Source organism: Chelatococcus sp. KU-N122, assembly GCF_055391085.1.
The window spans coordinates 3646617-3758485 of the sequence record NZ_AP043981.1 but is presented as its reverse complement, the minus strand read 5'-3'; the positions used below and the strand labels follow the sequence as shown (position 1 = coordinate 3758485).

Sequence of the window (111869 nt, the reverse complement as noted above, 5' to 3'; positions counted from 1 at the left end):
CTCCTCGTCCGAGGCTTGGCCCTTGCCGGCGCCGCGCGCCTCGATGTCCTTGTCCTTGAGGGCCGCCTGGATGAGCCGCACGGTCGACAGGCGCCGTTTGTCGCCACTCCGCAAGGCGTCCTTCAGACTTTCGGAAAAGCGCTCGCGCAGCATGGCAATCTCCCTCGCCGGATCGTCGTCCAAGTCGTCGTCGTTGACGGTGGCTGGCACTGATCCTAAGTGTCCGGCGAAAGATGGGCGGCGCCGAAGCCGCGCGCCGCCGTAGCCCTCACAGCGCGATACGCCCATTTCGCCGACCGCCGGAAGGTGCCCGCGCGCCCGCACTTAGGACGACAGCGACCATGGTTCAAGTAAGCTCGACCGACGCCCAGGGCAGCGACGGCTGGACCGAGCCCGCACCGACGGCGCTGCTGGTGCTGGCCGACGGCACCGTGCTGGAGGGCGCCGGCATCGGCGCGACCGGGCAGAGCGCCGGCGAGGTCTGCTTCAACACCGCGATGACCGGCTACGAGGAGATCCTCACCGATCCCTCCTACGCCGGGCAGATCATCACCTTCACCTTCCCGCACATCGGCAACGTCGGCACCAACGAGGAAGACGTCGAGACCATCAACCTCGCCGCCAATTCGGGCGTGCGGGGCGTGGTGCTGCACGCCGACGTCACCGAACCGGCGAGCTGGCGCGCCACCCGCCATCTGAATGCATGGCTTGCGTCGCGCGGCATCGTCGGCATCACCGGCATCGATACCCGGGCGCTGACGGCCCTGATCCGCGACCGCGGCATGCCCAACGCCATCGTCGCGCATGCGCCCGACGGCCGCTTCGACATCGAGGCCCTGAAGCGGGCGGCAGCGGCGCTGCCGTCCATGGCGGGGCTCGACCTGGTGCCCGGCGTGACCAGCGCCCAGCGCTTCGACTGGGACGAGACGTCCTGGCAGCTCGGCCAAGGCTACGGCACGCGCAACGGGGCCAAATACCACATCGTCGCCGTCGACTACGGCGTGAAGCGCAATATCCTGCGGCTGTTCGCCGACCGGGGCTGCCGGGTGACCGTCGTGCCGGCGACGGCGACCGCAGCCGACATCATGGCGCTCGCGCCCGATGGCGTCTTTCTCTCCAACGGCCCCGGCGATCCGGCGGCGACGGGTGCCTATTCGGTGCCGGTGATCTCGGCGCTGCTGGACCGGAAGGTGCCGACCTTCGGCATCTGCCTCGGCCACCAGATGCTGTCACTCGCCGTCGGCGCCACGACCGTCAAGATGCGCCAGGGCCACCATGGGGCGAACCACCCGGTGCAGGACCTCACCACCGGCAAGGTCGAGGTGGTCTCCATGAACCACGGCTTCGCCGTCGATCGCGCCTCGTTGCCGGGCAACGCCAAGGAGACCCACGTCTCCCTGTTCGACGGCTCCAACTGCGGCATCGCGCTCACCGACAGGCCGGCCTTCTCGGTCCAGCACCATCCGGAAGCCTCGCCCGGGCCGCGCGACAGCCACTATCTGTTCGACCGCTTCCTCGCCATGATCGACGCCGAGAAGAGCAAGGCGGAAGCTTGAGCATCGGACCCAAAAGTGGATGCCGGTTTTGGGCAAATCCGATGCTAAAATGAAGTGCTTGAGCGGTGGACGGCTTCGATCCATCGGAGCGTCCGCCGCTCTAGCCCGCCTGACCAGCTAGCGGGGTCCGCATGCGCTGGATCGACTATTGGAACTCCGACAGCCCGATCTACGTCAGCGAGCGCCATAAGACGCTGCACTATCAGGGAATCGCGCGCGACACGGCCGCCCTGCTCGCCGAGCTCGGCGCGGGGCCCAAGGCGCGGGTGCTCGACTACGGCTGCGGCGAAGCGCTGTCGGCCGAACGCGTCGCCCGCGGCGTCGGCGAGCTCGTGCTCTGCGACGGGGCGCCCGCCGTCCGCGAACGGCTCGAAACCCGCTTCGGCAGCGTGGCCCGCATGGCCGTGCAGTCGCCGACGGAGGTGGCCGCCCGGCCGCCCGGCGGGTTCGACGTGATCCTGGTCAACTCGGTGATCCAGTATCTCAACCGGGACGAGCTCGACGGGCTGCTGGGGCAATGGCGCAGCGGGCTGGCGCCGGGAGGCACGCTGGTGGTGGCCGACGTCATCCCGCCGGACGTGTCCGCGGCGACGGACGCGCTGGCGCTGCTGCGCTTCGGCTGGCGGGGCGGCTTCCTCGGGGCCGCCCTGACCGGCTTGGCGCGCACGGCGCTCTCGGATTACCGCAAGCTGCGCGGCACCCTCGGCATCTCCCGCTACGGGGAGGCCGAGATGATCGCCCTGCTGGGCGCCGCCGGCTTCAGCGCCCGGCGGCGGCGACCGAACCTCGGGCATAACCAGGCGCGCATGACCTTCCTGGCGCGGCCGGCCGCCTAGAGCGCTGTGTGCCGCGAAGCTCTGCTCACACGGGTTGCGGCAGCTTCCGCGCCGCCAGCGCCAGCGCGATGAAGGCGATGCCTTCGGACAGCAGCTCGATGGCGACGAAGAGTCCGAGCACCCAGAAGCCGGACCACGGCCACTTGGCGAAGATCAGGATGCCGAGGAGCGCCGAGATGATGCCGCTGAGCAGCAGGACTCCCCAATTGGGCGCTGGCCGAAGCTGGAAGGCCATGATGATGCGGACGATGCCGACGGCCAGGAAGGCCGCGGCGATCAAGAGCGTGAGGCTGACGGACGCCAGGTCCGGATTGGCGATGACGAGCGCGCCCGTCACGATGTAGAGCACGGCGATCAGCAGGTGCAGCGCGAAGGCTCCCCAGCCCTTCTCGTGAAAGGCGTCGACCACCTGGGCACCGCCGCCGATGAGCATGAGCACGCCGATCCAGAGCGCGGTGAGCACGGTGAGCGCCGGCAGCATGCCGAGGCCGATGACGCCGAGGACGACCATGATGGCGCCGAGGCCGAGCAGCCAGCCCCAGTTGCGGTGCAACCGTCCAGCCAAGGCGTCGGTCGGCAGCGGTGTTGTCGGTAGCGTCATGGCGATCCTCCGATAGGCCGTGCATCGACGAGTGCGACAATGCGACGACATGAGCTTAATCCGCTCCGCGTTGCCTCGCATAGGGCATTCGCAAGCCGGCACCCACCTTGGCGGGTTGCTGGGGCCCACATGGCGTGGTGACGGCCCCGACAAAGGATGGTAGGCGGGCCCGATTGCATCTCTCACGAGTGTTGAGCAGGTCGAATCGTGGCCCTATCGAGCCCTACGACGCCTTTTGAGCGCCACATGCTCCCCGGTGAGCAGATCCTCTGGTCCGGCCAGCCCACCGGTGGACTGTTGCTGACGTCCCAGGATATCTTCCTTGTGCCGTTCAGCGTCGCCTGGTTTTCCATCGCGCTGACATCCACGAGCATCGCCAGTTCCGGCGTCCGGCCTTTTCCATTTGGCCTCTTCGGCCTGCTTTTCGTTACCGTCGGCTTGTACCTGGTGCTCGGCCGTTTCGCGCTGGACCTCTGGTGCCGCAAGCACACGTCCTATACCGTGACGAACCGGCGGGTTCTCATTGCGCGCTCCGGTTCGTTCGGAAGCTTCACGGCGCTCGACTTGCAACGTCTGCCCGAGATCGCCCTGCGCGAACGCAGCGATGGCCGCGGAACGATCGTGTTCGGCGCGCCGGCGGGTTTCGCCTCAGCCCGCGCCAATTGGACGTTCGGCGTTCCCTCGCTGGAGCCGACGCCCCAGTTCCTGGTCATTCCCGACGCAACCGCCGTCTTTCAACTGATTCAGCAGCAGTCACGCGCGGCCGCCTGATGCGCGGATGCCCTCACACGACCGGCGGTGCCGCGAAGGTCCAGAGCTTGTTGGCGAGGAAGCTCCAGGACAGCACCAGCCCCGTGGTCACCAGCTGAGCCGGCAGGTAGGGCAGGCCGAGCGGCCCGGTGAACAGGTACATGAACGCCCCGGTGAGCCCGAAGCCGACGGCCGCCACCAGGGCGAAGCGCCAGGTCGCCTCGGCGTGCGGACGGTCGCTTCGCCATGTCAGCCGGCGATTCAGGGCGTAGGAGATGACGCCGCCGACCAGATAGCCGGCCAGCGTCGCCGGCACCGGTCCCCAGCCGCCGCGCTCGACGAGGCCGATCAACGTGCCGTAGTGGCCGGCGGCCGCGATGAGGCCGACGCCGGCAAACAGCCACATCTCCCGCCCGATATCCGTTGGCTCGGTCATGGACGAGGGATCAAGCCGCTCGCCGCCCGGGCGTCAAGGCCGACGCCGCCTACTCCACACGGGCGATCGAGACGGTGATGGTCGCGTCGGCCACGCCGCTCAGCTGCAGGACCAGCGGCCCGGCCGCGGCTTCGAAGCGGACGCTCTTGCGCAGGCCCGGGCAATCGCGGACGCCCGAGTGGCCTTTCTCGGGCAGATATTGTCCGGCCTGCAGCAGGTCGATCCAGCCCTCGGCGGACAGCGTCACCTGATAGAGCCCGGCCGGGACCGGCCCGAACGCCAGGGCGCCGCCGAAGGAATCGGCGCTGCGCGGCGCCCGCTCCGGCGGCCGCTCGAATCGTGCCTGCGCCATCGGCGCCAGCTCGGCCACGAAGGCACCCGCCGGGAGCGCGCGGACCGTCCCGTCGGCGGAGAGGGTCGGCTGGTCCTTGGCGGCGAACCAGGCGCGCTCGCGCTCGAGCGGCCACGCGAAGCGCGCGCAAGGGCCCGTCGCCTCGGCGCGCGCAGCCCCGGCCGAAGTGCAGAGCGCCGCGAGCACGGCGGCGACGCCGAGGCCGCGGCGCCAGCTCCCCGCGGGACGCAGACTTGGAGGCGGAGGCGCGAAGAGGGTCGATGGCATCGTCAGGCTCCCGATGTATCCAGCTGGATATTACGATAGCCGCGACGACGCCAGCGATCCCGTCCACCTCAGTCGGTGGCAATGAGGACGTCGGACGACTTGATGATGACAGTGACGGCCGAGCCCTCCTTGAGGCCCAGCTCCTCCACCGCCTCGCCGGTGACAGACGACGTGATGGTCTGGCCGCCGATATCGATCTTGACGATGTCGGTCACGGCGCCCTTCTTGATCGACTGAACCTTGCCCTTGATCTGATTGCGTGCGCTGATCTTGCCCATCCATGATCTCCTGGGAGCGCGGCATGCGCTCGCACAGGCATAGCCGGTGGGCGGGACACGCTCCAACTCCTCGAATCACGGGCCACGCTTCCCTAGCCGGCGATAATCGTCTAAACGGGCTCACCCTGGGCCGGACCACGTCCTTTGAGCGTCGACCCTCAGGCCCTACGATCGCCCAGAAGGACGCGCTCCGGTTTGCATGAGGCCGACGGCGCGGCCTTTTTTTATGGCCGGCGCGCGCGCCGGAACAGCAGCAGACCGGACCGATGCCCAAACGCACCGACATCTCCACCATCCTGATCATCGGCGCGGGCCCGATCGTCATCGGTCAGGCATGCGAGTTCGACTATTCGGGCACCCAGGCCTGCAAGGCCCTGAAGGACGAGGGCTATCGGATCGTCCTGGTCAATTCCAATCCGGCGACGATCATGACCGACCCGGATCTGGCCCACGCCACCTACATCGAGCCGATCACGCCGGAGATCGTGGCGCGCATCATCGAGAAGGAGCGCTATGCCGCGCCGGGCGGCTTCGCCCTGCTGCCGACCATGGGCGGCCAGACCGCGCTCAACTGCGCGCTGTCGCTCAAGCGCATGGGCACGCTCGAGCGCTTCGACGTGCAGATGATCGGGGCCACCGCCGAGGCCATCGACAAGGCGGAAGACCGGGAGCTGTTCCGCGAGGCGATGATGCGGATCGGCCTGGAGACGCCACGCTCGCACCACGTGAAGACGCTGGCGTCCGCGCTCGAGGCGCTCGACGACATCGGCCTGCCGGCGATCATCCGGCCCTCGTTCACGCTCGGGGGCACCGGCGGCGGCATCGCCTACAACAAGGCCGAGTTCATCGACATCATCGAGCGCGGCTTCGACGCCTCGCCCACCAACGAGGTGCTGGTCGAGGAGAGCGTGCTCGGCTGGAAGGAGTACGAGATGGAGGTGGTCCGCGACAAGGCGGACAACTGCATCATCATCTGCTCCATCGAGAACATCGACCCGATGGGCGTGCACACCGGCGACTCGATCACCGTGGCGCCGGCGCTGACGCTGACCGACAAAGAATACCAGATCATGCGCGACGCCTCGATCGCGGTGCTGCGCGAGATCGGCGTGGAGACCGGCGGCTCCAACGTGCAGTTCGCCATCAACCCGGACGACGGCCGCATGGTCGTCATCGAGATGAACCCGCGCGTGTCTCGCTCGTCGGCGCTCGCCTCGAAGGCGACCGGGTTCCCGATCGCCAAGGTGGCGGCCAAGCTGGCGGTCGGCTACACCCTCGACGAGATCGACAACGACATCACCGGTGGCGCGACGCCCGCGGCCTTCGAGCCGACCATCGACTACGTCGTCACCAAGGTGCCGCGCTTCGCCTTCGAGAAGTTCCCCGGGGCCGATCCGATCCTGACCACCGCCATGAAGTCGGTTGGCGAGGCCATGGCGATCGGCCGCACCTTCCAGGAAAGCCTGCAAAAGGCCCTGCGCTCGCTGGAGACCGGGCTCACCGGGCTCGACGAGATCGACATTCCGGGCCTCGGCCTCGGCGACGACAAGAACGCCGTCCGCGCCGCGCTGGGCACGCCGACCCCGGACCGGCTGCTCAAGGTGGCGCAGGCGCTGCGGCTCGGCGTCGAGCCGGCCCTGATCCACGAATCCTGCAAGATCGACCCGTGGTTCATCGCCCAGCTCGAGGGCATCGTCGAGATGGAGGCCAAGGTGCGTCGGCTCGGCCTGCCGGCCACGGCGGGCGCCTTCCGCAAGCTCAAGGCCATGGGCTTCTCCGACGCCCGCCTCGGCGTCCTGGCCGGGCTCGGCGAAGCGGAGGTGACGGCGCGGCGGCGCGCGCTCGACGTGCGCCCGGTCTACAAGCGCATCGACACCTGCGCGGCGGAGTTCTCCTCGCCCACCGCCTACATGTACTCCACCTACGAGGCGCCGTTCGCGGGGCTGCCGGCCAGCGAGGCGCAGCCGAGCGAGGCCCGCAAGGTCGCCATCCTGGGCGGCGGTCCCAACCGCATCGGCCAGGGCATCGAGTTCGACTATTGCTGCTGCCACGCCGCCTTCGCGCTGGAGGAGGCCGGCTTCGAGACCATCATGGTCAACTGCAACCCGGAGACGGTGTCGACCGACTACGACACATCCGACCGGCTCTATTTCGAGCCGCTGACCGCCGAGGACGTCATCGAGATCCTCGACGTGGAGCGCAGCAAGGGCACGCTGGTCGGGGTCATCGTCCAGTTCGGCGGCCAGACGCCGCTCAAGCTCGCCCACGCCCTGGAAGAAGCCGGCATTCCGATCCTCGGCACCTCGCCCGACATGATCGACCTCGCCGAGGACCGGGACCGCTTCAAGCGGCTGCTCGACAAACTCGGGCTGAAGCAGCCCAACAACGGCATCGCCTATTCGGTGGAGCAGAGCCGCCTGGTCGCCGCCGATCTCGGCATGCCGCTGGTGGTGCGCCCCTCCTACGTGCTGGGCGGCCGCGCCATGGCCATCCTGCGCGACGAAGGGCAGCTCAACGACTACCTGTTCGACACCCTGCCGGCCCTGGTGTCGCCCGAGATCAAGGCCCGCTATCCCAACGACAAGACCGGCCAGATCAACACGCTGCTGGGCAAGAACGCGCTTTTGTTCGACCGCTACCTCTCCGACGCGGTCGAGGTGGACGTCGACGCGCTCGCCGACGGCACCGACGTCTTCATCTGCGGCATCATGGAGCACATCGAGGAGGCCGGCATCCACTCCGGCGACAGCGCCTGCTCGCTGCCGCCGCGCTCGCTCAGCCCCGAGACCATCGCCGAGCTCGAGCGGCAGACCGGGCTGCTGGCCAAGGCGCTGCAGGTCGGCGGCCTGATGAACGTCCAGTACGCCATCAAGGACGGCACCATCTACCTGCTGGAGGTCAACCCGCGCGCCTCGCGCACGGTGCCGTTCGTGGCCAAGGTCATCGGCGTTCCCATCGCCAAGGTCGCCGCCCGCGTGATGGCCGGCGAGAAGCTGGCGAGCTTCGGCCTCGAGCGCCGCCAGCTGAACCATATCGGCGTCAAGGAATCGGTGTTCCCCTTCGCCCGCTTCCCCGGGGTCGACATCGTGCTCGGCCCGGAAATGCGCTCCACCGGCGAGGTCATGGGGCTCGACGCCGGCTTCGGCGTCGCCTTCGCCAAGAGCCAGCTCGGCGGCGGCACCAAGGTGCCGGTCTCGGGCACCGTCTTCGTCTCGGTGCGGGACCAGGACAAGCCGCGCATCCTGCCCACGATCAAGCTGCTCGTGGAGCTCGGCTTCGACGTCACCGCCACCTCCGGCACCCAGCGCTTCCTGGAGAGCCACGGGGTGCCGTCCACGCGTATCAACAAGGTTCTGGAGGGGCGTCCGCACGTCGTCGACGCCATCAAGAACGGCCGTATCCAGCTGGTCTTCAACACGACCGAAGGAGCCCAGGCCCTGCACGACTCGCGGTCGCTGCGCCGGGCGGCCCTCTTGCATAAGGTACCCTATTACACCACTCTGGCAGGAGCGATGGCTTCGGCGGAGGGCATCAAGGCCTACCGCAGCGGCGAATTGGAGGTCTGCGCACTTCAGGAGTATTTCCTGGAGCAGGAGGCACCTCGGAACAACGCTGCGCTCGGGGGCGCTTGACCGCGTTGCGGAGCGTGGCCGGCTTCGTGCCACCCGCTCTGCGGTCCCCTGTCGACCGCCTATCGTAAGAACGGGCGATGCCGGTCGACCAAGCCACGCATCGACGTTCGATCCAGCAGGCAGCCGTTCTGGCTGGCCTGGGCTGCTGACGACCGGGGCAGGCAAAGGCCGCCGCGGCAATTTTCTGTTGCCCGGAGGCCGAAGCGGGCCGGGCATTGTGTCGAAGTGGGAACACGAATGGACAAGGTTCCGATCACGGCAGCGGGCGCAGCTGCGCTCAATGAAGAGCTGAAGCGCCGCCAGCAGGTGGAGCGCCCGCGCATCATCAATGCCATCGCCGAGGCACGGGCCCTGGGCGACCTTTCCGAGAACGCCGAGTACCATGCGGCTAAAGAGGCGCAGAGCCTCAACGAAGGCCGTGTGCTCGAGCTCGAAGGGCTCATCTCGCGCGCCGAGATCATCGACGTGTCCAAGCTGAACGGCAACAGCGTGATGTTCGGCGCCACCGTGACGCTCATCGACGAGGAGACCGAGGAGGAGAAGGTCTACCAGATCGTCGGCGAGCCCGAGGCCGACGTGCATTCCGGCCGCGTGTCGATCACCTCGCCGATCGCGCGGGCGCTGATCGGCAAGAAGGTAGGCGACAGCGTCGAGGTCATCGCACCGGGCGGCGGCAAGTCCTACGAGATCGTCAACGTCGCCTTCAAATAGCGTTGGCCATGGGCAGCTCGTCCATCGGGACCGGGACTTGCCCTCCATCCGATCTCCTCAAGAGCGACTCCAGGGGGAACCGACGATGAGCTTTGGCTGGCGGAGCCGGATCGCCACGTCCCTGCTGGCGGCCGTCGTGCTGTTTGCCCTGGGCCTGGCGCCGGCGCGGGCGCGGGCTGCCCCGCCGCCCGCCGGCGGCTACTCCCACGTGTCCATCGACGTCAGCGTGCTCGAGGCGCAGGGGCTCGGGCCCCTGGCGCGCTTCGTCGCGGCGAGCCTTTATGACCAGATGCGCCGGCAATTCGCGGGACGGCTGGGCGTCCGCGGCGCGCCTGCGATCGTGGTGCGGCTCACCGGCCTGTCGCTGCCGGCATACGTCGGCGGCGGCGGCCTGGGCGTCGGCGGCGGACGCTGGGGCGGCGGCGTCGGCAGTGACTTCCTGGAAGGCGATACCCTGGTCGTCGCCCGCAACGGTGCCGTCATCTACAGCCAGCACATCCTCACCAACCTGCCGTCGAGCTCCGGCGGCGCCTGGTACGACCCGAACATCGATGCGAAGCGCATTGTCGCCCTCTGCGGCGCCTATGCCGGCTGGAGCTACCGCTACGTCGTCGGCCGCTAGCCCGTCCACCGCCGGCGGTGGCCCGGCTGTCGGCAGCCTGTCGGCCTGGGTGCTGAGCGACGGCAAGGCCGGCGACGAGCTGCAATGCCTTGCCGTGGTGCGCGAGCTGGGCCTGGAGCCGGACGTCCGACGGGTGGCACCTCGCCCGCCCTGGGTCTGGGCCATGCCGCGCGGGCCGGTCGACCCGCGTGAGCGGCCATCGGCCGCCGGCAGCCCGATCGCGCCGCCCTTCCCCGATCTGCTGGTCGCGTCCGGGCGGCGAACGGTGCCCTACGTCCGCGCCGTGAAGCGGCTCTCGGGCGGACGCACGTTCACGGTCATCCTCAAGGACCCGCGCACAGGCGCCGGAAGCGCCGACCTGATCTGGGTGCCCGAGCACGACCGGCTGCGCGGCGCCAACGTCATCCGCACCCTGACCAGCCCGCACGGACTGAGCCTCGCCAGCCAGGCGGCGGCGCGCGAGGCCGCGCGCTCCGAGCTGCTCGGGCTGCCCGCCCCGCGTGCGGCCGTGCTGGTCGGCGGCGACAGCCGCCATCACCGCTTCACGGCGGCGGACATCGGCCGCTTCGTCGGCCAGCTCGACGGCCTGGCAGCCTCCGGCGTGGCGCTGATGGGCACGACGTCGCGGCGCACCCCGCCGCAGCTGCGCGAGCCACTTGCCGCGCTGTTCGAGCGCCGCGGCGGCTTCCTGTGGGACGGCCAAGGCCACAATCCCTACCCCGAGCTGATGGCGCTGGCGGACGCGGTCGTCGTCACCGCTGATTCGACCAACATGGTCGGCGAGGCCGCCGCGACCGGCCGGCCGGTGCTCGTATTCAGCCCGAGCGGCGGCCACCGGAAGATCGATGCGTTGCTGACAGGGCTCAGAACGCGAGGAATTGTGCAAGATTTTGCAGGAAGACTTGCAGGCAGTGCATACCCACCCCTAAATTCGACCCCTGTCATCGCCGCTGCGATCAGGCGCGCCCTCGCGGCCCACCGCCAAGCCGAAGCGACCTGACAGGCGGCGTGAGTTCGCCTGGGCTGGACGGCCTTGTTCCTGACCGGCCCGGCATCCTGCGACGCTTCCTTTCGGCGACCCCGGATCGGCATGGTGCAGAACCGGTTTGCCCGCTGCGCGGCGAGACAATGGCTCATACGCATACCAAGCTTCTCATCATCGGCTCCGGCCCGGCCGGCTACACCGCCGCCATCTATGCAGCCCGTGCGATGCTCGAACCGGTGCTGGTCTCCGGCTATCAAGCGGGCGGCCAGCTGATGATCACCACGGACGTGGAGAACTATCCGGGCTTCGCCGATCCGATCCAGGGCCCCTGGCTCATGGAACAGATGCGGGCCCAGGCCGAGCACGTCGGCGCTCGGCTGGTGTCCGACCACATCGTGCACGTCGACCTCGCCGTCTATCCGTTCCGGGCAACGGCCGACAGCGGCGACACGTTCAGCTGCGACGCCCTGGTGATCGCGACGGGCGCCCAGGCGCAATGGCTCGGGCTGCCCTCGGAAGAGGCGTTCCAGGGTTTTGGCGTGTCCGCCTGCGCGACCTGCGACGGCTTTTTCTTCCGGGGCAAGACCGTGGTGGTCGTCGGCGGCGGCAATACCGCGGTCGAGGAAGCGCTCTACCTGGCTAACCTTGCGGCCAAGGTCACGCTGGTTCACCGGCGCGGCACGCTGCGCGCCGAGCGCATCCTGCAGGAGCGGCTGTTCAAGCACCCGAAGATCGAGGTGCTGTGGGACCAGGCGGTCGACGAGATCTGCGGTGGACGCGAGCCCCCGTCGGTGACCCACGTGCGCCTGAAGAGCACGCGGACCGGCGCGATCACCGAGCTTGCGACCGACGGCGTGTTCATCGCCATCGGCCACAAGCCGGCGAGCGAGCTGTTCGCCGGCAAGCTCGACATGAAGCCGGCCGGCTATATCTGGACCGCGCCCGACTCCACGGCGACCAACATCCCCGGCGTCTTCGCCGCGGGCGATGTCACCGACGACGTCTTCCGGCAAGCGGTGACCGCCGCCGGCATGGGCTGCATGGCGGCCCTGGAGGCGGAGCGCTGGCTGGTGGCCCAGGAGCTCGACCGGGCTGCCGCGGAGTGATGCGCGCCGGCAGGCCATGCCCAGCCGACAGACGACAACGACGAGCCGGCCCTGAACGAAACGGGCCGCCGATTGAGGGGGGCTGACACGCCGTGGATTGGGACAAGATCAGGATCTTCTATACGGTCGCCGAGGCCGGAAGCTTCACCCGCGCCGGCGACGAGCTCGGCCTCAGCCAGTCGGCGGTGAGCCGCCAGGTGAGCGCGCTGGAGCGCGAGCTCAAGGCGCCCCTGTTCCACCGTCACGCCCGCGGCCTGATCCTGACCGAGCAGGGCGAGCTGCTGTTCCGCACCGCGCGCGAAATGACCATGCGGCTCGACGCGACGCGCGCGCGGCTGACCGATTCGCGCGAGCGGCCGTCCGGCGAGTTGAAGGTCACGACGACGCTGGGACTCGGCTCCAACTGGCTGACGCCGCGGCTCGGCGAGTTCCTCGACCTCTACCCCGACGTCCGCATCGAGCTCATTCTCACCGACGAGGAGCTCGACCTGTCCATGCGCCAGGCCGATATCGCGCTACGCCTGCGCCAACCGGTGCAGGCCGATCTCATCCAGCGCCGGCTGTTCACCGTGCACTTCCACATCTACGCCTCCCAAGACTACCTGAAGCGCCATGGCCAGCCGGAGACCATCGAGGATATCGACCGGCACCGGATCCTGTCGTACGGCGGCACGGTGCCGCCCTACCTGCTGACGGCGCACTGGCTGGCGACGGCGGGACGCGACCCCAAGGATCCGCGCACCTATCACATGGTGGTGAACAACATCTCCGCCCTGCGGCGCGCCGTCGACGCCGGCATCGGCATCGCCGTCCTGCCCGACTACCTCATCGAGCCGACCTCGGGCCTGGTGCAGATTCTGCCCGGCAGCGACATGCCCGCGCTCGACTCCTACCTGGTCTACCCGGAGGAGATGAAGTCGGTGGCCCGCGTGCAGGTGTTCCGGGACTTCCTGATCGGCAAGGCGCAACGCTGGGCCTACTGATCCCTCCGGTTGTTGTGCGGCACCGCAAAACATGCGGAGGCTGCATGGCTGGCATGCCCCCTGCTGCGTTGCGAAAGGCCCGGCGCAGAGCAAATATGATTGCGGTTGGATCAAGGCTCCGCACCGCCTCCCGGCGTTGAGCGTTGTTTCTGCCGTTCCCCTCTGGAAGTGTTCCGACCAGTGTCGGATCAACTATTCGGCCGGATTTCCGCAAGGAAATCCGGCCTTTTTGTTTCCAGGGCGAGTTCGAACGCGATCGAATTCTTTGCCGGTCAAGCTTTCGCGGGTCACCAGAGGCACCCTGCACACGGCCCACCGCGTGTCGCCGCCAGCGCCTTTCTGAAACTAAAATATTTGTTTATATCAATAATTTACGAGGCGATCTGAGGTCGGCCAGCGCGATCCTGCGTCGCGCCCGCAGCGCCGCTCGCCGAACGGCCAGCGGTGATGGCGGAGGTCAAAAGCGGCAAAACGGTGAGCGGCGAAACTCCGCCGCCTATGCAACCAGACAGGTTGTATCGCCGCGGCGAGCGACGGCTATGCACTGTGCGTAGGAGCCCTGCCGGGTCAGCCGCGTCGGGAGGCGCGGCCGACGGCACGTCCGCCGAGCGGCCGAGCCGGATCGTCGGCCGCCCGCCGGATCGCATCGAACGGCTGCTCACGCCTGCGGCGGCGACGCCTCCTCGCGCAGCGCGCGACGCAACACCTTGCCGACGTTCGTCTTGGGCAGGGCGTCGCGGAAGACGACGGTCTTCGGCACCTTGTAGGCGGCGAGCTGCTCGCGGGCGAAGGCCCTGAGCTCGTCCTCGGTCAGGCTCGGGTCGCGCTTGACGACGTAGGCGACGACACGCTCCCCGCTGCCCTCGTCCGGCATGCCGACCACGGCCGTCTCCAGCACCTTCGGGTGCAGTGCCAGCACGTCCTCGACCTCGTTGGGATAGACGTTGAAGCCGGAGACCAGAATCATGTCCTTGGCGCGGTCGACGATCTTGAACTGGCCATCCGGCAGCATGACCGCGATGTCGCCGGTGCGGAAGTAGCCGTCGTCGGTCATCACCTTGGCGGTCTCCTCCGGCCGGTTCCAATAGCCCGGCATGACCTGCGGCCCCTTCACGCAGAGCTCGCCCGGCGCGCCTGGCGGCAGGTCGTGCCCGTCGGCGTCGCGGATGCGCACGTCGGTCGACGGCATCGGGAAGCCAATGGTGCCGGAGAACTCGCCCAGGTTCGCCGGGTTGGCGGTGACCGTCGGCGACGTCTCCGACAGGCCATACCCCTCCAGGATCGGCTTGCCGGTGATCGTTTTCCATTTCTTGGCCACGGCCAGCTGGGTCGCCATGCCGCCGGAGACGGAGAAGGCCAGGTTCGAAAAGTCGACGCTGCCGATGTCGGGATGGTGGGCCAGCGCATTGTAGAGGGTGTTGACGCCCGAGAAGCGCGTGAAGCGGGCGCTCTTCAAGGTCTTGACGAAGCCGTCGATGTCGCGCGGGTTGGCAATGAGCAGGGCGCAGCCGCCGCTCTTCAGCGTGAACATGCAACAGGCCGTCAGGGCGAAGATGTGGTAGAGCGGCAGCGCCGTCACCATCACCGGCTGGTCCTCTGGCGGCTGGCCCGCGTTGAACCAGAGGTATGACTGCTCGACGTTGGCCGCGACGTTGCGGTGCGTCAGCATGGCTCCCTTGGAGACCCCGGTCGTGCCGCCGGTGTACTGCAAGAAGGCAAGATCGGTGGGCTCGACGGCTACCGCCCGAGGCGGCGTGCGCCGTCCCGCGGCCAGCACGGACGCGAAGCTCACGGCCTGGGGAATGCGGAACTTGGGCACCGCCTTCTTGACGTGGCGGGCCACCGCATTCACCACGAGCCCCTTCACGCCCATGAGGTCGCCGGGGGTCGCCAGGACCACGGCGTCGAGCTTGAGGCCGGGCAGCGCCTCTTCGACCGTGTGGGCGAAGTTCTCCAGCACGACGAGGACGCGGGCGCCGGAATCGTTGAGCTGGTGGGTAAGCTCGCGCGGCGTGTAGAGGGGGTTGACGTTCACGACCGTGTAGCCGCCGCACAGCGCCCCGAACATCGCTGTCGGAAACGCGAGCACATTGGGCATCATCAGGGCGATCCGATCGCCCTTGGCGAAGCCCCGCTGCTGCAGCCAGGAGGTGAAGGCGTCGGCGGCATCCGCCACCTGCCGGTAGGTGAGCTTGGCACCGAAGCTCTCGAACGCCGGCCGCTCGGCAAATGCCTTGACGCTGGTGCGGAACAGGTCAGCCAGCGTTCCGACCGTCTCGATGTCGATCTCGGCCGGAATGCCGGGCGGATAGTGCTCGAGCCAAGGCTTTGCGGCGCCGGCTTGCTGGGCGTCGGTCATCACGTTCATCGCGTCATCCTCCCGCCCGATGACGCACGCCCCTGCTTCGTGTCGCGGTCCTCAGGCTGACGATCAAGTTTACCGTTGGTTGAGCGGAACGTCGACCAGCCTTCAGAATAAGGCCATCGCGTCAGCGGCGCCGAAAGAAGGCCGGCTCGAGCGAGATGGCGCCGACACCGGCGGCGAGGCTGATGCCCTGCTGTCCCTGAATCGACAGGGGCTGCAGGCTGATGGTGCGGCTATTGCCGCCGACCAGGACGTTCGCACCGGCTCCGATGCCCGCGGTCGCCTCGGCCGAGGCGCCGCCGTAGCCGCCAGCGAGCGCGCCGGTCGGCAGCAGGCTGGTCGGCGCGAACACCGCCCAGACCAGCGTGCCGCCGGAGGTGACGCCGATGTCGAAGCCGAGCCGCGTGACCGTGCCCACGTAGAAGTCGCGCCGGCCCTGGCGCGAGCGGAACACACAGCTCAGCGACTTCTGCGAGCCGACGATCAGGCCGACGCCGGGCGCGACGCTGCAGGTCAGCGTTCCCACCTTGATGCCGCTTTGCGCCGCCGCCGGGCTGGCAGCGGCAGCGAGAGCGAGCGCCGCAGGCAGCCAGATGCTGCGGACGACGCGGCGGAACGGCAGAGACGAGATCATGACGACACCCCCGTGCTGCGCGGGGCGCCTGCCCCGCCTGCGAGCATGATCGCGACAAATGGATGTCGGTCTTTGGCGTAGATCATGCTCAAAGCACAACTTAGAGCGGGATGGTGGTTCTTCGAGTGATCACCGCGCGCAGATCCGCCGGGGCGCCTGCGGCTGGGCCCCGGCTTCGCGCATGTGGCGCTCGGCTGCGCTCACGCGATCGCCTCGACATGCTCAAACTGTCTGAAGCTCGAGCGCCTCGCCGGTCGGCCGCGTGGGCGCGACCGGGAAGCGTGGCGCCGCTCAACGACGATGCGGGGCCGGGGGCGGCGGCGTCATCGGCACGTTCGGTACCGGCACCAGGGTGATGCCGGCGACGCCCGCCGCGAGGCTGAGCCCCACCTGCCCCTGGACCGACAGCGGCTGAAGGTTGATCGTCTGATTGGAGCCGCCTATCAGCACGTTGGCGCCGAGCCCGGCGACAGCCGTCGCCTCGCCGCCCGCGCCGACATAGGTGCCGGCCAAGGCGTCGTCGGCGACGCGCGACGGCGCGAACACGGCCCACACCAGGCGCCCGGCGCCGGTGAAGCCGAGGTCGACGCCGACCCGCGTGATCGTGCCGTTGTAGAGGTCGAGCTCACCCCGCGTCGAGGTGAACAGGCAGTCGAGCGCCTTCTGGGAGCCGACGATGAGGCCGATGCCGGCGGCCACGTTGCAGGTCAGCGTGCCGACCTGTGCCGCCTGCTGGGCTTGTGCCGCACCGCCGGACAGGCCCGTGACAATGGCGGCGGCCGCGCCCGCGATGCAGGCGAAACGACGAAAACCCATGAGTGACCTCCCCTGCCCCCGAAACGCCGACGCGGCTGGCGGGAACGCCCGACGGTTGTAACCGAGGCCGCGGCGGCGTTCAACGCGATGGCCCGACGCCGCAGCCGCCCGATCCGGCCGTCAGGTCGGATCAGGGGCCGGCTTGACCGCGGAACGACGGCTCAGCGCAGCGATGCGCAGAAGCGCTGGATGCGCGTGCAGGCGTTCTCCAGCTGCTGCGTGGAGGTGGCGTAGGAGATACGGAAGTTGGGCCCGAGGCCGAAGGCCGAGCCGTGAACCACGGCAACCCCTTCGGCCTCCAGGAGCTCGGAGACGAATGTCTCATCCGAGCGGATCTCGATGCCACCCGGCGTCGTCTTGCCGATGGCCTCGGCGCAGGACGGGTAGACGTAGAACGCCCCTTCCGGCGTCGGGCAGCGCAGATACGACGCCTGGTTGAGCATGGACACCACGAGGTCGCGGCGCTCCTCGAAGGCTTTCTTGAACGTCACCAGATGATCCTGCGGCCCGTCCAGCGCCTCGACCGCCGCCCATTGCGCCATGGTCGCCGCCCCCGACGTCTGCTGGCCCTGGAGCGTATCCATGGCCTTGATCAGGTGCTCCGGACCCGCGGCATAGCCGATCCGCCAGCCGGTCATGGCGTACGCCTTGGAAACCCCGTTCATGGTGAGGGTGCGCTCGTACAGCGAAGGCTCGACCTCCGCCGGCGTAACGAAGGTGAAATCACCGTAGACCAGATGCTCGTACATGTCGTCGGTCAGCACCCAGACGTGCGGGTGGCGCACCAGCACGTCGGTCAATTGCTTCATTTCGTCGAAGGAATAGGCGGCACCGGACGGATTCGACGGCGAGTTCAGGATGATCCACTTGGTGCGAGGGGTGATGACCCGCTCCAGCTCCTCCGCCTGCAGCTTGAAATTGTGCTCGATGCGCGTCTCGGCGAACACGGCGGTGCCGCCGCAGAGCGCCACCATCTCGGGGTAGCTCACCCAATAGGGCGCCGGCACGACGACCTCGTCCCCGTGGTTCAGCGTGGCCATCAGGGCGTTGAACAGGATCTGCTTGCCGCCGGTGCCGACGATGGTCTGGCTCGGCTTGTAGTCCAGGTGGTTCTCGCGCTTGAACTTGCGCGCCACCGCCTCGCGCAGGGGCACGATGCCGGCAACGGGCGGATACTTGGTTTCACCCCGCTCGATGGCGGCGATGCCGGCCCGCTTGATGTTGTCGGGAGTGTCGAAATCCGGCTCGCCGACGGAGAGCGAGATGATGTCGCGACCTTTGGCTTTCAGGTCCCGCGCCTTTTGCGTCACCGCGATGGTCGCGGAGGGCTTCATGCGGCCGAGAGCATCCGAGAGAAAAGCCAACGTCGTTTCTCCTTGTCGAAGAGCCTGGGAGAGGCGCAACCGGCCCCGTGTAATTGCGGCAGCCTGGCCGAGCAAGCGAAACCGGCGCGCAGCACCGTTGCGCTCCCAGACTGCGACAAAGGTATGACGCAGCCGGGTTGCGTCATGAACGGGAGGATCGGCGGGCGCCGCGGTCCGAACCGCATCTATTCGTCGAGCCGTCCCGTATCAACAATCGACCCCCGACGCGCTCCGGAGGCGGCGGAACTTTACTTGAGCCAGGCGTGTTGTGGGATCCGACACGTTTTCCAACCGCCGCGGATGGCCGGGAAGACCGCCGCGCCGCGTGCGCAAACGCACTGCCGAGGGCCGCCTGTCGTCGCATGTTCGGTGCGTCGGCAACGGCCGGCGCCGGAAGGACTACGACGATGAATGCCAACGATCCCATTCGCATGAGCGATCTGCGCCGCACCCAGGCGGCCGCCACCACCGTGACCCGCTTCGAAGCCGAGCGGCAGTTCAAGTTGTCGTTCGCTCTGGTGGTGGTGCTGACCATGGCGACGCTGACGGCGATGGCGACCGTTCCGATGAGCGGTTGGGGCCACGGCAACGGTGTCGGCGCCCAGGTTGCCTCGACCAGCACGATCGTGCGCTGATCGACGGACAGCGCGAGCCGCACGCGATCGCATGCTCCTGCACCTTCCGCTGAAGGCCCTGGCTGTCGTAGCTGCGCTTGGCGCAGCCGCGCAGGCGGCCCGTGCCGAGCCGGCGAAGAGCGAGCGCAGTGCCAAGGCGACGTTCGTGGTCGAGACGGTCGCCGGCGAGCTGGACACGCCGTGGGGGCTGGCATTCCTTCCGGACGGCCGCTTTCTGGTGACGGAGCGCGGTGGCCGGCTGCGGATCTTGGCAGTCGACGGCCGCCGGGTGTCGACGGTCGAGGGCGTGCCACAGGTCTTCGCGCGCGGCCAGGGTGGCCTGCTCGACGTCGTGCTCGACCCCCGGTTTGCCGACAACCGGCTGCTCTACCTCAGCTATGCGGAACCGCGGGACGGCCGCTCGGCGGCCACCAGCGTAGCGCGCGGACGCCTGAGCGACGACGGCACCCGGCTGGAGAGCGTGGAGGTCATCTTCCGCCAGCAGCCGGCCCACAGCGGCAGCAACCATTTCGGCTCGCGTCTCGTCTTCGGCCGCGACGGCACCTTGTTCGTCACCCTGGGCGAGCGCTTCGACCTGCGCGCCAAGGCGCAGGATCTGTCGACGACCTTGGGCAAGATCGTCCGCATCCGCACCGACGGCTCGACGCCACCGGACAACCCCTTCGTCGACACGCCGGGCGCCGACCCCAGGATCTGGTCCTACGGCCATCGCAATGTGCAGGGAGCCGCCCTCAACCCGGCGAGCGGCGAGCTCTGGACGGCCGAGCATGGCGCACGCGGCGGCGACGAGATCAACGTCCCGCGCAAGGGCCGCAATTACGGCTGGCCAGTCATCAGCTACGGCGTCAACTACGATGGGTCCAAGATCGGCGAAGGAACGGCCAAGGCCGGCATGGAGCAGCCGGTCTATTACTGGGACCCGTCGATCGCTCCCTCCGGCATGACCTTCTATACCGGCAACGCCTTTCCCGCCTGGCGCGGCAGCATTTTCGTCGGCGCGCTCGCCGGCCAGCTGGTGGCGCGGCTGGAAACCGACGGCGACAAGGTCACCCGCGAAGAGCGCCTGCTGACCAATCTGGACGAGCGCATCCGCGACGTCCGCCAAGGCCCGGACGGGCTGATCTATCTGCTCACGGACTCGCCCGAAGGACGGCTGCTGCGGCTGCGCCCCGCCGGCTGAGCTAGATCCGCACGTCGGCGCGCCGCACCACGAAGACGCTGGCGCCGGTGAACTTGCGCCAGTGGTGCGGGCGGATGTTGGCCCGGACGAGATCTTCCTCGGCAAACGCAGCCGGCAGATCGTAGCGGGACGGCATGTGGAAGAGCATGCCCAACGTCTCGCCGATATAGGCGCGTCCGAAGTTCCGGTAGTGGCGGAAGGCGCCGAAACGCTCGGCCTTCTCCGCCAGCGTGCCGGTGACGATGTGGTCCCAGAAGTCGTCACCGTCGATCGGCACGGAGAACAGCAACGCGCCGCCGTCGGTCAGTGCCCGGACGAGTCGCAGCAGCACGGCGGAATAGTTGCACTCGATATGCTCGAGCACGTGGTTCATGACGACGAGGTCGTAGGCGCGCTCCGGCAGCGAGAAGATATCACGGCACAGGTCGAACCGTTCGACGCCAAGGCCCGGATAGTTCTCCGGCGCGATGTCCACCGCCCGGTAGTTGGCGTCGCCGACCCGGCCGCGCAGCAAGGCCTGCAGACCGCGCTCAGGCGCGAAATGCAGGACCTTGCTGCCGGAACCGAGCGCGAGCGAATGGTCGATATGCAGGGCGCAGACGCGCGCCCGCTCCAGCGAGCCGCAGGAGGCGCAGCGCACCTTGGGTCGTCCGGGCATGTCGAGGAAGTCTTCACCGCCGCAGATGTTGCAGCGGGGCGTGATCGTCTGCGTCATTGCGCGTGAGGCCCGGGACGGAGCGAGAGGGAGACGAAAGGACCGGCGGCGCCTGTCTGGCGCGATCCCGCGTCCGGCGCAAGCGCGGCGTCGCCACGGCCGGCCTAGCGTCGACGACGTCTCCTCCGGCCGATGGAACTGTGGCAGAGCAACGTGCGTCTTAAAGCGGGATGATTTTTCTTCGAATCATCATCCCACCCTAAGTCTTTGTTTTGAGCATGATCTTGTCCAAAAGCCGGTGTCCACTTCGTGGGATCATGCTCTAGCTCAAGTCGATCCGGCATGGCCGGCGTGGTGCTCCGGGGGTATGAGGTTCCCATGCGTTTTTTCAAGAACGACGAGCGGCCGAGCCGCCCCGGTCCGCCGGCCTACTTCACCGGTGCGGTGATCCTGGACGAGATCATCTCGGCGCAGGCGCCGGCGCGCGCCAACCTGGCGCGCGTCACCTTCCCGCCCGGCGCACGGACGGCCTGGCACACCCACCCGTTCGGGCAGACTTTGCACGTGCTGGTCGGCGTTTGCCTGGTCCAGGAGGACGGCAAGACAGCCGAGCGCCTGCATCCGGGCGACACGGTCTGGATCCCGCCGGGTGTCAAGCACTGGCACGGGGCCACGGCCACCACGCTGATGACGCACCTCGCCCTCCAGGAGAGCGACGACACCGGCAAGGCCGCCGACTGGCTGGAGCAGGTCAGCGACGCCGACTATGCGGCGGCTCAATCGGCGTGAGCACCGTCGAGCTCCGCACCATGGACGTCGAGGCGGCAAGGCCGGTGCTCGTCGCCTTCGCGCTCGCGCCCGCCGGGCCGCCGGCCACGCGGCGGGAGGCGATCGCACGCGCGGCCACGGCCTGGCGAGCAGCGAACGCCGAGGCTGGAGCGGACGATGAGGACGGGCTCGCGCTGGTCTACGCCGGCCTGCACCTCAGGGCCTTCGCCGGGGCCGACGCTCCGCCGGCGCAACCGGCTTCGGCCGCCGCGATCACGCTCGGCCAGCGCCTACTCGCCTTGCACACCGGGGCGCCCCTCCCCTGGCCGCTGATGCGCATCGATACGCTCGACCCGGATTTCCCCGCCCGGAGGCCGAAGCTGCTGCTGCGCCCCCAGCCCGCCTGGGGCACGCTGCGGGTGGACGGCGAGACCCTGATCGCCGGCATTCCGCCCGCCGCCTGGCAACACGACGTCGGTGGCGAGCCGCTGCTTGCCTGGGCGATCGCGCGCGCGAAAGCCGATGTGGAGGCGTTCGACAAGGATGCCTTCATCGCCCGGCTCGCCGGGCTCTGCCGGGTGGCCGTCGACACGGTGGCCCTGGTGCGAGCGGCAAGTTAAGCCCCGCAGCCGCCCTCGAAGACGTGCCGCTCGAGGAAGCAGCTTACCTTCTTTCTATGTCGCGTTGCGCACCCGCGGGCTGATGGAGCGGCCGAGCCGCTCGATCTCGTCGACCGGGGCCCGCCCGACCACCAGGAAGGCGAAGCTCTTGGTCGACCAGTAAGCGATGTTCATGCCGAGCCGCTGCTCGGTCCGCATCGTCGCCGCGCCGTCCAGCGCGCGGGTGATGCAGAGCGCCAGCGGCCCATGGGTGGGGTCGAGGTAGGTGACCTGCACCAGCGGCCTGTCGTCATAGCTGAGCACCTGCGCGCGCTTCATGGGAATGCCCGGCAGCGCCACCATGGCGCGCTCGAGGTCCATGCCGATCTTGGCGCCGGCGCTGCCGAGCTCCCGGTTCTGCCCCGCGTCGTCCGGATCGAGATGGGCCAGCGTATCGGGGGTGTAGAGCCGCAGTTGCGCTGCCATCACCTGGCGCCACGCGGAGCCGTCGCCGGCCGCGCCCTGCCGCTCGGCGGAGCGCGGCACCAGCCGGCCGATCGCGCCGCCGGCGACCAACAGCGCCACGCCTGCGGCGACGGCGGCGCGCCGGTCCCAGACGGCCGCGAGCGCCGCCCGGACGGCGGGCGCCTGATCCGGCACGCCGGCCAGCATGGCCTGCAACCGCTCGTCCGGCGCCGCGGCCAACAGCGGCGCGTAGGCCTGCTCGAACGGCAGGCCGCCGCGAGACAGGAAGGCGAGGCGCGCCGCCGCGGCCGGCTCGGCGGCGACGAGCGCCTCGATACGGGCGCGCTGCTCGTCGTCCAGCTCGCCGTCGAGATAGGCGACGAAGCTCTCGTCTTCGCGGTGGTCGAGGCGCCCTGGCTCGCTCATCGGCCGGCCCTCGCGCGCGCATGCGGACCATCGGAGCCGACGTCGGCCGCAAGCTTGGCCCGCGCCGCCGCCAGCCGGCTCATGACCGTGCCGACCGGCACATCGAGCAGCCCGGCCACCTCCCGATAGGACAGCCCCTCCACATAGACCAGGAACACGGCCTCCCGCTGCACTTCCGGCAGCGCCTGCACCTGGCGCAGCACCTGGCCGGCAAGGACATGGCTCTCGGTCTGGCCTGCGCCGTCCACCACCAGCACCGCCTCGGCGTCGACGAAGCCTTGGCCTTGGCGGATGCGCCTCGCCCGCACGTCGTTGAGCCAGATCGAGTGCAGGATCGCAAACAGCCAGCGGTCGAGGCGCGTTCCCGGCGCGAACTGGGCCGCCCGTTCGAGCGCCCGCACGCATGTCGCCTGCACCAGGTCTTCGGCCACGTCGCGCCGGTGGCAGAGCACGAAGGCATACCGCCACAATCGCGACAGATGCGGGCTCAGCCCGGCGCGGACCTCTTCGCTGGACCCCATGGCCGTACTCCGACCGCCTGTCCCCAGCCCCCAAGAACGCCCAGCCGACGGATCCGTATCCCGGAAGCCATCGTGACGCGAGAGCAAAGGGGCGACGGCAGCGACGCGCACGCTATCTCCTCAGCCGGAAGGGCGAAACCATGGCCGATAGGGCAGAGCTCCCCTCATGCGGACATCCCATTCCCGTGAACACGCCAGCGGACGAAGGGCACCAGGGCCAGCGCCAGGAGCGTGAGCACGGCGGTCAGCGTCCAGGCCAGATTCGTCGTTTCCACGAAAGCCGCCTTCTCGATCAGCGGCCGCACCAGTGCGACGACGGCGGGATCGTTCAGTGCGCCGGGACCCGCCGCTGCCATCATCTCGGGCGAGATGCCGACGGCCGCCGCCGTGGCCGCATCGCCGGCGCGAAGCCGATCGAGGATGGCCGCGCCATGGGCCGCGGCGCGGCCATAGATGACCGTGTCGATGAGCGCCAGACCGATGGCGCCGCCGAGGTTGCGCATCAGGTTGAACAGGCCGCTCGCGTCGGGCACCCGCTCCGGCGGCAGATGGCCGAGCGCCAGCCGGGTCGGCGGCAGCAGGCAGAACATGATGGCGCTGCCGCGCAGGATCTGCGGCCACAGCATCGCGTCGAAGTCCGTCTCCACGGTCTGGCGGGCGCTGAGCGCCAGGCCCATCCCGAACAGCGCGAAGCCGAAACCGGTGAGCAGGCGCGGGTCCAGGCGCCGCTCCAGCGAGACGGCGATCGGCGCGGTGACGAGCTGCGCAGCGCCGGTGACCAGCATGATCCGGCCGATCTCGAGCGCGTCGTGGCCCCGGACGTAGGCGAGGAAGACCGGCATCAGGTAGACCGAGCCGAACAGTCCGATGCCGAGCACGAAGCTCAGCGCCGCACCGATGGCGAAGTTGCGGTCCCCCAGCAAGGTGACGTCCACCAGCGGCCGGCGGCTCGCCAGGACGCGCCGGGCGAAGAGCGATCCTGCCGCCAAGGTCCAGACCAGCAAGCCGACGACGAGCGGCGACAGCCAGCCCCGGTCCGGCGCCTGCTTGAGCGCGATCTCCAGCGCGGCCAGTGCCGTCGCCAGGAGCAGCAGCGCGACGACGTCGACGGACTCGCCGGCCTCGGCGGCGGGCTCGTCCCGCGGCAGGAACAGCCACGCACCGAGCGCGGCGGCAATGCCGGGCATCAGGTTGACGAGGAACAGCCAGTGCCATGAGTAGGTCTCGGTGATCCAGCCGCCGACGATGGGGCCGACCGTCGGCGCCAGCACCGCCAGCACGCCGGCGAACGTCGTCGCGATGCCTTGCAGGCGCACCGGAAACAGCAGGAAGACGGCGGTGAACACGGCGGGGATCAACGTGCCCCCGGAAAACCCTTGCAGCACCCGCGCAGCGATCAGCTGGGTGAAATCGGTGCTGAGGGCGCACAGGACCGATGCGGCGGTGAAGACCGACACGGCGCCGACGAACAGCCGCCGCATGCCCACGAGCCGGGTGAGCAGGCCGGTCAGCGGGATCGCCACCACCTCGGCGATGAGATAGGCGGTCTGCACCCAGCTCATCTGGTCCGGAGCGATGGCGAGCGCGCCCTGAATGGTAGGCAGGGACGTCGCGACGATCTGCACGTCGAGGATCGCCATGAACATGCCGAGGCACATCATGGCGAAGCCGACGAAGACGCGCGGGGCCGCGGCCGGCTCGGCCACCGTCGGACTGGTCGCCTCGCTCATACGTTCGCCCCACGACGGGACGGCCGGCGCGCTTCGGCGAGGCCGGGGCTCACGATCCATCCGCGGCGCCTTGCGCCAAGGCCGTACGTTCGGCCCGGATACGAACGCAGAGGACCGCCGCATTCAGCAGGCTGAAGACAGCGGCGAAGACCGGCAGGCCGAACGCCAGCGGCAGCACTGCGATCTCGCCGGCCACCACCGCATAGTTCGGATGCGAGAGGAAGCGGTACGGCCCCGCGCGCACCAGCGGCGCGCCCGGCAGGACGATGATGCGCGTCGTCCAGCGCTCCTTCAGCGTCGCCAACACCCAGACGCGCAGGGCCTGCAGCCCGATGAAGACGGCGAGCCAGCGCAGGTCGACGGGCTGCGACGGCGCCAGCAGCCAGAGGCCGGCCAGCCAGGCCGCATGGACGGCGACGATTGCCGGGTAGTGGCCCGGCGCCACCTCGACGGCATGCCGCGCCAGCAGCGCCCGGGTGTTGCGCCGCGCCAGCGCCAGCTCGCCGAGACGCTGCGCCGTGACCAGGGCGAGGACGATGACGGCGAGGCTCACGCGGTGCCTCGCAAGGTCAAGCAGCTCGCCGTGAAGCCCGGGCCCATGGCGAGCAGCGCGGCACGGCCGGCCAGCCCCCGGTCGAGGACGCGCTCCAGCACGAACAGCGCGGTCGGCGCCGACATGTTGCCGTAGTCGGCGAGAACCTCGCGCTCGTCGGCCAGCGCCCCCGGCGCCAGCCGCAGCGCGTGCTCCAGCGCGTCGACCACCTTCGTGCCGCCGGGGTGGCAGACGAAGCGGGCGACGTCGCTGCGCGCCAGCCCGGCGCGCCCCAGCATCGCCTCGACTGCCGCGCCGGCATGGGCTTCGGCGAAAGGCGGGATGGCGCGGTCGAAGACGACGCCGAGCCCCACCTCCTCGACCCGCCAGCCCATGATGTCGAGCGTATCCGGCCACAGGTGCTGGCCGCCCCATTCGATGTCGGCCCGGCCGCCATGCCCCGAGCGCAGGACGCAGGCCGCGGCGCCGTCGCCGAACAGGGCGGTGGCGACGATGCTGGCCTTCGACAGATCGTCCGGACGGTAGGCCAGCGAGCAGGTCTCGACGGCGACGAACAAGACGGTCGTGCCGGGCTGCGCCTCCGCCAGCCGCGCCGCCGTCGTCAGCCCGGACACCCCCCCGGCGCAGCCGAGGCCGAAGATCGGCACCCGCTCCACGTCGGCGCGGAACCCCATGCGGCCGGCGACCCGGGCTTCGAGGCTGGGCGCCGCGATCCCCGTCGACGACACCACGACGATGGCATCGACCTCGGCGGCCCGCACGCCGGCGGCGTCGAGGGCGCGGGACGCCGCGGCCACGAACAGGTCGCAGGCGCCCTCCAGATAGGCGGCGCTGCGCTCCTCCCAGCCGCGGGGGCCACGAACCACTCCAGTGGCCTGACGAAATGACGCTTGCGGATGCCGGTCGTCTCGAACACCCGCGCCATGCGCTGATAGCCGTCGAAGCGGTCCCCGAACACGGTGGCCGCGACCGCGGCGGCCTCGGTCTGGAGAACCGCGTGAGGGGGTACGGCGGTTGCCAGTGCCAATAATGCTGTCACCACTCGCTCGCACCATCCAGGGCTTTGCACGACGGACGGCCGTGACCCCGGAGTGAACACGCCAGCGGGCGAAAAATTCGAGCCGCGCGGCCCGGGCAGTCTCAGAACATCGGGTCGGGAATCCGGCTCTTCTTCTGCCGAGGGCGTTCCCAGACCACGCCGGGATACCCTTTCAAGGGCGCCAGAGGCCGGCCACCGTAGGCCCAGTCGACCGCCTCCTCGATGCCGAGATGGTAGCGCGGCTCGCGGCCGGTCCGGCTGGCGAAGAGGGCACGCGGAATGTCGACCATGTGCGGCGAGCGCACCCGTTCGTAGAACAATGGCGTGCCGCAGCGGGCGCAGAAGCTGCGGGCGGAGCCGGCCGCGGCGTCCTCGAAGCGGCTGATGCGCTCCGATCCGGCCAGGACGCGAAAGCGGCTACGCCAGCTGCCGACATAGGTGGCGTAGGCACAGCCCTGCGCTCGGCGGCTGGCCTCGGAATGGTCATGCCAAGCCCAGCGCGCCGGGACGTCGATCTCGAAACGGACCTCGCCGCAGACGCACTGGCCGGCCGCCTGGACCGCCGAGGCCTTGCCGGCTTTGCGGACGCCGTCAGCCCTACGCATGATGAACAGTCCTCCCGAGCGGCCCCTCCGACGGCCATGCTCCGCCGGAGCGGCCGGCGATTGGGCGAAATACGCAATCGCTGAGGAAGAGCTCCAGATTCAGCCCGTTGGAGCCCTTCTCCTGTCCGATCGGATGATCACATCTGATTCGAGAGGAGGGCTCTATGGCGAAGCGGACGGGCGCGCAACCGCCGGGACCCGAGCTCTTGCGCCGGACGCAAGGCGCGCGCCGCGATTTGCGTTCGACCGCCATGGGCGGCCCAGGCATGCTCCCGGCCGCCGTCCGTGCGAGGCCGGGCCACGGCGCGAGAGAGCAACACAAAGAAAGAGAGATTGGCATGGACGAGACCGCGCCGCCGCCGGGCTTTGCGCCGTTTTCCCGCATTGCGCCGGTGCTCGAGCCATGGATGCCGATCTATGCGCGCGAGGACGGCGATACGCTGCGCCTCGGCACCTTCATCCGCCGGCCACTCTGCAACAATCGCAACCTCGTCCACGGCGGCGTGGTCTCCACGCTGGCCGACATCGCCATGGGCATGAGCCTGGTGATGACGCGGCGGCGGCAGTTTCCCGACCAGGCCTCGCCACTGACGACGTCGCTCACCGTCGACTACATCGCCAGCGGCACGCTCGGCCAGTGGCTGGAGGTGGTGCCGCGGATCGTGCACGCCGGCCGGTCGAGCGGCGTCGTCGACGCCATCGTCAGCGCCGGCGGCGACGTCATCGCCCGCGCCGCGGCGACTTTTCGCCTACGCGCCTGACGGCGTTACAGCCTCAGGATGAGACCTTCGGCCGGCGGCAGGCGGCCCTCCACGGCGCTCAGCCAACGGCGTTGCACGGCTTCCGGACCGTCGGCCCGAACAATGGTGAGCCAGCGGCGGGCGTCCAGCTCGAAGGCGGCGAAGGCAGCACCGAGCCGGGCGGCGTAGCCGTCGTGGCCCCATTCGGCGGAGCGCCTTGCGATGTGCTTGGGCGCGAAGAAGTAGTGTGGCGCGGCCCCCGGCAGGTCGAGATCCCAGGGCCCGATCGCCGACCAGTCGGTCGCGCCCACGGCGCAGTCGTAGACCAGGCTCTGGCGAAATTGCCCGTGCACGGCACGTCGCAACGCCGCCGAGCCGGCGAAGTCGACGTAGACGGCCGGTGCATCGGCGGCGATGGCGCCGATCCGATCGTAGGTCGCGACGCGGTCGTAGCAGCCGAGCCCGCCGACGAAAGCGGCGTTGCCGGACGACGTCAGGCCGATGGTCTCCACCCCGCCACGCCGCTTCAGGCACCAGGCCAGCGCCATCGCCGTCTTGCTCGAGGCGCTCGACAGCGCGACCCGCCGCGCGCCGAAGATGTCGGCATCCGCCAGGAAGGCGTCGATGACCCAGGCCGTGGTGAACAGCAGCCGCACCAGCATGGTCATGGCCTCGGCGTCCGCGTCGCCCTGGGCCTGTTGGTAGGAATTATAGAAGGACGGCAGTGCCTGGCGATGCGCCGCGAGGTCGGCGAAGGCACCGGCCCTCGCCGCGCCGGGCGCCACGACCAGATGCGTACCGATCGGACAATAGCCGAAGACGCGCGTCCCCACGGCCACGCCGGGCGCCCGCGAGGCGACCACCTGGCCGTGCCCCCAGCACGGAACGCGGCCCCAGCCCGGCTCGGAGCAGGGAAAGAAATCCCAATAGCGCATCTCGTCGCCGACCGCGGCGTAGGTCGCCGTCAGCGCGAAGCTGTCGATGCGCAGCAGCGCCTCGCCGGCGGCAGGCTCCGGCAACGGCGTCGAAACGAAGCGGCAGGTCCGCAGGTCGTCGCGCCGCACCACGAGATCGGTCGCCACTTCTGCCATCGCACCCTCGCAAGCGCCACCGGACGGCAAGGTGCTAGCACGCCCGGCCACGGGCGCGCGGCGCAAAGACCGCGCGCCCCGTTGCAAGTCATGCAACGGCGGGCTGTGCGGCGGCGAAGACATCCGGTGTCGCGCGGGCGGCGTCGACGAGCCAATCGCGCACGCGCTTCACCTCGCGCCGTGGCCGGCCCCGCGCCGCCACCAGGCGATAGCCGCCGTCGATCGGTGCGGGTGCGGCCGGCAAGCCGAGGCCGACCAGGCGGCCGGCGTCCAGGTAGGGCCCGACGGACGGGCTGGCGGCGAGCGCCACGCCGAGGCCGCGGGCGGCCATCTCGTAGGCGGCGTGCTGGACATCGAAGGTCGCGGCGGCCGGCAGGTCCTGGGGCCAGCCGATGGCGGCCGCCCATTGGCCCCAGACATCGGGCGGCTGCGCCACCGCAAGCAGCCGCTGGCGCGTCAGGTCGCGGCCCTCGGCGGCGAAGGCGGCCGCGACCGGAGGTGCGGCGACCGGCGCGACGGTGACGTCGAGCAACGGCAGCGCGGCGAGGTCGGCGACGGCGATATCCGCATAGCAAATGGCGAGGTCCACCTCGCCGCGGCGTAGGGCGGCCGCGTCCCGGGCGGTGGTCAGAGCGAGGCGGATGTCCGGGTGCGCGGCACGCAAGGCGTCCAGCCGCGGAATGAGCCAGCCGACCGCGAGCGAGTGGGACAGCGACAGGCGCACCGTCCGGTCCGCGGCCGCCTCCCGCGCGACGGCGGCGGCCGCACGCCGCAGCTCCAGATAGGCGGGCTCCAGCTCACGCGCGCAACGGGCTCCCGCCTCGGTCAGGCGGACGCCGCCGCCGCTGCGCCGCTCGAACAGTGTCAGCCCCATATGGGCCGAGAACGCCTGGATGCGGCGCGAGAACGCAGCCGGGCTCAGCGCGCACCGCTCCGCCGCCTCGCGAAAGGTTGGCGCGCGGGTTGCTTCGATGAAGGCCTCGATCTGTTCGAGCGGAGGCAGGCGCTTGCGCATGAATCGAGTTTACCATGGGGCGCGCGGCCCCGACATCGGCGCCGCCGCGGCGGCTCACCCGCCGAGGCCATGCTCCGACCAACGGACGGCCGTGTCGGCCGGCGGGCCGCTGGAACGTCCTTGGGCTCGACATCACGATGGCCGTGCCGCTGGAGCGCTTTGCGATCGGGTGGCCTCACCCAATCGCGAGAAAGCGCTCCAGATTCAAAAGGCTATGAGCATTTCTCCGCCATTGGATGGAACCATCCAATGGCGAAATGCTCTAGGGAAATGGATTTGTTATGGTCGACTGCGCCCCGTCCGCCCTCGTTCCGCCTCCGAAGCGGGCCCATGCTCCGCCGGCGCCCGGCTCCGGCAGTGTTGCTATCCTGCCGCGCCGGCAAACGATCGCATCGATGCGTGGATCTTCACCCTGGCAGAGCCGGGGACTGGCACATAGATCGTGCGCGGGTCCCGCTCAGATGTGATCACCTGGGCGGGCAGGCGTGCTTCAAGTCCTTGAATTTTTCGAATCTGGGACGCCCCCGGCTTGGGCGCGCCCCGCCCGGACGTGCTCCGGGCACCGATCCAGCGGACGGTTTTGATGGTCAACTTCTTTATTCAACGTCCGATCTTTGCGTCCGCCGTCGCCATCATCATGGTGCTCGCCGGCGCCATCTCCTACTTCCTGCTGCCGGTGTCGCAGTTCCCCGACATCACGCCGCCGCAGGTGGTGGTGGCCGCGGCCTACCCGGGCGCCAGCGCCCAGGTCGTTGCCGATACGGTCACGACGCCGCTGGAGCAGCAGATCAACGGCGTCGAGGGCATGACCTACATGTCCTCGACCAGCTCCAACGACGGCTCGTCGACCATCACCATCACCTTCGACGTGGGCTATCCGCTGAATATCGCCGCCGTCGACGTGCAGAACCGCGTCTCCCAGGCCTCGTCGGTGCTGCCGCCGATCGTCAACCAGGCCGGCGTCATCATCAAGAAGCAGAACCCGAGCTTCGTGCTGATCGTCAACCTGACCTCGCCGGACGGATCGGTCGATCCGGTGGCGCTCAGTAACTACGCCTATTTGCAGGTCGCCGATCCGCTGAAGCGCGTGCCGGGCGTCGGCGATGTCCAGATCTTCGGTGAGCGCCGCTATTCCATGCGCGTCTGGCTCGATCCGGACAAGCTCGCCAACCTCGGCATCACCGCCGTCGACGTGCAGAACGCCGTGGCCGAGCAGAACGTGCAGGTGGCCGCCGGCAAGATCGGCCAGTCGCCGGCGCCGGCGGGCACGGCCTTCGAGATGCAGGTCAACGCCGTCGGCCGTCTGAGCGACCCCAAGGAGTTCGAGAACATCATCGTCCGTGCCGACCCGCAGGCCGGGTCGGTCGTGCGCCTGCGCGACGTGGCCCGGGTCGAGCTCGGCGCCCTGCAATATGCGTCCTCGGGGTTCTTCGGCGAGGACCCCAGCGTCGTGCTGGGCATCTTCCAGCTGCCGGGCTCCAACGCCCTCCAGCTGCAGGAGAACATCAAGAAGAAGATGGAAGAGCTGGCCAAGCGTTTCCCCAAGGGCATCGCCTACGCCATGCACTACGACACCACGCGCTTCGTCTCGGCGGCCATGGAAGACGTGGTGAAGACGCTGGTCGAGGCCCTGCTGCTGGTGGTCCTCGTCGTCTTCATCTTCCTGCAGAGCTGGCGCACGACGCTCATTCCGATCATCGCCATTCCGGTCTCGCTCATCGCCACCCTCGCCGTGATGCTGGCGCTCGGCTTCTCGCTCAACATGCTCAGCCTGCTCGGCATGGTGCTCGCCATCGGCCTCGTCGTCGACGACGCCATCGTCGTCGTCGAGAACGTGGAGCGCCAGCTGGAGGCGGGGCTGCCGCCGCTCGCCGCGGCCCGCAAGGCCATGTCCGAGGTGACCGGGCCCATCATCGCTACCACCGCGGTGCTGATGGCGGTGTTCATTCCGGTCGCCTTCATCCCGGGCGTCGCCGGCCGGCTCTACAACCAGTTCGCGCTGACGGTGGCCATCTCGGTCGGCATTTCCGCGTTCAACTCGCTGACCCTGAGCCCGGCCCTCAGCGCCGCGTTCCTACGCCATCGCGGTGAGGTCACCTTCCCGCCGTTCCGCTGGTTCAACGCCGGCTTCGAACGGCTGTCGCACGCCTACGCCCGCAGCATCCGCACGCTGATCCGGCTCCGCTGGCTGATGATCGCGCTGTTCGTCGCCGGCGGTGCCGGCACCTACTGGGTGTCGCAACGGATCCCGTCGACCTTCCTGCCGGTGGAGGACCAGGGCTACTTCTTCGTCGTCATCCAGCTGCCCGAAGGCGCCTCGCTGGAGCGCACGGATGCCGTCGCCAAGAAGGCGCGGGAGATCCTGCGCAACACACCGGGTGTCGAGATCGTCGGCTCGATCAGCGGCCTCAACTTCCTCACCAACGCCGCCCAGTCCAACTCGGCGGTCGAGTTCGCCATCCTGAAGCCATGGTCCGAGCGGCCGCCCGAGCTCAGCGCCTCCAACATCGTGGCGACGGTGCGGCCCAAGCTGCTGCAGATCCCCGAAGCGATCGCGCTCAGCTTCGACCCGCCGTCCATTCCCGGCCTCGGCGCCACCGGTGGCTTCGAGTTCCAGATCGAGGACCTCAACGGACGCGGCAGCACGGCGCTGAACGAGGCGGTGCAGGCAGTCATCGCCGAGGCGCGCAAGCAGCCGGAGATCGACGGCCACCAGTTGTTCAGCACCTTCAGCACGTCGACGCCGCAGTTCCAGTATGACCTCGACCGCAACAAGGCCAAGCTGCTCGGCCTCAGCCTGCCGGACGTGTTCAACACGCTGCAGATCTATCTCGGCTCGCTCTACGTGAACGACTTCAACCTGTTCGGGCGCAACTTCCGCGTCACCATCCAGGCCGACAAGGATGCACGCGCCAACCCCACCGACATCTCCCGGCTCTACGTGCGCAACTCCACCGGGGGCATGGTGCCACTGAGCACGCTGGGCACGCTGAAGCCGATCGTCGGCCCGGAGACGGTGCCGCACTACAACAACTACGCCTCCGCGCTCATCAACGGCGGCGCCGCGCCCGGCTTCAGCTCCGGCCAGGCGGTCGCGGCCATGGAGCGGGCCGCGGCGGCGGCGCTGCCGCGCGACTTCACTTATGAGTGGACCGGCATCACCTTCCAGGAATTGAAGGCCGGCTCGATCGCCGTCGTCATCTTCGCCCTCGCCATCGTCTTCGTCTTCCTCATCCTGGCGGCGCAGTACGAGAGCTGGTCGATGCCGTTCATGGTGCTGCTGGCGGTGCCGCTGGCGCTGTTCGGTGCGCTCGCCGGCCTGTGGATCAGAGGCCTGCAGATCGACGTCTACTCACAGATCGGCTTCGTCATGCTCATCGGCCTGGCGGCCAAGAACGCCATCCTGATCGTCGAGTTCGCCAAGCACCTGCGCGAAGGCGGCTTCGGCATCGTCGAGGCGGCCATGGAGGCGGGCCGGCTGCGCCTGCGCCCCATCCTGATGACGGCCTTCGCCTTCATCCTCGGCGTGGTGCCGCTGATGATCGCCACCGGCGCCGGCGCCGCGAGCCGGCAGTCGATCGGCACCACCGTGTTCTTCGGCATGCTCGCCGCCACCATTCTCACCCTGCTGTTCGTGCCCGTCTTCTACGCCATGATCGAAGAGTGGCGCGAACGTGGTTCAACCAAGGACGCCCACTCTACCGCCGAGCCGCCCGTGGCCCTCGGCGCCAAGGCGAGCGCGGCCGAATAGGACTGGAAGCCCCTTATGCGCATGTGGAAACTCAGTCTCGGTATCGTCGTGGTCGCTGTGGCCGCGGGAGGTGCCTACTTCGGTCTGAAGGACCGCCTGACGCCCGGCGGCAGCACGCCGGCAGCCGCCGCGGCGGCGCCGGGCGGCTTCGCCATGCCCGTCCCCGTCGCCGGCGTCGTCAAGCGGACCCTGCCGATCTACCTGGAGTACTCGGCGCGGACGGAATCGATCCGCAACATCACGCTGCAGGCACGCGTCTCCGGCTACGTGCAGGAGCAGCCGGCGCCGGACGGGGCCAACGTCAAGAAGGGCGATCTGCTCTACAAGATCGACCCGCGCGACTATCAGGCCGCCCTCGACCAGGCCAAGGCCCAGGTACAGCGCGACGAGGCGGCGCTCGACTACGCGCGCTCCAACCTCAGCCGCGGCACCGAGCTCGCCAAGAGCGGCTACCTCGCCCGGGATACCTTCGACCAGCGGACCAGCACCCAGCGCCAGGCCGAGGCGGCGCTCGCCATGGACCGCGCGGCGGTGCGCACGGCGGAGCTCAACCTGAGCTACACCGAGATCCGCGCCCCCTTCGCCGGGCGCATCGGCCGCAACCAGGCGCCGGTCGGGACCCTGATCAGCGTCGCCGGCGCCCCCCTGAACACGCTGGTGCAGCTCGACCCGATCTACGTCACCTTCAATCCGAGCGAGTCCGATCTGGCCGAGATCCAGAAGGCCAGGACCGCCGGCAAGGTGGAGGCCGATATCCTGCTGCCCGGCGAGACCCAGCCGCGCTACCAGGGCGAGCTGACCTTCATCGACAACGTCATCGACCGCGCCACCGGCACGCTGACGGCGCGGGCCACCATCGCCAACAATGACCTCTCCCTGCTGCCCGGCCAGTACGTGCGCGTGCGCCTGCTGATCAAGCAGCAGCCGAACGCCCTCATGGTGCCGCAGACGGCGCTGGGCTCGAGCCAGTTCGGCAAGTACGTCTATGTGGTAGGCCCCGACCACAAGGCGGAGCAGCGGATCGTGACGCTCGGCCCCGTCAGCGGCGAGCTCGTCGCCCTGCTCAAGGGCGTCTCCGAAAGCGATCAGATCATCACCGGCAACCTGCAGAAGATCGGCCCCGGCATGCCCGTGCAGCCGCTGCCGCCGCAGCCGGCATCGCAGCCGCCGGCGGCCAAGGGTTAGCTGGATCGCTCGGCGATCGGGCGGGCTCACCCCCATCGCCGAAGCAGCGTCGAGATCAGCATCGGCGCGCCGCCCGTGCGGGCGGCGGCGGCCTGCGCATGCAACTGGACCTGCGCGGCGGCCCCGACCGCCGGATTGACAGTTTCTATAGTGCACTCTAAATATGTTTCCATAGGGATACCGCACGCCAAGATGCGGTACTCGAGGAAACGTCTCATGAATCAAAAGAGGGATCAGGCGTCCCCGATCAATGCTGGGACTGTTCTGGCCAAGAGCATGAGGCCTCCGGGTCTCCGGGAGCTCTTTGCCTCCCATGGCGGATACCTGGATGCTTGTCCGCCGTCCTCCCCGGACGATGATGTCCGCCTGACCGATGCCCGGCACGCGACGACGGTCGGCCATGCGGCGGAGGCGTTGCCCGCGCCACGCGCGCGGCCGTGTGTTCGCGATCCCCTCCGGTCCAGGGTTCTCCAGCGGCTTGACCGCGAGGTCGCGCAGCGCACCCCGTCATCTCGATGATGTTCGGCCGCGTCTACGCGGAGGGCGAGATCGTCGTCCATCCCCGGTGCCGACGCGCGGCTGCAACGGGAAACAACAGGACGCCATCATGGAACCGACGGCTCAATTGCACCGCAACGGCGAGGGTCTGCAGGCCGCGACTGCACAGTTGCGCGAAGAGGGCTGGTGCGTGGTGCCCGACGTGCTGAGCCGGGAGGAGGCCGCCGGCGTGCTGGAACGCCTCTGGGCGGCCGCCGAGGCGTTTCGCCGGCGCGGGCGCGAGACGCACCTGGCGCAGCTGGATCCGAATCCCGCCAATGTGCGTGTGTTCGATCTGCTGGACCTCGACCCGGTGTTCCGAGACTTGATCCGCAAGCCGGTTGCGCTCGATCTGGTGCGTACGCTGCTGGGCCCGGAGTTCATCGTCTCGAACTTCACGGCCAACATCGCCCGGCCGGGCTCGGGCTCGATGAACCTGCACTCCGACCAGGCCCTGGTGGTGCCGGAGCCGTGGCTCGAGGCGTGGTCGATCAACGTGATCTGGTGCCTGACCGACGCCTATTTCGAGAACGGCGCCACGCTGTTCATTCCGGGCAGCCACAAGGTGAAGCGCCTCGCCGAGCTCGGCCCCGATGCGGCCGCCCGGCTGCGCCCGTTCGAGGCCAAGGCCGGCTCGATCGTCGCGATGGACGGACGCATCTGGCACACCTCGGGCGCCAACATCACCGCCGACCAGGATCGCGCGCTGATGTTCGGCTACTACACGCGCAGCTTCCTCCGCCAGCAGGTCAATTGGAACGTCGTGCTGTCGCCCGAGGTCCAGCAGGAGCTGGATCCGGAGCTCCGCGGCCTGTTGGGCCTGGAGGCCACGGCGAACACCGGCCTGGGGGCAAAGCTGCTGGCGGCAAACGTGGGACGTCGCACGGGGTAAGCAGACAAGACACAACAAAGATGGGGAGGCGAGAATGCACGAGGCCAAGCGCAAGCTGGTCGTCGCGGCCGCGCTAGCGTTCGGAGGGCTAGGGGCGAGCAGTGCCCAGGCACAGAAGGCCTACGACACCGGGGCCACGGACACCGAGATCAAGATCGGCAACATCGTGCCGTACTCCGGGCCGGTGTCGATGCTGGGCACATACGGCAGGGCGCTCGCGGCCTACTTCGACAAGATCAACGCCGAAGGCGGCATCAACGGCCGCAAGATCAAGTACATCTCGCTGGACGACGGCTACAACCCGGCGAAGACCGTCGAGGCCGCCCGCAGGCTGGTCGAGCAGGACGAGGTGCTCATGCTGGTGTCCCCGGTGGGCACGGCGCAGAACGCGGCCATCGGCGCGTACATGAACAGCCGAAAGGTCCCGCACCTCTTCGTCGGGACGGGGGCGCCGCGCTGGGGCGACTACAAGAAGACGCCCTGGAGCATGGGATGGAATCCGAGCCTGCTGGCCGAGGGGCGCATCTACGCCCAGCATGTCCAGCAGACCAGGCCGGCCGCGAAGGTCGCGATCCTCTTCCAGAACGACGACTACGGCCGGGACCTGCTGAAGGGGGTCATGGAGGCCTTCGGCGAGAAGGCCGGCGCCATGATCGTGGCCCAACAGGCCTACGAGGCCACCGATCCGACCGTCGACAGCCAGCTCGCCACGGCGAAATCCAGCGGCGCCGATGTCTTCATCGACCTTTCCACGCCGAAGTTCACCGCCATGGCGATCCGGCGCATCGCCGAGCTCGGCTGGAAGCCGGTGCACTACATCTCCTATTCATCGCACTCCGTCGCCTCCGTGCTCACACCGGCGGGGCTGGACAACGCGGTCGGCGTGATCTCGTCGACCTATCTGCGCGACCCGACCGATCCTCGGTGGAAAGACACGCCGGAGTTCGCCGGCTACGCGGCCTTCATGAAGACCTACTACCCGAGCGGCAACGTCGACGACTTCCTGAACGCCGGGGGCTACACCATCGGCCAGGCGGTCGAGCAGGTGCTGCGCCAGGCCGGCGACAACCTCACGCGCGCCAACATCATGAAGCAGGCGGCCAACTTGGACGTGACGCTGCCGATGCTCTACCCGGGCGTCCGGGTCAAAACGGCGCCGGACGACTACTATCCGATCAAGCAGATGCAGCCGATCCGCTTCAACGGGCGCACCTACGAGCCGATCGGCGGCCTGCTCAAGGGGCAGTAGCGCACCACGTCAGGACGTCGTCCGCCGGCCCAGAGGGCCGGCCGAGACCGGCCCCATTGCGATATTTCCATGACTGGCGCATCGCCGCGTGGCGCATGCTCTCGGGAACCCTGCGGAGGAGCGCAAGTTGCAAACGGCCCTGCCACCCATCACCGACGACCTCGGCCAGGCCGAGCGCGACCTTCAGGAGCATGGCATCTGCCTGGTGACCGGGGTGCTCACCCCCGAGCAACTGGCCGACGTGCGCCACGCATTGTACCGGGCGGCGAAGCTTGACGCTCAGCGCGACGTCACCCACAGCGGCTTCAAGCTCGACTACGGCGAAGGCAACCATCGGGTCTGGAATACGTTGAGCCTGGATCCCGTCTTCGCCGACCTCGTCGAGCATCCCGTGGCGCTGCGGCTCGTCCGGTCGGTCCTGGGATGGCCGGCGCTGCTGGGCAACCAGTCCGCGAACATCGCGCTGCCGGGCTGTGCGGGCGGCATGCTGCACGCCGATCAGATCTTCGTCCAGGAGCCGTGGCCGGCGTTGCCGCAGGGCTGCAACGTGGCCTGGTGCATCGACGAGTTCACCGAGGAGAACGGCGCCACACGCTTCGTTCCCGGCAGCCACCTCCATCACCGCCCGCCCGGCCCCGACGACAAGGACAGCTCGGTCGCGGCGACCGCGCCGGCCGGCACGGTCGTGGTGTTCGAAAGCCGACTCTGGCATCGCACCGGAGAAAACCGCACCACCGACCGGACCCGCGCCGGGCTGTTCGGGTGGTACACCCGGCCCATCTACCGGGCCCAGGAGAACTGGTTCCTGTCGCTCAATCCCAGGATCCTGGAGGGAGCCTCGGACGACCTGCTGGTCCTGCTCGGCTACAAGACCGAGGGTTTGGGGAAGATCAACGGCCGCTCGCCCAGGTAGCAAAGTACCTACCCGCATCCGGGCATGCGCGTCGGATCAAGCCGGGCCGCGACAGCGGTGGGTCGCCGCTCGGCGGTGGACGCAGGGCCGCACGGAGCCGATCACCCTTTCCGCCGCGGCGGTTCCGTCCCATATTGGGACGATGCCGAAAGCCCCCAAGATTCCCGCCTCGGGTTCGACGGAGACGCCCAAGCGGCCGCGCGCCGGCCGGGGCAAGGCCGGCAAGCCCGAGCTCAAGCCGCTCGACGAGCATCTGGCCGATCTGCTCAACCCGGGCATCAACCGCGGCCGCGCCGCGCCAGGCACGGCGGCGAGCGACCGCGCCGGCTTCAGCGAGCGGCCGCAGGCGGCCTACGGCGTCACCACCGGCGAGGCGCTGCCGCCGGATTCGGCCCTGGCCCCCAAGCGCGGCCGCAAGTGGGGTGCGGGCGACCAGAGCCTCAGCCGCGACGAGATCCTCAAGGCCGCCCCGCGGCGCGTGCGCGAGGGCAACGTCGCCGCCGACGGCGAGGACGACGGCGGCGCGCTGACGACGGGCGTCTCGGCGACCATGGACGCGCTGTCCAAGCTGCTCACGGAAGGCGACCCGTCCCACAAGGACAAGCTGTGGACGCCGCACCGGCCGCCGCGCCCGGAGAAGTCCGAGGGCGGCATCGGCTTCACCATCGTGTCCGACTTCGAGCCCGCCGGCGACCAGCCCCAGGCCATCGCCGAGCTGGTGGACGGCGTAAACCGCCTGGAGCGCGACCAGGTGCTGCTCGGCGTCACCGGCTCGGGCAAGACCTTCACCGCGGCGCAGATCATCCAGGCGACGCAGCGCCCGGCCCTGGTGCTGGCGCCGAACAAGACGCTGGCGGCGCAGCTCTACGGCGAGTTCAGGTCGTTCTTCCCGAACAACGCGGTCGAATACTTCGTCTCGTATTATGATTACTACCAGCCGGAGGCCTACGTTCCGCGCTCGGACACCTACATCGAGAAGGAAAGCTCGGTCAACGAGCAGATCGACCGCATGCGCCACTCGGCGACCCGTGCGCTGCTGGAGCGCGACGACGTCATCATCGTCGCCTCGGTCTCGTGCATCTACGGTATCGGCTCTGTCGAGACCTACACGGCCATGACCTTCTCCATCAAGGTGGGGGAGCGCATCGAGCAGCGCCAACTGCTGGCCGATCTGGTGGCGCTGCAATACAAGCGCATCCAGAGCGATTTCGCGCGTGGCACCTTCCGCGTGCGCGGCGACGTCATCGAGTTGTTCCCGGCCCACATGGAAGACCGGGCCTGGCGCATCGGCCTGTTCGGCGACGAGGTGGAGACCATCGTCGAGTTCGATCCGCTGACCGGGCACAAGACCGCCGACCTCTCCTTCGTCAAGGTCTACGCCAACTCCCACTACGTCACGCCCAAGCCGACGCTGGGCCAGGCCATCAAGTCGATCAAGGAGGAGCTCAAGTGGCGCCTCGACGACCTGAACCGGGCCGGCCGCTACCTGGAGGCGCAGCGGCTGGAGCAGCGCACCAGCTTCGACCTGGAGATGCTGGAGGCGACCGGCGTCTGCGCCGGCATCGAGAATTATTCCCGCTACCTCACCGGCCGCAGGCCTGGCGAGCCGCCACCGACTCTGTTCGAGTATCTGCCCGACAACGCCCTCGTCTTCGTCGACGAGAGCCACGTCACGGTGCCGCAGATCGGAGGCATGTACCGCGGCGACTTCCGCCGTAAGGCGACCCTGGCCGAGTATGGCTTCCGCCTGCCCTCGTGCATGGACAACCGGCCGCTGCGCTTCGAGGAATGGGAGGCGATGCGGCCGCAGACGGTGCATGTATCCGCCACCCCCGGCGACTGGGAGATGGAGCGCACCGGCGGCGTCTTCGTCGAGCAGGTGATCCGCCCCACGGGCCTGGTCGATCCGCCCGTCGAAATCCGTCCGGCCCGCAGCCAGGTCGACGACGTCCTGGGCGAGATCCGCGAAACCGCGGCGCTGGGCTACCGGTCGCTGGTCACGGTGCTGACCAAGCGCATGGCCGAGGACCTGACCGAGTACCTGCACGAGAACGGCGTGCGCGTGCGCTACATGCACTCCGACATCGACACCCTGGAGCGCATCGAGATCATCCGCGACTTGAGGCTCGGGGCCTTCGACGTGCTGGTCGGCATCAACCTGCTGCGCGAGGGCCTCGATATTCCCGAGTGCGCCCTGGTCGCCATCCTCGACGCGGACAAGGAGGGCTTCCTGCGCTCCGAGACCTCGCTGATCCAGACCATCGGCCGCGCCGCCCGCAACGTCGACGGCCGCGTGCTGCTCTACGCCGACCAGATCACCGGCTCGATCGAGCGGGCGCTGGCCGAGACCAACCGGCGTCGCGACAAGCAACTGGCCTGGAACGCGGCCAACGGCATCACGCCGCAAAGCGTCAAGAAGAACATCGCCGACATCCTCGACAGCGTCTACGAGCGCGACCACGTCATCGTCGACGCGGGCCTGGCCAAGGAGGCCGCGCCGATCGGCCACAATCTCAAGACCGTGCTGGCCGACCTGGAGAAGCGCATGCGGGCGGCGGCCGCCGACCTCGACTTCGAGACCGCGGCGCGGCTGCGCGACGAGATCAAGCGCCTGCAGGCGACCGAGCTCGCCATCGCCGACGATCCGCTCGCCCGCCAGTCCGAGGTGGAGGACAAGGCCGGCGGCTTCGCCGGCAAGCGCCGCTACGGCAACGCCGGCAACCTGCCGCCGCAGGAGGCCACGCGCGCCCGCAAGCCCACCCTCGACGAGATGGGGCCGCACAATCGCGAGCTGCCGCTGACCCCGGCGAACTTCGTCGCCCCGGCCCGCTCGACCGCCGGCTGGCCCGGCCAGAAGCCGAAATATCGGGGGCGGAAGGGGAAATAGGCTGCGCCAACGATCGGCCACCTTGTTTCTGCTTCAAAGCCTCCGGTCGGTTGCCCGTGGCTGCCCTACGGCGACAGGGGTGCGGCGTTGCTCGCCCGCTGCAGGAACGTGACGAAAGTGCGTGCGGCAGGGCTCATCTTCCGTTCCGCGGGAAAGATAACGGCAACATCCACGGTTGGAACAGAACCGTCGACGTCGCGCGTCTCGATACGCTGCCCGTCCAGTGACCAGGGCCGGTAGATCATATCCGAGAGGATCGAGACCCCCATCCCTGAAGCGACCATCGTGCGAATGGCCTCGACGGACGAGGTCTTGAATACGACCTTCGGCCGGTGCGGAAGCGTGTCCCAGTATCGCTGCGCATAGTCCCACGCACCGTCGATCGTGAGGGCGACATAAGGCTCGCTCGCAATCTCCCGAAATCCAACGGCTTCCAACGCAAGGAAGCGATGATTGGCGGACACCCAAAGCCGCCGCGCCGAGCGATGCAGCGTCTTGATGGTTAGGCGGTCCTCGTGCCCGATGTCGCGAGAGTCCTGGGTCATCGTCAGCGCCAGGTCGAACGGCCCGTTCGAGACCGCACGCTCCACGTTGCGGCGCGATCCTTCCTCGAGGACAACCGTGATGTCGGGGTAGACGCGCCGGAACCGGACGAGCAGAGGCAACAGGAAATAGCCGACGACCGTGTAGGTGACGCCGACACGCACCGTGCCCGTGACGTCGTGCTGGGAGCGGCGCTGCACGTGCAGCGCCTGATCGACCGTCGCCATGATATCCCGCGCGTGGCGCAGGAACTGCTCCCCGTCGGGCGTGAGCGTGACGCCCGTCGAGCGGCGGGTGAGGAGCGTGATGCCCACCACCTCTTCAAGCTGCCGTATCGCCGTCGTGACGGCCGACTGGGAGACGTTGAGCTCGACCGCCGCGCGGCTGAGCTGGCCGCTCTCCGCGGCCGCCACGAAGTAGCGGATCTGTCTGAAGGAGAAACTCAAACGGCGGGCCTCCTGCTCCGGGGGTGATCGAGCATTATAAAAAAAACAGAATACGCCCCATCAATATATAGAAATTCCACAATGCGTCGGATGCCGCTAGCGTGATCTTGCAAAGAGCAAAAAGCCCGGCAAGACCAAACAGGGGTGATCCGATGGCAAGCAGTCCCGTGCCTGACGGAGCGGAAGAACTCGACTACACGAAGCGCCCGGTTCCCAGCAATGGCCGGATGAAGGCGACCTCTCTCACCATGGCCTGGTGGAGTTGTTGCAGCGCGATGTTCTGGATCGTCGTTGCTGCGACGCTGGCTTCGGTCTACGGCACTCGCAATACTTTGATCGGCTTGATTCTTACGATCATTACGTATTCTGCGATCAACGCCGTCATCGCGCGGTATGCGATCCGGACGGGTCTCTCGGTCTCGCTGTTCTCCCGCCTCCTGTTCGGCACGACAGGATCGGCTCTGGCCACATTGATCTTCGCGGCGACCGCCATCTACTACGCGGTGTTCGAGGGCTCGGTCATCGCGCTCGCCGCCACGTTCCTTTATCCCAGCCTCGACTACAAGATTGCCGCACTGCTCGTTGTGCTCTACAGCGTGCCGCTGGTCTTCGGCAGCATTCAGAACTGGCTCGACAAGCTCAACGGCGTGCTGCTGCCGGTCTACCTCGTCGGGCTGGCCGCGGCCGTCGGCCTGGCGATCTACAACTACGGCTACAGCAACGCCTGGCTGTCCGTGGAAGGATCGGCGCCGTCGTCGACCGGCTGGTGGAATGTCTACGTCGCCTATATGGGCGTGTGGATCATGATGATGTTCACGTTCGACTACGCCCGTTTCGGACGCAGCGACGACGAGACTTATCATGCGCTGTTCAACTTCGGTGCGCCATTCTATACGATAGCGTTGCTGCTCAGCGGGCTCGCCGGAATATTCCTGGCCAATACGATCCCGCTCCAGGGCGCTCTGAGCGAGGTCTCGGCGGTGAAGGCCATCATCCTGATGATGGGATTTCTGGGCCTCGTCTTCGTGTGGGCAACGCAGACACGGATCAACACGGCAAACTACTACCTTGCCGCGGTCAACCTGGAATCGCTGGGGCGCCTCACCCTGAGGCTCAACTGGCCGAAATACATCTGGGCCATCGTCGTGGGTCTCATCGTCTACGCGCTGATGATGGCGGACGTGGTGCACTACATCCTGGCCGCCCTCGCCTACCAGGGCATCTTCGTCGTCGCCTGGGTCGGCGTGGCGCTCGCCTACATCCTCTGCAGGGCCCCCGGCGAGCCCGAGGACGCCGGCGCCCGGCCCGACGCGGCCTATCCGGCCTTCAACCCGACGGGTCTGGTGGCGTGGTTCGGCGCCGTCGCCCTGGGTGTCGTTCTAATGAACGTGCCGTGGACGGCCAGCTTCTCGGCACCGGCGACCGCCGTCAGCAGCTTCGTTCTCTATCTTTCGCTGGGCGCACGCACCAGGCTGGCGCGGGCGTGAACAGCGTGGCCGGGCCGCACTCGGCCCGCAACGGCGGCGCCGTCGGGCAGGACGTCGAGATCAAGGGAGCGGGCCCGATGGCGGTCGGAACATTCGATATCAACTGCGACATGGGCGAGGGGTTCGGAAACTGGCGGATGGGCGACGACGAGGCGATCATGCCGCTGATCAGCACGGCCAACGTCGCCTGCGGCTTTCATGCCGGCGATCCGCTCATCATGATGAACACGGTGGCCATGGCCAAGGCGGCGGGCACCGCCGTCGGCGCTCATCCGGGGCTGCCGGATCTGCTCGGCTTCGGCCGCCGCGTGATCAACGTCACGCCGAAGGACCTCCACGCCTACGTGGTCTATCAGGTCGGAGCCCTGTCCGGGTTCCTGCGGCGCGCAGGCGTGCAGCTCAACCACGTCAAGCCCCACGGCGCCCTGTTCCATGTCCTGCGTGAGCCCGACCTGGCCGACGCCGCCCTCGACGCGATCGAGGCCGTGGCGCCGGAGGCCGCGATCTATTGGGCAGGGCCCGCCGATCGTGAGCCCTTCGCCGCCCGCGCCGCCATGCGCGGCATCCCGGTGTGCACCGAGGCCTATCCCGACCTCGACTACGCGGACGACGGGTCCCTCATCGTCGAGCGTGAAAAGCGGCCGGTCGATGCGGACCTCGTCTATGCGCGGATGGTCGAGATCATTTCTCGGAAAACCTTGACCAACCGGACTGGCAAGGTCCTGCCGATGGACGTCGAAAGCGTCTGCGTTCACAGCGACGGACCGAATGCGCTGGCGGTGATCAGGGCCGCGCGCCGCGCGGTTGCCGATTGCGGCCTTGCCGTCGCATGCGCGACGGCACGGGCTTAGCGCCTTGATGGCGCGCGATCACCAACGGCAGGGGCGGCCTACTGATCCAGGTCGTTGACGCATGCCCATCCCTTCATACGCGCAAATCCGAAGAAGACATGCTCCAGGAGCCCCACGATGACACGCGCTGTTCCCGCCCCGATCCCCGGCACGTTCTACAGCAGGCCGGCGCCGGACAAGCCGGCCTTCAAGAGCGAAGGCGAGAGCCTCGCACAAGGCGAGACGGTCGGCCTGATCGAAGTCATGAAGACCTTCACCGAGGTTCAGGCCGAGGCGAGCGGGACGCTCGTGCGGTTTCTTGTCGACGACGAGGAGCCCGTCATGGCGGGCCAGGCGCTCTACGAGATCGCGGACTGACAGGCCTCTGCGCGTGTCCTAGCGATAGAGGGAGACGATGGACGCTAGATACACGTTCGGCGGCGACGAGCATCTGTTCGTCGAGATGAGCGAAAGCATGTCGCTGCAGGCCTTCTTCCGCGCGCTCGGCATCTGCAACGCGGTCCGCGACAGCCGGATCTCCGGCGTGACGGAGATCTGTCCCGCCAATGCCTCGTTGCTGATCCGCTTCAATCCCGACGTCATCGCACCCGGCGACCTCCTCAAGGAGGTCAAGTCGATCGAGGCGGCCGGCGCAGCCGCGAACAGGGTGCTGACGACGCGCATCCTGGAGCTGCCCGTCTACTACGACGATCCGTGGACGCGCGAGACCTTGATGCGCTTCCGCGACCGCCACCAGGACCCCAACGCGACCGACCTCGAGTACTCGGCACGGATCAACGGGTTCGACAGCATCGAGGATCTCATTTCCGCTCATTCCGGCTCGCCCTGGTTCGTCTCGATGGTGGGCTTCGTCGCCGGCTGCCCGTTCATGTTCCAGATGGTGGAGCAGGACAGGCAGATCCAGGTGCCGAAATACGTCCGGCCCCGCACCGACACGCCGAAGCTCTGCGTGTCGCATGGCGGCTGCTTCAGCTGCATCTACCCGGTGCGCGGGGCGGGCGGCTACCAGATGCTCGGCATCACCCCGATGCCGATCTACGACCCCGACCAGGTCACCAGCTACCTTCGCGACTTCATGATCCTGTTCCGCCCCGGCGACATCGTGAAATACCGCTCGATCGGGCGCGAGGAATACGACACCCTGGTCGGGGAACTGGAGACAGGACGCTTCGTCCTGAAGGAGAGCACGGTCTCGTTCTCGCTCGACGCCTTCGAACAGGCGCCGGCACCCTATGCCGGACGGATTCTGGAGGCGCTCAATGGCCATTAAGGTCGTCAAGCCCGGGCTCCAGACCACCGTCCAGGATCTCGGCCGTCCAGGCTATTACCATCTCGGCATCCCGATGTCGGGGGCGATGGACCGCTACGCGCTCACCGCCGCCAATCTCATCGTCGGCAACCACGAGGACGATGCCGGCCTGGAGATCGTCTTCGCCGGCCCACAGCTGCTGTTCGAGGAGCGCCGCACGGTCGCCGTCACCGGGGCGGACATGCCCGTGAAGGTCGATGGTGAGCCGCAGCCCGCCTGGACATCGATCGTGGTGGAAGCCGGCCAAACCCTCTCCTTCGACTTCCTCCGGGCGGGCGCCCGCGCCTATCTCGCGATCGCCGGCGGCATCGACGTGCCGATGGTCCTCGGCAGCCGCTCGACCTACCCGCTCGGCGGTCTCGGCGGTCATCTGGGCCGGGCCCTCATGGCCGGCGACGTGCTGAAGCTCGGGCCGGCAGCCGGGCCGGACTGCACGACGGGGCCTCTGCCGGCCGCGCTGCGCCGCGCGATGCCGGGCGCGGTGGAACTGCGCGTCCTGCCGGGCCTTTATTGGCACCGCCTGACACAGCAGGCCGGTACCGACTTCTTCGAGGACACGTGGAAGGTCGCGCCGGAGGCGGACCGGATCGGCTACCGCTTTCGTGGCGGACGCCCCCTGTCGCTGGTCGAGCGTGAGCCGCCGTTCGGCGCCGGCGCCGACGCCTCCAACGTGGTGGATTGCGGCTACCCCTATGGCTCGGTGCAGGTGCCGGCGGGGGCCGAGCCGATCGTGCTGCATCGCGACGCAGTCACCGGGGGCGGCTATTTCATGCTCGGCACCGTGATCGCGGCCGACATGGACCTGATCGGCCAGTTGCAGCCCCATCAGGCCGTCCGCTTCGTCAAGGTCGACATGGACCAGGCGTTGGCCGCCCGCGCGGTCGAGCTCGACCGGCTCGCGCGGCTCAGGACGGAGCTCGCGTGAGGCACCCTCGGCGCGACGCCTGATCTGCCGCACACCCCGCGCAGCAGCCGCCTCCCGGCATCGAAACCGGGAACGGCGCTTCTTTGCCGCCCCGCACGGGGCCTTGCTCGTCGTCAAGGAGAACGACAGTGAAATTCTCGGTGATATTCAGCCTCGTGGCGCCCCCCGGCAGCCCGACGACGCATCGCCAGACGTTCCATGAGTTCCGTCAACTCTGCCCGCTGATCGAGGATCTGGGCTACCACGGCATCCACGTCACGGAGCATCATTTCCAGGCCGACGGGTTCGTGCCCAGCCCGCTCATGCTGCTGGCGCAGGCGGCTGGTGTGACGCGGCGTGTCCGCCTCGTCACCAACATCCTGGTCAGCACGCTCTACGCGCCCGTGCAGCTGTTGGAAGACCTCGCCACGCTCGACAATCTCTGTGACGGCCGCCTGACCTTCGGCACCTCGCCGGGCTACGCGTCGGAGGAGTTCGCCGGCCGCGGCGTGCCCTATGCCGATCGCTTCAAGCTGCACGAGGAGCTGATCGATTTCATCGAGAAGGCCTGGTCGGATCCGGACGATATCGGCTTCGAAGGCAAGCTCTTCCAGGTTCCTCGCCTCAAGCTAAGCCCGCGCCCCGTCCAGACGAAGCTGCCGATCTGGTACGGTGTCTCCGGTCCCAGGCTGCTCGAACGGGCAGCGCGTCGCCGCGTGCCCCTCACCGCTTCACCGCGCCATACGACGGCGGAGCTGAAGGAGCACTTCGCGCGCTACACCGAGATCGCGGCCGGTATCGGCTACGCCCCGGAGGAGCGTCCGATCTTCCGCGAAGCGCTCGTGCTGGATACGATCGAGGAGGCCGAGCGCTACGGTGCGCCCGGCACCACCGGCTTGTTCGGCATCTACGGCCGCAAGTCGGCGGAGGGCGAGCGTGCGCTCCGCACCGATCACGGCACCCTGGTCACCGACACGGCCATGGTCGACTTCCGGACCATGTCATCGCGCTACATCGTCGGCGACCCGGCCCTCGCCAGGGAGCGCATCCGCGAGATCAAGCGGGAGCTCGAGCCGACCGAAATCGTCTTGCGCATGCAGATGCCAGGCCTTCCGACCGAGCTGCTCGAGCGTTCGCTCCGGCTGTTCGCCGAGCAGGTCATGCCGGCGTTCGCCTGAAGCGAGGCCGCGCGATGCGGCCCGGCTGGGGTTCGGCGCCGCGGCGCGGCTGCGCGACGAGATCGAGCGCCTACAGGCGACCGAGCTACGGTCCCCCGTAGCTGACCCCCATGCCGGCGCGCACATCCTGCTGAATGCCGTATTGTGGAAACGGATAGCGCAGGCCGTTCCTGGACAATGCCTCCATGCCGGCAATCGCCTGACCGAGCATGTCGGGCGGCAGCGCCATCAGCATCTCATCGTCCAGCACGCCGCCATAGCGGCGCTCGGCGAAGCATGGAATCGACAAGCTGGGCTGGCGTGTCTTCAAGGCACGGCCCCAGGAGTCGGCGCAGGCGGATTCGCCGACGACACTCCAGTCGAAGCGCTTGTAGCCGGCCCATTGCAGCCCGTTGATGAAATACATCATCGCTCCCGGCGTCGCATAGAACAGCGCGATATCGGGTGGGTCGAGCCGCCCCGATGAGAGCGGCGAGACGGCGATCGCCTGATAGCGGCCGTCCTCGACGCAGTTCATCGCCGCCTGGTGGGCGCCGGCATCCTCAGGTGTCGAATACCAGACGCCGACCATGCGCTGCCCGGATGTCCATTCGGCATCCTTGGCGTTGCCGAGGCCGATCACCGCTCGGCACTGCGCGCCCACCAAATCCTCGGCGGTGGCCCCTACGGTCCACCCCAGCCGAGCTGCCTGTGCCACGACCTGATCGAAGGCGTGAATGGCCTTCGGGCGACGGATGCGCGGAATGGCCGCCATGTCCTCGGCACGCTCGAACAGCTTCATGCCGAATGGTGCGTTGCGTAACTTCAGCAGACGTTCAAGCTCCGCAGCCTGGCCGATCAGATCGCTAGGCATCGTGGTCTCCTCCCAAGGGCTCGCGGCCGCTCGTTGATGACGGCCACAAGGGCCAGAGTAGAGACATCAAGGGGCTCTGTCCTCGCCGAGTTCGGCTGGCCGCCGACCGCGAGGCGGCGCCCTCGAACAGAACGTGGGTCATCGTGCAGTGGAGCACAGACCGGCGTCCTTCGATCACCGACGCTGACCCGTCGCGGCGAGAAGGCCGATCAGGCAATGCAGCGGTAGGAGGACGTTCAATGACGACGAGACGAGATTTGCTCCGCTTGACGGCGTCGCTCCTGATCGTCCCGTATGCGGGCTCGGCGTTCGCCGCCGACGACGACCCTGCCGCGGTCGTCAAGGCGCTCTATGCGACCTACGGCGTTGGCGACAATAGCAATTCGGGATTCAATGAGCGGCTTGCCGCGAAATTATTCGATCGAGACCTTCTGAAACTCTACAAGAGGGCGGTAGCCGGTGGGCTCGATTACGACTTCTTCGTTCAAGGCCAGGATTTCAGCTTAGCGCGACCGATTTCGATTGATCGCATCGAGATTCAGGGGCGCTCGGCCAAGGTGCGGGCAACGCTGGAACAGTCGTTTGGAGGCGATCAAAAGGTCAAGAGGGATTCATTCACATTCAGCCTGGTGAAAGAAGCAAGCGGCTGGCGGCTGCACGATGCATCCTGTGGTGGCCGATCCGTTTCATCCGAATGGAGGGCCACCACGCAGTAACCTGTGCGATGGCCCTCAAGCCGGGAGCCAGACCCGAGCGAAAACGAAGCCCAACGGAGCTGGGATCGCCGCGCGGACCAGCCCGTCGCCGATCACCATGTCGCCCTGCCCCGCCAGCACTTCGCAAGCGGAGGCTTCCAGGAGCGGCACCTGAATGGCCGCTTCCGCGGCCGGGCTGAGCTCGCGGAACAGCAGGAGGTAGCCCGACTGCCGGTCGGGGGCGATCGCCGCGAAACCCGTCCAGCTCACGCCGTCCGGCGCCGCGCCGATCGGCAGGATCGAGCCGGCGAAGATGGCGTCGCGGTGGGCCTTCCAAGTGGCGATCAGCGGAGCCGCCTCGGCGACGTAATCCTCCGGCAGGCCGGACACCTCGAGCCAGGCCAGGGGCGAGGCGAACATCACGGTGGCGAAGAGGCAGTCCGGGCGGTACGTGGCAGGCCCGAGCGGGTCGTCGGCGTATTTGTCCGTATTGCGGGCGTTGTTCAGCCATTCCATGCGCAGCCGCAGCGGATCCAGGTAGTGACTGAGCTGCCACAGGTTTCGCAGGGTCGTATGTGGCCAGTAGCGCCGGGAATCCGTATAGCGGTTCTCGATGAACAGCGGTCCGCTGTCCATGCGGCCGAAATAGCCGGGGCGGGTCTCCGCCGTCACGTCGCAGTCGAGCAGGATGCGGCCGTCGGACTGGCGCAGGACATGGTCGAAGAACGCGTGCAGATTGCGCTCGCCCCGCTTGCTGCGCAGCTTGATGCTGTCGACCTTGAAATGGTCGATGCCGTGGTCTGCATGCAGCTGCAGCAGGTGGTCGGCATCCTTGCGCCAGTGGGCGAAGTGGTCGGCCGAATCGGGCGCGAACCACAGGCCAAGGCGCACGCCCAGCGCTCTCGCCTGCCGCACCAGGGGCGCCAGACCCTGGGGGAAGCGCTCGGGGTGCACGGCCCAGAAATCCTGGTCGGCGTCGTGGAACCCTTCCCAGACGCCGCCCGAGGTCTCCGCATGGACCGAATTGCTGCTGGTGCCCTTCTGCCAGCCATCGTCGATCTGCACGACCTCGACGCCCAGCCGCTGGGCGGCAGCGATTTCCTCGCTCAGAAACGCTGCGTTGATGCGGCCGTCGCGGTTGCGGTCGCCCCATGTATTGGACAGCAGTAATCCGTCGCAGCCGGGGCGATAGCAATGTACTGCCCGTTGATAAGCCTGTAACGCCACGGTGCGCCCGGCCTTGCCGTCGGCGGAGAGGATCACCGTCCACCCATAGCCCGGCTGCTCATCGTCGACGGCGTTACCATGCCCGATGAGCGTCAGACGCCGTTCGTTCGCGCGGACGACGAGATCGGCAGGCGTCGCCACCGGACGGGCGTGGGGCAGTGGCGCGTGCTTGAGCAGGATCAGCCCGCATCCGGTCAGCACGTCCTCCACGGCGAAGAGGCAGCCTTCGAGGCGCAACGCCTGCTCCGAGGGGTGCAGCAGCCATTCGGCCTCCTGCACGAGCTCGTTGTGAAAATCCGTGCTGTCGCGGAGATTGACCTGGGTCAGGCTCAGATGGAGCGGCGTCAGGGCCAAGGATTCCAGCACGTCGGAGCCGTCGGACGGGTCGGATGCGCCCAGGCCGGTTGCAGCGAGACGCATGGTCACGGCCGCGACGCCGGGGGTGATCTCGACGAAATAGGTCAGGCTGGACCCGGCGCCGGCCGCGTTCAGCTGCGCCTTTAGCGAGCTGCCGCCGTCGTGGGTGGTCAGCGTCACCACCCGCTCCTCGGCGACAGGCAGCCCAACGGCGGTGGGTGCGGGCTTACGCCGGAGGCCTTGCAGCCATTCTTTGTGTGCGGGCTTGTGATACAGCGACACGGCGACGAGCTGGCCGGCCGCGTCGACGCGCCATCGCCGCTCGATCAGCTCGTTGCCGACCACCAGCTCCCGCCGCCGCTGATCGAGCCGGGCGTAGCACGGGCCTGCCGTTTCGTCATGCATCGCACACTCCTCGGTTACGCCTGCGATGCAGGTAGCTTGTCCATGGCAGTTGGCCTCATGATGCGCCGCTGGCAACGGCTGATACATGGCGCGGAAGGGTGGCGCCCTGACGACGCACCGACGCTCACTCCTTTGTGGCTCGCACATCGGACAGAGGTGCCGCGGCTCCACCCCATCTGCGCCACTGCTGCGATGCCTGCAATTTGGCGCCGCGCCCGGTGGTTGGACAGCCAAGCCCAGCCGCAACCTTTACCCTCGGACAGCGCGACGTCTTTGACCGCTTCATGTCCCGCACCGCAGGCGAGCCGCCGGGCGAAAACGACACGATTCCGGGCGACTACCGGCGTCCCCGCGCGAGGGGGCCGAAGCACAAGGGGCATCGCGGGACATCCGAGACGCCGTAGAACGTCCCATCGAAGCCCCGCCGAGGGGCCGACGCCACGGCCGTGCCTCGTCACGGCGGGGCCTGACCCGGCCGTGCATCGGCTCAGTTCATGACCTCGACCCGGCGGTCGCGCGCGGGCACGCCGGCGCGGCGGCGCTCGTCCTCGGTCTCCCGGCGCCAGCCGAGGCGCGTCAGATGCGCCAGCACGGCTTCGACGATCTCGGCGTGAGCTTCCGGCTGATGCTCCACGGCCGGCTGGGCGCCGCGGAGCTCGCGCCTGAGGAAATCGTGGTAGCTCTCGCCGAGGTCCCTGAGGTAAGCGACGAGCTTCGCGGCCTGCCGCTCGCCGCAGGGCCAGACCGCGGCGTCCGCCTCGCGAACGAACCGCCGGTCGCAGAGCACCGTATAGGCGGCGCGGGCGAAGTAGTCGTCTTGCAGTGCGCCGAGAAACGACAGATCGCGCGCGAGTACAGCCTCCAGATCGGGAGCATCCGTCAGCGGCGGCGGCGTATAGGCCGGCTGCCGGCCGTCGATGAACACGACGTCGTCGGGGCGGATATCGGCCTTGCCGTAGACCCACCGCTTCGGCCCGGTGGCGCGCCGCCGGAAGCCGCCGTCGAGGGTGTAGTGCGCCGCGCCGCGGCTGCCGTCGGGATAGCGGATGCCGAGCACCTGGTGCGGCAGGCCCAGGCTCCACAGGACCACGGCCTCGCCGTGCCGCGTGCGCCAGCCGGGATTGCCCTCCCAGCGGCGCTGCCCGGGCAGGACGATGCTGCCGACGCGCAGATCCTCAGCCCAAACACCCGGGAATGGCTCGCCTTCGCCGACCAGGGGATAATGCACCTCAAGGAATTCCGGAGTAAATCCCGTCCTCTCATTCGTCTGTTCGTTCACTCAATACTCCTAGCGAAACCCTGTTCCAGTCGATCCGTCCGCCGACCGAGGACAGCCCGGATATCAGCCTTCGACTTCTGTCCGTCGGTCGGCTGCGGCCTCCTCAAGAAGCCAATCCCGGAATGCCGTGACCTTGTTCCCCTCCATCGCCGGCGGATAGACGATGAAATGGGAATAGGCGGTGCGGTAGCTCTGCGGGAACAGGCGGACCAGCCGCCCGGCCGCGAGCTCGCTCGCGCAGATCGAGCTTCGTGCAAGCGCGATGCCATGCCCGGCAACGGCCGCGTCGAGTAGCAGATGGGCATCCGTGAACGAGGTGCCGCGCACCTCGGCGTCCGCAGCGAGGCCGACCGTGCGAAACCAGTAGGACCAGGGCAGATTGGCGTCGCGCAGCAACGGCATATGCAACAATTCGCTGGGGCTTGCGGGCAAGCGGCCGTCGTTGAAGGACGGACTGCAGACCGGGAAGAGCTCCTCGTCCATGAGCTTGATCGCCCGCAGGCCGGGCCAGTCGCCGCGCCCGAAGCGGATCGCCAGCTCGACGCCGTCGACGTCGAAGTTCGCCAGGTGCGAGCCGGTGCGGATATTGATCTCGATATCGGGATGGCGCTGGTGAAAGCGGGACAGCCGTGGAATGAGCCATCGTGCCGCCAGTACCGGCAACAGGCTGACCGTCAATTGCCGCGAGCTCTTCACGGCCCTGATCGCGTCCAGGGCGCGCGCGATCTCGCCGATGGCGAGGTCCACGCTCCTGCGCAACTGCTGCCCATCCGCGGTCAGGAGCATCTTGCCGCCGCGGCGTTCGAACAGGCTGAATCCCAGGTCCCCTTCGAGCTGCTTGATCCGTTGGCTCACCGCCCCATGCGTGACGTGGATCTCGTCGGCGGCGCGCGAGTAGCTTTCATGCCGGGCGGCGATCGCGAAGATGCGGAGGGCGTCCAGCGACGGCAGCGAGCGAGGCATGGCCTATAAAGTTAGAATTCCTAACAGGGACTGTCAAAAGGATTTGCTGGCTATCCACTGCCCTCGGCCATAAGCCTGATAGAGCGGCTATCACGCGGGAGGCGCTCGATGCGCACGGTCGGCAGCTACACCTATCCGCCCATGGATCGCGTCATCTACTCCGCCCATGGATCGCGTCATCTACGGCAAGCCGGCGGACCAGGCGGTGCGCGAAGAGGCCGAGCGCCTGGACGCCCACCGCGTCTTCCTGATCGTCAGCCGCACCCTGAACACGACGACGGACGAGATCGCCAAGGTCATCGCGGCCCTGGGTTCGCGCCATGCGGGCACTTACGACGGCGTGCCACAACATACGACGCGCCTCGCCGCGGTCGCGGCCGCGAAGCAGGCCTTCGACCTCGACGCCGATCTCATCGTCGCCATCGGCGGCGGCTCGGTGGTCGATGCGGCCAAGATCGTCCTGATGTGCATGGAGCACCAGATCTTCGAGGACAGCGGCCTCGACGGCTTCGAGGTGGAGTCGACGCCGCAGGGTCCACGGCCCAGCCCGTTCCGCGCGCCCAAGGCCCGCCTGATCGCCGTCCCCAGCACGCTCTCCGGCGGTGAGTTCAACTCTGGCAGCCTGGTGACGGATACACGGCGCAAGCTCAAGCAGATCTTCAATCACCCGCACATGATGCCGCGCTCGATCATTCTCGACGCCGCCATCACCCGGCACACTCCGCAGACCCTGTGGCTGGGCTCTGGCACGCGCGCCATGGACCACGGCATCGAGGCCATCTGCTCGCCCGCCGGCAATCCGCTGGTCGACAGCGCCTGCCTCAGCGGCCTGCGCCTGCTGCACGACGGCCTGCTCAGGACCAAGGAGGCGCCGGATGACATGGACGCCCGCCGGAGCTGCCAGTTCGGCTCATGGCTGTCGGCGTTCGGGTTGCAGTCGCGCGTGCCCATGGGCGCCAGCCACGCCATCGGCCACGTGCTCGGCGGCACGTGCGATGTGCCCCATTACCTCTGCACGGCCGTGATGATGCCGAGCGTGCTGCGCTACAACCGCCCGGCGACGCGGGAGGCGCAGGAGCACATTGCCGAGGCGCTGCGCGCGCCCGGACGGGATGCAGGCGAGGCCTTCGCCGGCTTCATCGCGGCACTCGGCCTGCCCCGGCGGCTGGCCGACGTCGGGGTCGAGGCCGACAAGTTCAACCGCATCGGCGAGATCGCCTCGGCGCACATTTTCGCCCGCTCCAACCCGCAGCCCATTCGCGGCGTCGACGACGTGGTGGCGATCCTGCGCCTGGCTGCGTGAGCGCGGGACTGGCGCCGGCGCCGGGGAGCCAAGGCGTCCGGCGATTGGCCGGAAATGCCCAATTTCAGAAAAAGATACATGAACTCAACAACTTGAGCATCGCCCCGCAATTGGATATGCTCACTCAATTGGCAAATGCCGCCGCGCCAGGCAGCGGCCGCACGTGACGGCTGTACCCTTTCCGGCTATCAACGGGCCGGGCGGGACATCACCATGGGCAAGCATACGGCAACAGGATGGTCGCGGCCCCTGCGGGTGCACCTGGCCGTCGTCATGGTCGGCCTGCTCGTCGGCGTGTCCGGATTGATCGCCGGCCTGCACTTCGTCGCGGGCCGCAAGGCGGCGATCGAGCTGGCCAGCCAGCAGATGCGCATCCTCTCGGAGCGCCTCGTCGAGAACTACCGTCTGCTGTCGGCGGAATCGGTGATGTTCGTCGAGGTCGCGGCCATTGCCGACGAGTTCCAGCTGCCGCCGCCAGACCGCCTGCGCTCCAAGATCGCCTACCTGCGCTTGGCGGTCGACCGCTCGGCGCAGGTCGACGGCGCCTACGTAGGCTATCCGAACGGCGAGTTCGTGCACGTGGTGCATCTCACCCGCTCGCCGGAATGGCGGGCGGCGCTCGGCTCTCCGGCCGGGGCGGCCTATGCGGTCCGCGTCATCACGTCCGCCGACGACGGCCGGCGACACTCGCAGTGGACCTTCTACGACGGCGCCATGGGCGAGCTCGGCGTGAGGCCCGAGACAGGCACCATCTACGATCCGCGCCTGCGGCCCTGGTACAGGCTGGCGGCGAACCAGCGGGACACGGTCTCCGTGCCGCCCTACACGTTCGCCACGACGCGCGAGCTGGGCATGACCGTGGCCAAGGCGCACGACGCCAACCGCACCATCGTCTTCGGCGTCGACGTCGTGCTGTCGACCCTGTCCAGGTTCCTGGACGCGAGCCAGGTGGCCAAGGGCGCGATGACGCTGGTGGTGGCGCCCGACGGCAACGTGCTGATCCGGTCGGGCGCCCAGGCGATCGACGCCGCCCCGCTGCGGGGGCTCGCGCGGGCCAACACGCCACCCGGCACGCCCCCGTCGCAGCTCACCCTCGACGGGCAAACCTACCTCGTGTCGTCGAGCGCCGTCGACTTCGAGAACCTGCTCAAGGGCTCGCGGATCCTGGTCGCCGCCCCCTTGGCGGCGCTGACCCGGAGCGCCGACCGGGCGCTGTGGCGTGACCTCGCCATCGCGGTCGCCATCCTGGCGCTCGGTGTGCTGGTGGCCCTCGTCCTGGCGCGCCGCATCGCCAAGGCATTGCGCAAGCTGACCAGAGAGGCGAACGGCCTGAAGGACCTGCTGCTCGTGCCGCCGGCGCGGGTCCGCACCCGCATCACCGAGATCGCCGCGCTCGGCCGCGCCATGACGGGCGCACGCAACGCCATCAACGGCTTCGGCCTCTACGTCCCGGTCGAGATCGTCCGGCGCATCCTGGACGACGGCCGCTACGCCAGCCGCTCGGCCTCCCGGCAGGAGGTGACGGCGCTGTTCACCGACATCGCCGACTTCACCACCATCAGCGAACGCATCGCGCCGGAGGAGGTGGTCGCCATGCTGTCCGCCTATTTCGATCGCATCCACCACGTAGTCCTGGCGAACAACGGCGTGCTGATCCAGTTCCTGGGCGATTCCGTCTTCGCCCTGTGGAACGCGCCGGTCGCCGACCCGCGCCACGCGGAGCGCGCCTGCCGCTGCGCCCTGGACCTGGTCGCCGAGATCGAGTCCTTCAACCGGGAACAGGAGCAGCAGGGCCTGCCGCCGTTCCGCACGCGCGTCGGCATCCACACGGGACCTGCGGTGGTGGGCAGCGTCGGCGCCGAGGCGCGGCTCCAGTACACGGCGATGGGCGACACCATCAATCTGGCCTCGCGACTGGAGGGGATCAACAAGACCTACGGCACGGCGATCCTGGTGTCGGAGACCACGGCGGCCCGCTGCGGCGACGCCTTCGTGTTCCGCAAGGTCGATACGGTGCAGGCCAAGGGACGGTCGAAAGCCGTCACCGTATACGAGCTCAAGGCGGCGCGTGCCAGGGTAGCGGCGCGGGAGACGGCCGAAACCGTCGCCTGAGCAGAGATTATGCCGAGTCTCCGAGCCCGCCCTTGGGCGGAGCCCGGACATCCTGCTCAGAGCACGCCCCCACGAGCGCGCACCGGCTTTGGGCAGGATTGCGCTCAAGACCAAGGCCTGGGGCGGGACGATGATCCGAGGAAAAATCATCCTGGCGTGAGCCGGCGCCGGCCGTAGGGCACGGGCCACCGGCGTCAATTCGCGCCCGGCCGCCGGCCGTGACCCGCCTGCCCTTTCCGTCTATCGAAGCGCCATGGGCGAGCACGCATCAACGAGGTGGTCACGGCCTCTTCGGGAGTACCTGGCCGTCGTCATGGTCGGCCTGCTGATCGGGGTCACCGGACTGATCGCGGGCCTGCATTTCAACGCGGGCCGCACGGCGGCGATCGCGCTGGCGAGCCAGCACATGCGCGTGCTGTCGGAGCGCCTGGTCGAGACCCATCGCCTGCTGTCGGCGGAATCGGTGATGTTCGTCGAGGTGGCGGCCATTGCCGACGAGTTCGAGCGGCCGCCCCCCGACCAGCTGGCGTCGAAGATCGCCTATCTCAAGCTCGCCGTCGACCGCTCGGCCCACGTGGACGGCGCCTATGTGGGCTACCCGAACGGCGACGCCGTCAATCTGGTGCACCTGGGGCGCTCGCCGCGCTGGCGGGCGGCGCTCGATGCTCCGGCCGCCGCCACCTATGCCGTACGCGTCGTCACCATCGGCCACGACAGCCGCCGGCATGCGCAATGGACGTTCTACGATGCCGGCATGGCAGTGCTCGGCACGCGGCCGGAAGCCGGCGGCCCGTACGACCCGCGCACGCGGCCGTGGTACCGCCTGGGGAGCGGGCGGCCCGATACCGCCTCGGTGCCGCCCTACGTGTTCGAGACCACCGGCGAGCTCGGCATGACCGTCGCCAAGGCGCACAGCAGCAACCCGGGCATCGTCTTCGGCGTCGACGTCGTGCTGTCGACGCTGTCGAGCTTCCTGGACGCCAGCCGCGTCACGCCCGGCGCGATCACGCTGGTCATCGGGCCGGACGGCGACGTCGTGATCCGCTCGGGCCCGACCCAGGTCGACGTCGCCCCCCTGCTGCGGCGGGCGGTGCCGGTGGATGCGATCTCGCAGCTCACGCTCGACGGCCAGCCGTATCTCGTGTCCGCGACCGGCGTCGACTTCGACAGCCTGCTCAAGGGCTCGCGCGTCGTCGTCGCCGCGCCGCTGGCGGAGCTGACGCGCACGGCGGACGCCGCGCTGATGCGCGACCTCGCCATCGCCGCGGCGATCCTGCTGGCCGGCGTGCTGCTGGCGCTCGTCCTCTCCCGCCAGATCTCCAAGACGTTGCGCCGACTGACCGGCGAGGCGGACAGCCTGAAGGACCTGCTGCTCGCGCCGCCGGTCGAGGTGCAATCCCGGATCTCCGAGATCTCGGCCCTCAGCCGGGCCATGGCGGCGGCGCGGACCGCCATCAACGGCTTCGGCCTCTACGTGCCGGTGGAGATCGTCAGGCGCATCCTCGACGACGGCCGCTTCACCAGCCGCTCGGCGGCCCGGCAGGAGGTGACGGCGCTGTTCACCGACATCGCCGACTTCACCACCATCAGCGAGCGCATCGCGCCGGAGGACGTCGTCGCCATGCTGTCCGCCTACTTCGACCGCATCCATCAGGTGGTGCTGGCCAACGACGGCGTGCTGATCCAGTTTCTCGGCGATTCCGTCTTCGCCCTGTGGAACGCGCCGAGCGCCGATCCGCACCACGCAGAGCACGCCTGCCGCTGTGCGCTGGAGATGAGCGCGGCGATCGACGCCTTCAACCGGGAGCAGGAGCAGCAGGGCCTGCCGCCATTCCGCACCCGCATCGGCATCCATACGGGACCGGCGGTGGTGGGCAGCGTCGGCGCCGAGACGCGCCTGCAGTACACGGCGATGGGCGACACCATCAATCTCGCCTCGCGGCTCGAAGGCATCAACAAGACCTACGGCACGTCGATCCTGGTGTCGGAGATCACGGCGGCCCGCTGCGGCGACGCCTTCGTGTTCCGCAAGGTCGATACGGTGCAGGCCAAGGGGCGCATGGAAGCCGTCACGGTGTATGAGCTGGTGTCGGCGCAGGCCGACGCGACGGAGCGAAAAGCGGCCGAACCCGTCGCCTGAGGCGGCCGTCGCGCCGAAGGCACGCGCCCCTCTCGCGCTTCCGCCTACCGGCGGGACGTGACGGCGAACTGCCCGACGAACCACTCGGTGTACCAGCGCAACACCCACGGAATGGGGATGATCAGCACGAAGCCGATGCCGGCCGCCAGCGTGCGCCACAGGATGGCGAGACCGGTTCCCGTAAACTGGAAGCCGAGCGAGCCGCGGATGCTGTCGGCGATCCATCGGAACCAGTATTTCACCGCCCAGGCCCAGCCGATGACTGTCACAAACGAGGCGATCAGCAGGATATTCCACCCGATGAAGCCGATGTACGAGCCTTCGCAGGTGAGCCGGGTCTGCTGGTCGTCAGTATAGAGACGGCCCACGAACCATTTGACCAGCCACGCGCCGAGCAACATTTCGATCAGAATCACCAGAAAGATGCCGCCATTGTCCTGAAATGCCGTGCCAAGCACTGCGGCGAGGCCGAGGCCGAGGAAGAGTGGCCAGCTGTCCGCAGCGCTGGCCGCAAGCCGCAACGGGCGGCCGTCGGGCAACGCGATCCGCTCGGCAAACCACCTGTAGAACCAAGGGCCGGCCCACGGGGCCGGGACGACGAGGCCGACGCCGATGGCCATGACGATACTGCGCCATGTCAGCCCCCACAGCGGAAACGACGGCATCAGCGATGGCGCGCCGCCTGCGGCGGTGGGCGTGGATGCGGGGAGGCCGATATCTGGAACGCTCATGCTACCTGCCCTGCTGTCCAGGCCCGGAGCCCGCATTGCGGGCCTCCCTGGCACTCGTGGCAATCGGACCGGGCAACCGGCCGCGGATGTCGTGCACCCTCACGCGGCGACGTTGGCGAGCGCGCGGGCGTGGCGGTTGTGCTCGGCCACCACCTGGCGCAGGTCGACCGTGGTGACGCGGCCCGCGTCCACGACGACCCGGCCGTCGATAACCGTGTAGTGGGCCTTCTGCGGCGCGCAGAACACGACGGCCGCCACCGGGTCGCTGAGCGCGCCGGCGAAGTCCACCGTGTTCAGGTCTATGCTGAAGAAGTCTGCGCACTTGCCCGGCTCGAGCGAGCCGATGTCGTCGCGGCCGAGCACACGGGCGCCGCCCAGGGTGGCCAGCTCCAGCGCCTCGCGCGCCGTCATCCATTCGGCCGCGCGCTTGGGGTGGGACTGCGACAGGTTCATATAGGTCTGAGGCCCCTCCGGCGGCAGCAGGCCCATCTTCAGCCGCGCCAGCAGGAAGGCCGTGCGCACCTCGAGCATCATGTTCGAGGCATCGTTGCTGGCCGAGCCGTCGACGCCGATGCCGACCTTCACGCCCGCTTCCATGTAGCGCTTGATCGGGGCGATGCCGGAGGCCAGCCGCATGTTGGACGAGGGACAATGCGAGGCGCCGCAGCCGCATTGGGCCATGTGGCGGATCTCGTCGTCGACGACGTGGATGGCGTGGGCGAACCACACGTCGTCGCCCAGCCAGTCGACTGTCTCCATCCATTCGACCGGGCGCATGGAGAAGGTGTTGAGGGTGTAGCGCTCCTCGTCGAGGGTCTCGCACAGGTGCGTGTGCAGGCCGACCTTGTACTGGCGGGCCATGGCCGCGGTATCCTTGAGCAGGCCGGGCGTCACGGAGAACGGCGAGCACGGCGCCAGCACGATGCGCAGCATCGAGCCGCGGCTGGCGTCGTGATAGGTCTCAATGGCGCGCTGGCAATCCTTCAGGATGAACGCTTCGTCCTCGACGCAGTCGTCCGGCGGCAGGCCGCCATTGGATTCGCCGCGGGACATGGAGCCCCGGCTGCAATGGAAGCGGGACCCGAACTCCTTGGCCGCGTCGATGACGCAGTCCACCGTGTTGCCGCTCTTGAACACGTAGGTGTGATCGAAGACCGTCGTGCAGCCGCTGAGCGCCAGCTCGGCGAGGCCCACGATGACGCTGGCGCGCGACGCCTCCGGCGTGGTGGCAGCCCAGACCCGGTACTGCGCCTTCAGCCAGGGGAACAGGTTGTTGTTCTGGCAAGCCGGCAGGTTGCGCGTCAGCGTCTGGTTGAGATGGTGGTGGCAGTTGACGAAGCCGGGCAGCAGAATCTGCCCGGTCATGTCGAGCACGGTGTCGGCCGTCTGTGGCAAGTCCGCCGCGGGTCCGACCTGCTTGATGACGCCATCCTCGGCATAGAGGCTGGCGCCGGTGAGCTCCCGCCGCTCCCCGTCCATGGTCACCAGCACGTCGGCGTTCTTGGCGAGCAGGCTTGTCGGCATATGCGTTCCCCCCAACGCAGAATTGCTGCGCGATGACCGTAGCCCGGCGCGAAGATGACGGATAGCGGCAAACGCCCGAGCTCCGGCTTGCTGAGCGCAGGCTCGCGTCGTGCTAGGTTGCCTGCAAAGGGACGGAATCGGATCGAAGGTTGGATACGCTGCAATGACGCCTACCGGAGAAGAGCCGGCACGCCGGCCGATCGCAAGCCGATCGTCGCCGTGGGCGATCGGCCTCAGCGCGCGCCTGGCGCGCTCAGGCGTCACGCCGAACAGCATTTCCCTGCTCTCGGTGGCGTTCGCCGCCGTCGGCGGCGCGCTTATCGCCTGGGTGGGCCATCCGCTCGCCTGGCTGCTGGCAGCCGCCTTCGTGCAGCTTCGCCTCGTCTGCAACCTGCTCGACGGCATGGTGGCGATCGAAGGCGGCCTGAAGACCGCGAGCGGCCCTCTCTACAACGAGTTCCCCGACCGCATCGCCGACACGCTCCTGCTGGTGCCGCTGGGATACGCGGCTGATGTCCCGTGGCTCGGCTGGGCCGGCGCGCTGCTGGCGGCCCTGACCGCTTATGTGCGCGTGTTCGGCGGCGCGCTCGGCCTGCCGCAGGACTTCAGCGGCGTCATGGCCAAGCAGCGCCGGATGGCGGCCCTGACCCTCGGCCTCGTGGCGCAGAGCGTGGAGAGCCTGCTGGCGACGACCCGCTGGTCGCTGCTGGCCGCAGCAATCGTCATCGCGGCCGGCAGCCTGGCCACCTGCATCTCGCGCAGCCTCAAGATCGCCCGCGCGCTGGAGACCGCATGACCGCCTTCGTCAGCGGCCTGCTCGTCTGGCTGGTGCGCATCCTGGTGGGGGCGCGGGCGGACTGGCGCGGGTGCGCGCCCAGCGGCCAGCGTCGCATCTATTTCGCCAATCACAGCAGCCACTTCGACACGCTCGCCGTGATGGCGGCACTGCCCGGGAGGGTCCGCCGGCTCACCCGCCCGGCGGCGGCGCAGGACTACTGGGGCGCGAGCCCGCTGCGCCGCTTCATCGCCGAGAGGTGCCTGCGCGCCGTGCTGATCGACCGGGCCCCGCCGCCGGGCAGCGATCCGCTGGCTCCGCTCCAGCGCGTCCTGGAGCAGGGCTGCTCGATCCTGATCTTCCCGGAGGGGACACGCGGCAGCGGTGAGGCCATCGCCTCCTTTCGCAGCGGCATCTTCCAGCTCTCGCAACGCTTCCCGGACGTGGATCTGGTGCCCGTCTACCTCGACAATTTGCAGCGCATCCTGCCCAAGGGCAGCTTCCTGATCGTGCCGATCACCTGCACCGCCCGCTTCGGCGCGCCGCTGCGGGCCGCGGCCGATGAAGGCCGGGCCGAATTCCTGGAGCGCGCTCGCGCTGCCGTGCTGCAGCTGGCCGAGCCGGGGCAGGCGTGATGACCGAGCAACTGAGCTACGTCCTCGCCGGCATCCTGTCCCTGCTGGTGCTCGCCTCCGTGGCCGGCTTCGTGTTGGAGCGCCGCGCCAGCGGGCCGCAAGCCCAGGACACGGTCCGCAACCTCAACGCCCGCATTCGCGCCTGGTGGGTGATGATCGTCGTGTTCGGCGGCGCCATCCTGCTGGGCGAGACCGCGACGGTCATCCTGTTCGCGCTGCTGTCCTTCCTGGCGCTGCGCGAGTTCTGGACGCTGACGCCGTCGCGACGCGGCGATCACGTGGCGCTGTTCCTGTCGTTCTTCGTCGTGCTGCCCCTGCACTACCTGCTCCTCGGCGTCGGCCGTTACGGCCTCTTCTCCATCTTCATCCCCGTCTATGCCTTCCTGATCCTGCCGGCGGTGACGACGCTCGCCGGAGATACCAGCGAATTCCTGGCGCGCAGCGCCAAGGTGCAATGGGGGTTGATGCTGACGGTCTACTCGGTCAGCCATGCGCCGGCGCTGCTGCTATTGGAGACCGGCGTGCCGGCGGCCCTGCTGCTGGTCTACCTCGTCGTGGTCGTCCAGCTCAGCGACGTGTTCCAGTACGTCTGGGGCAAGATGCTCGGCCGCCGGCTGCTGGCGCCGGGCATCAGCCCGTCCAAGACCGTCGAAGGCCTCGTCGGCGGAGCCGTGTCCGCCGTCGTCGTCGGCACCCTCCTGCACGGGCTGACGCCGTTCTCCCCGGTGCAGGCAGCCGCCATCAGCACGGTGATCGTCGCCGCCGGCTTTTTCGGCGGCTTCGTGCTGTCGGCCATCAAGCGCGATCTGAAGGCCAAGGACTGGGGCTACGTCATCGAAGGGCATGGCGGCGTCCTCGACCGCATCGACTCCCTCACCTTCGCCGCCCCGCTGTTCTTCCACATGACGCGCTACTGGTTCACCGCCTAGGCGGACTGATCGCGGAACGACATCGGCGGCCACGCAGGCGAAGGCCGCGTTCGGAGCGGACGATGCCGCGGCCGCTTCAACCCTCCATATCGACGCATCCCAGGCGGTTCGCGTCGGAGCGGCATTATCAAAACGCGCAAGATCGAATAAGATTTCCCCGGGCTCGCGACGGCCCGTCGTCGCCGTCGCGATTATTCCGATCATCGTCGGACGCTCCATTGTTCGAGGGGAGCTCAAATGAAAGGCGTTGCTCACCACAAGTTTCGCCTTGGCCAAACAGTCAAGTTTGCGCCCGTTGCGATCGCCGCCGCCGACGGCGACTACGAGGTCACCCGGCTTTTGCCGCCAACCGATGGGGAGTTTTCTTACCGGATCAAAAGCAAACGCGAGGCGCACGAGCGTGTGGCGCGAGAAGGCCAGCTGACCGCCAGCGGCCTTTGAGGCCCCGCACCGCGGGCCGGCCGAGCCTGCGGGCAGGCCGGCGGAAACGAGCCTGGATCCCCGCATACCTCGTTCGAGCGGGGTGGGCGAATACCGCTTGTGCCGCTATCGCCGAAGGAGCATATTGCGCCGCCGATAGACGGTCAGCTGAATCGATCTCCGCTCGAAGTTTTTGTGCTGTTTTTGTTCATGACCTGAAGTCAGTTTCGACGGCTCGCCTCTGGGCGAGTGATCTAGATCTACGTTTATGAAGGACTAAGGCATGGCAACGGGAACCGTTAAGTGGTTCAATTCTCAGAAGGGCTTCGGCTTCATCGCTCCAGATGACGGCGGCAGTGACGCGTTTGTCCACATCAGCGCTGTCGAGCGGGCCGGCCTCAGCGACCTGCGCGAAGGGCAGAAGGTCTCGTACGAGCTCGTCTCCGACCGCAGGAGCGGCAAGATGTCGGCGGACAATCTGAAGAGCCTCAGCTGACGGACGCCGCCATGGCGTACGTGCTCCCGTCCATCGTGAGCTAGCCTGGATAAAGCGCGCGGCCGTGCAACTGATATGCGCGGCTGCGTGTCGCGGTCGATGCCAAGCGCCGGCACGGCCCGCATCCAGCGTCTTGCACCAGCGACCCGCGCTGACGTCGTCCGAGACGGCTCGCCGGCCACGCGGCGGCCAAAATCCAAGCTCAGAGCATCGCGGTCGGGCGCTTGCCGCCGTCGAACTCATTGGTGCGCGGCGGCTACAGGAGGTTTCGATGGCCAAAGGTCAAAAGCGCAGCAACCGCGAAATCAAGAAGCCCAAGACGAAGAAGGAGGCTGTCGCCGCTCCGGCGACCATGAGCAAGGGCATTTCGCCGCTCGGCGGGACGGCCAAGAAATAGCCCTCGGTCAAGCCTCGGCAGCAGGGCGCTCGAGCGCTTCGCGATTGGGTGGACTCACCCAATCGCAGAAGAAGCGCCCCAGATTCAAAAGGTTATGAGCATTTCTCTGCCATTGGATGATCCCGTCCAATGCCGAAATGCTCTAGCCGGGAACACGCTGGTCTGAGCGCCGGCGTTTCGAGGTCGACAGGCCAAGACGGTGCCAGCACGGGCGCAGCGAATTCTTCGCCGGCGTCGCTTTGTACTTGTGAACGCAGCAAATGGCCTCATCCGGGCTTCGGCAGTCGCACCAGCGGCCGAGCCGTGGTATGCTTTGCCATGCGGTCTTCCACGCCCTACGACTTTACGGTTCAGATCGAACCGGCCGATATCGATTTCATGGGGCACGTGAACAACGCCAGCTACCTCAAGTGGGTGCAGGCGGCTGTTCTCAGCCATTGGCAGCGGCTGGCTCCGGCGGACGTCGTAGCCTCGCATTTGTGGGTGGCGCTGAAGCACGAGATCACCTACCGCAAGCCGGCGTTCCTCGATGACAAGGTGATCGCGACCGTCAGGCTGGGCAAGGTGCGCGGGGCCAGCGCCTTTTACGAGACCATCATCAAGCGCGGCGAGGACGTGCTCGCCGAGGTGAAGTCGCGCTGGTGCTGCCTCGACGCCGCGACCCGCCGGCCGGCACGGCTGGCCAACAGCCTGGTCGAGAGCTTCTTCCCCAAAGCCGCCCCCTGACGCAGCGGCACGACGGTGGAACGAGACGCCGCGCCTCCGACCACCCTTCACCACGAGCTGTCGGATGCCCCATCCGGGGCTCGCGGGCGCGCGCCGCCATCCGCAACCGACGAGTTGCCAATCCTGCTGCGGCATGTCAGATAAAGGCAACCGGGAGGTTGCCCATGTCCGATCGCATCGAGAAGACCATCGTGCTGACCGCCCCGATCGAGCGGGTCTGGCGGGCGCTGATCGACCACACCGAGTTCGGCGCGTGGTTCCGCGTCAAGCTGGATGGCCCCTTCGTACTCGGCGAGGTCAGCACCGGCCAGATGACCTACCCCGGCTACGAGCACGTGAGATGGCGGGCGACGGTCACGGACATGGACCCGCCGCGGCTGTTCGCCTTCACCTGGCCCCATCCGGCCGACCTCCACGCCGCGGACGACGCGCAGGAGCCGACGACGCGCGTCGAGTTCCGGCTCGAGCCGGCGGGCTTGGGCACACGCCTGACCATCGTCGAGTCAGGTTTCGCCGCCCTGCCGCCCGATCGTCGGGCAGACGCCATGCGCAGCAACGACAAGGGCTGGACGGAGCAGGTGGGCAACATCCAGGCTCACCTCCGGGGCTAGCCCGTTGACGGCTCAGCCCAACCCGGCGCCGGTGTTTGCCGCCCTCGGCGACCCGACGCGGCTGGCGCTGCTGCTGAAACTGAGCGACGGCCGCGCCCGGTCGATCGCCACGCTGTCGGCGGATACGCAGCTGACGCGGCAGGCCGTCACCAAGCACCTGCACGTGCTGGAGAACGTGGGTCTGGTCGCGAGCACGCGCGTTGGCCGCGAAAGCCAGTTCGCCTGCACGCCCGAACCGATCGGCGCAGCCCGCTCGTATCTCGACACCGTGTCGCGGCAATGGGACGACGCCCTCGCCCGCCTGCAGGCATTCGTCGAGCGCTGACGATGGTCACGTCTGGCCGGGACGGTCCGCGAAGCGCGCGCCAAGGCCGGGCTTGACCCGGCCATCCATCCACAGCAAGTGTCGCGGCAGGGCAAGCCCCTGCGCGGCATGATGTCCTGAAGCCGGCGGAGGGCGGGGGTGGCCGGGTCCAGCCCGGCCTTGCCGCGGCATGGTACGCGCCAGGGGCAGCAATCGGGTGAGATCGGCATGACACGGCGGGGGGCACGGGCGGCCGCGATCGCAATCCTGGCGCTGGCCATCCTCGGCTTCGGCGTGTGGGGGACGCTGGCGACCTGGTTCCGCACGCCGCTCGGGCCGGCGCTGCAGGCACCGGCCGCCGCGGCGTGGGGCCTGCTCAGCCTGGCCGCGCTGGCAATCCTGCTGCTCTCGCCTCGCCGCTGGGCCGCAACGGCGGTCTACGCGCTGGCGATCGCCGGGCTGCTCGCCTGGTGGAGCACCATCGTGCCGACCAACCACCGGGACTGGGCCATCGACGTGGCCCGCCCGGCCACCGGCGAGATCACCGGCAACCGGCTCGTCGTCCACAACGTGCGCAATTTCGACTGGCGCACCGAAACCGACATGACGCCGGTCTGGGAGGAGCGGACCTACGATCTCGACAAGCTGGTATCGGCCGACCTCTACGCCGACTACTGGGCCGGCGAGGCCATCGCCCACACCATCGTCAGCTTCGGCTTTGCCGATGGCACCTATCTGGCCTGGTCGATCGAGCTCAGGCGCAAGCACAAGCAGCCGTTCTCGGCGCTCGCCGGCTTCTTCAAGGAATCCGAGCTGATCTACATCGCCGCCGACGAGCGCGACGCCATCCGCCTGCGCACCAACATCCGGCACGAGGACTTGCGGCTTTACCGGCTCAAGGTGCCCGCCGCCATGGCCCGGGGCTTCCTGACAGCCTACGTGACCGAGGCCAACGAACTGGCGGCCTCGCCGGCGTGGTACAACACCCTCACCTCCAACTGCACGACCCTGGTGTTCCGCATGGCGAAGCTGGTCGAGCCGGGAATCCCGTTCGACTGGCGCGTGCTGGTATCCGGCTATTTCCCGGCCTACGCCTACGATCGCGGCGCGCTCGACACCTCGCTCCCGTTCGAGGAGCTGCGCCGCCGCGCCCGCATCTCGGAGCGGGCCATCGAAGCCGACGGGACGCCGCAGCCGCTTTTCTCCGAGCTGCTGCGCGTCGACATTCCCGGCATCGCGCCGTGCGAGCGCTGCGTCGCCGCCGCCCCAGGGACGAGCGCCGACTGATCGGCCCGTGGGTCAGGGCGCCATCAGCACCGGCGAGCCCACCTGCACCCGGTCATAGAGATCGACGATGTCGGCGTTGTACATGCGGACGCAGCCATAGGAGGCGAAGGTGCCGATCGAGCTCGGCCGATTGGTGCCGTGGATGGCATACTGGCCGCCGGCGAGCGTCATGGCACGCAAGCCCATCGGGTTGCGCGGCGAACCACCCTGGATGACGTCGGGCAGGCGGGGATTGTCGCGCCGCATCTCGTCGGGCGGCGACCAGGCTGGCTGGACGTACTTGCCGCTGATGCGCGTATAGCCCTGCCACTGCTTGCCCATCCTGCCGACGGCGACGGGATAGCGGATGGCGCTGCCCTGGCCGGTGACGAGATAGAGCTTCCGCTCCTTGGTCCTGACGACAATCGTGCCCGGCTCGGCCCGTTCGTCGTAGAACGGCACCGTCTCCCTGGCGACGACCGGCGCGGTCGCCAGCAGCGGACCGCCGATTGCCACCAGACTCACCAACATCTTCCGCACCATGTGCCCCCGCCTTTCGAGAATGACGACGCCAGCCCGATACCAGAGCGCCGTGACGTTTGGCCGAGTCTCCGCTCGGCGCACGGCACGGCCCACGGCGACGGTTGTGTTCACGCGATGACTCCCGCCGCGAATGGAACTATACGACTAGCCGGTTAACCCTCGCTTGTGCCGGCGCACGCGGCCGACGCGGGGGAGCTGGCTGAGGTTGAGGGCGCACGATGACGGCCGCGCGGAGGCAACGAGCGTGATTCCCACGATCGCCAAGCGCTTGGTGTTCCACATCGGCGGTTTCGATCCCTTCACGCCGCACGAGGGCGCGCGCCGGCGCTTCGTGCGCGAGCTCGGCCGTTTCGAGCGCACCTGGTCGACGTCGGCATCCGTCGGCGCGGTCAACGTCGACGCCGATCAGACCGCCTGGACGGTGGTCACCAACGGCCCCAACTGGCAGGTCGAGACCGACTACCGGCTCGTCCGCTGGGATGACGTCATCCAGCGCCTGAGCCACCAGCCGGTCTGGCGACGGGCCGTCCTCGGCATCGCCGCCTTCGGCGATTTCGTCGCCGGCGGGGCCTTGTGGCGGTACTTCCGCACGAGCTGGCAGTACGCCCTGTTCTTCCTCTACCCGTTCGTCGTCTCGGCCGCGCTGCTGGCGGTCGCCGGCCTGATCGGGGCCCTGGTCCGGTCCTTCAGCCACTCGCTATGGGCCGGGGTCGCCGCCGGGGTGGCGGTGGGCGTCGCCCTGCTGCTGGCCGCCGGCCGGTGGTTGAGCATCACGACCCTCTACGACGATTGGATCTTCTCGTTCTGCTACATCCACCGCGGCAACGCCGTCCTGGCCGAGCGGCTGGAGCGCATTGCACAGGAGATCGTGGCCGCCGCCCGGAACGCCGAGGCGGACGAGATCCTCGTGATCGGCCACAGCCTCGGCGCCGTGCTCGCGGTGGACCTGCTCGACCGGGCGCTGAAGATCGACCCTGGCCTGGGCACGACCGGCGCCCGTGTCACGTTTCTCTCGATCGGCTCGTCCATCCTCAAGATCGGCCTGCACCAGGGCGCGAAGCGCTTTCGCGCCGCCGTGGCGCGCGTCGCCGCGGCGCCCGGCGTGTTCTGGGGCGACTACCAGGCCCGTATCGACGTGATGAACTTCTGCATCGCCGACCCGGTGGGCGAAATGGGGCTGGCCAGGGCGGCCAACCCCGTCGTTCGGCTGGTCGAGATCCGCAGCATGCTCGAGCGTGTCGTCTATCGGCGCATCCGCACGCGGCTGTTCCGGGTGCACTGCCAGTTCATCAGCGGCAACGACCGCCGCGCCGCGTACGATTATTTCATGCTGATGTGCGGCCCCTGCTCGGCCGAGCGCCAGACCAAGGCCCCGGACGGAGCGTTGTCGATGATCGGCGAGAACGGCGGCTTGATCGAACCGCAACCCGACTCGGCGCCGGCCGAGCCGGTACCCGCGCCGGCGCGGGGGGCAGGCCGCGCATGACACCGGCGATCGCCAAGACGGTTTTCGTCCTGCTGGCCGTCGGCTGGTACGTCATCCGCTTCAGGCATGCGCGGCGCTCCCGCCGGACGCCTGTCCTGAGCAGCGCCCGCGGGGCGCGCGAGACCACGCTGCTGCTGATCTCGCTCACCGGGCTCGGCATCGTGCCGCTGCTCTACGTGGCGACCGGCGGCTTCCCCCGCTTTGCCCGCTACGCCTTCAACCCCGCCCAGGCGTGGCTCGGCGTCGTGGTCGCGGCCGCGGCGCTGGTGATGTTCCACCTGACGCACCGTGCCCTCGGACGCAACTGGTCCGTCAGCCTCGACGTTCGCGAAAGCCACAAGCTCGTCACCAACGGCATCTACCGCAACGTGCGCCATCCCATGTACACGGCGTTCTGGCTCTGGGCGGCGGCGCAGGCGCTGCTGCTGCCCAACTGGTTCGCCGGCCTCGCCGGGTTTGTCGGGTTCGGCATCCTGTTCTTTGGCCGCGTCGGCCGCGAGGAGCAGATGATGCTGTCAAGTTTTGGCGATGAATATCGCGAGTATATGTCGCGGAGCTATCGGCTCATCCCCGGGATTTATTGATTCGGCGCGACAATTGCGCCGTTGGCGGCCCGACACCGGCCTTGATTTCGCCACCAACCCTACAGCAGCCGCGGGGGCGATTAGCCTGCGAGTCGCCGCCCTCGCGCAGCCGCGACGTCCGGCGCGCGCTATTTTTGCCACATCCCTGGAAAACCCAATGGCCGCTCCGGCCAACGAACCGACTCTCAATTGCGCGTCGGAGGCCACCACGGTAATTCGTAAGGCGCTACACCCGCGTGTGGAGATTCCCGAGACTGTCGTCTCCAATCTAGAATTCGTAGGAGATCCGCTAATGCTCAAGACTCTGATTGTGACAGCCTCGTCGCTGGCCATGATGAGCGTCGCTGTCGCTGCCGACCTGCCGCAGCCCCAGCCGGTTCCGGTTGCTCCGGCTCCGGTCGGCAAGGCTCCGATTGGCAAGTCCCCCATCGGCAAGGCTCCGGTCATCGGCAAGGCCCCCTTCGGCAAGGCCCCGGCTCCGGCTCCGGCCCCGATCATCACCAAGGGCTGACACCGTCCCCCCGCGGGGACGCATGACCTGCTCCAGGTTCTCTGCGGGTAGCCGGTTGTTATCGGCTACCGAGCGGTGGCGTTCGAGCTGAATATAGCCACCGTTTGCCTTTTTTATCCCTGTGCGCAACGGATCCGATCCGCGCCTGTTCTCACGTCCGGTTCGATACCAAGCCATCGATTCCGCCTGTGTCCGGCACGATCCGTCCGCCGCTCGTAGTCGAGAATGGGGTGCTCAAAGTGCGGGCCTTGACGAGAATCGGACAATACGGCCGCTACGCCGCGGTACTGCTCACGGTGGCGGCGTTCTGTGGTTTGACCAGCGGGACGAGCAGCGCCCGCGAAAACGCGACGAGCGCAGACCAGCAAACCAACGACCAAACATCGACGCAGGGCCGGAGCGTGGTCGCCGCGGTCAGTCAAGGTGGTACGCGGTCGGACGCCAGGATCAGCCGCAGACGCGCCGCCGTGCCTGGTCCCTACTATGTCGATTTCCGCGCCCGCACAGCGGCATCGTACGGCCATGCCTTCGTCTGGTTCGGCAAATCGACCGACCGGGAGGTGGAGGTCGCGGGGCTGCACCCGGCCGGCGACGAGATCCCCTACATGCTCGGCCACCTGATGTGGGTGCCGTCCGAGACGGGCAAGAGCTATGGCGATCTCGACGAGGAGTACCTGACCGCCAGCTACCGCGTCTACATGAGCGAGGCTGATGCCAAGCGGGTGTTCGCCTTCATCAAGCAGATCCAGAGCAGCACGCCGCTGTGGAACGCTGGAACGACCAACTGCACGTGGTTCATCGGCCGGATCGCGACGTTCATGGGGCTGAAGACGCCCTCCCACCTGCTGCTCCCGGAAAACTACGTGAACGACTTGCGCTCGATGAACGGCGGAAAGCAGTTCATCCAGTTGTCCGCGGTGCAGGATTCGGCGGTCGGGCAGTAAGAGCCGGCCATTCGTCCGTCGCGGCGTCGTCGCTGGCGGACGGATTAGGTCGCGACGCGACCAACGAAGATCCCCTGGAGTTCCGGTTGATCAGGGGAACTCCACCTAGAGCGCTTTGCGATTGGGTGGAATCACCCAATCGCAAAAAAAGCGCTCCAGATTCAAAAGGTTCTGAGCATTTCCCTGCCATTGGATGGGTCCATCCAATGGCGAAATGCTCTAGCCCGCAAGGCCTTCCGCGCGCTCCGATCGTCTGGTCGGAGAGAAGCGCTTCAGCTCCTTGAATCTGAAACGTTATTCCGTGCACGCGGGGCCGCGCACAGCTCCATTAGGATGCCCGTCGTCGCGCGGCGCGCCCATGCCGTGCGACCCGGCATGAGCCCGGCGCGGCAGCAAATTATCATCCGTTGGCGAGAAAAAGCGCTCGCGGTCATGCCGCCCCCACGTTAGGGCAGGGTCCTGCCGACCGGCAGTCAACCCATGCCTGAGAGGGGTGCTGTGGCCGAACCGTCGAACTTCGAGCTCGTGCAGATCGTCGCAGTCCTTGGCGCGGGCGTCGTCGCAGCCCCCTTGTTCAAGCGCGCGGGGCTTGGCTCGGTGCTCGGCTATCTCGCCGCCGGGCTCGCCATCGGCCCGTTCGGCCTGGAAGTCATCGCGGCGCCGGAGGCGGTGCTGCACTTCGCCGAGCTCGGCGTCGTCATGTTCCTCTTCGTCATCGGGCTGGAGATGCGCCCGGCCAGGCTCTGGAGTCTGCGCAAGGACATATTCGGCCTCGGCGCGGCACAGGTCGCGGTGTGCGGCGCGCTCCTGACGGGCCTCGGCGTGCTCGCCGGGCTCGATCCGGCGACCGCCTTCATCGCGGCCATGGGCTTCGTGCTCTCCTCCACCGCGGCCATCATCCAGATTCTGGACGAGGCGGGCGAAACGGCGACACCCGCCGGCCAGCGGGCGGTCTCCATCCTCCTCTTGGAAGACCTCGCCATCGTGCCGCTGCTGGCTGCCGTGGCGGTGCTGGCACCGGCGACCGGGGAGAACCTGCGGGCCGACTGGACGAGCCTGGCGATGGCGGTCGGTGCGGTCGCGGTGGTGATCGCTGCCGGCCGCTGGCTGCTCAACCCTCTGTTCGCCGTGCTCTCCGCCGCCCGGGCGCGCGAGATCATGACGGCCGCGGCCCTCACCGTGGTGCTCGGCACCGCGCTCCTGATGCAGGTGTCCGGCCTCTCCATGGCCATGGGCGCGTTCCTCGCCGGCGTTCTGCTCTCCGGCTCCACCTTCCGCCACCAGCTTGAGGCCGACATCGAGCCGTTCCGCGGCCTGCTGCTGGGCCTCTTCTTCATGGCGGTCGGCATGTCGCTGAACCTGGAGGTGGTCGCCCAGCAATGGGCCGTGGTGGCGCTGGCCGTCGTCGGCTACATGGCGGTCAAGGCCCTCGGCATCCTCGCGGTCGCCCTGCTCTTCGGCGCCGACCGCCGCGAGGCCATCTATCGGGCGGCCTTGTTCGCACAAGGCGGCGAGTTCGCCTTCGTCCTCTATGCCGCGGCGGCAGCCGTCGGAATCTTCGATCCGCTCGTCAATGCGGTGATGTCGTCGACCGTCATTCTCTCCATGGTGCTGACGCCGCTCACCGTGATGGCGGCACGTCGCCTGCTGCCCCCGGAGAAGCCCGATCTCGACGGGCTGGAGCGGCCAGACGGGCTCAGCGGCTCGGTGCTTCTCGTGGGCTTCGGGCGCTTTGGGCAAGTGGTCAGCCAGGCCTTCCTCGCCCGCGGCCTCGATGTGACCATCATCGACAACGACCCCGACATGATCCGCAGCGCCGCCAAGTTCGGCTTCAAGATCTACTACGGCGACGGCACCAACCTCGACGTCCTGCACGCCTCGGGCGCAGCCCGCGCGCGGGTGCTCGCCATCTGCATCGACAATCGGGAGGCCGCCAACAAGATCGTCGCGCTGGCGAAGGAGGCGTTCCCCCATGCCGGCCTGCTGGTCCGCGCCTACGACCGGGGCCATGCGCTCGAATTGATGAACCAGAAGGTCGATTTCCAGATGCGCGAGACCCTGGAATCGGCCCTCGCCTTCGGCCGCGATGCGCTCGAGTTCCTGGGCCTCTCCCCCGCCGAAGCGGCGGAAACAATCACCGATATCCGCCGGCTGGACGCGGAACGCTTCTCACTGGACCAGACGAGCGGGCTCTATGCGGGCGCCGCCCTCCTCCACTCCAACGCGCCCAAGCCCGAGCCCTTCACGCGCCCCCGCCAGACGGCGCGGGCCCTGAACCCGGAGGCCGGCGCCCTCGCTCAGGAGGACGCCGCTCGTTAGAGCGCTTTGCGACCGGATGGAGCCATCCGATCGTGACATGCTCCCGTGTTGCGCCCGAATGGAAGGCGGCGCCCGGGGCGCAAGCAAGCCTCAGGCGATCGTCGCCGTCCTGTCAGGCGATCTTCGCCGTCTTGGCGGTGAAGGCGGCGATGCGCTCCTCCATGTCCGGCCCGCGGCCGCGGGTGCGCACGATCTCATGGTCGAGCCCGGCAGCCAGTGGCAGCCCATCCGTCGCCAGCAGCAGCGCCTTGTTGGCGCGATGGCTGAACCAGGAATTGGCCAGGATCGTCTTGGTGAGGGAGGCGAGCTCGGCCTCGAACTCCGCGTCCGGCACGCAGATATTGGCCAGCCCCATGGCTTCCGCCTGCCGGCCCGTGTAGGTGCGCGCCGTGAACATCATCTCGCGGGCCTTGGGCAGGCCGACCCGGCGCGGCAGGCGCTGGCTCATGCCCCATACCGGCGTCAGCGCCCAGCGGGCGTGGGTGTCGGCGAACTTGGCTCCTTCGGATGCAACGAGCAGATCGCCGGCCAGCGCCAGTTCCAGTGCCCCGGTGTAGCAGTGGCCGTGCACGGCCGAGATCACCGGCTGCGGCAGGTTGGCCAGCCGCTCGATGACGTCGGCCTGGAAGTTGGGCCGCGGCGGCTTCTCGCCGGCGGCGATATCGGTCAGGTCGTGACCGGCCGAAAAGCACTTGCCGGCGCCGCGCACGATGACCAGCCCGACGCGGTCGGTCTCGGCGGCGATCCGATCGACGTGGCCGCTCAGCTCCGCGAAGAGCTCGACATTGAGCGCATTCAGCTTGTCCGGACGGTTGAGCGTGAGCGTGGCACAGCCGTCCCTGTCGTCGCGCAGAACGAGCGATCCCATGGCGCTTCTCCCTCTCCTGTTTACAATTCCGTCATGGCTGGGCTCGCCCTTCACCTCTCCCCGCACGCGGGGAGAGGTCGGCTTGCGCGAAGCGAGGCGCTGCGCAAGCCGGGTGAGAGGGCGGTGCAGAAGAAGGTTCAAGGCCGGTCACGCCCGGCGAGGCCCCCTCACCCCGCCCTCTCCCCGCAAGCGGGGCGAGGGGGCGCAGCGGCTCTCTCTGCGCACGTGACTGCAACCAAACAGCGGCGTTTAGAGAGCCAATTTCTGCGCCGCGACTAGCTCCTATTCCGCCGCCTGCCGCAGCGGCGAGGTCATGCGCGCCAGACGCGCGTTGATGATCTCCTCGGCATCACGGACGATGCGGTGGATCAGCTCCTCGCAGCTCGGGATGTCGTGGATCAGCCCCTGGATCATGCCGGCCGACCAGATGCCGTGGTTCTGGTCCCCGCCCTCGTAGACGACGCGGCCGCGGACGCCGGCGACGAGGTGCTTGACGTCCTCGAACTTGGCACCGTCGCGCTCGAGCTTCACCACCTCCTGGCTGACGTCGTTGCGGGCGACGCGCGAGGTGTTGCGCATGGTGCGGAAGATCAGGTCGGTGGCACGCTCGTCGTTGGCCACCAGCTGCTCCTTGATCTTCTGATGGATCGGCGCCTCCTTGGTGGCCATGAAGCGCGTGCCCATGTTGATGCCTTCGGCGCCCAGCGCCAGGGCCGCTGCCAGGCCGCGGCCATCGCCGAAGCCGCCGGAGGCGATCATCGGGATGGTGATCTTGTCGGCGGCCGCCGGGATCAGGATCAGGCCCGGAATGTCGTCCTCACCGGGGTGGCCGGCGCACTCGAAGCCGTCGATGGAGATCGCGTCGGCGCCCATGCGCTGGGCCGACACCGCGTGGCGGACCGCCGTGCACTTGTGGATGACCTTGATGCCGTGCTGCTGGAGGTCGGCGATATGCTCCTCGGGCTTGTAACCGGCCGTCTCGACCGCCTTGACGCCCGACTCGATGATGGCGCGCCGATACTCCGCGTAGGGCGGCGGATTGATGGCCGGCAGGATCGTGAGGTTCACGCCGAACGGCTTGTCCGTCATCTCGCGCGTGCGCTTGACCTCGTTGAACAAGGCCTCCGGCGTCGGCTGGGTCAGCGCCGTGATGAAGCCCAGGGCGCCGGCGTTGGCCACCGCCGACACCAGCTCGGCCCGGCCGACCCATTGCATGCCGCCCTGGGCGATCGGGTGCTCGACGCCGAACAGCTCGGTGAAACGCGTCTTGATCATCTTGGTCGGTCCTCTCTCCTGGCTCGGTGCGACGTCTGCTGCGTGCTTGTGGGGATAGGCCGCAATCAGCGGCCGGCCGTCGGGATGGCGTTGAAGGCCACGTCCTTGTCCACGCGGATGTCGGGCGGCAGACCGAGCACGCGCTCGGCGATGATGTTGCGCAGGATCTCGTCCGAGCCGCCCTCGATGCGGGTGGCCGGCGAGCGCAGCAGCATGGTCTGGAACTTGGCCAGCGCCGGCGTCTCGGCGGGGTCGGTGATCAGACCGGCATAGCCCTCCAGGTCGAGGGCGAACTTGGCGATCTCCTGCATCATCGAGCCGGCGACGAGCTTGCCGATCGAGTTCTCCGGCCCCGGGGTCTCGCCCTTCGACAGCGCCGACAGCGCCCGGAACGCGGTGAAGCGCAGACCGGAGGCCTTGACCGCCCAATTGGCCAGCTTGGCGCGCACGGCGGGATTGTCCACCGCCGGCCCGTCCGGGGTCTCGAGCCCGCAGGCGAGCTCGAACAGGTCGGGGAAGCCGGTCGGCATGCCGGAGCCGATCGACAGGCGCTCGTTCATCAAGGTGGTGAGCGACACCTGCCAGCCCTGCCCGACGCCGCCGAGGCGCTGGGCATCGGGAATGCGCACGTTCTCGAAGAACACCTCGTTGAAGGTACGCTGGTCGTTCATCTGCCGGATCGGCCGCACCTCGACGCCGGGCGAGCGCATGTCCAGGAAGAACATGGTCAGGCCCTTGTGCTTGGCGACGGACGGATCCGTGCGGGTCAGCAGCAGGCCCCAATCGGAGTGCTGGGCGCCGCTGGTCCAGATCTTCTGGCCGTTGATCACCCAGTCGTCACCGTCGCGCTCGGCCCGCGTGCGCAGGCCGGCCAGGTCGGAGCCGGCGGCGGGCTCCGAGAACAGCTGGCACCAGATCTCCGCGCCGGAGGCCAGCGGCGGCAGCCGCTCGCGCTTCTGGTCCTCGCTGGCGAACGCCATCACGGTCGGGCCGCACATGCCGTGGCCGATGGTGAACGGCGCCGAGAGCTTGGCATAGAGCCCCTCCTCCTGGCCCCAGATCACCCGCTCGATCGGGCTGGCGCCGCGGCCGCCGTAGTCCTTGGGCCAATGCAGGCAGGCCCAGCCGGCTTCGGCCTTCTTCTTCTGCCACGCCTTGGCCGCCTGCATCGGATCGACGCTCTCCAGGTAGAGGCCGCCGAAGCCGGAGCTCTTGAGCTCGGGCTCCAGCTCCTTGGGCGCGTTGGCCGCGATCCAGGCCTTGGCCTCGGCGCGGAAGGCGGCCTCCTGCGGCGTGTCGTCGAAATTCATGGGGCGTGCTCCCGCATTCCAGAGGTCGGACGTCGGTCACGGCGTTTGGCGGCCATGGCGACGCTAGCTTGGGCCTTGATTGAACGGCCGCCCCTTGTCGAGGCGGATATCGCCGGGCAGGCCGAGCACCCGCTCGGCGATGATGTTGCGCAGGATCTCGTCGGTGCCGCCGGCGATGCGACGGCCCGGCGCACGCATGAGCATGCGCTGGAACAAGGCGTTGCCGCCCGCCTCGTCCGCCTCGTCGAGCGCGCCCGCCTCGCCTTCGAGATCGAGCGCGAACTTGGCGATGTCCTGCTTCATGTTGGCGGCGACGAGCTTGCAGATCGAATTCTCGGGGCCGGGCACTTCGCCCCGCGACAGGCTGGTCATGGCCCGCAGGACCGTGAAGCGCAGCCCGCTGGCCTTGACCGCCCAGCCGGCGAGGCGCGAGCGGACGGCCGGATCGTCCAACGCCGGCCCGTCTGCCGTGCTGAGCCCCGAGCATAGTGCCAGGACCTCGGGAAAGCCGGTCGCCAACCGGGCCCCGATGGCCAAGCGCTCGTTCATCAAGGCAGCCAGCGCTACCTGCCAGCCGTCGTTGACGGCGCCCAGGCGCTGATCGTCGGCGATGCGGACGTTGTCGAGGAACACCTCGTTGAACTCGTAGCCACCATTCATCTGATGGATCGGCCGCACGTCGATGCCGGGCGTCCGCATGCTCACGAAGAACATGGTGAGGCCCTTGTGCTTGGCGACGGTCGGGTCCGTGCGCGCCAGCAGCAGCCCCCAATCGGCGTGCTGGGCGCCGCTGGTCCAGATCTTCTGGCCGTTGATCACCCAGTCGCCACCGTCGCGCACGGCGCGGGTGCGCACGCCGGCGAGGTCGGAGCCCGCCGACGGCTCGGAGAACAGCTGGCACCAGATCTCTGTGCCCGCCGCCAGCGGCGGCAACAGGGCCCGCTTCCGCGCCTCGTCGGCGTAGGCCATGATCGTCGGCCCGCAGATCCCGTGACCGACCGAGAACAGCCCCGACAGCTTGCCGTAGGGCTCCTCTTCCTGCTGCCAGATCACGCGCTCGATCGGCGTGGCGCCGCGGCCGCCGTAGGCCTGGGGCCAATGCGGAACGGCCCACCCGCCGGCCGCCTTCCGGCTCTGCCAGTCCTTGGCCGCGCAGAAGGCGTCGGCGTCCGCCAGCCGAAGCGGGCCGGGCCCGGCCCGCTGCAGCTCGGCCTCCAGCGCCCGCGGGGCGTTGGCATCGATCCAGCGTCTCGCTTCGGCGCGGAACGCGGCCTCTTCGGGCGTGTCGTTGAGATTCACGGGCGTGCTCCCAGGGTGGAAAATGATTGGGCGCCCCCGGGACAACTCCCGGGGCACGCCCGCCCATCTTCCGGCGGGATCACGGTCCACGTGATTGATCTGGCGCAATGTTCCGGCCTTCCAACCGAACTCAGCTGCCGGTGAGCGAGGCCTCCTACCTGCTCGGCACCTGGTTGAACGGCACGCTCTTGTCGACGCGGATGTCGCCGGGCAGGCCGAGCACGCGCTCGGCGATGATGTTGCGCAGGATCTCGTCGGTGCCGCCGGCGATGCGCATGCCGGGCGACCGCACCAGCAGGTTCTGGAACAGCGCCGCGGCCGGTGCCTCATCCGGGTCGGCGAGAATGCCCGCCTCGCCTTCCAGTTCCATCGCGAACTTGGCGATGTCCTGCGTCATCACGCCGGCCACCAGCTTGCCGATGGAGTTCTCGGGCCCCGGCCGCTCGCCCTTCGACAGGCTGGAGATGGCGCGGAAGGCCGTATAACGCAGGCCGGAGGCCTTGACCGCCCAGGCAGCGAGCTTGGAGCGCACCGCCGGATCGTCGATGGCCGGGCCGCCCGGCAGCTCGAAGCGCGAGCAGAACTCGAAGATCTCGGGGAAGCCGGTGTTCAGCCGCGTGCCGATCGACATGCGCTCGTTCATGAGCGTGGTCAGCGACACCTGCCAGCCGTCGTTGACGGCGCCCAGGCGATGGCTGTCGGGAATGCGCACGTTCTCGAAGAAGACTTCGTTGAACTCGCGCCCGCCGCTCATCTGGTGGATGGGCCGAACCTCGACGCCCGGCGCATGCATGTCGACGATGAACATGGTGAGCCCGGCGTGCTTGGGCACGTTCGGATCGGTGCGGGTCAGCAGGATGCCGTAGTCGGAGAACTGGGCGCCGCTGGTCCAGATCTTCTGGCCGTTGATGATCCAGTCGTCACCGTCCTTCTCGGCGCGCGTCCGCAGGGCGGCCACGTCCGATCCGCCCGCCGGTTCGGAGAACAGCTGGCACCAGACCTTCTCGCCGGAGGCGAGCGGCGGCAGGTAGTGGCGTTTGATGTCCTCGTTGGCGTAGGCCATGACGGTCGGCCCACACATGCCCTGGCCGATGGCGAAGGCGCCGGAGAGCTGGTTGTAGATGCCCTCCTCCTGCTGCCAGATCACGCGCTCGATGGGCGTTGCGCTGCGGCCGCCGTACTCCTTGGGCCAGTGCGGGACGGCCCAGCCGCCGTCGGCCTTCTTCTTCTGCCAGGCCTTGGATTCCTTGAGCACGTCGCGGCCGGGCAGGCGCAGGCCGCCCATGCCCGAGCGCTTCAGGTCGGCGTCGAGCTCGTGCGGCGCGTTGGCGCCGATCCATTCCCGGGCGATGGCGCGGAACTTGGCCTCTTCGGGGGTATCGTCGAAGTTCATGGGTCGATCCTCCTAGAGAATTTCTCGATCAGATGGATCATCTGATCGAACAGAAATGCCCCAAGTTTTTTGAATCTGGAGCGCTTCTCTGCGATCGGGTGGTTCCACCCGATCGCGAAGCGCTCTCGTGCGGTCAGGCCGCGTCCTTGGCCGAGTTGCCGGTGCGCATGCGCTCGATCAGCTTGTTCTCCCACTGGGAGAGGCTGCCGAGGTTGAGGGCCAGCAGGTTCGAGCGCTTGTAGTAGAGGTGGCAATCGAACTGCCAGGTGAAGCCCATGCCGCCGTGCACCTGGATGTTGTTGGTCGAGCAATGCTGGAAGGCCTGGGTGGCGCTGACGCGGGCCGTCGCCGCCGCCTCCGGCAGCTCGGCCGAGCCGGTCGACAGGGCGTAGGCGCCCCAGTAGCAGTTCGAGCGCGCCAGCGTCGCCGACACGTACATGTCGGCCAGCATGTGCTTGACCGCCTGGAACGAGCCGATCTGACGGCCGAAGGCGATGCGCTCCAGAGCGTAGTCCCGGGCCATCTCCAGCGCCCGGTCGGCGCCGCCCACCTGCTCGAAGGCGGTGAGCACGGCGGCCCGGTCGAGCACGCCGGTCAGGATCGACCAGCCCTCGCCCGCAGCACCGAGCGGTTCCGCCGCGGCGCCGTCGAAAGCGACGCGCGCGTGCTTGCGGCTGGGATCGATGGTCTTCACCGGCGTGCGCTTGACGCCGGCGCCGGCGAGGTCGACCAGGAACAGCGACACCGAGCGCACGCCCGAGCCGCCGGTGCGCGCCGCAACCACGGCGAAGTCGGCGATCTCGCCGTCCGGCACCGGCACCTTGGTGCCGGTGAGCTTGCCCTGGGAGGCACTGGCAGCGATGCGCTCCGGCGTCACCTCACCAACGCCCTCGGCAAACGCGAAGGTGCCGATCCATTCGCCCGACGCGAGCTTGGGCAGGTACTTCGCCTTCTGCTCGTCGCTGCCCGCCGCCATCAGGAACTCGGCCGCCAGATAGATCGAGGACGAGAACGGCGTCGGCGCGAGCGAGCGTCCGAGTTCCTCGGCGATGACGCAAAGCTCCAGATGGCCGAGGCCGGCGCCGCCGAACTCCTCGGGGATGGCCGCGCCGGTGAAGCCCATCTCGGCCAGGCCCTTCCACAGCTCCTTGTCGTAGCCTTCGTCGCCTTCCAGCACGCGGCGGACCACGGCGACCGGGCTCTGCTTCTCCAGGAAGCGACGAGCCGAGTCGCGCAACTGCTTCTGTTCGTCCGAGAAGTCGAAGTTCATTGCTTCCTCCCGCCAACTGCCGACTGTCCAATGCCGCCCACCATGGGAACGGGCCACCCTGCGTCGACGTTTGCAGCACCTAACGATCGTTTGGTCAACAGCATAGAGCCGCCTAGCGCCGGGCTCAAGCGGCGGTACCGACATAGGGATGGGCGACCGGGTCGAGCCCGGCCGTCACGAACTCGCAACGCCTCACGGACGAGCTTGGGCCGGCCGGTTCACCAGCCTGAGCGTGCCGACACGCGCCTCAGTTCACCCGTCGATCGAGGCCGGCCCAATAGGGCTCGCGTAACGTACGACGCAGGATCTTGCCGGAGGCGTTGCGCGGCAGGGCGTCGATGAACTCCACCGACTTGGGCGCCTTGAACGCGGCGATCTTGGAGCGGGCCCAGCGGATGATGTCGTCCTCGCTCGGGCTGGTGCCGGGCTTGGGCGCGACGATGGCTTTCACCTCCTCGCCCCACTTCTGCGAGGGAACGCCGATGACGGCGACCTCGGCCACGTCCGGGTGGCCGTAGATGGCGTTCTCCACCTCTGCCGGATAGACGTTCTCGCCGCCGGAAATGATCATGTCCTTCATGCGGTCGTGGACGTAGAGGTAGCCCTCCTCGTCCATGTAACCGGCGTCGCCCGACTTGAACCAGTTGTCGCCGGGCATGGCCGCAGCGGTGGCCTCCGGCAGGTTCCAGTAGCCCTTCATGTTGGACGGCGACTTGATGGCGATCTCGCCGATCTCGCCCACCGGCAGCGGCTTGCCGCTCGCGTCGAGGATGGCGATCTCGACGCCGGGCAACGCCTTGCCGGCCGACCGCATCTTGGGCGACTCATCGGCGGAATGGTCCTCAGGCGGCAACGCCACCACCGTGCCGGTCGTCTCCGTGAGCCCGTACATCTGCACGAAGCCGCACTTGAAGACCTCCATGCACTCGACGAGCAGCGCATGCGGGATCGGGCTCGCGCCGTAGGAGATGGAGCGCAGGCGGCTGTAGTCGACCTCGCGGGCGCGCGGTTGGCGCACGACGAATTGCAGCGCCGCCGGCACCATGAAGAACTTGTTGACGCCCTCGTGCTCGATCAGGTCCAGCACCTGCATGGGGTCGAACTCGCGGGTGACGATGGCCTTGACGCCATAATAGAGCACCCAGATGCCGAAGCCCGTGCCGCCGATGTGACCGTTGGGCATGGCGACGAGGCCGACATCGTCATCGTGCCAGTGCAGCCACTCGGCCTCGGACTGGTCCTGCAGGCGCCGCATGGTCAGGAAATTGTTGTGGGTCAGCATGGCGCCCTTGGGGCGGCCGGTAGTGCCGGAGGTGTAGAGCTGGAGGATGACATCGTCGGCCGCCACCTCGCGCTTGGGATCGGTCGCAGGCTGCGCGTCGCGCCAGGCCTCGAACGTCTGCCATTCCGGCGCGTTGCCCTCCATCGCCACCACCGCCTTGAGCAGCGGCAGGTCGGGCACGATCTGGCGGGCGAGGTCGATGAACTCGGGGCCGACGAACAGCAGCTTGGCCTCGGCATCTCCGACGATGTAGCCGACCTCCGGCGGCGCCAGGCGCCAGACGATCGGCACGATGATGACACCGGCCTTGAAGCAGCCGAATACCAGCTCGAAGAAAAAGTCCGTGTTCTTGCCCACGTGGGCGATGCGATCGCCGGGCTTGAGGCCGGCGGCGATCAGCGCGTTCGCCACCTGGCTGGTGCGGCGGTCGAAATCGGCGTGCGTCGTGAGCCGACCCTCGAAGGACAATGCGATCTGGTTGCCCTTGGTCGCCGCATGGAGGCGCGGCACGTCCGCCAGGGTGCTCAGGCGCGAATCGTCTAGCATGGCGTATTCCCCGCATGATGGCGACCGGTCGGAGCGGACGCCCGCCGGTCATCTGGTTTGTTGGAAGCCGAAGCTGCCCCGGCGCATGCGATGGATGATACGGGAGACCGAGACAAGCTGGGCCCGGCGATCGTCGCGATTGTTCGACCGTCCGACCGGAACCTGCATCCGCCCTCGCGCATCCTCACCGTCCGACGGCACGGAGAGCGACCTGCCGAAGCCTAACTATCGTTTGATACAGATTGTCAAGCGCAACGCCGCTCCTCGCCCGCGCCCCGGGATGGCAGCCCAAGAATCAGCGACAGCGATAGCTGATCGGACGATCACACGCCCGACCGAGCGGTGCGCCGATCAAGATCGGCACAGGCCATCCGAATGCACGGCCAGAGCGCTTCGCGATTGGGCGGGCTCGCCCAATCGCGAAGAAGCGCTCCAGATTCAAAAAGTTAGGAGCATTTCCTGCCATTGGATGATCCCATCCAATGGCGAAATGCTCTAGCGCGGCACCACGATCGGCTTGGCAGGCTGCTCCGGCACGGGCACAGCGGCGGGCGTCGCGTCGCTGCGCGACTTGGGCATGTACTGCGCGGCGCGGGGCTCGGAGGGCGGGGTCGGCAACGACTCTCTGGGCAGCACGCCCTCGGGACGAACCTTCCCCGTATTGCAGGCGGCCAAGGCGGAGAGAGCGGCGATCAGCACCAGTCGGACCCACATCGTCATCGTCTCGTCTCGCCTCCGCCGTTGTTGCAGCGCGGCAGCAACGCCGCGCGGCCCTCCACATGGATGGCGGCCGGCATCAATTCAACACGGGCGGCAAGAGGCCGCGCTCACGCTGGCCGAACCGCACCCCGCGCGCGCTCCAGCGCCCCCTGCACGAGCTCGACACAGAGCAGACGGGCCGGATCGACAGGCCCCGGCAGGGTCAATTGCCCCGGCGGCACCGATTGGAAGCCGAAGCGGGCGTAATAGGGCGGATCGCCGACCAGCAGCACCAGGGTTTCCCCGGCTGACCGCCCGGCCGCCAGCGCCTCGCGGATCAGCTCGCCCGCGATGCCCCGCCCCTCGAACGCCGGCTCCACGGCGAGCGGCCCGAGCAGCAGCGCGCGCACATCGCCGGCGAGCACGGAGGACAGGCGAACCGAGCCCACGAGCAGGGTGCCGACCAGCGATGTGAACGACAGGTCGGCCCGATGCGGACGCCCCTCGCGCAGACGATACGCGGTTCGCGCGTAGCGGCCGGGCCCGAACGCTCGCTCGTGCAGGCGCTCGATTTGCTCGGCGTCGATGGGACGCTCGGGGCGGGTCGTCAGTTGAAGGTCGGCCATGGACGTATCGGTTGAGAAGCCCGGCGCTTACCACGAGCGCGCTCGCGCCGTCCATGGCCCTAGAGCATTTCGTCATTGGATGGGATCATCCAATGACGAAATGCTCATAACCTTTTGAATCTGGAGCGCTTCTTTTGCGATTGGGTGAGTCCACCCAATCGCGAAGCACTCTAGCCGCGCTCAAATAGCGAGCGCCCCGTCCTTGGCGCGGGCGTAGCGGTCCCCGACCTTGCCCCAGTCGACGATGTCCCACCACGCCTTCAGATAGTCCGCGCGGCGGTTCCGATAGCTCAGGTAATAGGCGTGCTCCCATACATCGTTGCCGAAGAGGACGCGCTGGCCGTCCATCAGGGGCGTGTCCTGGTTCGGCTTGGTGACGAGCGCAAGCCGGCCCTGCCGGTCCACGGTGACGAAGACCCAGCCGGATCCGAACACCTTGGCGCCCGCCGCGTCGAAGCTCTCCCTGAGCTTGTCGAAGGAGCCGAAGGCGGCGCCGATGGCCTCCGCCAGGTCACCCTTGGGCTGCCCGCCGCGCCCGCCCATGACCTCCCAGAACATGGTGTGGTTGGCGTGGCCGCCGCCATTGTTGCGCACGACCGTGCGGACCGTCTCCGGCACCTGGTCGAGATTGGCGAGAATGACCTCGAGCGGCTTGGTCGCCCAAGCGCCGCCGTCGGCGGCCGCGCCGTTGAGCGCCTTCACGTAGGCAGCATGGTGCTTGTCATGATGGAGCTCCATGGTCTCGGCATCGATGACAGGCTCGTTCTTGCGGACCGAATAGGGCAGCGGCGGCAGCTCGAACGGCTCCGCGGCGGCCGCACGGCCCGCCGTCGCTGCCTGCGCCCACGCCCGGCCGCCGAGCGCCACGGCGGCCACGGCGGACGCACCGATCAGCAGACCGCGCCGCCTGTGGTCGGGCAGGGTATCGTTGGCAGATTGCATAGGATCTCTCCTGACATCGCGCAGCCCCCGGGACTAAGTCGCGGGTGCGACCGACCGTTCCACGCCGCCGGTGGCGCCGTCGCCACAGGGGCGCGGCAAATGCGGCGACCGCATGCCGTCGGACCGTTCGGCCGTTGACCAGTCCGCGCAGCGGCCCCAAGACTAGCGCATGGGGCGGCGTACCGGACAGCAGCGAAGCATCGCACGGAGCATTCTTGCTCTCGTCGTGCTCTACGCTTTGGTCGCACAGACCCTGCTGGCCGCAGCGATCCCGGCCTATGCGACGCCGGCGGCGCCGGGCCTGCCGGACGCGGTGCTCTGCGCCCACGACCCGTCGCAGGCTGCCGACGCGGCGCCGGCCGACCACTCCGGCCACGGGCTCCACGCGTCGTGCTGCACGGCGGCCTGCCCGTTCTCCGGCGCACTCCTGCCACCGGAACCGACCGCCGCGACCGTCGCCCATGCGCGCCGATCCTCCGCCGCGGTCGAATGGCAGCGCCTCTCGGCCCCCGACCGGAGCGGGCGCGACCAGAGCCCCTTCTCCGCGCGCGGTCCACCGGCCTGAAGCACGCGGAAGCCCTGAGCTTCGTCGTCTGAGCCGCCCGCCGCGCCGCGCGCGCCGGCGTTTCCCTCCCGCGTTTCGCTGTCCTTTGACCAATCCGCGACGTCTCGACCTGGCCAAGCTCCGGCCGGTCGAGCGCGCACGGAGTTATCCATGCTTCCCATCCACCTGCGCGCGAGCGCCGCCGCCGTGGTGCTGGCCGGCCTCACCGGCACGGGCGCGCTTGCCCAAAACGTCACCCTCCCGACCATCGACATCAGCGGCGGCAGCGCTGCGCCGGGCACCGCGGCCGACCAGGCGGCCGGTGCCACCGCCCCGCCGGCGCCCGGCGGCTCGCTCACCGTGCCGAGCGTCGCCGAGCAACGGCGACAGCTCTATCAGAACGCCGGGTCGGTCTCGTTCGTCGACGAGAAGCAGTTCGACAACACCTATTCGAACAATCTGCGCGATGTCCTGAAGGACACGCCCGGCGTCTACGTGCAGGACCGCTACGGCCAGGAGCTGCGGCTCTCCGTCCGCGGCTCCGGCCTCACCCGCGGCTACCACCTGCGCGGCCTCGACATCCTGCAGGACGGCATCCCGGTGAATGCCGCCGACGGCAGCGGCGACTTCTACCAGATCGATCCGCTGGCGCTGCGCACGGCCGAGGTCTATCGCGGTGCCAACGGCCTCTTCTACGGCGCGTCGACCATCGGCGGCGCCATCAATTTCACCACGCCGACCGCCTACACCGCCGAGGCGCCGAACGTGCTGCGCATCGACGGCGGCAGCTTCGGCGCGCTGCGCGGCAACGTGCAGATGTCGCGCATCTCCGGGCCGTTCGACGCGCTGGTGAATGCCACGGTGAGCCATGCCAACGGCTTCCGCCAGCACGAGACGCAAGACTACAAGCAGTTCAACGCCAATCTCGGCTACCGCATCAACGAAAACGTGGAGACCCGCTTCTATTTCGGCTTCTACGACACCGACCAGAAGCTGCCGGGCTCGCTCACGCTGTTCAACGCCCTGCACTTCCCGAAGATGGCCAACCCGGCGGCGATCAGCGGCAACCAGGCCCGCGATGTGCTGACCGAGCGCATCGCCAACACCACCACCATCCGCTTCGACGTGGGCCAGCTCGACATCTCGACCTGGGCCATCCACAAGAACCTCTACCACCCGATCTTCCAGGTGCTCGCCCAGGACGGCTGGACCTACGGCATCGCGCCCCGCTACACGGCGAGCTTCGATATCGGCGGCTTCAAGAACGACCTCATCGTCGGCGGTCGCGCCTGGGGCGGCAACACCCTGGCGCGCCAGTTCGTCAACGTGAACGGCAACAAGGGCGCGCCCACCGTCAATGCCCAGCAGGACGCCTACAACCTCGAAGGCTACGCGGAAAACCGCTTCTGGGTACTCCAGCAGCTCGCTCTGGTCGCGGGCGTGAAGGTGTTCAACGACCTGCGCGACTACACCCAGCTCTACAATGCGTCGGCCAAAGTGCCGACCCAACGCCAGCAGGACGATGTACGCTACGCCGGGGTCAACCCGAAGTTCGGCGTGCTGTGGCAGGCGACGCCGGACATCCAGGTGTTCGCCGACATCGCCCGCAGCACCGATGTGCCTGACTTCACCGACCTGACGCAGGTCTTCACCAACTCCACCACCTTCGTGCCCTTGCAGGCCCAGCGCGCCTGGACGGCGGAGGTCGGGACGCGGGGCCGCTATGACCGGCTGAGCTGGGAAGTCACCGCCTACCGTTCGGTGCTGCACGACGAGCTGCTCAACTACACCACCAACCCGAACGTGCCGGCGGCCACCTTCAACGCGCTGCACACGCGCCACCAGGGCATCGAGCTCGCGGTCGGCTACGATCTCTTCCGTGACATCACCGGCATCGGCGACAAGCTGACGGTGCAGCAGATCTGGACCTACAACGACTTCCGCTTCGTCAACGACCCCTACTACGGCAACAACCGGCTCGCCGGCATCCCGACCAACGTGCTGCGCACCGTCGTGTCGTACAATCGGCCCGACGGCCTCTACGTCGCGCCGAACGTCGACTGGGTGCCGACCGGCGCCTATGCCGACTACGCCAACACGCTCAGGGCGCCCGGCTACGTGCTGCTCGGCGTGCAGGCGGGGTGGACCATGCCGAGCGGCCTGACGCTGTTCGTCGACGCCCGCAACCTCACCGACAGGAAGTACATCAGCGACCTCTCGACGGTGACCAACGCCCAGAAGCTGCCGGCCTCCAGCCTGGCGATCTTCTACCCGGGCAACGGCCGGTCGGTGTACGCGGGCCTGCGCTACGCGTTCTGAGCGGCGGGCACAGCGGGCGCGGTCCGGAGAGAACAGCCTTACCGGATCGCATCGGAGGACTGGGGTCGGACGGAGCCGTTCACGTGCTGCCGTAGCCGTGAGCTGCGGCGAGCCGCTCGTGGGCCGGCTTCAACGCGCGGAGACACATGCCGATGAGGTCGCCTCGTCTATCGGGATCCGCGCTGAAGGTCCTCCGCTTCCTGCTGCTCGCCGACAAGCAATACGTCTACGCCGCGATGATCTGCCGGGAGACGCTGGTCGGGCCAGGCACATTGTCTCCGTTGCTGGCCCGCCTCGAAACGTTCGGCTGGCTCGAAAGCCGCTGGCAGGAGGCCGACCAGCGGGCGAGCCGTCACCGGCGGCTGCGCTGCTATCGGCTCTCCGGCGTTGGTGAGGCACAGGCACGGGCGGTTTTTGATGAGCTACAGTTGCCCCAAGCTCCGAACGAATAACCCCGATCGGCCATCCTTTCGCCGAACTTGCTCGACGTCTCACGAGCAGCAATCTCCCCCTCCTTCAGGAAGCCCGTGAATGCGATGGCCGCTTCGAACGGGACATGTTCCGGTTTCGCGTAGAGACGCCCGCTCCGTTGCACGCCGAGCGGCACCTTTGCGCGACAGTCGCAACCGTACCCTTCGCCGAAGCGCCTCGGCCACGCGCGGAAGGCGAGCCCCCGATGAAGGTGTGCTGAGCGTGCGCAGAGGCGGAGTCATGTCGGCGGTCTGGAACGCCACGGTCGGGCTGGTCGCTCTCTACGCGCTTCTGCTCCAGGCCGTCATGGCGGCGGCGACGCCGACCGGCCAGATCGCGCTGCCGGGCGTGATTTGCGCCGCGGCCGGGAGCACGCATCACCCCGCGGAGAAGCCGGTCCGGCACGATCACCCGTGCTGCACAGCCCTGCATTTCGGCTGTCTCGCCCCGCCCCCCTCGAATCTGGCCGCGGGGCCGATCCGGTGGCCGAAACGGGTCTTGGTTGTCCGGCAGCCCGAAGCGAAGCTGCCGCGCACCGGTCCGCCAGCCTACGCCCACTCTGCCCGAGGTCCTCCAAAAGCGGCCTGATCGACTCTGTCGCCTTCCGATCAGCCATAGATCCTGAGGATCTTAATCCATGAAATCCAAGCTGCTGAGCGCTTTGCTCGGCGCGTCGGCGCTTGCGCCGATGTCGCCCGCCCTTGCGCAAACCATTAATGAAACATTACCGACCATCGAAGTGACCAGCCCAGTCGACGACGGCGCTATCCCGACGACCGACACGACCGCGGGGCCGGTGCAAGGCATCCGCGCGCTGACGGCCAGTTCCAGCACGCGGACCAGCACGCCCATCGAGCAGATCCCGCAATCGATCCAGGTGGTGACGCGTCAACTGATCGAGCAGCAGGCGGCCACGACCGTGAGCGAGGCCGCGCTGAACGTCAGCAACGTTCAACCTCCCAACCCGCTCGGCATCGGCAACACGGATCTCGCTCCTCTCAAGATCCGTGGCTTCCCGGCGGAGCAGTGGCGCGACGGTATCGTCAGCATCTACGATGCGGGCGACCGCGACGGTCTCGTCAACGTCGAACGCATCGAGGTCCTGAAGGGGCCGGGCGCGATCTTGTACGGCGGCGGAACAGGCGCGCCGCTCGGCGGCGTCCTCAACGTCATCTCCAAGCTGCCGACGGATACCGCGTTCGCACAGGCGGGCGTCCGGGCCGGCAGCTACGGCTATTGGAACCCGTGGCTCGACATCAATCAGCCGCTGAACGCCGACCGGACGGCGCTGTTCCGGTTCACGGGCGAGTTCACCGGGAACCGCAGCTTCGTCGATGTGCTCGACTCGCAACGCTACAACCTCAATCCGACGCTCACCCTGACGAACCACGACGACACGACGCTCACGATCCAGGGCTTCGTGTCGCGCCAGCAGCAGCAGGCCTATCAGGGCCTGCCGGTCTATGGGACCATCCTCGGCGACTTCCGCGTTCCGCGACAGACCTACATCGGCCCGCGCGACATCCCGGACAGCTATTCCCGCAACTCCGGCGTGACCGTGACGCTTGACCACCAGTTCAACGCGATCTGGTCCGCGAACGTGAAAGCGCGCTGGAGCCGGTCGCAAACCGATCAGTTGTCGCAAAACATCTTCGGCGGCGACGCCACCGGAGGCGTGCCGGCATTCGCGCCGGCGACATGGCTCCTGCAAAATCTGGAGACGTTCCAGCGCCAGCAAGCGTACACGATCAATCCCACCTTGCAGGCGAAGTTCGAGGTGGGTCCGACAAGGAACATATTCCTTGTGGGAGCCGACTACAGCAAGGTGACCGACCAGGGCTTCATGACCGGCGACAATCTCGGCAACGCCTGTTACCTCACGACATTCGACCAATCGCTATGCAACCCCGCAACCGTTGATCTCCGCTCCCCTTATTTTGGCACCCCGTATGTCCGCCCGAGCCCCAGCGCGGGCATCGAGTTCGCGAAATTCTTCGATTTCAAGAACAACTACGTGACCAAGGGTGCCTACACCCAGATTCAGTCGACGATCTTCGAGCGTGTTCACCTGCTCGGCGGCGTACGGCTCGCCGATCTCGATATCGACTATCTGGAAAAGGCGCTCACGCCGGCCCAGTTGTTGCAGACCAAGAAGACGCAATGGCTGCCTAGAGTTGGCGTGGTCGTCGATCTTTGGCAGGGCGTTTCCGCCTTCGCCAGCTACACCGAGGGCATGCGATGGGCGGGCTTCACCACCGCGGTGGTGAAGCCCGAGCCTGAAATGTCACGGCAATCGGAAGTCGGTCTGAAGTTCAATTTCAGTGACACGCTGACCGGCACGCTGTCCTACTTCGACATTCGGCGCGACAACGTGCCGGTCACCCTGGCCTTGGGCGTCGCCGGCCTCTCGCAACAGAAGTCGCAAGGCTTCGAGGCCGACGTGATCTGGCAGCCGACCCGCAACTGGAGCTTTCTCGGCAGCTACGGCTATACGGACGCGACCTTTGCATCGCCGTTCAATGATTACTCCGGCGGGACCATTCCGGCCGGCAACAAGCTGCCCTTCGCGCCGGCGCATTCAGGCCGGTTGTGGGCGAACTACAAGTTCGATGCAGGAACGCTGACGGGCTGGAGCATCGGCGCCGGCGTCTATGCCGCGTCGAGCCAGTACGTCGACCCGGCCAATCAATGGAAGACCGCCGGCTACGTCACCATTGATGCGAAGCTCGGCTACGAGCGCGACAATTGGCGAGCCTCTCTGTCGGTGAAGAACTTGACCGGAGAGAAGTACTACACGCCCTATGCCTGGCTTGGCGGCCAGGTTGCACCGGGGGCTCCTCGGCTGATCTACGCCGAGATCAGCTACATGTTCAAGTAGGAGAAGCCCGATGACGATCTCCCGACGCGAATTAGCTGGCGCTGCCGCCGCGACGGTCCTGGCCGGCGCCCTACCCGCCAGGTCGGCCGAACCGGAGAGCGCGCGCGGCGCCTCACCTGGCTCCCACCCGGACGAGATCCCGGCCAACTGGATGGGCAAGGAGCAAATCGCGTTTCTGATCTATCCGCAGTTTACGGCGCTCGACATGGTCGGGCCCCATCAAATGCTATCCGGCCTGATGGGGGCGACGGTTCATATTGTCGCCAAGTCGACGGACGTCGTCCGCAGCGATACCGGGCTCGCCTTCGTTCCGTCGGCCACATTCGAGTCCTGCCCGCAGGAGCTCGACGTCCTCTGCGTCCCCGGCGGGGCGGAAGGCACCTTGGACGCCATGCGGGACGACGCGACCCTGCGCTTCCTCAAAGAGCGCGGCGCGCGGGCCAAGCACGTGACGTCCGTCTGCACGGGATCGCTGTTGCTCGGCGCCGCCGGTCTCCTGGAGGGCTACGAGGCCACGTCGCACTGGGCCACGCTGTCCTTGCTGTCGATCTTCGGCGCCAAGCCGCGCCATGGCCGCACCATCGTGGACCGCAACCGGATCACCGGAGGCGGCGTCACGGCAGGCATCGATTTCGGTCTCTTTCTCGTCGGACGCCTTCGCGATCGGACCTACGCGGAGGCGGTCCAGCTCATGGCCGAATATGCACCCGAACCGCCCTTCGATGCGGGAACGCCGGACCGCGCGCCTGCTCCGGTCAACCGGATGATAAGCGACATGTTCGTCGATTTCCTCAAGAAGGCCGACGAGGTCGGTCGCTCAGCCTTCAAACGGTCGCAACAGCTCTAGTGTGGTGGATCTGAAGTTCCTGCTCCCCACATGGCATCCACGTTCAGGAACTTCAGATCCATTAAACCACACTAGAATCATAGAGTTGCTAGTGTGGCTTGAGAATCCGAAATTCGCTCTCAGCGCTGCCCCGAGGTGGTGCGAATTTCGGAATCGCCACACTAGAATTGGATGGGATCGTCCAATGCGGCCAACTCTGCGCCAATCGGGTAACCTGCGGCGAGACGGCCCGTGCTGATCGCCTCATCGCCGGCAACACCGCCTTCGCTCAGCTCACGGAATACGGGCTCCGCGGGCGGGGCTCAAATCACGAAATTCACGGATGGCCTGGACGCTCGCCCAGGCCACGACCACCGCCATGGGCGGCTGGTCCGCAGGCGGCGGCTCGGTGGGTAGGGCCGACGAGGGGCCCAACAAACCAGCCCTCTCGAGGCGGCGACCCTTGGCATAAACATCTACATTTTTACTAAAATTTGTAAAATATAATTATAAATATATTGATAGGGTTGCCTTAGCTGTTTCGGCACCCGTAGGGGCAGAGCACGGCTGTTCTCGGAGCTATACCGTTCGAATTCCATGCGTAATCTGAACTGACATGTGGGAGCCGAGAGCGTCGCCCCCGATCTGACGTGTACGATTTCGATAGAGTTATAGAGGGTTGAGGCCGCGATGGCGTCTCGCAAACTGCACATAGGAACGTTTATCGTCGGCATCCACGCCGGTCACTGGCGTGACGCGGGCGCACCCGCCGATGCGGTATCGAACATCCAGTCGTTCATCAGGTTCGCGCAGATCGCGGAGGCGGCGAAATTCGACTTCGGTTTCATTGCCGATTCCGCCTACATCAACAAGGAATCGGCCTGGGCGCTGCTCAGCCGGCTGGAGCCGATCACGGCGCTCTCCGCCCTTGCAACCGCGACGACTCATCTGGGGCTCGCCGGGACTGTCTCGACGTCCTATTCCAACCCGTTCGAGGTGGCGCGCCAGTTCGCTTCGCTCGACCGGCTCAGCGGCGGACGAGCCGGGTGGAACGTCGTCACGTCGGCGCTTGAAGGGGCCGGGCGCAACTTCGGCCACGACCGCCTTCACAGCCACGAGAAGCGCTACCGCATCGCCGAGGAGCACGTGCGCGTGGTCAAGGGGCTGTGGAACTCATGGGCGGACGATGCTTTCGTCAGAAACAAGGCCACCGGCCAGTATTTCGACCCCGACAAGCTCTACACGCTCAATCATGTGGGCGAGTTCTTCAAGGTCGAGGGACCGCTGAATATCGAGCGCTCGGCGCAGGGGCACCCGGTGGTTTTCCAGGCCGGGGCCTCGCCGGCCGGCAAGCGCCTGGCGGCACGCGAAGCCGATGCGATCTACGCGCCATCTCCCACCGACGAGGAACGGGCGCGCGTGTCCTACGCAGAATGGAAAAGGCTCGCGGCGGAGAACGATCGAAATCCCGATCACCTGCTGGTTCTGCCGAATTTCCAGCCCGTCGTGGCGCCCACCGACGCCGAGGCGGAAGCGCAGTATGAGAAGACCAACCGGTTTCTCGATGTCGATCATTCCCTACGAATCATCAGCAGATACTTTAATTATTTCGACTTCTTCTCTATTCCGGTCGACCAACCGTTCCCGGAGAACATTCTCGATCACGCCAAGGAAGGATTCGCATCGCTGGCGGAAAGCCTCGTCCACGATGCGCGCCGGGACGGCCTCAGCGTCGCGGAGGCCGCGCTCAGGCATTCCCGACCGTCGAAGGATTTCGTAGGCAGCGCCAAGCGGATAGCCGACAAGATCGAGCATCTTTTCACGACGGGCGTCCTCGATGGCTTCGTCGTGACGGTCAGCGAGGAAAACCTCCTGCGTTTCACGAAGCTCGTCGTGCCACTTCTGCAAGAGCGGGGCCTGTTCCGCACCGAGTACGAGGCCACGACGCTGCGCGGCCATCTGGGGCTTCCGTTTCCCGATAATCCCAACGCCGCGAAGGCGGCACAGCCGCGCCAGGCAGCGGAATGACTGAAACCGTCCAGCTCCGCCGCTACACCATCGTGCCAGGACAGGTCGACGCGTTTCTCGCCCATTGGGAAGCCCACATCCCCGCCCTGAGACGTTCATTCGGCTTCGACATCAAGTTCGCCTATCTCGACCGCGAGAATGGCGTCTTCGTTTGGGCGGTAGGCCACAAGGGTGATCGGGACGCATTCCTGTCCGCCGAAAAGGCCTATTACGACTCGCCGGAGCGCGCCAGTCGGGTCGGCGGCAACACTCCGAACACGCTCGAGCGCCTGGAGTTCGGCTTTGCCGACACCGTCCGCGAGCTCGCCGCCCAGCCTGTATGACATCACGTAGCGGAAGACACCTCCCATGACGAAACTGATTGAAGCCCAGGAGCTCTCTGGCACGGAAGGTCATCGCAAGATCGTAGCCGCTTATCTGGACGCCGATCCCGCCGACAGCCGCGCAGCCTTTGCCGTGCAACACATTCCGGGCGCCGTGCTGGCCGACCGCTTGACGTTCGCCCGCGATCCCGAGCCCGGCGAGGGGCGCAATCCGCTACCTCGCCCCGATGTCCTGCAGGACCGTTTGCGGGCGCTCGGGCTTTCCCCCGACGATGCCGTCGTCCTCTACGACACCAAGAAGAATGTGGCGGCCAGCCGGGCGGCGTGGGTGTTGCGCCATGCGGGCTTCCGCGATGTCAGCATCCTGAACGGCGGCTTGGCGGCGTGGCAGGCGGCGGGCGGCGAGGTCGAGAGCGGCGAGCCTGCCGTGCAGCCGGGCGAGGCGCGCATCTCGTGGGGAACGCTTCCGGTCCTGTCGGCCGACGATACGGCGGCGTTCCCCGCACAGGGCGTGCTGCTCGACGCTCGCAGCGCCGAGCGCTTCGCCGGCAAGCCTGATCCGCTCGATCCGCGCCCTGGGCACGTGCCCGGTGCCACCAACCTGCCGTGGGAATCCCTGCTCGATGAGACGGGCCGCTTTCTGCCGGCCGCGGAGCTGCGGACGCGTTTCGAGGCGCTCGGGATCCAGCCGGACACGAAAGTCGGCGCCTATTGCGGCTCCGGCGTGTCGGCGGCCTTCCTCCTCGTTGCGCTCGACGTCGCCGGCTACGGGGCCGGCGCGCTCTATCCCGGCTCTTGGAGCGAATGGGCAATCGACGCCGATCGCCCGATCGAGCTGTGAGAGGCAGCGAGCCTCACGACATAGCCGAGGCGGCGGCGCGGTTGCCCAGCGACCTCGCATCCTACGTCAGCGGGGCGTTTCCGCTCGTCGATGGCGCACGAAGCGTGCGGTGCGAGGGCATCAGCACGCCGAGCCTCCGGTTTGTTCCACGATAGTCCTCAAGAATCCATGTCTGTGCCATTCATCAAGATCGCCGTCGGCGAAAAAGCGTTTAGGACACCGAACGGCGCCGTGACGGCGCTCGGCAATATCAAGCTCGAGATCGAGGAAGGCGAGTTCATCGTCCTCATTGGCCCGAGCGGCTGCGGCAAGAGCACGCTTCTGCGCCTGATCGCCGGTCTGGACCTCGACTACAGCGGATCACTGAGCATCGGCGGCATCCAGGTTCAGGGGCCGAGCCCGGAGCGCGGCTTCATCTTCCAGGAGGCGCGCCTGTTCCCCTGGCTCACGGTGGAACGCAACATCAGCACCGGATTCTCCTCCCGCGACCCGCAGGTGCGCGAGAACGTCGGGCGCCTGATCGAGCTCGTGCGTCTGCAGGGGTTCGAGAAGTCGTATCCCAAGCAGTTGTCCGGCGGCATGGCGCAGCGCACGTCGATTGCTCGCGCCCTGTTCCGTAAACCCGACACGTTACTGCTCGACGAGCCGTTCAGCGCTCTCGACGCCTTTACCCGCGCGCATCTGCAAAGGGCGCTGATCGACGTCTGGCACAGCAGAAAGACGACCAACATCCTCGTCACCCACGATCTCGACGAGGCCGTGACGCTGGCCAACCGCATCGTGGTGATGGATGCGCGGCCGGGGACGATCCGCACCATCATTCCGGTCGATCTGGATTATCCGCGCGAGCGCGTCAGCCCGGCGTTCGATCAGGTCCGGTTCCGCGTCCTGCAAGAGCTCGAGTCGGCGTATAACGTACGTGAGGGATCGGGCGCGTGACCTATGATCTCGAGCGGATCGGTCGCCGGTCCGCGACGGCCTATCCATTCCGCAGACTGGCCGTTGCGGCCTCGACGGCGGCAGAACTGTTCGTGCCGCTCCTGTTTCCCGCGGCCGTGCTGCTCATCTGGGAGTTTGCGGCGCAGAACCGGCTGGTCTCGCCCATCCTGTTTCCCGCGCCGTCGGCCATCTGGAAAAGCGCCGTCCTGCTGCTCCAGTCGGGCAGACTCTGGGAGCATTTGGGCGCCAGCGTTGCGCTGCAGGTGGCGGGACTGATCGCGGGCACCGTGGCCGGCGTCGGTCTAGGTCTGCTCGTCGGGCTGCTGAGAGCGGCGGAGGATATTCTCGACACCTCCTTCGTCATCCTGCAGTCGCTGCCGACGCTCGTACTGATACCGCTTTTTATCGTCTGGTTCGGCGGCGGCTTCGGCACCCGTGTCCTCGTGGTCGGGCTTGCGGTTTTCTTCCCCGTCTACGTCAATACGCTCGGCGGCATCCGCCTGACCGACCGCAAGCTGGTCGAAGTCGGACGCATCCTGAACTTCAGCCGTCGGGAGATCGCCACGCGAATCCTGATTCCGCACGCCTTGCCGCAAATCATCGTTGGTGTCCGGCAATCGCTGAAAATGGCCTGGGTCGGCGTGGTGGCTGTCGAACTGCTGATCGCATCCTCGTCGGGCATCTACTACATGATGGCGGAGGCGCGATCCTTCGGGCAAACGCCGCTCGTCTATCTCGGCCTGCTCCTGTTCGCCCTATTCGGCGTGCTCAGCGATGCAGCCGTCGCCGTTGCGGCGCGCTTCCTCGTTCCCGCCGCCCATGATGCGGACAGCGGGGCGCGCAGGGCATGAGCCGCAGGACGGGCGCCGGATTGGCGGCGAATGGCGGCACTGCCGCCGAATGGCGGCGGTGGGCTCTGCCCGCCGGACTGGTCGTCGCATGGCAGCTTGCTTCCTCGCTCGGCCTGTCCGACCCGCTGATCCTGCCTCCGCCGACTGCGGTGGTTGCGGAGACGTGGCGTCTTGCGCTGACGGGCGAGCTCTTCGCGCATCTGTTCGCGAGCGCGGTCCGTGTCGCGGCCGGCTTCGCCATCGCCTTCACGGTCGGCGGCGCGCTGGGCTTCATCGTCGCGTCCTCCCGCCTGCTGACGAGACTGCTCGACGCTACCATGCAGGCGCTTCGCCTCACGCCCGTCGTCGCCGCCGCGCCGCTTCTGATCCTCTGGTTCGGCTTCGGCGAGGCCAGCAAGATCGCGATCATTGCCGCGATGGGGCTGTTCCCGATGTATCTGGCGGCCTTCAGCGCCTTCCGCGGCATCGACCGGCGGCTCTACGAGGTCACGCTGATCCTGGAACCGGGGCCAGTCTGGAAGCTGCTGCACTTCTACATCCCCGCGACATTACCGGAAATCCTGAACGGCGCCCGCTATGCGCTGGTGATTTCATGGCTATCGCTGGCCGTCGCAGAACTGATCGGCACGGATATCGGCATCGGGCATCTCGTGCTGGCCGGCAACGCGCACAAGAACATCACGCTGCTCTTCGTTGCCGCGCTGCTGTTCGCCGTGTCGGGCAAGCTGACCGATGTGGTCGTCGCCTGGCTTCAGCGCAGGCTCACGGCAGCATGGGCCGACGTCGTGCACTCCGGCCGAGCCGGAGGGGTGGCAACGTGACCCGTCCATCTCTCAACCGTTTCCGGGATTTCCGCGAGGATCATTCAATGACGTTGTTTCGTTCTCTTGTTCCTCAAGCCCGCAGGCTGAGACGCTGGACGCCGCTGCGCACCGTCGCGCTTGCGGCCGCACTGGCCATGACCTCCGGCCTCGCCGTCGCCCAGCAGGCCGGCAGCACCCTGCGCTACGGCCACGTCAACTCGGGCTCCGTCAACGCGCTGGACGAGATCGGCTGGGGGCTGCACCGTGGGATTATCCAAGCGAAGCTGAAGGACATCGGCATCACGGAGATCAAGGTCGCGAGCGGCATGGTCGGCCCGGACCTCAATGACGCGCTCAACTCCGGCAGCCTTGATCTCGTCACCTACGGCGACGGACCAGCCGTGGTGGCCAAGGCTATTGGTACGCCGACGCGGCTGATCGACTTTTCCTCGATCAAGCGCCAGAGCATCATCGTCACCCGCCCCGACTGGCCGCAGGACTTGAAATCGCTCGACGGCAAGAAGATCGCCACCGTCATCGGTTCCACCATGCACCGCCAGGCCGAGGAATACCTGCGCGTCCTCGGCGTCAAGCCGACTTTCGTCTCCGGGGGCAACGACCTCTCGCTGCTGAAAAGCAGCACGGTCGACGCGATCGCGGGCTGGCCCTACGGGGCGCAGCTGCAGCTGCTGATCAAGCGGGACGGCTATAAGATCATCTTCGACAGCGCCGACCATGACGGCTACGCTTGGTCGCTTCTGAGCGTCGTAACAGAAGGCTATCTGGCGAAGCATCCCGATCTGCCGAAGGCCTGGGCGGCCGCACGAGCGGCCGCGGTGCAGGACCTGCTGGCCAATCAGGACGCCTTCTACGACTGGTTTGCGGCCCAGACCGGCACCGATCGCGAGCTTGCGCGCTCCCTGTTCCCCGCTGACCAGATCGCCCGAGGCACACCGGAGGAGTTTGCCAAGGGCGTCACGCTGGTGGATTCCGCCAAGGCTATTCTGCTGCGGACGGGACGTATCCTTAACAATTTCGATACCGCCGCCTGGGTGGCGCGCTGATCGCCAGTCCCGTCCTATGGAGATCCCCGGCGTATCCTTTGGAAAACCGCCGGGGGATCCCCGAGGAGGACGGGCAGCAACAGGTCGTAGGAGGAAACATGACGGCGGCACGGACCGATCTTGCGGGCAGGCGCGCGATCGTAACGGGCGGAAGCAAGGGCATCGGGCTGCGCATCGCCGCTGCCCTGCTCGACAGGGGGAGCGCCGTCACGCTGGTGTCCCGCGATCCCGTCACGCTTGAGAACGCCGCGCGATCCCTGGCGCGCGAGGGCGCGCATGTAGGCACGGCGACGGCGGATGTCCGCAGCAACGCCGAGGTTGCGGCAGCGATTGCCCGCGCGGTCGCGGAGATGGGCGGTGTCGATATCCTCGTCAATGCCGCCGCCCGGCCCGCGGACGAGATCGCCAATCACCCGATCACTGCTTTCGATGAGGATACGCTGCGCGAAGAATTCGAGACGAAGGCGCTCGGATACCTCCGCACCATCAAGGCGGTCGCGCCGCATCTCATCGCGCAGCGCTGGGGCCGCATCGTCAACATCGGCGGCCAGAGCGTGCGTCAGACCGGGTCGATCACCGCCACCATCCGCAACGCTGCCGTTTCGGCCTTGACCAAAAATCTAGCGGACGAACTCGGCCCGCACGGCATCACCGTCAACGTCGTCCATCCCGGCTTCACGATCACCGAGCGCAGCCCCGCGATTTTCGAGGCCTACGCGACCGCCAACAATACGACGCCAGAGCACGCGCAAACCTTTTTCGCCAGCTCGACAAGCAACCGCCGCCTCAATACAGCCGACGACATCGCCGCACTGGTCGCCTTCTTGGCATCCGACGCCGGAATATCGCTGAATGGTGAGGCTATCCATGCAGGTGGTGGCATCTCCGGGCGGATATTTTCTTATTAGGGCGCCTTCCAATCGGCGAGAACGCGGGATCGAGCCGCCATCTAGACGCCGTCGGCCTCGCAGGCGTGCCTGCGCGACGCGCTCTGACCGGCGGCTCGGACGCAGCGCGGCGGTTCAGACGACGAAATCCACGGGCTCACCGGCGATGAAGCGCTCGATATTGTCGATCACCTGATCGGCGAGCGTGCGGATGGCCTGGACGCTCGCCCAGGCCACGTGCGGCGTCAGAATGAAGTCGGGGCGCCCGACCACCGCCATGAACGGGTGGTCCGCCGGCGGCGGCTCGGTGGACGCCACGTCGAACCCTGCGCCGGCGATCCGGCCGCTCGTCAGCGCCGCGACGAGCGCATGTTCGTCGACGAGGCCGCCCCTGCCGGTGTTGATGACGAGCGGCCGGCGCTCCATCAACTCGAACTCGCGCGGGCCGATCATGCCGCGGGTCTCGGCGGTCAGCGGAGAATGCAGCGAGATGACGTCGCTGGCGCGCAGGACCTCGTCGAACGGCGTGCGGCCGTCGCCGCCGCCGGCGCCCTTGCGGGCAGCCACCAGCACGTTCATGCCGAAGGCGCGGCCGATGGCGGCCACGGCCTGCCCCAGCGCGCCGTGGCCGATGATGCCCAGGGTGGAGCCGGCGAGGTCCTGGATCGTGCCCTCGAAGTAGCAGAACTGGGTGGCGCGCTGCCACGCCCCATCGGCCACCGAGGCGCGGTAGGCGAGCAGGTTCCGGCGCAGCGCGAGGATCAGCGCGAAGGTATGCTCGGGGACCGAGCGGACGGAGTAGGCGCGCGCGTTGCACACCCGGATGCCGCGCGCCGTGCAGGCCTTGAGATCGATGACGTCGTAGCCCGTCGCGGCCACCGCGATGAGGCGCAGGCGGGGCGCGTGCTCGAGCGCGGCCGCACCCAGCGCCACCTTGTTGGTGATGACCACGTCGGCGTCGGCGATACGCTCGGCCACCTGGCCCGCGCTGCTACTGGGAAACACCTCGATGTGATGGGGGAAGGCCGGGCGCCGGAACGGGATGTCCGGTGGCAGCGTGTCGCGGTCCAGGACGACGATCCGGACCGGTTGGTGCGGAAGCTCGGGTGCTTGCAATGGGTGGGCGTCCTTGTGCGCGGGCGGCGGCTCACCCCGCCCAGACCTGGCGATAGATGGCCGTGATGTCCTCGTGGCCGGGCTGCCGCGGGTTGTTGGCGGGCGAGCCGGAGGCGAGCGCCTGCGTCGCCATGGTATCGACTGCTGCCTCCCAGCGCATCCGGTCGATGCCATACACGCGCGGGCTCGGCACGGCCAGATCGGCGTTAATGGCCCGCAGCTCGTCGAGCAGGCGGCGCCCGGCCGCCTCATGCGGCGTGTCGGCGGCGGCGACGCCCATCGCCCGCGCGCAATCCGCGTAGCGGCCGACGGTGCCAGGCAGCGAGAAGGCGGTGACGGCGGGCAGCAGCATGGCGTTGGACAGCCCGTGCGCGACGTGGAAGTGGGCGCCGAGAGGCCGGCTCATGCCATGCACGAGGGCAACCGAGCTGTTGGAGAAGGCGATGCCGGCCTGGGTGGCGCCCAGCATCATGCGCTCGCGTGCCGCGCGGTCTGCCGGATCGGCCCAGACGCGCCGCAGGTTGGGGGCGATGGCCCGCATGGCCAGCAGCGCCATGCCGTCGGAGAACGGGTTGGCGCGGCGCGAGACATAGGCCTCGATGGCATGGGTCAGCGCATCGATGCCGGTATCGGCCGTCAGCCGCGCCGGCTTCGTCAAAGTGAGCTCGAAATCCACCAGGGCGGCGAGCGGCAGGTAGGCCGCGCCCATGCACAGCATCTTCTCGTCGCCGTCGGTGATGACGGTGAAGCGCGTCGCCTCCGAACCGGTGCCCGCCGTCGTCGGAATGGCGATGATGGGCAGGCCCGGCTCGTCCTGCTGATGCGGGGCCTTGTAGTCGCGCATGCGGCCCCCCTTGACCCCGAGCACGGCGATCGCCTTGGCGCTGTCGATGGGGCTGCCGCCGCCGAAGCCGACGACGCAGTCGTGCGTACCGGCGCGCAGGGCCGCGACACCCGCCTCGACGGATTCGACCGTCGGGTCGGGAACGGTTCCGGCAAAGACGCGCGCCTCGAGGCCCGCGCCATGCAGGCCATCGGCGACCTGCTCGACCCTCCCGGACTGCACCATCCAGGCATCCGTCACGATCAACGGCCGGGCGAGGCCGAGCGCGCGCAGCACATCGGGCAGTTCGGCCGAAGCCCCGGCACCGACACGCATGATCCGGGGCAAAGCGATAGCGGCGCTCATCGGCGATCGTCCTTTTTCAGCCCAGCCGGCATCATGACGGCCGCCGAGACACAGCTGTCCACGCCGTCATGGCCGGGCTTCACGCTAAGGGGTTCAGCGCTCAGGCGCCGAAGTGTCGTTGGCGCTCGAGCACCTCGGGCAGGCCGACGAAATCGTTGAAATCATCGAAGCTCGTCAGCCGGTCGGCGACCGCGTTGGTCGAGCCTTCGCGCATGAAGATCTCCATCATCTCCTTGACCGCCTTGTGCATGGCGAAGAGCGGCTCGATGGGGCAGAGCGCGTAGGCGAAGCCGAGCTCGTGGACCTCCCGCAACGACAGGAACGGGCTCTTGCCGGAGCGCGCCATGTTGAACAGCAGCGGCTTGCCGAGCGGCTTGAGCTGCCGGCTCATCTCCTTGAGATGTTCGACGCTTTCCGGCGCATCCGCATAGAGCCCGTCGGCGCCCGCGGCCGCGTAGGCCTTCAGACGCGCGATCGCATCGTCGAGGCCGTTGACGGCAATGGCGTCGGTACGCGCCACGACGAAGAAGTCAGGGTCGCTGCGCGCCTCCAGCATCGCCCGCAGCTTCTGCTGCATCTCTTCGATCGAGACCAGCTCCTTGCCGGCAAAATGGCCGCATTTCTTGGGCTGCGCCTGGTCCTCCAGATGCAGCGCGGAGGCGCCGGCCTCCTCCCACAGCCGCATGGTGCGCTGTGCCTCGAGCGGCCCGCCGTAGCCGGTATCGGCGTCGGCGAAGACGGGGACGGTGGCGACGCGGCAGATGCGGCGGATGTGATCGAACATCTCGGTCTGCGACAGGACACCGAAATCGGGCTGCCCGGCGACGATGGCCGATGCGGCGTAGCCGCTGACATAGATCGCCGGCGCGCCGGCCTGCTCCGCCAGCTTCGCGGTCACGGCGTCGTGCGCCCCGAGGCAGACGAATGGCGGGTTCTTCAGCAACTCACGGAATCGGGCGGACCGCGCCATGCTCTCTCTCCTTGCTCGAGGCAGCGAACGTCGCGGGAGAAGCTCGCGTCACCGCCTTATGTTATCGCAAACATTAGAGACCGCCGCTTACCTTGGCAAGGCACATCCTCCGGCTTCGGCTCATGAATGCGTTGAAAGCGTCCCCTCAAAAGGGCAAAGCTTCACCGGGTCCGTCGCCGGCGCGCTTCGATTGGTTCGTCTCTCCCGATCGCAAAAGAAGCGCTCCAGATTCAAGAAGTTGGAGCATTTGGCTCCGATCGGGTGATCTCATCTGATCGGGACCTGCTCCAGGGCCCCGGAGCAAAGGATGGGCCGCCGCAAAGCACTGGATTCACCGGCCGACGACAGCCCGTCGGCCCCTGCCCCGCCCGCGGAGGCAGGCGATTCGTGGAAGGGCCCGGCCGACCGGCGCGGGGTGCGGATGGCGGACGTGGCCAAGATCGCCGGCGTCTCGGCGATGACGGTGTCTCGGGCGCTGCGCGACCCGAAGGTGGTGAGCGCGGACACGCTGAAGCGCATCCGCACGGCCATCGACGAGGTCGGCTACCTGCCGAACCGCATGGCCGGCAACCTGTCGTCGCAACGCTCCAACATCGTGGGGCTCATCGTGCCGAGCCTGCGCAATTCGCTGTTCGTCGAGACCATCCAGGGCGTGGCGGACATGCTCGGGCACGAGTTCGATCTGATGATCGCCGACAGCGGCTACACGCTGAAGGGCGAGGAGGCGGCGGTCACTGCCTTCCTGAGCCAGCGGGTCTGCGGCATCGTCCTGCACAACACCAAGCATACCGCCCGCACCCGCCAGCTGATCCAGGAGGCGGGCGTGCCCTGTGTGGAGACCGGCAACCTGCTGCGGCGGCCGCTCGACATGTGCGTCGGCTTCTCCAACCACGAGGCCGCCTTCGCCATGACCGAGTACCTCATCCGCGAAGGCTACAGGCGCATCGGCTTCGTCAGCCTGCCGCTCAAGGACAACGACCGTGCCCAGGAGCGGCGACGCGGCTACATGGATGCGATGGCGAAGCACCGCCGCACGATCGACGAGACGATCATGCTCGAGGCGGCGCCGGGGCTGCGCAGCGGCGGCAACGCGCTGGTCGAGCTCGTCGAGGGGCGCACCGGCGTCGAGGCGGTGTTCCTGACCGGCGACGTCCTGGCTACGGGCGCCGTGCTGGAGGCGGCGCGGCGCGGCTGGGCGGTGCCCGGCCGCGTGGCCATCGCCGGCTCGGACGACAACGAGCTGCAGGAAAACGTGCTGCCGCCGCTCACCAGCATCCGCTTTCCGCGTTACGAGATCGGCCGCAGCGCGGCCAACATGCTGCTCAACCGCGTGCTGAAGCGGTCGAGCGGCTCGGCCGTGCTGGATCTGGGCTTCGAGATCATCCGCCGCGGCAGCGCCTGAGCCGGTCGCGGCGGTCGGTCCTCATCCCCTCTTCGGCGCATCCGCCGCGGCCAGGGCCGCCCCGAGGGCGAAGCGCGCCTGGTCGAGCGCCTGCTCGGGGCTCAGGCCTCGCATGCCGTAGTAGAGATCGCGCCCGAGCATCAGCACGTCCGGGTGGGCGCGCGCCGCGCGCTCGACCACCGCCACCGCCGCCTCCAGCACATCCGGCCGCGGCACGGCCTGGTTGACGAGGTGCAAGGCGCGCGCCTCTGCAGCCGGAATGAGGCGGGCGTCGTAGATGATCTCGAACAGCAGCTTCTTGGGAATCGCCTCGCGCGCCAGGGCCAGCGCCAGGAACGGGAACAGCCCGTGGGCCGCCTCGGGCAGGCCGAGCGTCGCGTCGTCGGCCATGACCGCCAGGTCGCAGGCGATCACCAGGCTGAAGCCGCCGGCATGGGCGTCGCCGTTGACCGCCGCCACGAGGGGCTTGCCCAGCCTGGCCATGGCGTCGAAGACATCGATGTGGCCACGGGCGAACTCCATGCGTCCGGGGACGGCCGGCCCCGCCCCACGGTAGTCGCCGCCGAGGCAGAACACGTCGCCGTGCCCGGTCAGCACGCAGCCGGACACGGCGGGGTCGTGGCGGGCCGCCTCCAGGGCCGCCACGAGCTGTTCGGCCATGGCCTGGGTGATGCGGTTGTGGGCGTCCGGGCGGCTGAGCGTCAGGACCACCACCGATCGCGTGCGCGTAACCTCGACCTGTTTCATCGTCGCCCTTCGTATCCTGAGGGATGGCCGTCTCGACCCCGGCGGCACCGGCCCGGTCTCGGCACGATGCAAGAGGTGGCCAGGCAAGGCATCTCCCGACCGGCTCGGTCTCATCTTGTTATCGAAAACAGGAAAATCGTGTCAAGGCAGCCTGACGCACCCGAGCGATCTCCACCGCAGGCACTCGAAAATGACCGTCCCAGGCGGCGCGCCTTTCGCCGGCGTCATGCACTTGCGCAGTCCATAGTCATCGTCTACGTTATCGATAACAGTCATCGACCTGCATTGACGCGGGCGAGACGCGGCTTCGGCAACCCGCCGCCGCGACCGGCAGGTCCGGCGCAACAATAAGAGTCCACTGGAGGAAATATGCAGGACATCGAGTCGAGGACCGTCGGCCGCATCTCCCGCCGCTTCATCCCGCTGCTGCTCATCTGCTTCATCGTCGCGTTTCTCGACCGCGTGAACGTCGGCTTTGCGGCCCTGACCATGAGCAAGGACCTCGGCTTCAGCGCCACCGTCTTCGGGCTCGGCGCCGGCCTGTTCTTCGTCAGCTATTTCCTCATGGAGGTGCCCTCCAACATCATCCTGCAGAAGGTCGGCGCGCGGCGGTGGATCGCACGGATCATGGTGACCTGGGGGCTGCTGTCGGCCGCCACGGCGTTCGTGTGGGACGAGTGGAGCTTCTACGCGATCCGCATTCTGCTGGGTGCGGCCGAGGCCGGCTTCTTCCCGGGCGTGATCCTGTTCCTGACCTTCTGGATTCCCCAGGCCCACAGGGGACGCATCGTCAGCAGCTTCATGGTCGCCATGCCGCTGGCGAGCGTCATCGGCGCCCCCATCTCCGGCTACCTGCTGGGGCTGGACGGCCTGTTCGGGCTGAGGGGCTGGCAGGTCATGTACATCGTCGAGGCCTTGCCGGCCCTCGTCCTCGCCGTCGTCGTCCTCTACGTCCTGCGCGACAATCCGGCGAAGGCCGAGTGGCTCAGCGACGAGGAGCGTGCCTGGCTGGCGGACAAGCTGGCGCAGGAGCGCCAGGCGACGGCGACGGTGTCGGCGCACGGCTTCGGGCAGATCATCCGGCATGCACGCATCCAGCAGCTGTCGCTGGTCTATTTCGGCATCGTCGCCTTCAACTTCGGCTTGAGCTTCTTTCTCCCGCAGATCGTCAAGGGCTTCCAGCTCAGCCTGATGCAGACCGGCCTCGTCAGCGCGCTCCCCTTCGCCGTCGCCTCGGCCGGCATGATCTGGTGGGGCCGGCGGTCGGACGCGCGCGACGAGCGCCGCTTCCATCTGCTCTTCCCCATGGCCTGCGCCGCAATCGGCTTGGCGGGGTCGACGCTGGTGAGCATTCCCGCGCTGAAGCTCGCCCTCCTCTGCCTGGCCGCGTTCGGGGTATTCTCGGCGCTGCCGATCTTCTGGGCGCTGACGTCGAGCCTGCTGAGTCCGGCCGCGGCAGCGGTGTCCATGGCCGTCATCAACTCGCTGGGCAACCTCTCGGGGTTCGCGGCACCGTACGTGGTGGGCGCCATCAAGGACGCCACCGGCAGCTTCGACGGCGGCCTGCAGCTGATCGCGCTCTACGGCGTCTTCGCCATCGGCCTGATGGCCTACATCCTGAGGTCGCACCGCGCCGGCGTGGCGATCGCGCCGGACAGCGTGCGTGCCGGTTAGCACGAGAACGGCAGCTCCGACAGAACCGGAGCTGCCGTTCTAGCTATTTGTTTTAGCATCGGATTTGTCCCAAAACCGGCGTCCACTTTGGGTCCGATGCTCCAGGGACCGAACCATGACCGATCTCCAACAGCGCACCCGCCGACTGGCCGCCCGAGGCGGCTACTGGCCGGCGGCACTCGATCCGCTGATCGAGAGCGCGCCGCACTTCGTCGAGGCCTATGTCGCTTTCGCGGAAGGCCCGCACCGGTCGGGCCGCCTGTCGGCAAAGACCCGCGCCTTCCTGGGACTGGCGCTCGATGCCGCCTCCACCCACCTGCATGAGCCGGGCATCCGCCGCCACTGTCGCGCGGCGCTGGCCGCCGGGGCGACGAAAGCCGAGATCATCGAGGTGCTGCAGCTGGTCGCCAATCTCGGCGTGCACGCCTGCGTGCTCGGCATTCCGATCCTCGTCGACAAGCTCGAGGACACTGCGACGCCGGTCGACCTCGGCCACGGCGACGACGAGCGGCAGGCCCTGAAGCAGGAGTTCATGGCGAGCCGCGGCTATTGGAACGCGGTCTGGGATGGCCTGCTGGCGCTCGACCCGGCGTTCTTCAAGGCATTCATCGGCTTTTCGTCGGCCGCCTGGCGCCACGGCCCGCTGGAGCCGAAGGTGAAGGAGTTCATCTACATCGTGGCCAATGTCTCGGCCCATCATCAGTTCGCGCCCGGAACCCATATCCACATCGAGAATGCGCTGAAGCTCGGCGCTTCGACCGGAGAGCTGCTGGAAGTCATCCAGATCGCCAGCGCCGTCGGCATGCACACGTTCGAGGTGGCCCTGCCCATCGTGGAAGAGGAATGCCGCAGCCTGGCGGCCGGCCGCGATCAGGCGCCGTGACGGAGGGCGCGGCGCCGCCGGCCCGCCGGGCGATCAACGGCATTGTCGCCTTGCTGCATGAACCGCCGGCAGATCGAGAGCGGACGCATGCATGGATGCGTCTCACCGACCTACAGTTGCCCCAAGTTTTAGGCTAACACTTTGCATGGGCTCGCCTGGGCCGCCGCGTGGGGGGGCTCAGGCGGGCGGCGGTCCCGTCGGAACCAATGCAAGGAGAGGGGAGATGTCCGTACTCTCCGGTTGGCTGGGCGCCCGGCCCCATCGCGCAACCCTCGTGAACCTCGCGATACTGTCGCTGATCCTCGCCATGATCGGGAGCACATCCCTCTTCATCGTGGTCGGTGGCGGCGTCGTGCTGGCAGCCGGTGTCCATTTCGTGTCACGCGCCGCGGCGTGGACGCTGGCGCTCGGACACGACAGGAATGCCTTGCAGCTCGCGCTGACCTGGGCTCCCGGCATCCTCGCCATCGCTCTTGCCCTCGTCGGCCTCGACCTGGCGATCGCCAGCCAACCCGCGAGCCTGACCTACGATTTCGGGGTGGTCCTGTTTGCAGCGCAGGTGGGCATGCTCGCCTCCGCCGGGGCCGACCTGGCTTTCGATATCCGCGGGTGACGAGCTCGGGAGATCGCGAAGTCGGACTCCGATTTGAGCTGGGGCATCCGGGCCCCCAGGCCGCCGGGAGACTGACGAGGCCGCCTCGGCGACCTCCGAACGCTCGATCCTGAGGATCCTGCAATACCGTTCAAGACCGGGCCACCGATCGGTGGCACATCGCCCGGACGAGTCTGTTTCCACGGAGTCTCCGGCCGCATGAACGATACGGACGAAGCGGAACCGCAGCGGTGCGTCATCGTCGTCGACGCGGCCTTGCCGCCGGGCCGGGCCGCCAATGCGGCGGCGGTCATCGCGCTCACGCTGGGCAAGCGCCACCCGGAGCTCGCCGGCCCCGACCTGATCGACGCCTCGGGCGACGCCCATCCCGGCCTGATCCCGATCGGCATCGCCGTCCTTGCCGCGCCCGCGCAGGAGCTGCAGGCGCTGCGTGCCAAGGCACGCGCTGGCGCCGTCGACCTGGTGGACTTCCCCGCCCAGGGTCAGCAGACGACGGACTATGCCGCCTTCGGCGCTGCCGTGCGGACGGTGGCGGCCGACGCCCTCGCCTACGTGGGTGTCGGCGTCTACGGCGGCCGCAAGGCGGTCGGCCGGCTCGTCGGCAAATTTTCGCTGTTGAAGTAGCGCATGCCGCCCCGGCTGGATACGCTTGGACTTCGGCTCATCTCCGGCGGCCGGACACACGGTGGCGCAGCTGACCTCGAGCGTTCACACCAAGATCTGGCGCGACCGTAGCCTGGGCCAGGCCGAGCTGCTGCGCGGCCGCTTCAGCGGCTATGCCTATGACGTCCATACCCACGACAAGGCCTGCTTCGCGCTCATCACCCGCGGCGCCATCCGCATCCGCATGCGCGGCCACGAGTTCATCGCCCGCGCCGGCGATCTCTACGCCATCGATGCGGAGGAGCCGCATGCGGGCTGGCCGATCGACGGCGAAGGCTGGCAACTCCGGACGCTTTACGTGGAGGCGACCGACCTGAGCGGCCGGCTGGATCGCGTCGGTGCGGTACCGGCGCTGGCTGGCCCGATCATCCGCGATCCGGTGCTGGCGCAGATGCTGCACGCGGTGCACGCGAGCTCCGAGACCGACGCCCCCCTCCTCGCCCGCGACGGGCGCTACCTGGATTTCATCGCCCGGCTGTTCGCGCGGCATATCCGTGAGCCGGCGCCCCTCGGGGGCGTCGATCGGGAGCCGCACGCCGTCCAGCTGGCGCGGATGTTCCTCGACCAGCGGCTCGATCGCCGCGTCAGCCTGGCCGACATCGCGCACGCCGCCGGCCTGCCGCCGTTCCGGCTCTACCGCGCCTTCGAGCGCGCCACCGGCATGTCGCCGCACGCCTACCAGCGGCAGGCCCGCGTGCGCGCCGCGGCCGGCCTCATCCGTCGGGGCCTGGCACTAGGCGAGGTCGCCGCCGCCACCGGCTTCGCCGACCAGGCGCACCTCACCCGCAGCTTCCGCCGCACCCTTGGGGTGACGCCCGGCGCCTATCGCAGCGCCTACGCGGTGCGGTAGGGCGGCGGCCGCACATCAACGCGACGCCGACCGCACAGGCTCCTCCGCGACCGCTCTGCATGCAAAGACATAGTCATTCGCGTCGAAATTCTTGGTCATCGCCCAATAGTCGACCAGCCGCCACGGCGAGTTCGCGACCACCCGGCCGCTGCTGTTCTTGTACCAGCTGTTCATGGCTGGATGGCTCCACACCATGCGGCTGTGCGCATCGTCGACACGTTCGTTGTAGCGCCGGAACACATCGCTTCGACACTCGATCTCGGCGAAGTCCCCCTGGATGATCTGCCGAAGGCACAGCATGACATGGCGCACCTGGCATTCGGCATGAAAGAACAGGCTCCCGCCGTGCGAGAGATTCGTGTTCGGGCCGAACAGGATGAACATGTTTGGAAACGCCGGCACCGTCATGCCGAGGTAGGCGCGCGGGTCGTCGTGTCCCCACGACTCCCGGATCGAATGCCCGTTCCGCCCGACGATCTCCATCGGCCAGAGAAT

Annotated in this window: 105 protein-coding genes and 1 pseudogene (2 of these 106 cut by a window edge); 65 read left to right on the top strand and 41 right to left on the bottom strand. The window is 68.0% G+C overall.

Annotated elements, in window-relative coordinates; genetic code table 11:
* A protein-coding gene (locus ACZ5PO_RS16820) for a GatB/YqeY domain-containing protein (protein WP_464196870.1) crosses the window boundary here: on the bottom strand, positions 1–153 show its 5' end (the start). It extends 306 nt beyond the left edge of the window; the window shows 153 of its 459 coding nt (coding positions 1–153); the start codon lies at positions 151–153; its stop codon lies beyond the left edge, outside the window.
* A 188-nt stretch (positions 154–341) separates the two neighbouring features.
* Between ACZ5PO_RS16820 and carA the strand changes: the two genes are divergently transcribed.
* Both carA and ACZ5PO_RS16810 read left to right on the top strand, forming a co-directional pair.
* Entirely contained in the window at positions 342–1556 is a 1215-nt protein-coding gene (carA, locus tag ACZ5PO_RS16815) for a glutamine-hydrolyzing carbamoyl-phosphate synthase small subunit (RefSeq protein ID WP_464195466.1), read from the top strand.
* Between the two features lie 131 nt (positions 1557–1687).
* Positions 1688–2392 carry a class I SAM-dependent methyltransferase gene (locus ACZ5PO_RS16810; RefSeq protein ID WP_464195464.1) on the top strand — a complete coding sequence of 235 codons (705 nt, stop codon included), beginning with the start codon at positions 1688–1690 and terminating at the stop codon, positions 2390–2392.
* 25 nt (positions 2393–2417) lie between these two features.
* Here the strand turns inward: ACZ5PO_RS16810 and ACZ5PO_RS16805 are convergent, their stop codons facing one another.
* A complete protein-coding gene (locus tag ACZ5PO_RS16805; protein WP_464195462.1) occupies positions 2418–2993 on the bottom strand; it encodes an HdeD family acid-resistance protein in 576 nt (191 codons plus the stop codon).
* A 246-nt stretch (positions 2994–3239) separates the two neighbouring features.
* Here ACZ5PO_RS16805 and ACZ5PO_RS16800 point away from each other — a divergent pair, with 246 nt between their 5' ends.
* Positions 3240–3764 (top strand): PH domain-containing protein, encoded by a 525-nt coding sequence (locus tag ACZ5PO_RS16800; RefSeq protein WP_464195460.1) that lies wholly within the window; start codon positions 3240–3242, stop codon positions 3762–3764.
* Positions 3765–3777: 13 nt separating this feature from the next.
* Here ACZ5PO_RS16800 and ACZ5PO_RS16795 read toward each other — a convergent pair whose 3' ends face one another.
* From ACZ5PO_RS16795 to ACZ5PO_RS16785, 3 genes are all read right to left on the bottom strand, one after another.
* On the bottom strand, positions 3778–4179 hold the full coding sequence (locus tag ACZ5PO_RS16795; RefSeq protein ID WP_464195458.1) for a GtrA family protein: 402 nt from the start codon (positions 4177–4179) through the stop codon (positions 3778–3780).
* A 49-nt stretch (positions 4180–4228) separates the two neighbouring features.
* Positions 4229–4798, bottom strand: coding sequence for a hypothetical protein (locus ACZ5PO_RS16790; RefSeq protein ID WP_464195456.1), 570 nt, complete (start codon positions 4796–4798; stop codon positions 4229–4231).
* Between the two features lie 68 nt (positions 4799–4866).
* Complete coding sequence (locus ACZ5PO_RS16785) at positions 4867–5076, bottom strand: TOBE domain-containing protein (RefSeq protein ID WP_464195454.1); 210 nt, start codon at positions 5074–5076, stop codon at positions 4867–4869.
* 266 nt (positions 5077–5342) lie between these two features.
* Between ACZ5PO_RS16785 and carB the strand changes: the two genes are divergently transcribed.
* From carB to ACZ5PO_RS16755, 6 genes are all read left to right on the top strand, one after another.
* Positions 5343–8708, top strand: a complete 3366-nt coding sequence (gene carB / locus ACZ5PO_RS16780) for a carbamoyl-phosphate synthase large subunit (protein ID WP_464195452.1) — start codon at positions 5343–5345, stop codon at positions 8706–8708.
* A 237-nt stretch (positions 8709–8945) separates the two neighbouring features.
* Positions 8946–9419 carry a transcription elongation factor GreA gene (gene greA / locus ACZ5PO_RS16775; protein ID WP_464195450.1) on the top strand — a complete coding sequence of 158 codons (474 nt, stop codon included), beginning with the start codon at positions 8946–8948 and terminating at the stop codon, positions 9417–9419.
* Positions 9420–9504: 85 nt separating this feature from the next.
* Positions 9505–10041 (top strand): hypothetical protein, encoded by a 537-nt coding sequence (locus ACZ5PO_RS16770; protein ID WP_464195448.1) that lies wholly within the window; start codon positions 9505–9507, stop codon positions 10039–10041.
* Positions 10004–11041, top strand: a complete 1038-nt coding sequence (locus ACZ5PO_RS16765) for a mitochondrial fission ELM1 family protein (protein WP_464195446.1) — start codon at positions 10004–10006, stop codon at positions 11039–11041. The genes ACZ5PO_RS16770 and ACZ5PO_RS16765 overlap by 38 nt, the downstream gene beginning before the upstream one ends.
* Positions 11042–11169: 128 nt before the next feature.
* Positions 11170–12132 (top strand): thioredoxin-disulfide reductase, encoded by a 963-nt coding sequence (trxB, locus tag ACZ5PO_RS16760; RefSeq protein WP_464188747.1) that lies wholly within the window; start codon positions 11170–11172, stop codon positions 12130–12132.
* A 92-nt stretch (positions 12133–12224) separates the two neighbouring features.
* Positions 12225–13115 carry a LysR family transcriptional regulator gene (locus ACZ5PO_RS16755; protein ID WP_464195444.1) on the top strand — a complete coding sequence of 297 codons (891 nt, stop codon included), beginning with the start codon at positions 12225–12227 and terminating at the stop codon, positions 13113–13115.
* Between the two features lie 658 nt (positions 13116–13773).
* On the opposite strand, the gene ACZ5PO_RS16750 is transcribed toward ACZ5PO_RS16755, so the two are convergent.
* The 4 genes from ACZ5PO_RS16750 to ACZ5PO_RS16735 form a co-directional block, all read right to left on the bottom strand.
* Positions 13774–15474, bottom strand: coding sequence for an AMP-binding protein (locus ACZ5PO_RS16750; RefSeq protein ID WP_464196868.1), 1701 nt, complete (start codon positions 15472–15474; stop codon positions 13774–13776).
* Positions 15475–15604: 130 nt separating this feature from the next.
* On the bottom strand, positions 15605–16114 hold the full coding sequence (locus tag ACZ5PO_RS16745; RefSeq protein ID WP_464195442.1) for a DUF992 domain-containing protein: 510 nt from the start codon (positions 16112–16114) through the stop codon (positions 15605–15607).
* A 291-nt stretch (positions 16115–16405) separates the two neighbouring features.
* Complete coding sequence (locus ACZ5PO_RS16740; protein ID WP_464195440.1) at positions 16406–16930, bottom strand: DUF992 domain-containing protein; 525 nt, start codon at positions 16928–16930, stop codon at positions 16406–16408.
* A 161-nt stretch (positions 16931–17091) separates the two neighbouring features.
* Positions 17092–18294, bottom strand: coding sequence for a pyridoxal phosphate-dependent aminotransferase (locus ACZ5PO_RS16735; protein WP_464195438.1), 1203 nt, complete (start codon positions 18292–18294; stop codon positions 17092–17094).
* Between the two features lie 431 nt (positions 18295–18725).
* Between ACZ5PO_RS16735 and ACZ5PO_RS16730 the strand changes: the two genes are divergently transcribed.
* Entirely contained in the window at positions 18726–18929 is a 204-nt protein-coding gene (locus tag ACZ5PO_RS16730) for a hypothetical protein (protein WP_464195436.1), read from the top strand.
* 31 nt (positions 18930–18960) lie between these two features.
* On the top strand, positions 18961–20109 hold the full coding sequence (locus tag ACZ5PO_RS16725) for a PQQ-dependent sugar dehydrogenase (RefSeq protein WP_464195434.1): 1149 nt from the start codon (positions 18961–18963) through the stop codon (positions 20107–20109).
* 1 nt (position 20110) lies between these two features.
* Here ACZ5PO_RS16725 and ACZ5PO_RS16720 read toward each other — a convergent pair whose 3' ends face one another.
* Positions 20111–20824 carry a class I SAM-dependent methyltransferase gene (locus ACZ5PO_RS16720; RefSeq protein WP_464195432.1) on the bottom strand — a complete coding sequence of 238 codons (714 nt, stop codon included), beginning with the start codon at positions 20822–20824 and terminating at the stop codon, positions 20111–20113.
* Positions 20825–21142: 318 nt separating this feature from the next.
* Between ACZ5PO_RS16720 and ACZ5PO_RS16715 the strand changes: the two genes are divergently transcribed.
* Together ACZ5PO_RS16715 and ACZ5PO_RS16710 are read left to right on the top strand one after the other, a co-directional pair.
* On the top strand, positions 21143–21553 hold the full coding sequence (locus ACZ5PO_RS16715; protein WP_464195430.1) for a (R)-mandelonitrile lyase: 411 nt from the start codon (positions 21143–21145) through the stop codon (positions 21551–21553).
* Positions 21550–22152: a type ISP restriction/modification enzyme gene (locus tag ACZ5PO_RS16710; protein ID WP_464195428.1), complete on the top strand. Its 603-nt coding sequence runs from the start codon at positions 21550–21552 to the stop codon at positions 22150–22152. The genes ACZ5PO_RS16715 and ACZ5PO_RS16710 overlap by 4 nt, the downstream gene beginning before the upstream one ends.
* 54 nt (positions 22153–22206) lie before the next feature.
* On the opposite strand, the gene ACZ5PO_RS16705 is transcribed toward ACZ5PO_RS16710, so the two are convergent.
* The 6 genes and pseudogenes from ACZ5PO_RS16705 to ACZ5PO_RS16680 all read right to left on the bottom strand — a co-directional run bounded on the left by ACZ5PO_RS16705 (position 22207) and on the right by ACZ5PO_RS16680 (position 27470).
* Complete coding sequence (locus ACZ5PO_RS16705; RefSeq protein ID WP_464195426.1) at positions 22207–23022, bottom strand: anti-sigma factor; 816 nt, start codon at positions 23020–23022, stop codon at positions 22207–22209.
* Positions 23019–23543: an RNA polymerase sigma factor gene (locus tag ACZ5PO_RS16700; RefSeq protein ID WP_464195424.1), complete on the bottom strand. Its 525-nt coding sequence runs from the start codon at positions 23541–23543 to the stop codon at positions 23019–23021. The genes ACZ5PO_RS16705 and ACZ5PO_RS16700 overlap by 4 nt, the downstream gene beginning before the upstream one ends.
* A gap of 164 nt (positions 23544–23707) precedes the next feature.
* On the bottom strand, positions 23708–25273 hold the full coding sequence (locus ACZ5PO_RS16695) for a DHA2 family efflux MFS transporter permease subunit (RefSeq protein WP_464195422.1): 1566 nt from the start codon (positions 25271–25273) through the stop codon (positions 23708–23710).
* Between the two features lie 49 nt (positions 25274–25322).
* The gene (locus ACZ5PO_RS16690) at positions 25323–25826 is read right to left on the bottom strand and encodes an isoprenylcysteine carboxyl methyltransferase family protein (protein WP_464195420.1); all 504 of its coding nucleotides are present in this window, start codon (positions 25824–25826) and stop codon (positions 25323–25325) included.
* A pseudogene (locus ACZ5PO_RS16685) lies at positions 25823–26868 on the bottom strand (type III polyketide synthase). Before ACZ5PO_RS16685 ends, ACZ5PO_RS16690 begins: the two are co-directional and overlap by 4 nt.
* A gap of 98 nt (positions 26869–26966) precedes the next feature.
* Positions 26967–27470 carry a GFA family protein gene (locus ACZ5PO_RS16680; RefSeq protein ID WP_464195418.1) on the bottom strand — a complete coding sequence of 168 codons (504 nt, stop codon included), beginning with the start codon at positions 27468–27470 and terminating at the stop codon, positions 26967–26969.
* A gap of 338 nt (positions 27471–27808) precedes the next feature.
* Here ACZ5PO_RS16680 and ACZ5PO_RS16675 point away from each other — a divergent pair, with 338 nt between their 5' ends.
* Positions 27809–28231 (top strand): PaaI family thioesterase, encoded by a 423-nt coding sequence (locus tag ACZ5PO_RS16675; RefSeq protein ID WP_464195416.1) that lies wholly within the window; start codon positions 27809–27811, stop codon positions 28229–28231.
* Between the two features lie 5 nt (positions 28232–28236).
* Here the strand turns inward: ACZ5PO_RS16675 and ACZ5PO_RS16670 are convergent, their stop codons facing one another.
* Together ACZ5PO_RS16670 and ACZ5PO_RS16665 are read right to left on the bottom strand one after the other, a co-directional pair.
* Positions 28237–29301 carry a DUF2855 family protein gene (locus tag ACZ5PO_RS16670; RefSeq protein WP_464195414.1) on the bottom strand — a complete coding sequence of 355 codons (1065 nt, stop codon included), beginning with the start codon at positions 29299–29301 and terminating at the stop codon, positions 28237–28239.
* 88 nt (positions 29302–29389) lie between these two features.
* Positions 29390–30316, bottom strand: a complete 927-nt coding sequence (locus ACZ5PO_RS16665; protein WP_464195412.1) for a LysR family transcriptional regulator — start codon at positions 30314–30316, stop codon at positions 29390–29392.
* A 583-nt stretch (positions 30317–30899) separates the two neighbouring features.
* Here ACZ5PO_RS16665 and ACZ5PO_RS16660 point away from each other — a divergent pair.
* The 6 genes from ACZ5PO_RS16660 (at position 30900) to uvrB (ending at position 41730) form a co-directional block, all read left to right on the top strand.
* Positions 30900–34067 carry an efflux RND transporter permease subunit gene (locus tag ACZ5PO_RS16660; protein WP_464195410.1) on the top strand — a complete coding sequence of 1056 codons (3168 nt, stop codon included), beginning with the start codon at positions 30900–30902 and terminating at the stop codon, positions 34065–34067.
* 15 nt (positions 34068–34082) lie between these two features.
* Complete coding sequence (locus ACZ5PO_RS16655) at positions 34083–35252, top strand: efflux RND transporter periplasmic adaptor subunit (protein WP_464195408.1); 1170 nt, start codon at positions 34083–34085, stop codon at positions 35250–35252.
* 607 nt (positions 35253–35859) lie between these two features.
* Positions 35860–36681 carry a phytanoyl-CoA dioxygenase family protein gene (locus ACZ5PO_RS16650; protein WP_464195406.1) on the top strand — a complete coding sequence of 274 codons (822 nt, stop codon included), beginning with the start codon at positions 35860–35862 and terminating at the stop codon, positions 36679–36681.
* A gap of 34 nt (positions 36682–36715) precedes the next feature.
* Positions 36716–37930 carry an ABC transporter substrate-binding protein gene (locus ACZ5PO_RS16645; protein WP_464195404.1) on the top strand — a complete coding sequence of 405 codons (1215 nt, stop codon included), beginning with the start codon at positions 36716–36718 and terminating at the stop codon, positions 37928–37930.
* A gap of 127 nt (positions 37931–38057) precedes the next feature.
* Complete coding sequence (locus tag ACZ5PO_RS16640) at positions 38058–38843, top strand: phytanoyl-CoA dioxygenase family protein (RefSeq protein WP_464195402.1); 786 nt, start codon at positions 38058–38060, stop codon at positions 38841–38843.
* Positions 38844–38985: 142 nt separating this feature from the next.
* Entirely contained in the window at positions 38986–41730 is a 2745-nt protein-coding gene (gene uvrB, locus ACZ5PO_RS16635) for an excinuclease ABC subunit UvrB (RefSeq protein WP_464195400.1), read from the top strand.
* Positions 41731–41795: 65 nt separating this feature from the next.
* On the opposite strand, the gene ACZ5PO_RS16630 is transcribed toward uvrB, so the two are convergent.
* Positions 41796–42719 carry a LysR family transcriptional regulator gene (locus tag ACZ5PO_RS16630; RefSeq protein ID WP_464195398.1) on the bottom strand — a complete coding sequence of 308 codons (924 nt, stop codon included), beginning with the start codon at positions 42717–42719 and terminating at the stop codon, positions 41796–41798.
* 227 nt (positions 42720–42946) lie between these two features.
* Between ACZ5PO_RS16630 and ACZ5PO_RS16625 the strand changes: the two genes are divergently transcribed.
* The 6 genes from ACZ5PO_RS16625 to ACZ5PO_RS16600 all read left to right on the top strand — a co-directional run bounded on the left by ACZ5PO_RS16625 (position 42947) and on the right by ACZ5PO_RS16600 (position 48448).
* Positions 42947–44206, top strand: a complete 1260-nt coding sequence (locus ACZ5PO_RS16625; RefSeq protein ID WP_464195396.1) for a purine-cytosine permease family protein — start codon at positions 42947–42949, stop codon at positions 44204–44206.
* Positions 44203–45057 carry a 5-oxoprolinase subunit PxpA gene (locus ACZ5PO_RS16620; RefSeq protein WP_464195394.1) on the top strand — a complete coding sequence of 285 codons (855 nt, stop codon included), beginning with the start codon at positions 44203–44205 and terminating at the stop codon, positions 45055–45057. The genes ACZ5PO_RS16625 and ACZ5PO_RS16620 overlap by 4 nt, the downstream gene beginning before the upstream one ends.
* Before the next feature lie 117 nt (positions 45058–45174).
* Positions 45175–45414, top strand: coding sequence for an acetyl-CoA carboxylase (locus ACZ5PO_RS16615; RefSeq protein ID WP_464195392.1), 240 nt, complete (start codon positions 45175–45177; stop codon positions 45412–45414).
* 37 nt (positions 45415–45451) lie between these two features.
* Positions 45452–46327, top strand: a complete 876-nt coding sequence (locus ACZ5PO_RS16610) for a 5-oxoprolinase subunit B family protein (RefSeq protein ID WP_464195390.1) — start codon at positions 45452–45454, stop codon at positions 46325–46327.
* Positions 46317–47291: a 5-oxoprolinase subunit C family protein gene (locus ACZ5PO_RS16605; RefSeq protein ID WP_464195388.1), complete on the top strand. Its 975-nt coding sequence runs from the start codon at positions 46317–46319 to the stop codon at positions 47289–47291. Before ACZ5PO_RS16610 ends, ACZ5PO_RS16605 begins: the two co-directional genes overlap by 11 nt.
* A 128-nt stretch (positions 47292–47419) precedes the next feature.
* Positions 47420–48448: an LLM class flavin-dependent oxidoreductase gene (locus tag ACZ5PO_RS16600; RefSeq protein WP_464195386.1), complete on the top strand. Its 1029-nt coding sequence runs from the start codon at positions 47420–47422 to the stop codon at positions 48446–48448.
* Positions 48449–48533: 85 nt separating this feature from the next.
* Here ACZ5PO_RS16600 and ACZ5PO_RS16595 read toward each other — a convergent pair whose 3' ends face one another.
* The gene (locus ACZ5PO_RS16595) at positions 48534–49301 is read right to left on the bottom strand and encodes a DUF169 domain-containing protein (RefSeq protein ID WP_464195384.1); all 768 of its coding nucleotides are present in this window, start codon (positions 49299–49301) and stop codon (positions 48534–48536) included.
* A gap of 239 nt (positions 49302–49540) precedes the next feature.
* On the opposite strand from ACZ5PO_RS16595, the gene ACZ5PO_RS16590 reads away from it, so the two are divergent.
* Positions 49541–50017 carry a hypothetical protein gene (locus ACZ5PO_RS16590; RefSeq protein ID WP_464195382.1) on the top strand — a complete coding sequence of 159 codons (477 nt, stop codon included), beginning with the start codon at positions 49541–49543 and terminating at the stop codon, positions 50015–50017.
* Between the two features lie 15 nt (positions 50018–50032).
* Here the strand turns inward: ACZ5PO_RS16590 and ACZ5PO_RS16585 are convergent, their stop codons facing one another.
* The 3 genes from ACZ5PO_RS16585 to gcvA form a co-directional block, all read right to left on the bottom strand.
* Entirely contained in the window at positions 50033–51985 is a 1953-nt protein-coding gene (locus tag ACZ5PO_RS16585) for an alpha-amylase family protein (protein WP_464195380.1), read from the bottom strand.
* Positions 51986–52472: 487 nt separating this feature from the next.
* Positions 52473–53264: a hypothetical protein gene (locus ACZ5PO_RS16580; RefSeq protein WP_464195378.1), complete on the bottom strand. Its 792-nt coding sequence runs from the start codon at positions 53262–53264 to the stop codon at positions 52473–52475.
* A 63-nt stretch (positions 53265–53327) separates the two neighbouring features.
* A complete protein-coding gene (gene gcvA, locus ACZ5PO_RS16575; protein ID WP_464195376.1) occupies positions 53328–54227 on the bottom strand; it encodes a transcriptional regulator GcvA in 900 nt (299 codons plus the stop codon).
* A 166-nt stretch (positions 54228–54393) separates the two neighbouring features.
* Between gcvA and ACZ5PO_RS16570 the strand changes: the two genes are divergently transcribed.
* The 3 genes from ACZ5PO_RS16570 (at position 54394) to ACZ5PO_RS16560 (ending at position 59782) form a co-directional block, all read left to right on the top strand.
* Entirely contained in the window at positions 54394–55530 is a 1137-nt protein-coding gene (locus tag ACZ5PO_RS16570) for an iron-containing alcohol dehydrogenase (RefSeq protein WP_464195374.1), read from the top strand.
* 213 nt (positions 55531–55743) lie between these two features.
* Entirely contained in the window at positions 55744–57642 is a 1899-nt protein-coding gene (locus ACZ5PO_RS16565) for an adenylate/guanylate cyclase domain-containing protein (protein WP_464195372.1), read from the top strand.
* Positions 57643–57955: 313 nt separating this feature from the next.
* The gene (locus ACZ5PO_RS16560) at positions 57956–59782 is read left to right on the top strand and encodes an adenylate/guanylate cyclase domain-containing protein (RefSeq protein ID WP_464195370.1); all 1827 of its coding nucleotides are present in this window, start codon (positions 57956–57958) and stop codon (positions 59780–59782) included.
* Positions 59783–59826: 44 nt separating this feature from the next.
* Here the strand turns inward: ACZ5PO_RS16560 and ACZ5PO_RS16555 are convergent, their stop codons facing one another.
* Together ACZ5PO_RS16555 and ACZ5PO_RS16550 are read right to left on the bottom strand one after the other, a co-directional pair.
* Complete coding sequence (locus ACZ5PO_RS16555) at positions 59827–60513, bottom strand: hypothetical protein (RefSeq protein ID WP_464195368.1); 687 nt, start codon at positions 60511–60513, stop codon at positions 59827–59829.
* A 99-nt stretch (positions 60514–60612) separates the two neighbouring features.
* Positions 60613–62037, bottom strand: coding sequence for an 8-oxoguanine deaminase (locus tag ACZ5PO_RS16550; protein WP_464195366.1), 1425 nt, complete (start codon positions 62035–62037; stop codon positions 60613–60615).
* Between the two features lie 163 nt (positions 62038–62200).
* Between ACZ5PO_RS16550 and ACZ5PO_RS16545 the strand changes: the two genes are divergently transcribed.
* From ACZ5PO_RS16545 to ACZ5PO_RS16500, 10 genes are all read left to right on the top strand, one after another.
* The gene (locus ACZ5PO_RS16545) at positions 62201–62833 is read left to right on the top strand and encodes a CDP-alcohol phosphatidyltransferase family protein (protein ID WP_464195364.1); all 633 of its coding nucleotides are present in this window, start codon (positions 62201–62203) and stop codon (positions 62831–62833) included.
* Complete coding sequence (locus tag ACZ5PO_RS16540) at positions 62830–63447, top strand: lysophospholipid acyltransferase family protein (RefSeq protein WP_464195362.1); 618 nt, start codon at positions 62830–62832, stop codon at positions 63445–63447. Before ACZ5PO_RS16545 ends, ACZ5PO_RS16540 begins: the two co-directional genes overlap by 4 nt.
* Complete coding sequence (locus ACZ5PO_RS16535; protein WP_464195360.1) at positions 63447–64376, top strand: phosphatidate cytidylyltransferase; 930 nt, start codon at positions 63447–63449, stop codon at positions 64374–64376. Before ACZ5PO_RS16540 ends, ACZ5PO_RS16535 begins: the two co-directional genes overlap by 1 nt.
* 237 nt (positions 64377–64613) lie before the next feature.
* Positions 64614–64817 carry a hypothetical protein gene (locus ACZ5PO_RS16530; protein ID WP_464195358.1) on the top strand — a complete coding sequence of 68 codons (204 nt, stop codon included), beginning with the start codon at positions 64614–64616 and terminating at the stop codon, positions 64815–64817.
* 262 nt (positions 64818–65079) lie between these two features.
* Positions 65080–65292 carry a cold-shock protein gene (locus ACZ5PO_RS16525; protein WP_464195356.1) on the top strand — a complete coding sequence of 71 codons (213 nt, stop codon included), beginning with the start codon at positions 65080–65082 and terminating at the stop codon, positions 65290–65292.
* Between the two features lie 271 nt (positions 65293–65563).
* Entirely contained in the window at positions 65564–65689 is a 126-nt protein-coding gene (locus ACZ5PO_RS16520; RefSeq protein WP_464195354.1) for a hypothetical protein, read from the top strand.
* A 318-nt stretch (positions 65690–66007) separates the two neighbouring features.
* Positions 66008–66415 (top strand): acyl-CoA thioesterase, encoded by a 408-nt coding sequence (locus tag ACZ5PO_RS16515; protein ID WP_464195352.1) that lies wholly within the window; start codon positions 66008–66010, stop codon positions 66413–66415.
* A gap of 164 nt (positions 66416–66579) precedes the next feature.
* Positions 66580–67026, top strand: coding sequence for an SRPBCC family protein (locus ACZ5PO_RS16510; protein ID WP_464195350.1), 447 nt, complete (start codon positions 66580–66582; stop codon positions 67024–67026).
* 4 nt (positions 67027–67030) lie between these two features.
* Entirely contained in the window at positions 67031–67351 is a 321-nt protein-coding gene (locus tag ACZ5PO_RS16505; protein ID WP_464195348.1) for an ArsR/SmtB family transcription factor, read from the top strand.
* A gap of 207 nt (positions 67352–67558) precedes the next feature.
* The gene (locus ACZ5PO_RS16500; RefSeq protein ID WP_464195346.1) at positions 67559–68617 is read left to right on the top strand and encodes an Lnb N-terminal periplasmic domain-containing protein; all 1059 of its coding nucleotides are present in this window, start codon (positions 67559–67561) and stop codon (positions 68615–68617) included.
* 12 nt (positions 68618–68629) lie between these two features.
* On the opposite strand, the gene ACZ5PO_RS16495 is transcribed toward ACZ5PO_RS16500, so the two are convergent.
* A complete protein-coding gene (locus tag ACZ5PO_RS16495) occupies positions 68630–69127 on the bottom strand; it encodes a L,D-transpeptidase (protein ID WP_464195344.1) in 498 nt (165 codons plus the stop codon).
* A 256-nt stretch (positions 69128–69383) separates the two neighbouring features.
* On the opposite strand from ACZ5PO_RS16495, the gene ACZ5PO_RS16490 reads away from it, so the two are divergent.
* The 5 genes from ACZ5PO_RS16490 (at position 69384) to ACZ5PO_RS16470 (ending at position 74983) form a co-directional block, all read left to right on the top strand.
* On the top strand, positions 69384–70625 hold the full coding sequence (locus ACZ5PO_RS16490; protein ID WP_464195342.1) for a hypothetical protein: 1242 nt from the start codon (positions 69384–69386) through the stop codon (positions 70623–70625).
* Positions 70622–71209: a protein-S-isoprenylcysteine O-methyltransferase gene (locus ACZ5PO_RS16485; protein ID WP_464195340.1), complete on the top strand. Its 588-nt coding sequence runs from the start codon at positions 70622–70624 to the stop codon at positions 71207–71209. Before ACZ5PO_RS16490 ends, ACZ5PO_RS16485 begins: the two co-directional genes overlap by 4 nt.
* A 292-nt stretch (positions 71210–71501) precedes the next feature.
* The gene (locus ACZ5PO_RS16480; RefSeq protein ID WP_464195338.1) at positions 71502–71720 is read left to right on the top strand and encodes a hypothetical protein; all 219 of its coding nucleotides are present in this window, start codon (positions 71502–71504) and stop codon (positions 71718–71720) included.
* Positions 71721–71968: 248 nt separating this feature from the next.
* A complete protein-coding gene (locus ACZ5PO_RS16475; protein ID WP_464196866.1) occupies positions 71969–72664 on the top strand; it encodes a hypothetical protein in 696 nt (231 codons plus the stop codon).
* Positions 72665–73162: 498 nt separating this feature from the next.
* On the top strand, positions 73163–74983 hold the full coding sequence (locus ACZ5PO_RS16470; protein ID WP_464195336.1) for a monovalent cation:proton antiporter-2 (CPA2) family protein: 1821 nt from the start codon (positions 73163–73165) through the stop codon (positions 74981–74983).
* A gap of 112 nt (positions 74984–75095) precedes the next feature.
* Here the strand turns inward: ACZ5PO_RS16470 and ACZ5PO_RS16465 are convergent, their stop codons facing one another.
* From ACZ5PO_RS16465 to ACZ5PO_RS16420, 10 genes are all read right to left on the bottom strand, one after another.
* Complete coding sequence (locus ACZ5PO_RS16465) at positions 75096–75851, bottom strand: enoyl-CoA hydratase/isomerase family protein (RefSeq protein WP_464195334.1); 756 nt, start codon at positions 75849–75851, stop codon at positions 75096–75098.
* Positions 75852–76133: 282 nt separating this feature from the next.
* Positions 76134–77126: an NAD(P)H-dependent flavin oxidoreductase gene (locus ACZ5PO_RS16460; RefSeq protein WP_464195332.1), complete on the bottom strand. Its 993-nt coding sequence runs from the start codon at positions 77124–77126 to the stop codon at positions 76134–76136.
* Positions 77127–77191: 65 nt separating this feature from the next.
* Positions 77192–78436, bottom strand: coding sequence for an acyl-CoA dehydrogenase (locus ACZ5PO_RS16455; RefSeq protein ID WP_464195330.1), 1245 nt, complete (start codon positions 78434–78436; stop codon positions 77192–77194).
* A gap of 63 nt (positions 78437–78499) precedes the next feature.
* The gene (locus ACZ5PO_RS16450) at positions 78500–79735 is read right to left on the bottom strand and encodes an acyl-CoA dehydrogenase family protein (protein ID WP_464195328.1); all 1236 of its coding nucleotides are present in this window, start codon (positions 79733–79735) and stop codon (positions 78500–78502) included.
* 154 nt (positions 79736–79889) lie between these two features.
* Positions 79890–81128 carry an acyl-CoA dehydrogenase gene (locus ACZ5PO_RS16445; RefSeq protein WP_464195326.1) on the bottom strand — a complete coding sequence of 413 codons (1239 nt, stop codon included), beginning with the start codon at positions 81126–81128 and terminating at the stop codon, positions 79890–79892.
* A gap of 133 nt (positions 81129–81261) precedes the next feature.
* Positions 81262–82398 (bottom strand): acyl-CoA dehydrogenase family protein, encoded by a 1137-nt coding sequence (locus tag ACZ5PO_RS16440; protein WP_464195324.1) that lies wholly within the window; start codon positions 82396–82398, stop codon positions 81262–81264.
* A gap of 247 nt (positions 82399–82645) precedes the next feature.
* Positions 82646–84226: a fatty acid--CoA ligase gene (locus ACZ5PO_RS16435; protein ID WP_464195322.1), complete on the bottom strand. Its 1581-nt coding sequence runs from the start codon at positions 84224–84226 to the stop codon at positions 82646–82648.
* Between the two features lie 495 nt (positions 84227–84721).
* A complete protein-coding gene (locus ACZ5PO_RS16430) occupies positions 84722–84946 on the bottom strand; it encodes a hypothetical protein (RefSeq protein WP_464195320.1) in 225 nt (74 codons plus the stop codon).
* A 107-nt stretch (positions 84947–85053) separates the two neighbouring features.
* On the bottom strand, positions 85054–85551 hold the full coding sequence (locus ACZ5PO_RS16425) for a GNAT family N-acetyltransferase (protein ID WP_464195318.1): 498 nt from the start codon (positions 85549–85551) through the stop codon (positions 85054–85056).
* Between the two features lie 180 nt (positions 85552–85731).
* Complete coding sequence (locus ACZ5PO_RS16420) at positions 85732–86493, bottom strand: superoxide dismutase (protein WP_464195316.1); 762 nt, start codon at positions 86491–86493, stop codon at positions 85732–85734.
* Between the two features lie 169 nt (positions 86494–86662).
* On the opposite strand from ACZ5PO_RS16420, the gene ACZ5PO_RS16415 reads away from it, so the two are divergent.
* The 14 genes from ACZ5PO_RS16415 (at position 86663) to ACZ5PO_RS16350 (ending at position 101288) form a co-directional block, all read left to right on the top strand.
* Positions 86663–87058 (top strand): hypothetical protein, encoded by a 396-nt coding sequence (locus ACZ5PO_RS16415; RefSeq protein ID WP_464195314.1) that lies wholly within the window; start codon positions 86663–86665, stop codon positions 87056–87058.
* A 150-nt stretch (positions 87059–87208) separates the two neighbouring features.
* On the top strand, positions 87209–89356 hold the full coding sequence (locus ACZ5PO_RS16410) for a TonB-dependent receptor family protein (RefSeq protein ID WP_464195312.1): 2148 nt from the start codon (positions 87209–87211) through the stop codon (positions 89354–89356).
* Between the two features lie 152 nt (positions 89357–89508).
* Entirely contained in the window at positions 89509–89808 is a 300-nt protein-coding gene (locus tag ACZ5PO_RS16405) for a hypothetical protein (RefSeq protein WP_464195310.1), read from the top strand.
* A 259-nt stretch (positions 89809–90067) separates the two neighbouring features.
* Positions 90068–90415: a hypothetical protein gene (locus ACZ5PO_RS16400; protein WP_464195307.1), complete on the top strand. Its 348-nt coding sequence runs from the start codon at positions 90068–90070 to the stop codon at positions 90413–90415.
* 49 nt (positions 90416–90464) lie between these two features.
* Positions 90465–92705: a TonB-dependent siderophore receptor gene (locus ACZ5PO_RS16395; RefSeq protein WP_464195305.1), complete on the top strand. Its 2241-nt coding sequence runs from the start codon at positions 90465–90467 to the stop codon at positions 92703–92705.
* Positions 92706–92715: 10 nt separating this feature from the next.
* Entirely contained in the window at positions 92716–93552 is an 837-nt protein-coding gene (locus tag ACZ5PO_RS16390; RefSeq protein ID WP_464195303.1) for a DJ-1/PfpI family protein, read from the top strand.
* Positions 93553–94221: 669 nt separating this feature from the next.
* The gene (locus ACZ5PO_RS16385; RefSeq protein WP_464195301.1) at positions 94222–95559 is read left to right on the top strand and encodes an NtaA/DmoA family FMN-dependent monooxygenase; all 1338 of its coding nucleotides are present in this window, start codon (positions 94222–94224) and stop codon (positions 95557–95559) included.
* Positions 95556–95882 carry a hypothetical protein gene (locus ACZ5PO_RS16380; RefSeq protein ID WP_464195299.1) on the top strand — a complete coding sequence of 109 codons (327 nt, stop codon included), beginning with the start codon at positions 95556–95558 and terminating at the stop codon, positions 95880–95882. The genes ACZ5PO_RS16385 and ACZ5PO_RS16380 overlap by 4 nt, the downstream gene beginning before the upstream one ends.
* 25 nt (positions 95883–95907) lie before the next feature.
* Positions 95908–96723: a sulfurtransferase gene (locus ACZ5PO_RS16375; RefSeq protein WP_464195297.1), complete on the top strand. Its 816-nt coding sequence runs from the start codon at positions 95908–95910 to the stop codon at positions 96721–96723.
* Between the two features lie 174 nt (positions 96724–96897).
* A complete protein-coding gene (locus ACZ5PO_RS16370) occupies positions 96898–97662 on the top strand; it encodes an ABC transporter ATP-binding protein (RefSeq protein WP_464195295.1) in 765 nt (254 codons plus the stop codon).
* A 116-nt stretch (positions 97663–97778) separates the two neighbouring features.
* Entirely contained in the window at positions 97779–98513 is a 735-nt protein-coding gene (locus ACZ5PO_RS16365) for an ABC transporter permease (protein ID WP_464195293.1), read from the top strand.
* A 20-nt stretch (positions 98514–98533) separates the two neighbouring features.
* Positions 98534–99334, top strand: coding sequence for an ABC transporter permease (locus ACZ5PO_RS16360; protein WP_464195291.1), 801 nt, complete (start codon positions 98534–98536; stop codon positions 99332–99334).
* A gap of 47 nt (positions 99335–99381) precedes the next feature.
* On the top strand, positions 99382–100380 hold the full coding sequence (locus ACZ5PO_RS16355) for an ABC transporter substrate-binding protein (protein ID WP_464195289.1): 999 nt from the start codon (positions 99382–99384) through the stop codon (positions 100378–100380).
* 98 nt (positions 100381–100478) lie between these two features.
* The gene (locus ACZ5PO_RS16350) at positions 100479–101288 is read left to right on the top strand and encodes an SDR family NAD(P)-dependent oxidoreductase (protein WP_464195287.1); all 810 of its coding nucleotides are present in this window, start codon (positions 100479–100481) and stop codon (positions 101286–101288) included.
* Positions 101289–101402: 114 nt separating this feature from the next.
* On the opposite strand, the gene ACZ5PO_RS16345 is transcribed toward ACZ5PO_RS16350, so the two are convergent.
* The 3 genes from ACZ5PO_RS16345 to ACZ5PO_RS16335 form a co-directional block, all read right to left on the bottom strand.
* A complete protein-coding gene (locus ACZ5PO_RS16345; protein WP_464195285.1) occupies positions 101403–102383 on the bottom strand; it encodes a D-2-hydroxyacid dehydrogenase in 981 nt (326 codons plus the stop codon).
* 31 nt (positions 102384–102414) lie between these two features.
* Positions 102415–103572: an iron-containing alcohol dehydrogenase gene (locus ACZ5PO_RS16340; RefSeq protein ID WP_464195283.1), complete on the bottom strand. Its 1158-nt coding sequence runs from the start codon at positions 103570–103572 to the stop codon at positions 102415–102417.
* Between the two features lie 100 nt (positions 103573–103672).
* Positions 103673–104542 (bottom strand): isocitrate lyase/PEP mutase family protein, encoded by an 870-nt coding sequence (locus ACZ5PO_RS16335; RefSeq protein WP_464195281.1) that lies wholly within the window; start codon positions 104540–104542, stop codon positions 103673–103675.
* A gap of 307 nt (positions 104543–104849) precedes the next feature.
* On the opposite strand from ACZ5PO_RS16335, the gene ACZ5PO_RS16330 reads away from it, so the two are divergent.
* On the top strand, positions 104850–105944 hold the full coding sequence (locus tag ACZ5PO_RS16330; protein WP_464195279.1) for a LacI family DNA-binding transcriptional regulator: 1095 nt from the start codon (positions 104850–104852) through the stop codon (positions 105942–105944).
* Positions 105945–105965: 21 nt separating this feature from the next.
* Here the strand turns inward: ACZ5PO_RS16330 and ACZ5PO_RS16325 are convergent, their stop codons facing one another.
* Complete coding sequence (locus tag ACZ5PO_RS16325; RefSeq protein ID WP_464195277.1) at positions 105966–106691, bottom strand: enoyl-CoA hydratase/isomerase family protein; 726 nt, start codon at positions 106689–106691, stop codon at positions 105966–105968.
* A 369-nt stretch (positions 106692–107060) separates the two neighbouring features.
* On the opposite strand from ACZ5PO_RS16325, the gene ACZ5PO_RS16320 reads away from it, so the two are divergent.
* From ACZ5PO_RS16320 to ACZ5PO_RS16300, 5 genes are all read left to right on the top strand, one after another.
* Positions 107061–108365: an MFS transporter gene (locus tag ACZ5PO_RS16320; protein ID WP_464195275.1), complete on the top strand. Its 1305-nt coding sequence runs from the start codon at positions 107061–107063 to the stop codon at positions 108363–108365.
* A gap of 115 nt (positions 108366–108480) precedes the next feature.
* Entirely contained in the window at positions 108481–109248 is a 768-nt protein-coding gene (locus ACZ5PO_RS16315; protein WP_464195273.1) for a carboxymuconolactone decarboxylase family protein, read from the top strand.
* Between the two features lie 223 nt (positions 109249–109471).
* A complete protein-coding gene (locus ACZ5PO_RS16310) occupies positions 109472–109861 on the top strand; it encodes a hypothetical protein (protein ID WP_464195271.1) in 390 nt (129 codons plus the stop codon).
* Between the two features lie 198 nt (positions 109862–110059).
* Entirely contained in the window at positions 110060–110485 is a 426-nt protein-coding gene (locus ACZ5PO_RS16305) for a DUF2000 domain-containing protein (RefSeq protein ID WP_464195269.1), read from the top strand.
* Positions 110486–110546: 61 nt separating this feature from the next.
* A complete protein-coding gene (locus ACZ5PO_RS16300) occupies positions 110547–111374 on the top strand; it encodes a helix-turn-helix transcriptional regulator (RefSeq protein WP_464195267.1) in 828 nt (275 codons plus the stop codon).
* A gap of 15 nt (positions 111375–111389) precedes the next feature.
* Here ACZ5PO_RS16300 and ACZ5PO_RS16295 read toward each other — a convergent pair whose 3' ends face one another.
* Positions 111390–111869 carry the end of a flavin-containing monooxygenase gene (locus tag ACZ5PO_RS16295; RefSeq protein ID WP_464195265.1) on the bottom strand. 1635 nt of this gene lie beyond the right edge of the window, so 480 of the gene's 2115 nt are visible here — the last part of the coding sequence; its start codon lies off the right edge, out of view; its stop codon occupies positions 111390–111392.

What these genes read in the sequence shown, in the direction of transcription:
- carA (WP_464195466.1), top strand. Translation starts at nt 342, where the DNA reads ATGGTTCAAGTAAGCTCGACCGACGCCCAGGGCAGCGACGGCTGGACC.
- ACZ5PO_RS16810 (WP_464195464.1), top strand. Translation starts at nt 1,688, where the DNA reads ATGCGCTGGATCGACTATTGGAACTCCGACAGCCCGATCTACGTCAGC.
- ACZ5PO_RS16805 (WP_464195462.1), bottom strand. Translation starts at nt 2,993, where the DNA reads ATGACGCTACCGACAACACCGCTGCCGACCGACGCCTTGGCTGGACGG.
- ACZ5PO_RS16800 (WP_464195460.1), top strand. Translation starts at nt 3,240, where the DNA reads ATGCTCCCCGGTGAGCAGATCCTCTGGTCCGGCCAGCCCACCGGTGGA.
- ACZ5PO_RS16795 (WP_464195458.1), bottom strand. Translation starts at nt 4,179, where the DNA reads ATGACCGAGCCAACGGATATCGGGCGGGAGATGTGGCTGTTTGCCGGC.
- ACZ5PO_RS16790 (WP_464195456.1), bottom strand. Translation starts at nt 4,798, where the DNA reads ATGCCATCGACCCTCTTCGCGCCTCCGCCTCCAAGTCTGCGTCCCGCG.
- ACZ5PO_RS16785 (WP_464195454.1), bottom strand. Translation starts at nt 5,076, where the DNA reads ATGGGCAAGATCAGCGCACGCAATCAGATCAAGGGCAAGGTTCAGTCG.
- carB (WP_464195452.1), top strand. Translation starts at nt 5,343, where the DNA reads ATGCCCAAACGCACCGACATCTCCACCATCCTGATCATCGGCGCGGGC.
- greA (WP_464195450.1), top strand. Translation starts at nt 8,946, where the DNA reads ATGGACAAGGTTCCGATCACGGCAGCGGGCGCAGCTGCGCTCAATGAA.
- ACZ5PO_RS16770 (WP_464195448.1), top strand. Translation starts at nt 9,505, where the DNA reads ATGAGCTTTGGCTGGCGGAGCCGGATCGCCACGTCCCTGCTGGCGGCC.
- ACZ5PO_RS16765 (WP_464195446.1), top strand. Translation starts at nt 10,004, where the DNA reads ATGCCGGCTGGAGCTACCGCTACGTCGTCGGCCGCTAGCCCGTCCACC.
- trxB (WP_464188747.1), top strand. Translation starts at nt 11,170, where the DNA reads ATGGCTCATACGCATACCAAGCTTCTCATCATCGGCTCCGGCCCGGCC.
- ACZ5PO_RS16750 (WP_464196868.1), bottom strand. Translation starts at nt 15,474, where the DNA reads ATGACCGACGCCCAGCAAGCCGGCGCCGCAAAGCCTTGGCTCGAGCAC.
- ACZ5PO_RS16745 (WP_464195442.1), bottom strand. Translation starts at nt 16,114, where the DNA reads ATGATCTCGTCTCTGCCGTTCCGCCGCGTCGTCCGCAGCATCTGGCTG.
- ACZ5PO_RS16740 (WP_464195440.1), bottom strand. Translation starts at nt 16,930, where the DNA reads ATGGGTTTTCGTCGTTTCGCCTGCATCGCGGGCGCGGCCGCCGCCATT.
- ACZ5PO_RS16730 (WP_464195436.1), top strand. Translation starts at nt 18,726, where the DNA reads ATGAGCGATCTGCGCCGCACCCAGGCGGCCGCCACCACCGTGACCCGC.
- ACZ5PO_RS16725 (WP_464195434.1), top strand. Translation starts at nt 18,961, where the DNA reads ATGCTCCTGCACCTTCCGCTGAAGGCCCTGGCTGTCGTAGCTGCGCTT.
- ACZ5PO_RS16720 (WP_464195432.1), bottom strand. Translation starts at nt 20,824, where the DNA reads ATGACGCAGACGATCACGCCCCGCTGCAACATCTGCGGCGGTGAAGAC.
- ACZ5PO_RS16715 (WP_464195430.1), top strand. Translation starts at nt 21,143, where the DNA reads ATGCGTTTTTTCAAGAACGACGAGCGGCCGAGCCGCCCCGGTCCGCCG.
- ACZ5PO_RS16705 (WP_464195426.1), bottom strand. Translation starts at nt 23,022, where the DNA reads ATGAGCGAGCCAGGGCGCCTCGACCACCGCGAAGACGAGAGCTTCGTC.
- ACZ5PO_RS16700 (WP_464195424.1), bottom strand. Translation starts at nt 23,543, where the DNA reads ATGGGGTCCAGCGAAGAGGTCCGCGCCGGGCTGAGCCCGCATCTGTCG.
- ACZ5PO_RS16695 (WP_464195422.1), bottom strand. Translation starts at nt 25,273, where the DNA reads ATGAGCGAGGCGACCAGTCCGACGGTGGCCGAGCCGGCCGCGGCCCCG.
- ACZ5PO_RS16680 (WP_464195418.1), bottom strand. Translation starts at nt 27,470, where the DNA reads ATGCGTAGGGCTGACGGCGTCCGCAAAGCCGGCAAGGCCTCGGCGGTC.
- ACZ5PO_RS16675 (WP_464195416.1), top strand. Translation starts at nt 27,809, where the DNA reads ATGGACGAGACCGCGCCGCCGCCGGGCTTTGCGCCGTTTTCCCGCATT.
- ACZ5PO_RS16670 (WP_464195414.1), bottom strand. Translation starts at nt 29,301, where the DNA reads ATGGCAGAAGTGGCGACCGATCTCGTGGTGCGGCGCGACGACCTGCGG.
- ACZ5PO_RS16665 (WP_464195412.1), bottom strand. Translation starts at nt 30,316, where the DNA reads ATGCGCAAGCGCCTGCCTCCGCTCGAACAGATCGAGGCCTTCATCGAA.
- ACZ5PO_RS16660 (WP_464195410.1), top strand. Translation starts at nt 30,900, where the DNA reads ATGGTCAACTTCTTTATTCAACGTCCGATCTTTGCGTCCGCCGTCGCC.
- ACZ5PO_RS16655 (WP_464195408.1), top strand. Translation starts at nt 34,083, where the DNA reads ATGCGCATGTGGAAACTCAGTCTCGGTATCGTCGTGGTCGCTGTGGCC.
- ACZ5PO_RS16650 (WP_464195406.1), top strand. Translation starts at nt 35,860, where the DNA reads ATGGAACCGACGGCTCAATTGCACCGCAACGGCGAGGGTCTGCAGGCC.
- ACZ5PO_RS16645 (WP_464195404.1), top strand. Translation starts at nt 36,716, where the DNA reads ATGCACGAGGCCAAGCGCAAGCTGGTCGTCGCGGCCGCGCTAGCGTTC.
- uvrB (WP_464195400.1), top strand. Translation starts at nt 38,986, where the DNA reads ATGCCGAAAGCCCCCAAGATTCCCGCCTCGGGTTCGACGGAGACGCCC.
- ACZ5PO_RS16625 (WP_464195396.1), top strand. Translation starts at nt 42,947, where the DNA reads ATGAAGGCGACCTCTCTCACCATGGCCTGGTGGAGTTGTTGCAGCGCG.
- ACZ5PO_RS16615 (WP_464195392.1), top strand. Translation starts at nt 45,175, where the DNA reads ATGACACGCGCTGTTCCCGCCCCGATCCCCGGCACGTTCTACAGCAGG.
- ACZ5PO_RS16610 (WP_464195390.1), top strand. Translation starts at nt 45,452, where the DNA reads ATGGACGCTAGATACACGTTCGGCGGCGACGAGCATCTGTTCGTCGAG.
- ACZ5PO_RS16605 (WP_464195388.1), top strand. Translation starts at nt 46,317, where the DNA reads ATGGCCATTAAGGTCGTCAAGCCCGGGCTCCAGACCACCGTCCAGGAT.
- ACZ5PO_RS16595 (WP_464195384.1), bottom strand. Translation starts at nt 49,301, where the DNA reads ATGCCTAGCGATCTGATCGGCCAGGCTGCGGAGCTTGAACGTCTGCTG.
- ACZ5PO_RS16590 (WP_464195382.1), top strand. Translation starts at nt 49,541, where the DNA reads ATGACGACGAGACGAGATTTGCTCCGCTTGACGGCGTCGCTCCTGATC.
- ACZ5PO_RS16585 (WP_464195380.1), bottom strand. Translation starts at nt 51,985, where the DNA reads ATGCATGACGAAACGGCAGGCCCGTGCTACGCCCGGCTCGATCAGCGG.
- gcvA (WP_464195376.1), bottom strand. Translation starts at nt 54,227, where the DNA reads ATGCCTCGCTCGCTGCCGTCGCTGGACGCCCTCCGCATCTTCGCGATC.
- ACZ5PO_RS16570 (WP_464195374.1), top strand. Translation starts at nt 54,394, where the DNA reads ATGGATCGCGTCATCTACGGCAAGCCGGCGGACCAGGCGGTGCGCGAA.
- ACZ5PO_RS16565 (WP_464195372.1), top strand. Translation starts at nt 55,744, where the DNA reads ATGGGCAAGCATACGGCAACAGGATGGTCGCGGCCCCTGCGGGTGCAC.
- ACZ5PO_RS16560 (WP_464195370.1), top strand. Translation starts at nt 57,956, where the DNA reads ATGGTCGGCCTGCTGATCGGGGTCACCGGACTGATCGCGGGCCTGCAT.
- ACZ5PO_RS16555 (WP_464195368.1), bottom strand. Translation starts at nt 60,513, where the DNA reads ATGAGCGTTCCAGATATCGGCCTCCCCGCATCCACGCCCACCGCCGCA.
- ACZ5PO_RS16550 (WP_464195366.1), bottom strand. Translation starts at nt 62,037, where the DNA reads ATGCCGACAAGCCTGCTCGCCAAGAACGCCGACGTGCTGGTGACCATG.
- ACZ5PO_RS16545 (WP_464195364.1), top strand. Translation starts at nt 62,201, where the DNA reads ATGACGCCTACCGGAGAAGAGCCGGCACGCCGGCCGATCGCAAGCCGA.
- ACZ5PO_RS16540 (WP_464195362.1), top strand. Translation starts at nt 62,830, where the DNA reads ATGACCGCCTTCGTCAGCGGCCTGCTCGTCTGGCTGGTGCGCATCCTG.
- ACZ5PO_RS16535 (WP_464195360.1), top strand. Translation starts at nt 63,447, where the DNA reads ATGACCGAGCAACTGAGCTACGTCCTCGCCGGCATCCTGTCCCTGCTG.
- ACZ5PO_RS16530 (WP_464195358.1), top strand. Translation starts at nt 64,614, where the DNA reads ATGAAAGGCGTTGCTCACCACAAGTTTCGCCTTGGCCAAACAGTCAAG.
- ACZ5PO_RS16525 (WP_464195356.1), top strand. Translation starts at nt 65,080, where the DNA reads ATGGCAACGGGAACCGTTAAGTGGTTCAATTCTCAGAAGGGCTTCGGC.
- ACZ5PO_RS16520 (WP_464195354.1), top strand. Translation starts at nt 65,564, where the DNA reads ATGGCCAAAGGTCAAAAGCGCAGCAACCGCGAAATCAAGAAGCCCAAG.
- ACZ5PO_RS16515 (WP_464195352.1), top strand. Translation starts at nt 66,008, where the DNA reads ATGCGGTCTTCCACGCCCTACGACTTTACGGTTCAGATCGAACCGGCC.
- ACZ5PO_RS16510 (WP_464195350.1), top strand. Translation starts at nt 66,580, where the DNA reads ATGTCCGATCGCATCGAGAAGACCATCGTGCTGACCGCCCCGATCGAG.
- ACZ5PO_RS16500 (WP_464195346.1), top strand. Translation starts at nt 67,559, where the DNA reads ATGACACGGCGGGGGGCACGGGCGGCCGCGATCGCAATCCTGGCGCTG.
- ACZ5PO_RS16495 (WP_464195344.1), bottom strand. Translation starts at nt 69,127, where the DNA reads ATGTTGGTGAGTCTGGTGGCAATCGGCGGTCCGCTGCTGGCGACCGCG.
- ACZ5PO_RS16485 (WP_464195340.1), top strand. Translation starts at nt 70,622, where the DNA reads ATGACACCGGCGATCGCCAAGACGGTTTTCGTCCTGCTGGCCGTCGGC.
- ACZ5PO_RS16480 (WP_464195338.1), top strand. Translation starts at nt 71,502, where the DNA reads ATGCTCAAGACTCTGATTGTGACAGCCTCGTCGCTGGCCATGATGAGC.
- ACZ5PO_RS16465 (WP_464195334.1), bottom strand. Translation starts at nt 75,851, where the DNA reads ATGGGATCGCTCGTTCTGCGCGACGACAGGGACGGCTGTGCCACGCTC.
- ACZ5PO_RS16460 (WP_464195332.1), bottom strand. Translation starts at nt 77,126, where the DNA reads ATGATCAAGACGCGTTTCACCGAGCTGTTCGGCGTCGAGCACCCGATC.
- ACZ5PO_RS16455 (WP_464195330.1), bottom strand. Translation starts at nt 78,436, where the DNA reads ATGAATTTCGACGACACGCCGCAGGAGGCCGCCTTCCGCGCCGAGGCC.
- ACZ5PO_RS16445 (WP_464195326.1), bottom strand. Translation starts at nt 81,128, where the DNA reads ATGAACTTCGACGATACCCCCGAAGAGGCCAAGTTCCGCGCCATCGCC.
- ACZ5PO_RS16440 (WP_464195324.1), bottom strand. Translation starts at nt 82,398, where the DNA reads ATGAACTTCGACTTCTCGGACGAACAGAAGCAGTTGCGCGACTCGGCT.
- ACZ5PO_RS16435 (WP_464195322.1), bottom strand. Translation starts at nt 84,226, where the DNA reads ATGCTAGACGATTCGCGCCTGAGCACCCTGGCGGACGTGCCGCGCCTC.
- ACZ5PO_RS16430 (WP_464195320.1), bottom strand. Translation starts at nt 84,946, where the DNA reads ATGACGATGTGGGTCCGACTGGTGCTGATCGCCGCTCTCTCCGCCTTG.
- ACZ5PO_RS16425 (WP_464195318.1), bottom strand. Translation starts at nt 85,551, where the DNA reads ATGGCCGACCTTCAACTGACGACCCGCCCCGAGCGTCCCATCGACGCC.
- ACZ5PO_RS16420 (WP_464195316.1), bottom strand. Translation starts at nt 86,493, where the DNA reads ATGCAATCTGCCAACGATACCCTGCCCGACCACAGGCGGCGCGGTCTG.
- ACZ5PO_RS16415 (WP_464195314.1), top strand. Translation starts at nt 86,663, where the DNA reads ATGGGGCGGCGTACCGGACAGCAGCGAAGCATCGCACGGAGCATTCTT.
- ACZ5PO_RS16410 (WP_464195312.1), top strand. Translation starts at nt 87,209, where the DNA reads ATGCTTCCCATCCACCTGCGCGCGAGCGCCGCCGCCGTGGTGCTGGCC.
- ACZ5PO_RS16405 (WP_464195310.1), top strand. Translation starts at nt 89,509, where the DNA reads ATGAGGTCGCCTCGTCTATCGGGATCCGCGCTGAAGGTCCTCCGCTTC.
- ACZ5PO_RS16400 (WP_464195307.1), top strand. Translation starts at nt 90,068, where the DNA reads ATGTCGGCGGTCTGGAACGCCACGGTCGGGCTGGTCGCTCTCTACGCG.
- ACZ5PO_RS16395 (WP_464195305.1), top strand. Translation starts at nt 90,465, where the DNA reads ATGAAATCCAAGCTGCTGAGCGCTTTGCTCGGCGCGTCGGCGCTTGCG.
- ACZ5PO_RS16390 (WP_464195303.1), top strand. Translation starts at nt 92,716, where the DNA reads ATGACGATCTCCCGACGCGAATTAGCTGGCGCTGCCGCCGCGACGGTC.
- ACZ5PO_RS16385 (WP_464195301.1), top strand. Translation starts at nt 94,222, where the DNA reads ATGGCGTCTCGCAAACTGCACATAGGAACGTTTATCGTCGGCATCCAC.
- ACZ5PO_RS16380 (WP_464195299.1), top strand. Translation starts at nt 95,556, where the DNA reads ATGACTGAAACCGTCCAGCTCCGCCGCTACACCATCGTGCCAGGACAG.
- ACZ5PO_RS16375 (WP_464195297.1), top strand. Translation starts at nt 95,908, where the DNA reads ATGACGAAACTGATTGAAGCCCAGGAGCTCTCTGGCACGGAAGGTCAT.
- ACZ5PO_RS16355 (WP_464195289.1), top strand. Translation starts at nt 99,382, where the DNA reads ATGACGTTGTTTCGTTCTCTTGTTCCTCAAGCCCGCAGGCTGAGACGC.
- ACZ5PO_RS16350 (WP_464195287.1), top strand. Translation starts at nt 100,479, where the DNA reads ATGACGGCGGCACGGACCGATCTTGCGGGCAGGCGCGCGATCGTAACG.
- ACZ5PO_RS16340 (WP_464195283.1), bottom strand. Translation starts at nt 103,572, where the DNA reads ATGAGCGCCGCTATCGCTTTGCCCCGGATCATGCGTGTCGGTGCCGGG.
- ACZ5PO_RS16335 (WP_464195281.1), bottom strand. Translation starts at nt 104,542, where the DNA reads ATGGCGCGGTCCGCCCGATTCCGTGAGTTGCTGAAGAACCCGCCATTC.
- ACZ5PO_RS16330 (WP_464195279.1), top strand. Translation starts at nt 104,850, where the DNA reads ATGGGCCGCCGCAAAGCACTGGATTCACCGGCCGACGACAGCCCGTCG.
- ACZ5PO_RS16325 (WP_464195277.1), bottom strand. Translation starts at nt 106,691, where the DNA reads ATGAAACAGGTCGAGGTTACGCGCACGCGATCGGTGGTGGTCCTGACG.
- ACZ5PO_RS16320 (WP_464195275.1), top strand. Translation starts at nt 107,061, where the DNA reads ATGCAGGACATCGAGTCGAGGACCGTCGGCCGCATCTCCCGCCGCTTC.
- ACZ5PO_RS16315 (WP_464195273.1), top strand. Translation starts at nt 108,481, where the DNA reads ATGACCGATCTCCAACAGCGCACCCGCCGACTGGCCGCCCGAGGCGGC.
- ACZ5PO_RS16310 (WP_464195271.1), top strand. Translation starts at nt 109,472, where the DNA reads ATGTCCGTACTCTCCGGTTGGCTGGGCGCCCGGCCCCATCGCGCAACC.
- ACZ5PO_RS16305 (WP_464195269.1), top strand. Translation starts at nt 110,060, where the DNA reads ATGAACGATACGGACGAAGCGGAACCGCAGCGGTGCGTCATCGTCGTC.